The following is a 113811-nucleotide window of genomic DNA, read 5'->3' on the forward strand; positions in this document are numbered from 1 at the left end:
GCGATCCGGTGCGGGCGAACGGTCATGGCCTGATTATTGCGCATGATGGCTTTCCGGCCACTCGTCGTGGTGAACGGGCGGCCACAGACTAGTCCCGTGACCAGGAACCGCCGTCTGCATCCCGCCTGGCTGGTCGCCGCCGTCGCCCTCGTGGCGCTGGTCGGCGCGGCCGGCTTCCGCGCCACCCCGTCGGTGCTGCTGCACCCGCTGCACGAGGAGTTCGGCTGGCCGCTCGCCACGATCTCCGCGGCCGTCTCGGTCAACCTGCTGCTCTACGGGCTCACTGCGCCGTTCGCGGCGGCCCTGATGGACCGGTTCGGCATCCGTCGGGTGGTGTCGGTGGCGCTGCTGCTGGTCGCCGCGGGCAGCGGGTTGACGGTCTTCATGAACGCGAGCTGGCAGCTCCTGCTCTGCTGGGGTGTGCTGGTCGGGCTGGGCACCGGGTCGATGGCCCTGGCGTTCGTGGCCACCGTCACCGGGCGTTGGTTCGTCCGGCGCAGGGGACTGGTCACCGGTGTGCTCACCGCCGGCGGGGCGGCGGGACAACTGGTGTTCCTGCCGCTGATCGCCGTCCTGGCCCGCGACCACGGCTGGCGCTCCGCCGCGCTCGTCGTGGCCGCAGCGGCGCTCGTGGTCGTACCCCTGGTGGTGTGGTTGTTGCGCGAGCATCCGGCGGATCTCGGCCTGCCCGCCTACGGCGCGACAGAGGTCGTAGCCGCGCCGCCGCCGAGCGGCGGCGCGGCGACCCGGGCGCTGGGCGCGCTGACGACGGCGGCCCGGACCCGGCCGTTCTGGCTGCTGGCCGGCGGGTTCGCGATCTGCGGCGCGACCACCAACGGCCTCGTCGGTACGCACTTCGTGCCGGCCGCGCACGACCACGGCATGCCGCAGACCACGGCGGCCGGGCTGCTCGCCCTGGTGGGGCTCTTCGACATCGTCGGCACGATCGCCTCCGGCTGGCTGACCGACCGGGTGGACAGCCGGGTGCTTCTCGGCATGTACTACGCGCTGCGCGGAGCCTCGCTGCTGGTGCTGCCGAGCCTGTTCTCCGGCAGCGCCGAGCCGAGCATGCTGGTGTTCATCGTCTTCTACGGCCTGGACTGGGTGGCCACCGTGCCGCCGACGGTGGCGCTGTGCCGGGAGTACTTCGGGGGCGCCGGGGCTGTGGTGTTCGGTTGGGTGTTCGCCGCCCACCAACTCGGCGCGGCGGTCGCGGCGACCGCCGCGGGGCTGGTGCGGGACCGGCTCGGTGACTACGCGCTGGCCTGGTACGTGGCGGGCGCGCTGTCGATCGGCGCGGCCGGGTTGTCGCTGCTGCTGCGCAGGCGACCGGGCGCGCCGGTGCCGGAGGCCGTGCTGGTGGCCGCGACCGCGCCGAAGGCGTGGAGCTTCCGGGGCTGAGGCGCGACGGGCCGGCCGGTCAGCCCAGCGTCCACTGCTGGGCGGGCCGGCCGTCGCACGGACGCTGCCGGACGTCGTCGTCGGCCTCGTCACCGTCGTCGTCGGCCTGCCCGCACTTGCCACTGTGCGCCGCGACCAGCAGCACCGGGCCGGTGCCGGTGGCGGCCAGCCGCCACTGCTGGTTGGCGCCGCCGTGGCAGGGGAACTGGAGCAACCGGGTGCCGTCGTCGGCGCTGCCGCCCTCCACGTCGAGGCACTGCCCGTAGGCGGCGTTGGTCAACGTCACCACGTCCGCGCCGGCCGGGTTGACCACCCACTGCTGCTCCGGCCCGCCGGTGCAGACGGCCAGCTCGGCCTCGGCCCGTTCGCCGTCGCCGTCGAGGCCCAGGCAGAGCCCCGAGGCGGCGCGCAGCACCCGGGGTCCGGTGGGCGGACCGGCAGAGGTGCTGGGGGACGGCTCGGCCGACGGGGTCGGGCTCGGCTCCTCCGACGGGGGCGGCGGTTCCGGCGTGCTGGTCGGCGTGCCGGCGGTCGCCGGCACTGTCGGAGTGTCGTCGGCGTCGAACAGGCCGGTGGCGAACGCCACCCCGAGGAGCGCGCCGACGACCCCGACCGCCACCGCGACCCGGAGCAGCGGATCGGCCAGCGGTCCGGAGCGGTGCGCCCGGTGCCCGCCGTAGACGGTGCCGGCGGGTGCGGGACGTTCCTCGGGCGCGGGCATAGCCGCCATCCTCACCCATGACGTCGCGCCGGAGCCAGTCCGCCGGTGTGGGCCCGCAGCGGTCAGCGCACGGGTGGGAGGTCGGTGACGTCGGCCACCGTGGCGTCGAGGGCGGCGATCGCGGCGTCGGCGTCGACGGCGATGGCGAGGCCGCGCTCGCCGGCGCCCAACGTGATCTCCCGGCCGCGCAGCCGCTCGTCGGCGATCACCGGCCAGGCGGTGCTCGCGCCGAACGGGGTGATGGTGCCGCGCTCGTAGCCGGTGGCGGCCAGCGCGCCCGCCGCGTCGGGCATGGACAGCCGGTGTACGCCGAGCAGTGCGCGCAGCTTGGGCCAGGAGATCACCCGGTCGCCCGGGGTGAGCACGAATAGGTGATCATCCGCACTCCGGCGGACCACGATCGTCTTGACCACGTCGGCGACTGTCACTCCCCGGGCCGCGGCGGCCTCCGCGAGGCTGCCGACCGCGCCGTGGCTGACCAGGCGGTACGGCAGTCCGGCGGCGTCCAGGGCGGTGATCGCTGGCGATGGCATGCAGGCCACGGTAGCCGGTAGGCCCGGCGGGGGACGGGAAACTGCCCCGGCCGACATCCCACGGTTTGCGAACGGCGAGCGTAAGGTCAGCTCATGCGCGCTGAGCGTGTGGATCACCCGATTGACCATGATCAAGCGGTGGACACGCTGCGGCGGTCGTACGCCGCGGTGCCCACGGGCGAGCCTGTCCGGCTCGCCAAACGGACCTCCAACCTGTTCCGTCCCCGGTCCGCTCCGCGGGTTCCGGGGCTCGACGTGAGTGCCCTGAACGGCGTGCTGTCGGTCGACCCGGTCGGCCGCACCGCCGACGTGCAGGGCATGTGCACCTACGAGGACCTTGTCGACGCGACGCTGCCGCACCGGCTGATGCCGCTGGTGGTGCCGCAACTACGCACGATCACGCTGGGTGGCGCGGTGACCGGCCTCGGGATCGAGTCGACCTCGTTCCGCAACGGGCTGCCGCACGAGTCGGTACGGGAGCTGGACGTGCTCACCGGCACCGGTGAGATCGTCACCGCCCGGCCCGACAACGAGCACGCCGACCTGTTCACCGCGTTCCCCAACTCGTTGGGCAGCCTCGGCTACGCCACCCGGCTGCGCATCGAGCTGCAACCGGTCGGCCGCTACGTGGCCCTGCGCAACGTCCGGTTCACCCGGTTGGAGGCGCTCGCCGACGCGATCGCGGAGGTCACCGCCACCCGGAGCTGGGCCGGCGAGCCGGTGGACGCGATGGACGGGGTGATGTTCAGCCCCGGCGAGGCGTACCTGGTCCTCGCCACGTTCACCGACGCGGCCGACCCGCCCAGCGACTACACCGGCCAGGAGATCTACTACCGGTCGCTGCGTCGGCGTACCCGCGACACGCTCACCGCGTACGACTACCTGTGGCGGTGGGACACCGACTGGTTCTGGTGCTCGGCGGCCTTCGGCGCGCAGCACCCGGTGGTGCGCAGGCTCTGGCCGGCGCGCTACCGGCGCAGCGACTTCTACCACCGACTGGTCCGCCTGGAGCACCGACACCAGGTGGCGGCCCGGATCGACAGGCTGCGGGGGCAGCCGGCCCGGGAGCGGGTGGTGCAGGACGTGGAGATCCCGCTGGACCGTACCGCGGACTTCCTGCGCTGGTTCGCCGGCGCGGTGGGGATGACCCCGGTGTGGTTGTGCCCGTTGCGACTGCGGGAGCCGGCGGGTCCCGGCTCGGCGCGGTCGTGGCCGCTGTATCCCCTCCGGCCGGGGCAGGACTACGTCAACATTGGGTTCTGGGGGAGCGTGCCGATCGCGCCGGACGCCGCCGACGGCGACGTCAACCGCACGATCGAACGCAGGGTGTCCGAGCTGGGCGGCCACAAGTCGCTCTACTCCGACGCGTACTACGACCGGGACGCCTTCGATCGCCTGTACGGCGGCGACACGTGGCGGGCGGTGAAAGACCGCTACGACCCGGACCACCGGCTGACGGGACTGTACGAAAAGGCGGTAGCACGAGCATGAGCCTGACCGACAGAGATCAGGGGGCGGCGAGCGTCCCCGCCACCCCGCCGGCGGGGGGCCGGCGCACGGGTCCGACGGTCGCGGACGTCGTCCGGGCGGTCACCGCCGGGCCGCTTCCGGTGCGGATCACCGGGTACGACGGCAGCGCCGTCGGCCCGTCCGACGCGGGCATCACCCTGGCGGTCCGTTCCGAGCGTGGGCTGTCGTACCTGCTCACCGCGCCCGGCGACCTGGGCATGGCTCGGGCGTACGTCAGCGGCGACCTGGCGTTGCAGGGGGTGCACCCGGGCGACCCGTACGAGGCGTTGCGGGTGCTCAAGGACGAGCTGCGGTTGCGCCCGCCGTCGCTGGCCGACGGGCTGGCGCTGGTCCGGGGGCTGGGCTGGGAGCGGCTGTTGCCGCCACCGGCGCCACCGCAGGAGGCGCAGCCCCGGTGGAAGCGGGTGATGAACGGGCTGCGGCACTCGCGGGTCCGGGACAGCACGGCGATCTCGCACCACTACGACGTCTCCAACGCCTTCTACGAGAAGGTGCTCGGTCCGTCGATGACGTACACCTGCGCGGTCTTCCGGTCTCCGGACGACACGCTGGAGCAGGCCCAGGCGGCGAAGTACGACCTGGTCGCCGGCAAGTTGGCGCTGAAGCAGGGGATGCGCCTGCTCGACGTGGGCTGCGGCTGGGGCGGCATGGTGCGGCACGCGGCGCGCGAGTACGGCGTCAAGGCGCTCGGCGTCACCCTGTCCAAGGCGCAGGCGCAGTGGGCCCAGGCCGCGATCGAGCGGGAGGGGCTGGGCGAGCTGGCCGAGGTGCGCCACATGGACTACCGGGACGCGCCGGCGGAGCGGTTCGACGCCATCTCCTCGATCGGCCTGACCGAGCACATCGGGGTCCGTAACTACCCGACCTACTTCGGGGCGTTGCGCGGTCGGTTGCGCCAGGGCGGGCGGCTGCTCAACCACTGCATCACGCGCGCGGACAACCGGGCGCCGCACCGCTCCGGCGCGTTCATCGACAGGTACGTCTTTCCCGACGGTGAGCTGGCCGGTCCGGGTCGGTTGATCAGCGAGATCCACGACGCCGGGCTGGAGGTGCACCATGAGGAGAACCTGCGTCAGCACTACGCGCTGACGCTGGCCGCCTGGTGCCGCAACCTGGTCGAGAACTGGGACTTCTGCGTCTCGGAGGTGGGCGCGGGGACCGCCCGGGTGTGGGGGTTGTACATGGCCGGGTCGCGGATGGCGTTCGAGCGCAACGGCATCCAGCTGCACCAGGTGCTCGCGACCCACAACGGGCCGGACGGTGTGAACGGCTACCCGTTGCGGCCGGACTGGTTGCCCTGACCATCCGCTGACCGCCACCTGAAGCCGCGCCGGACACGTCGGCGCGGCTTTTGGCGAAGCCATTGACAAAGAAGTTTTGTACGTACAAACTGATTTTGCCATGAGAGAGATCCTGTACCTGGAGCAGATCGAGCAGGCCGAGGTCCTGCTCAAGCCGCAGCGCGTGGAGGTGCTGCGGCAACTATCCGAACCGCGCACCTGCACCGAGGTCGCGAACCGACTCGACCAGACGCCCCAGCGCGTCTACTACCACGTCAAGCAGCTCGTCGCCGCCGGCCTGGTCGAGCTGGTCAACGAGCGCAAGGTCCGGGGCATCACCGAGGGCATCTACCAGGCCGTCGCCCGGTCCTACTGGCTGTCCCCACGCCTGGTCGGCCGGATCGGGCTGCGCAAGGCCCGCGACGAGCTGAGCCTGGGCTACCTGCTCGACCTGATGGAGGAGGTGCAGGCCGACATCGCCGCCCTGGACCGGGCGGCGCCCGAGCTGCCCTCGATCGGGGTGTCCGGCCAGATCCGGGTGCCCGCCGAGCAGCGCCAACAGTTCATGCACGACCTGCGAACCGCACTGCAGGACCTGTTCACCCGCTACGGCGGCAGCGAAGGCGACGCCTTCAAGCTGGCCGTCGCCTGCTATCCGAAAGGCAACGACAATGAGTGAGCCGATGATCATCCGGGCCCGTCTCTCCGCGCCCGTCGGGCGTGTCCGCCAGGCCCTGACCGACCCGGCCGAGCTGCGTCTCTGGCTGGCCGAGCACGCCGAGGTCGAGCTGCCCGAGCGGTACGGGTTCTGGGGCCGCTACACGCCGGAGGGCGACGCCCCGCACCAGCGGCTGCTGCACGCCGACGACGACACCCTGCGCTTCGGCTGGCTGCTCGACGGGGTGGAGACCACCACCGAGTTCCAGTTGACCGCCGAGGGCCCCGACAGCACCATCCTGACCCTGACCCAGAGCCACTTCGACTTCAACGAGGCGATGACCGGTTCCAGCATCCGGGGTGTGCTCCAGACGTACTGGTCGCTGGCCATCGCCAACCTCGCCGCCCACCTGGAGGGCAAGCCGCTGCTGCCGCGCACCGACTTCACCTCCGCCGACCTGCGGGGCGAGCTGGTCATCGCCGCGCCCGCCGACAAGGTGTGGGAGTCGCTGACCGACTCCGAGCAGGCCAGCGCCTGGTTCGGCTACCCGATCGGCATCGAGCCCTGGGTCGGCGGCCGCTACGCCATGGGCGGCTTCGAGACCGGTTACGCCGCCAAGATCGTCGACCTGGAGCCCGGCCGGCGGATGTCCGTCGACTGGGGACCGACCGGTGTCACCAACTGGGAGCTGGCCGAGTCCGACGGGCGGACCACGCTGACCTTCGTGCAGAGCGGCTTCGACGAGGCCAACCCCCCGTACGGCGCCTGGAGCGGGTCGGTGGCCGGGCTGTTCGAGCTGCGCCGCTTCCACGAGGTGCCGAACTGGCAGCCGATCTGGATCTCCGAGGAGATCCCCGGCCTGGAGCCCGCGCCGGCGAGCTGACGGCTCCCGCCCCGTCCGGACCGCTTGATCGTGCTCGATCAAGGATGCAGTGGCCTCGTTCGCTCCCCGAGGGCACTACATCCCGGATCGAGCACGATCTCGTCGGGAGGGGCGACGGCGATTCACGCGATGGCCGCGATGTCGCCGTCGTCGAAGTAGATCGCCTGGTGCAGCCGGCCGCCGAGGGCGGCAGCGTACCGCGCGACCACTTCCTGGCCGGAGATCCGGCCCTGCTCGATCTGGGACACCCGACCCTTGGTCACGCCCATCCGGTCAGCGATCTGTTGTTGGGTGAAGCCGCGGGAGCGTCGGACCTCCGCGAGGCGGTGCCCGACCACCTGCGCGAGCAGTTCCTGCTTGCCCTCATCGACGGCTGCCTCTCCGCCAGCGCGCTGCACGTACTCGGCCCGGATATCCGTCCACCGCACGTGACCACTCACCGCCGTCCTCCGTCCTGCTGTGCGCGTTCCTTCAAGTAAATCTCGTAGCGTTGCTCCGCGAGCGGAATGGCCTGTCGGTACCAGCTCGTCCACTGACCCGACTTGTCGCCCGCCACGAGCAGAACGCTCGCGCGCCACGGGTCGAAGACGAAGAGAATGCGGACCGTGCCGGGGCGCAACTCTTTGAGATTGGCGATCGACGACCCGCTGATCGTGTCGACGAGGGGGCGCCCCAGCCCGGGCCCGGCTTCGGCGAGCGCGTCGATCGCCTGCACGACCCGGGCGAGTGTCGCCTGATCCAGGCTGTCGAGCCAGGCGCGGACCTCGTCGACGACGAAGACGTCCCACTCCTCCTGCACCACCGCAGTATACCCAACGCTATACCTTTAGGGCGACGCCTGACGTGCTCGGTCTCGTCCGCTCTCGCGACGTGGTGACTTTTCGCTGTCGAGTGGGTACTGGCGGGCGATGTTCCTCATCTTCGGTCTGCGTACCAAGGTCAACCGGTCCGGTGTCGTGCAGCAGGTGTGCCGGCACTGCGGCAACCACGCCGCGCAGGTCGTCACCCGCCGCTCGACCAGATTCACCCTCTTCTTCATTCCCCTCATTCCGATCCGTACCCGGTACGCGCAGCAGTGCACGTTCTGCGGGGCGGAGTACGAGATCGCCAGGTCCGACGCCCAGCGCCTCCCGGTCGGCTGACCGCCGGATGGCACGCTTCCTCTGCTGGCTGATCGGCCGGCCGGTGCCTCCGGTGGTGCACACAGTGTCCCGCCCGCCCTGCACCCCCGGCCGGCGCCGACGCCGCCGCGCCCGCCGACCACTGGCCGGCACCACCCTGCCCCGCTCACCCTGGAACCGTTCCGCCGGTCGTTGATCCCGACCCGATCCCTCGATCTCTCCGGCCGTCCAGGTTGGAGGGAGGCGCCCGATCGCCCGTCCTGTCGCTGCTTTGGGTGGAAATTGTCGCTCTGGGCGATGGGTCGGCTCCCCGTCGTGTTCGTCGATACCATCTACATCGATCGAACCGCCGCTTGCCGGGCGGGCGACCGATTCAGACGGGGGATCACGTGTCAGCACATCGCGCACGCCGGTGGGGCGCCGCCCTGCTCGGCGCTACGATCGCGGCCAACCTGTTGGGCGGAGCCTCCGCCCAAGCCGTCACCGGAACGCAACCGGTTCCCGACGGCAGCCACCTGTTCAGCGCGAAGGTCACCTTCGGTGAGGTGCGCGCCTGCTCCGGCGCGCTCGTCGACCCGAGCTGGGTGCTGACGGCGAGGAGTTGTTTCGCCGAGGGCGCCGGGCCCGTCGCCGCAGGCCCGCCCAGTCGGCCGAGCACCGTGCTGGTCGGCCGCACCGACCTCACCAGCACCGCCGGCCAGCGGCGGGAGATAGCCTCGGTGGTGCCGCATCCGGACCGCGACCTCGCGCTGGTCCGCCTCTTCGCGCCGGTGACGGACGTGCCGCCGGTCCCGCTGGCCACCACCGCACCGGCCGCCACCGAGACGCTCACGGTGACCGGCTACGGCCGGACCGCCACCGAGTGGGTTCCCGACCGACTGCACCAGGGCGCCTTCACCGTCCGGGACGTCACTGCCGGCTCGGTCGGCCTGCTCGGGGCCTCCGCCGGCACCACCCTCTGCAAGGGCGACGCCGGTGGGCCGGCGTTCCGCGACAACGCGGGCACCGTCGAGCTGGTCGCCGTCGCGAGCACGTCGTGGCAGAAGGGCTGCCTGAGCGAGACCGAGACCCGCGACGGGGCCACCGCGACCCGCGTCGACGACCTTGGCGGCTGGTTCCGTGAGCAGCTCAGCGACGTGCAGGTCTTCAGCGTCGTGTTGGAACCGCAGACGTTCGTCAGGCGGCTGACCTATCACGCCATCGACTCGGCCACCGGCGCTGTACGGGCCAGCCGTGCCGCCGCTGAACCGCTTCCCTTCGGTCCCAGAGCCATGGCGACGTTGAACGCCGACACCATCCTCATGAACGACGGCGCCGGGAAGCTGTACCGGGTGGACGTGACCGGCATGTCGCCGTTCACCTACACCATGACGCCGATCGACACCGACTGGACGCACGACCAGCTGGTCTACGACGGATATGGCTCGTTGTACGGCATCCGCTCCGGCTCGACCCTGACCCGGCACACGGTGACCAGCCCGAAGCCGGTCAAGGAAGACCTCACGGCTCCCACCACGATCGGCAGCGGGTTCGGCTTGACGAAGCTCACCTCGCCGGGGCCCGGCCGGATCCTCGGCACCGACTCGACCGGCTACCTGATCTCCTACAAGATCAACGGTGTCAACTCGTGGAGTCGATCGGACCTCTACACCAGCGGCTGGGGCTCGTCGGGCCACCTCGTGTCGCCCGGTGGCGGCCTCTATCTCACCTTCGACCCCTTCAACGGCCTGACCCGCTACCGGGACGCCAACCCGTTCGACGGCAAGAGCACCGACATCACCATCCTCGGGACCGAGTCGATCCAGGGGCGCTGGCGCTTCCACCAAGAGGTCTCCGCGCGCCCCTGGCGGGGGGTCGTGTCGGTCTACGGCACCCGCCCGGACGGACGCCTCTCCTACACGACCGTCGACCCGGTCACCGGCAAGCGACGCACCATCGTGTCGGCCGGCACCCTCGGCTTCACCCCGAAGGCGATGGCGGTCCTCAACTCGGACACGCTCCTCGTCACCAGTACCGAGGGGCAGCTCTACCGGGTGGACATCACCGGCAGCGACCCGCTCACCTTCGACCGGACCGCTTCGCTCTCCGGCGGGTGGACGCACGACCGGCTCGCGTACGACGGCAACGGTTCGCTCTACGGCATCGCCAACGGCGCGACGCTGCGCCGCTACACGGTGACCACGCCGAAGCCCGTCTACGCCGATATCACCAACGCGAAGACGATCACCGGCACCTTCGCCCTGACCTCCCTCGCCGCACCCGGACCCGGGCGGATCCTCGGCACGACAAGCGCGGGCAAGCTGATGATGTACCTCATCGACGCGTCCGGCACCTCGACCGCCGCGGAGATCGGCGCGAGCGGCTGGGCCGACACGACAGCGCTCTTCTCGCCGGGTGGGGGTCTCTACCACAAGCGACTGGCCTCCGGTCAGGTCGTCACCTACCTGGATGCCAGCCCGTTCGACGGCAAGGGCAGTGACATCAAGCCCCATCTCGCTACCGTCGACAGCACCGGTTGGGATCCGATCCTGTCGGCCCGTCCGTACGACTCGTGGCCGGACAGCACACGCCAGTGGTGATGCGCCGACCCACGCGCCACGGCTGACGGTGCGGGCCACCCGGCGACGGGTGGCCCGCACCTTTTTGTCGCCTGCGGTCTGCCGTTCGGCCCTGGCGGGCCATCCGGCCGCTGGCTAGGCTTTCCAAGGTTTGCCGGGACCGGTCCTCAGCGTCGAGGGTGCACCACGAGAGAGAGCCGAAGCGTTCGCCGTGTCACCGCAGGACGTGAGCCAGGCTGTCGTGGTGTCGACCGCGCCGGCACCGCCGACGCGTCCCGACTCCGCTGGGCGGCACGCGTACGCGACGTCGCGAACGGGCCGGGGAGGCCTGCTCGTCGCCGGCTCGGTCCTGGCCGTGGAGGCGGCCTGGTTGTTCGCCGCGCTTCCCGGCGCCGCGCTGGTCAGTGACCTTGGCGCGCTCCTGGTTGCCGGCTGGGCGACGTTCGCCTGCGCCGGGGTGGCCCGCCGGCACCCGGCCCCGCTGTGGCGCTTCTGGACGCTGCTCGCTCTCACCATGGGCCTCGCCGCGCTCGGCCGGGCCGTCTGGACGGCGCAGCGGCTCGCCGGTGACGGCCTGCCGCACACGCCGATCGTCGGGGTGATCTTCACCCTTGGCATCCTCACCGGTACGGCGGCGCTGCTCAGCGCGCCGTCCGCGCCGCGTACGGCGGTCGGGCGGGCCCGGACGTTGCTGGACGGCGTGATCGTCGCCCTGGCCCTGGTGCCGATGGGCTGGGTGCTGGTCTTCCGCGGGGTGGCCGCCGCCGAGTTGACCGATCCGGCGCGCACGCTGGGGCTGCTCTTCCCGATGTTCGACCTGATGCAGCTCACCATCCTGGTGGCGGTGTCCGGTCCGGCCCGGCCGATGTGGCGGCCGATGAGCATCCTCGCGGTGAGCCTCACCCTGCGGGTCGTCGCCGACGTCGTCTACGTGTCGCTCGTCGCCCGCGCCGACTACGCCGCGGGGCACCCGATCGACCTGTGCTGGCCGCTGAGTTACCTGCTGATCGGCCTGGCCACCCGCAAGCCACCACCGCCGGACTGCGACGGCGCCGACGACACCGCCGACTCGCCGCTGCCGCCGTGGTGGCGGGTGGCGCTGCCGTACCTGCCGGTGGGCGGGGCGATCATCGCGGTGGTGCTGGCCCGTCGTCCCACCGGGCAGACCCCGCAGCTGGTCTTCGTGACCATGATGGCGTTGCTGGCGGCGCTCGCCGTGCGGCAGGGGCTGGCCGCGAACGAGAACCTGCGCCTGGTGGTGCGGCTGCGCCGGCTCGCGTACGGCGACCAGCTCACCGGGCTGCCCAACCGGCTGCTGTTCAACCGGCGGCTGCGCCTGGCCCTGCGGGAGGGTCGGCCGGTGGCCGTGCTGCTGCTCGACCTGGATGGGTTCAAGCAGGTCAACGACAGGTTCGGGCACGCCACCGGGGACACCTTGCTGACCGGGCTGGCGGCCCGGATGCGGGCCGCCGTGGACGACGACGGCACCATCGCCCGGCTCGGCGGCGACGAGTTCGCGGTGCTCGTCGAGGGCGACCGGCAGGTGTCGCCCGAGCGGCTCGCCGAGCGGCTGCTGGACGCCCTGCGCCCGTCCGAGGGTGAGGAGGACGTCGGGGTGCACCCGTCGGCGAGCATCGGCATCGCCGAGTACGGTCCGCAGCACGCCTCCCACTCGGATCTGCTGCGGGACGCGGACATCGCCATGTACGCGGCGAAGGCGGCCGGCAAGTCCGCGTACCGGACGTGCACCCCGGCACTTCGTGAGTCGGCGGTCACCCGCGCCGAGTTGATCGCCGACCTGCGTCGCGCCGTCGACGAGGAGCAACTGCGCCTGGAGTTCCAACCCATCGTCGACCTGCACACGGGCGCGGTACGCAGCGCCGAGGCGTTGGTGCGCTGGCGGCACCCCCGGCTGGGGATGCTGACGCCGGCGAGCTTCCTGCCGCTGGCCGAGGAGACCGGGCTGATCCTGCCGATCGACCGCTGGGTGATCCACGAGGCGTGCCGGGCCGCCGCGACCTGGCGGGGCCGGGTGCCGGACGCGACCGTCGCGGTGAACATCGCCGCCGCGCACCTGCGCCGGCCGGACCTGATCGCCACCGTCACCGCGGCCACCAGCGCCGCCGGGCTGGCCCCGCGTGCCCTGACCCTGGAGCTGACCGAGTCGGCCCTGATCGAGGGCACCGACGCGGTGCTGGAACGGCTGCACCAGCTCCGCGAACTGGGCATCAGGATCGCCATCGACGACTTCGGCACCGGCTACTCCTCGCTGAGCTACCTGCACCGCATCCCGGCCACCGAACTGAAGATCGACAGGTCGTTCGTGTCCCGGCTGGGCGCCGACGACCGGGCGTACGCCACGGTGGAGATGGTCACCCGTCTGGCCGACGCGTTCGACCTCGCCGTGGTCGCCGAGGGGGTGGAGACCGAGCGGCAGCACGAGGCGGTCACCAAGATCGGCTGCCCGCGTGGTCAGGGCTATCTGTACGGGCGTCCGGACGGGGCGGCGATGGTGGGGCAGGATCGGGCTTGACCCTCACGTAGCGGCAGGCGGGAGCCTGGTTCCCGGAAGGGAGGGGAACCATGGCGTACACGGTGGGCCAGGTGGCCAGGATGGCCGGCGTGACGGTCCGGACGCTGCACCACTACGACGAGATCGGGCTGCTCTCGCCGAGCGGGCGGACCCCGGCGGGGTACCGCCGCTACGACGACGCGGACCTGGAGCGGTTGCAGCTCGTCCTGTACTACCGGGAGCTGGGTTTCCCACTTGAGGAGATCGCCGCGATCATCGACGATCCGGCGGCCGATCGGGCCGCCCACCTGCGCCGGCAGCACGAGCTGCTGACGGTACGGATCAAGCGGTTGCAGGAGATGGTCACGGCGATCGAGTTCGCGATGGAGGCAGGCAAGTTGAACATCCAACTCACTCCCGAGGAGCGGTTCGAGGTATTCGGCGACTTCCGCCCGGAGGATTACGAGGCCGAGACGGAGCAGCGGTGGGGTGACACCGACGCGTACCGGGAGTCGAACCGGCGGGTGGCCGGCTACACCAAGGACGACTGGCTGCGGAACAAGGCGGAGAACGAGGACTGGGGTCGGCGGATCGTCGCGCTGATGGCCTCGGGCGCTCCGGCGGACGGCGCGGAGGCGATGGAGCTGGCCGAGGAGCACCGGCAGCTCATCAGCCGCTGGTTCTACGAGTGCTCGTACGAGATGCACACCTGTCTGGCCGACATGTACGTGGCCGACGAGCGGTTCACCGCACACTACGAGGCCATCGCCCCCGGGCTGGCCGCGTACCTGAACGACGCGATCCACGCCAACGCGATCAGCCGGGCCTGACGGCGACTCACTCCTCGACCGCGCCGTCGGTCGGGGTGACCAGGAAGTCGTAGACGGTCCGGGCCATCCTCCGGACCGTCTCGTCGCCGGTGGCCATCGGCCCGGCGGTGAGGACGCGACGGCGCGTACGGTCGCGCCGGCCGGGTTGACGCTGGCGTCGGCGACGACCGCGCGAGGCGGGTGGGGCCGCCGAGGCGGCCACCCGTCCGGGCGGGCGGCGATCCGAGAGTGACATACCGCAGAGGTATGAATATGACGCTGAGGTATCAGAGGTAACAGCAGCACCCCGACCCGAGGGAGTGGTCATGTTGATCATCGCTGGCAGTCTGCGTGTCGACCCCGCCGCACGGGAGGGCTATCTCGCCGACTGCGCGACGGTGATCACCCAGGCGCGCGCGACCCCCGGTTGCCTCGATTTCCTGCTCGCGGCCGACCCGCTGGAGCCGGACCGGATCCACGTCTACGAACGCTGGGAGTCACCGGAGCGGTTGGCGGCGTTCCGCGGGTCCGGCCCGGATGACGTGCAGACGGCGGCGATCCTCGACGCCGACGTCCGCCGTTACCTCATCGCCGGTGTCGAGGCGCCCTGACTCCGACGCGGTTCACGTGGGCGTGCCGTTGGCGGGCTCGGGTTCCGCCGGCAGGCCGGGCGCCATCCGGCGGATCGAGGTGAAGGTGGGCGTCAGCGCCTCGTACAGCTCGGCGAAGAGCGGCAGCAGCGCGGCGTAGGTGGCGGCGGCGGCCGGGTCGGGGCGGATCGTCTCCTCGATCCGCACCAGGTCGGCGGCGACGTCGATGCTGGAGATCAGCCCGAGCGCCTGCATGCCGAGCATCGCCGCGCCGAAGCTCGACCCCTCGTGCGCGGTCGGGAAGCTCACCGGCATGCCGAGCGCGTCGGCGAGCATCTGCCGCCACAGGCCACTGCGCGCGAAGCCGCCGCCGGCCCGGACCTCCCGGACCTCGTTACCGGCCGCCCGCACCGAGCTGAGCACCAGCGCGAGCTGCTGACAGACCCCCTCCAGGGCGGCCCGGACCAGGTGCTCGCGACGGTGGCCGTGGGTCAGCCCGACATACGCGCCGCGCGGCAGCGCGCTCCAGTGCGGCGCCCGTTCGCTGTGCAGATAGGGCAGCATGATGAGCCCGCCCGAACCGGCCGGCGCGCGGGCGGCGAGGGCGACCAGGTCCTCCTCGGAGTGCTCGCCCAGATCGGGGGCGAGCGCCGCGCCGGCCCACTTGAGCACGATGCCGCCGTTGTTGATCGCGCCGCCGACCGCCCACCGGTGCTCGGTCAGCGCGTAGCAGAACACTCCGCCGAGCGGGTCCACGCTGGGCCGCTCCACCATCACCCGCATCGCGCCGCTGGTGCCGATCGAGCAGGCCACCATGCCGGGGTGCACCGCGCCCAGGCCCAGGTTGGCCAGCGGCCCGTCGCCCGCGCCGACCACCACCGGGGTGCGCTCCGGCAGGCCGGTCTCGGCCGCGGCCTGCGGCGTGAGGCCGGGCAGCACGGCGGTGGTGGCGACCAGTCGGGGCAGCTTGTCAGCGGTGATGCCGGCGATGCCCAACGCCTCGCTGTCCCACTCCAGCCGGTGGATGTCGAGCAGGCCGGTGGCCGAGGCGATCGAGTGGTCGACGACCAGCTCGCCGCAGAGCCGCAGCAGCACCCAGTCCTTGATCCCCACCCAGTGCGCGACGCGCTGGAAGAACCGCGGCTCCTGCTCGGCGAACCAGAGCAGCTTGGGCAGCGGCGACATCGGGTGGATCGGGGTGCCGGTGCGCCGGTGCAGGGCCAGCCCGGACGGCACCGCCCGCAGCCGCTCGGCCTGCCGGGTCGACCGGGAGTCCGCCCAGGTCACCGACGGGGTGAGCGGGTTGCCGTCGGCGTCCAGGCCGATCAGGCTGTGCATGGCGGAGCTGAACGACAACCCGGCCACCGGCTGCACCAGCTCGGCCACGACCAGGCTCACCGACCGCAGCACCGCTTCGAGAATGAGCTGCGGGTCCTGCTCCGCGTAGCCGGGCTGCGGGTCGTTCAGCGGGTAGCCCACCGAGTGGGCGCCGAGCTGCCGCCCGTCGGTGTCGTACGCGACGGCCTTGGTGCTCGTGGTGCCGATGTCGACACCGACGACCACGCCCGCCCGGGCGACCTGCGGCACGACGCTCACCCCCTTCGCGACGGGGGACGCGGCGGCGGCTCCACCCGGCTGGGGCTGACGTTACCGAGGCGGTGGGTAGCGCCGCACGGCACGCGCGAAGGTGGATCGGCCACGTCGCAGTATCGGCCTATCGTGTCAGTTGCTCCACCGATCGGATATTTTGCCCGTTCCGGCGTGTCCGAGCGCCACGCCGAGCCGGTTAGACAGTGCGACACCCCAGATTGGTGGCCTGCGCGGCGAAGGAGTCGGCGTGGCAAAGACTGATTCGACGGGTTCCACATGGCGGTACCGGTGGGCGCACCGGCAGAACGTGCGGCGGGTCCGCACGTACCACGGCGCCGAGGCGGCATGGCGTCGGCGCGACGACGAGTTACGGCGGCTACGCGCGCTGGCCGCCGAGTTCCAGGGGTCCAGGGCGGCCGGTGCCGGCCTGCCGCTGGAGCTGGCCGCCGACGAGGTGGTGCTCTGGGCGCTCCCCGCCGCGCAGCTGGTCGAGATTCGGCACACAGCGGTCCTGCCCGCGCCGGATCTCACCGTCGCTGCACCGGCCGGGCCGCTGCGCCCACGCCGCCCGGACGGCGTACGCGTCACCGACGCCGGCATGGCCGTGATCACCAGCCGTCGGCTGGTGCTCCTCGGCGGACGGGGTCGGCGCGAGTGGGCGTACGGCCGGATCACCGGCCTGTCCCACGACCCGGCGGCCCCGGTCACCCTGATCCAGGTGCTGGACCGGCGGCGTACCTCGGGGTTGTTGCTGCCCAGCGACGCCGCGCCGGATTTCCGGTTCAAGCTGACCCTGGCCTTCGCCGACGCGATCGAGCAGCGCGCCGCGGTGCTCGCCCAACTCGACGAGCTGATCGCGGAGCACGCCCAGCTCAAGCCGTTCCGGACGGCGGCGGTCACCCCCGCGCAGGCCCGGCTGTCGTCCCTCGTGCCCGGCGGCCGGCGGACCATAGCGGTGGCGGCGGCCATCGCGCTGCTGGTGCCGGCGGCGCTGATCGAGTCGAACCCGTCCGACCCGACCGGCGCGGAGGTGGCCGCCGCGGCGACCCCGGCGCCCACCGTCAGCGGTCTGCCCGCGGTGATCCGCCCGGCCGCCCCGGCGCCCACCCGTAGCGCCCCGCCGCGCAAACCGACGACGTCGCCCAGCGCCACCGGGGCGCCGCGCTGCGGGGCGCCGGAGAACCCGCTGGGGTACGACTTCTGCGGCGGGACGCGGATCCGCAAGCCGGCCGCCGAGGTGTGCGACTTCTTCGACTGCGTGCCCGACTTCTGGGCCGGGCGCGGCTATCTGGTGCAGTGCCGCGACGGCTCGATCAGCCTCAACGGCGGTCGGTCCAGCGCCTGTGCCGAGCACCGAGGTGTGCGGCGGACCGTCACCAAGTGACCGATTTAGGAGTTGAAGTCCGCTTCGGTCGGTCAAAATGATCTGATGGAGATCCGGTCTGACGACGGCGCGCGGGTGCGGATGCGCCCGGTCGGCTACCAGCCCGGCGTCGACCCGCCGGACGACCCCGACCAGGTCGCCCCCGGCTGGCACGACTGGCTGCTCGTCGAGGTCGACGCCCGCACCGCCGACGGTCAGACCTGGTCGCACCACTACCCGAGCCTGATGGTCGAGGAGGCCCGCGCGCTCGGCGGCTGGCTGCACGGGCAGGCCACCGCCGCCCTGGGGTTGAGCGCGCCGCCGGCGCTGGTCCGCTTCACCGAGCCCAACCTGGCCCTGCGTACCCGGGTGCTGCGCCGCCGCCGGCTGGAGTTGACAGTGGAGTTCTCCGCCGAGTCGCTGCCGCCCTGGCTGCGCCGCCCGTCCACGGCGATCTACCCGCTGGTGCTCACCGTCTCCGCGGACGCCCTCGCCGCCGCCGCCGAGCACTGGGTCGAGCACTGCGAGGCGTACCCACCGAGGACCCGGTCGCGCTTCCCGGCCCGGGGTCCGCTGCCGCACCGCCGCCGCGCCGGCTGAGCGCCAATTCTCTCCTTCCGGGCGTACCGGGAGACATCGATCAGTCTCGCGTTGCCTGTCACGTACGCGAGCGGTTGTAACGCGTGTGACCGTGACCTCCGTGCCCCACGCACCCTGGCGGACCGCCTGGGCCGAGCGCGAGAACGAGCGCCGACGCCGCGCGTACCGCGACGCCGCCGACGCCTGGCAACGCCGCGACGACCATTTGGCCCGGCTGCGCATCGAGGCCGCCAGCTTCCTCGGGTGTACGCAGCCGCGCGCCGGCCTGCCGGTCGACCTCGCCGACGACGAACTCGTCTTCCGCGTCCTCCCCGCCGCCACGCTGGTCGAGGCCGAGGCTCGGCACGTGCCCGGGCTGCCCGCCCCGGACGGCTCCGGTGCCTTCGCCGCGGCCTTTTCGGATGCCCTGCCGCCGGGCCTGCGGGCCGTGGACACCGGCCTGGCCGTCGTGACCAGTCACCGGGTCGCCTTCGCCGGCCGTGCGCGCCGCCGCGAGTGGCGGTACGCGGACCTGGTCGGCCCCGCCCACCATCCCGACGTGCCGGTGACCCTGCTGCCCGACCACAGTCGACTCGGTGGGCTGCTGGTGCCGACCAGCGCCGTGGTGAACTTCCGGTTCTACCTGACCCTCGCCGTCGCCGCCGACCGGGCCGCCGTCCTGGCGCAGGTCGACGCCGTCGTGGCCGCGCACCGGAACGCCCGGCCGGTGGCGTGTTCGTTCGTGCGCCCCGACGACGCGCCGCTGACAGCCGTACGCCCCGACCGCCGGGCGCTCGGCGCTGCCGCCGTCGCGGCGGTGGTGTTCGCGACCGTCGGCCCGGGTGCGCTCGGCCCACGCCCGGCTGGTCCGGATCTGCCGGAGCCGGTGCACCGGGCCGAGATCGTCGCCCTGGACGTGCCCATGGCTGCCCCTGTGGCGTTGCCTCCCGTCGGGCCGGTTGCCCCCAGACCGCGGACGGGGCTGATCGAGCGTGCCCCGTCGGCTGCTCGGCCGGCAGTGCCGGTATCCGGTCCGGTGGTGTCGGCTGCCGTCGAGCCGACTGTCCTGCTGGACCCGTCGCCGGCCGCCACACCGCCGCGCGCGCCACATCCGTCCGCTGGTCCGACGCCTGATCCGGTCCCCAGCAGCCTCCCGACGCCATCCGTCGCACCGCCGCCGACCCCTCCGGCGCCGACCTCTTCGGCGCCGACCTCTTCGGCGCCGACCTCTTCGGCTCCGACGGCGACGCCCTCGCCGGATGCGGGCCTGCTGGCGGTCTGTCTGGACCCGTTGCAGCTCCCGGTGCTGTGCCCGTCTCCCACGCACTGATCGGGCTCGCTGTTCTGGTGTTCCGCAGCGCTCGGGTTCCGGCTGGCTCGGGCGTCGACGTCTCCGCCCGGCGCGGTCAGGCGTTCGCGCCGAAGTCCGGAAGGGTGAGGGCGCCGTCCGGGCCGAGCGCGAAGCCCGGATTCCAGGCGATCTCCCAGATGTGACCGTCCGGGTCGGCGAAGCAGCCGGCGTAGCCGCCGTAGAACGTCTCTCGTGCCGGCTGGGTCACCTCGGCGCCCGCCTGGAGCGCGGTGGCGATCAGCTGGTCGACCTCGGCCCGGGAGCGGACGTTCTGGGCCAGGGCCACCCCGCCGAAGCCGTCACCGCCCCGATCGTCGATGCCGGCGTCGGCGGCGAGCTTGTCCCGACTCCACAGGACGAGCGCCAGGCCGCCGGCCTGGAAGAAGACCGTCTCCTCGACCTCCTGGCCGCGCCAGCCAAGGTGCTCGTAGAACGCCCTGGCGCGCGCCAGGTCGCCGACGCCGAGGGTGATCAGGCTGATCCGCTGCTCCATGGCCCCAACCTAGTGCGTGATCAGTCCGGGGCGTGGTTCCCCGCACGGGCGCCCGGTCATCGGCGGTGAGCTTCAAAAGCACGCGACCGACACCGCCCCGCGTCCGAAAAGGATTAGGGCGCGACGGTACGCTGCACATCGGTAGCGCAGCGTGGTGATCGGGGCGTCCGTGGGCACCTCGGCCACCCGACGTCGGTTGTGCCGGACACATGGGGGGAACCATGTTCGAGCGGCTGGGCAGATTCGTCGTGGGCAGGGCGTGGTGGGTGATCGCCGGGTGGGTGGTCGCGGCAGCCGCCATCATCGCCACCACGCCGTCCCTGAGCGACATCACCTCCGCCGACCAGGAGAGCTTCCTCCCTCGCTCGTACGAGTCGGTGCAGGCCACCGAGCTGGGGCAGAAGGCGTTCCCGCAGCAGGCCACCGCGACGGCGACCATCGTGGTCAAGCGCGCCGACGGGCAGAAACTCACGCCGGCGGACGAGGCGAAGGTGGGCCAGCTCGCACAGTCGCTCAAGGCCAGGAACATCCCGCGCACGTCCGGCTACCTCACCGGCCCGCCCGCTGTCGCGCCGGACAGGTCGGTGCAGATCATCAACGTCGGGCTGGACGCCCCCACCCCGGACGACCCGGCACTGCTGGACGCCGTACGCGACCTGCGCGCGGACATCGGCCCGGAGCTGGCGAACAGCGGGCTGACCGCGGGCGTGGCCGGTGACGTCGCGAGCTTCGTCGACAACGAGGACACCTTCAACGACGCCTTCGCCGTGGTCGGCATCGCGACGATCATCCTGATCATCGGGCTGATCCTCGTCATCTTCCGCAGCCCCATCGCGGCGCTGCTGCCCGTGGTGGTGGTCGGCGTCGTCCTGAGCATCACGACGGGTCTCGTCGCCGCCGCCGGCAAGGCATTCGACCTCAGTGTCAGTCAGGATCTGCAGACGATCCTGCTGATCGTGCTGTTCGGCATCGGCACCGACTACATCCTGTTCCTGCTCTTCCGCTACCGGGAGCGGCTGCGCGCCGGCGACGACAAGCGCACCGCGATGATCGTCACCGTCCAGCGGGTCGGCGAGGTCATCACCTCGGCCGCCGGAGCGGTCATCGTCGCGTTCCTCGTGCTGCTCCTCGCCTCCCTGGGCTTCTTCGGCTCCCTCGGTCCGGCGCTCGCGATCGCGGTCGGCGTCATGCTGATCACCTCGCTCACCCTCATCCCGGCACTCGTCTCCCTCCTCGGCCGGTACGTCTTCTGGCCCTCGAAGGCGTGGCAGCGCGCGCCCGAGGCCACCATCTGGCACCGGCTCGGCAACACCGTCGGGCGCCGGCCGGCGCTTGTCGCGGCGGCCTCCGGCGTCCTCCTGGTCGCGCTCGCCGCAGGCGTGCTCGGCTACAAGGCCGACTACGACTTCAGCGCCGGCTTCCCGCAGGACACCGAGTCGGCGAAGGCCGCACAGGACCTGCAGCGCGGGTTCGCCGCCGGCGCGCTCGCCCCCACCGAGGTCTACCTGACCACCAGCAACGGGTCGCCGCTGACCGAGCAGCAGGTCAACGACTTCGCGACGGCTGTGGCGAAAGCCCCGGGTGTGGGCCAGGCGCAGCCCCCGGAGCGCAGCACCGACCCGAGCGTGGTCCGGGTGAGCCTGCTGCTCAACGAGAACCCGGTCTCCAACGAGGCGATCACCCTCGTCCGCGACGATCTGCGCGGTGCCGTGCACGCGGCGGCCCCGCCCGGCACCCGGGCGCTGGTCGGCGGGACCACCGCGATCTTCGCGGACATCAACTCGGCGAACAACCGCGACCTGTCGGTGATCCTGCCGGTCGCGGCCGGCCTGATCGCGCTCATCCTCGCGCTGCTGCTGCGCAGCCTGGTCGCGCCGATCTACCTCGTGATCGCGGTGCTGCTCAACTTCGCCGCCACGCTGGGCGCCACTGTCTACCTCTTCCAAGGGCTGCAGGGCGAACCCGGTGTCACCTTCCAACTGCCGATCATCCTGTACCTCTTCGTGGTGGCGATCGGGACTGACTACAACATCCTGATGATCGCCCGACTACGCGAGGAGGCACGGGAGGGCAACGAGCCGCACCAGGCCGCCGCCATCGGGGTCGAACACGCCGGCCCGACGGTCGCGGCGGCAGGCCTGATCCTGGCCGGGACCTTCGCGGTGCTGCTGCTCGCGCCGATCTCGTTCCTCCAGCAGATGGGCTTCGCGGTGGCGATCGGCATCGTGCTGTCGGCGTTCGTCATGTCGATGTTCTTCGTCCCAGCGCTGACCGCGCTGATCGGGCACAAGGCGTGGTGGCCGGGCCACGGCGACGAGCGACCGGCCGGCGGGCCGCACGTCCCGCCGGAGCCGGACGCCGTGGCGCAGGGATAGCCGGGCAAACCGCCAGGCGGGCCGATATCAGGCGGCGATCGTGCGGGCGGCGGCGTAGACGTCAGCGGGTAGGGCGTGGCGCAACCTCCAGAGGATGCGCATCGGGCGGTCGCCGGTGTGCTCCTGGTAGGTCATCGGCCCGGCGTAGAGGTACGGCGGCGCGCCCAGGTCGCGGTCGGGGATGCGGGTCTCCCGGACGAAGAGGTGCACCGTCGAGCCACCGGACGTGTAGCGCTGCCCGGTCGCCGACGCCGCCGAGGTGGTGCTCTGCGACTCCCACTGGAACAGGGTGTCGGTGATGGCCCGGTCGGCGTACATGGTGGTGGGGGAGTAGTGCGCCTCCGACTTGACCAGGGTGACGAAGAACAGGTCGGCCCGGGCGTCGGGCAGCCACTTCACCCCCTCGCGTAGCGAGCCCGGGTTGGGCATCCCGAACGCGGCACACGCCTCGTTGCGGCTGTACCGGGCGTGCACCCGCAACGGCACCGCGCCGGGCGCGACGGCAGGCGTCACCCGGTGGATGCGGTCCCGCAGCACCTCGGCGACCTGTCCCAACTCGGCGCACCGCGCCGGGTCCTTCCACAGCCGCGTCAGTCGTTCGTCGCGCGAGGTGAGGGCGGCGTTCGGCCCCCAGAGACCGAAGTGCAGCATGTCGAGGAGGCGGCCGTTTCCCTCGTACACCTGCTGACCTGGCGCGGGCGGTCCGGCCGCGACCCGGGTCAGCAGCTCCAGCCGGTCGACGTCGTCGGTGTGCAGCATCCGGCCGATGGCCCGGCCCAGCTCCCGGTCGTCCGGGCCGGGGTCGGACGTCTCGATGCCGGCGAGGCGACGCAGGCCGGTCCAGCCGCCGATGCTCGCCGACCGGTAGACGTCCTCGATCTCCAGGCCCGTCTCGCGGAGGAACGTGGGCAGGCTGACGTCGCCGAGGTGGCGTAGCTCGGTCACCAGGCCGGCCTTCGAGGTGGGCAGTGCCGACCTCAGGTTGGCGAGCACCACCTCCTTCGCCACGCGGTCCAGCTCGACGTGGCAGCCGCTGGGCAGGCTCGGGAAGTCGTCGCGGACCGCCTCGGTGATCGCCCGCCGGGTCACCCCGGTCAGGGCACGCCAGCGCAGGTCGAAGCGGAAGTTGGCGTTCTGCCCGCCGATGAAGTCGAGCACCGTGAGGCAGGGCTTGTCGTCGTCGAGGCGCAGGCCACGGCCAAGCTGTTGCAGAAAGATCGTGGCGCTCTCGGTGGGCCGCAGCATCAGGATCGTGTCGACCATCGGCAGGTCGACGCCCTCGTTGAACAGGTCCACGGTGAAGAGCACCCGGAGCTTGCCGGCCTTGAAGTCCCGCAGCAGCCCGGCCCGGTCGGTGCCGGCCCGCGAGGTCACGGCCGCCGCCTCGACACCGTGCTTCCGGAACCAGTCGGCCATGAACTCGGCGTGCCCGATGCTCACGCAGAACCCCAGCGCCCGCATCCGTCCGACGTCGACCTTGTCGCGGACCGCCCGCAGCACCAACAACGCCCGAGCGTCGTTGCCGGTGTAGACGGTGTCGAGCTGCGTCGGGTCGTAGCCCTGACCGCGTTTCCAGGTGACGTGCGACAGGTCCACGTCGTCGTGCAGCCCGAAATACTGGAACGGCGACAGCAACTGCCGCTCCAACGCGTCCCACAGGTGCAGCTCAACCGCCGCGCGGCCGTCGAACCACCGGCGTACGTCGCCGCCGTCGGCCCGGTCGGGGGTCGCTGTCAGTCCGAGGAGTACGCGGGGACGCAGGCGTTCCAACAGTCGCGTGTACGTCGGTGCCTCGGCGTGGTGGAACTCGTCGACGATCACCATGTCGTACGCCTCGGGGTCCACCTCCCGCCGGTGCAGCGACTGGATGGAGGCGAACACGTGCTTCCAGCCGTTCGGTCGGTCACCCGCGACAAGCGTCTCCCCGAAGCTGCCGTCGCCCATCACCTGCCGGAACGTCGACAGGCTCTGTCGCAGGATCTGCTCCTGATGCGCGACGAAGAGCAGCGAATCTGTTTGTCCCGCCCTGTGTAGCCGGCGGTAGTCCAGGGCGGCGACCACCGTCTTGCCGGTGCCGGTCGCCATCACCACCAGGTTGCGCCACCGCCCGTGCACCAACCGCTCGGCGTCCAGGTCGGCAAGGATCTCCGCCTGATACGGGTACGGGCGGACGTCCAGGTTCGAGATATCGGTCGGCGTCTGGTCGCGGCGCTCCCCTGTGAGTGCCTGCCGTAGCCGCTCGGCGTCCCTGGCCGCGTCGTACGCCTCGAACGCCGGATCGTTCCAGTAGTCCTCGAACGTCGCCGTGAACGTGTCGATGACGTGCGGCTGCTCGATGTTCGAGATGCGGACGTTCCACTCCACGCCGTCCACCAGTGCGGTCTTCGACAGGTTCGACGAGCCGACGTACGCGGTGGTGGTGCCGTTGGACCGGCGGAACAGCCACGCCTTGGCGTGCAACCGGGTCGTCCGCGTCTCGTAGGAGACCTTGACCTCGGCACCCAGCTCACTGAGCCGGTCCAGCGCCCGCTGATCGGTGGCACCGAGGTAGGTGGTGGTGATGACCCGGACCCGGCCACCCCGGGCGATCAGCTCGCGGATGGGCTGCTCGACGATCCGCAGGCCATACCACTTGATGAACGCGCAGAGCAGGTCGACGCTCTCCGCCGACGCCATCTCGTGGTTGACCTCGTGACCGATGCGCGGCTGGTGCCGGCCGTTGACCAGCAGCGCGCCGGTGGAGAGGGGAGTGGTCGGGCGTTGCGGAAAGGCCGGTAGCGCGGGTGGAGTCGGCGGGGCGGCGATGGCGTGGAGAAGGTGCCTGGCGTCGGTGACCTGGTCCTGATCCGTTGCGGCGGTTGGGCTGAGGGCGGCGATGGCGTCGGCGATGTGGTTCGCCATCTGGACCTGGCGGTGCAGCTTGTCGTCGCCGTTGGGGACGGAGTGGAGGGCGCGGGCGGCGAGGGTGGCGATGTGCCGGGCGAGGGTGGTGTGCGCGTCGGCAGGGTCGAGCTTGTGGTGCTGGACCAGGGCGGGATCGACGTGCTGGAGGCGGGTGGCCAGATCACGGGTGATCAGATGCTCGTAAACACCCCGCTCAAGGTCAACCATCAGAGCAACTTATCCGATCGCAGCAAGAGAGGCAGCCTTTCGAGCAACGGTTTCAGGGGCAGGCCCAAGCGTGCTGTTAGCGCAGCGCCGGAACCCGAGCGGCCGACTTGAGTGGGACGAGTACTGATTGTGTCGGGAGGCCGACACTCCTTGATGATGTGGATCAACAGAGTAATAAGATGCATCCCTTGCTGCTTGCTCGGATGCCGAATTTTACTATTGATCACGCGCGCGAGAGGTTCCATCCTGCATGAATGCGTACCTCTCACTGTTGTCTGCCACGGCGCTATGTCTAGTTGTTTTGATTTGCCTTGTGGTCCTGCTTCGAATGCTCTCTCCTGCGCTGCGTGGTCGGACGTGGGTGGGCAGGGGTGATTCAATCAGATACGATCACGTCAACATGTTGCCGATTCCTCGGCAAGTGGATGCAATTCTAGAGAACCTTGCGAAAACGTACCATTTCAGGGTATCGCAAAGCGATGCAGCTGGAATGGAAATGGCGGAGCCTGTCAGGTGTAGACCGCAGTTTTACGGTGAGGCCGTTATCGCTATTTCGACACCTTACCGTCAAGGCATGACGGTCTCACTGGACTGTGGCGGGCTGTCGCAAAGCGACATTATCAGGGTCGCTGATTTTTGTAGCGGCTTGTCGGCATCCTCGGGCGGTTGGATACTTCGTGCGGCCGACTTTGTCCTGCTCCTAACGCCCGGGAATGATGATTGTCGATCCTAAAGGGGTCGCGGAAGCGGAGAGTGCAGCGATGGCGAGGCAAGGTGGCACTGACCGGCCGATGGAGGAGTTGTCGGGTGATAGCGCCGGGCATTTTAGGGGCAACGATCAGCTGCTGCTGTTGACTCACCAGGTACGCGAGACTGAGCACCGCCTTGCTGTCGCGAGGGGCCGGAGATCGTGGTCGAACGTGTCCATGTTGTTAGGCCCGCTCCTCGGGGTTATTCTATATGCGCTCTACTGGATTCCTGTGATACCCAGACTTGCTCTACAGGCGGTCTACATTCCGGCCATTCCGGTTGCTATCGCCTTCTGTTTCGCATCGTATTATCTGAAGACGCACGCGGGTTACCCGGAAAGATTGCCCAATGGGGAAGTTGAATACCTCAAGGAAGGTGATCTAGAGCTTAGGCTAGCTAGGCAGAGAGATAATCGCAAACACTTTTTGGCGCGCACCGACACTGATACCAAGGTCCGCCGTATTGCATACAAGGAAGATGCTTTCTTCGATATCGATCGACTGCGGCTTGAGAGTAAGGGTTATCGACGTTTTAACAATTTTTTGCAGGGTGTTCTGATTATCGGTTCCATAGCTGCCACTGGGGCGGCTGGTTTGGTTGCGGAGTTCGAATTTTTGCGATGGGTTACCCTTGGCCTTACTCTGGCGGTGGGTATTTCCAGCGGATTTATGGGCTACTATAAATATAAGGAACGCAGTTTCTACCTTCAGCAAACGGCGGATGCAATCGAGAATGAATGGGAAGCCGTCGAAGTGGGTGTCGGGCGTTATAAGCGGTTCGGGGAGGATGAAGAAGGAGAGGCGCTGGCCGAGTTCGTCGAGGAGGTGCACCGCTTGAAGGCAGAGCAGAAGAAGCGTCAGCAGAACCTAGAGCAACCTCCCGAGGCGCGGAATGCTGGCGAGTGATGCTGACGAAGGTTAGGAGGCGACATGCCTCTAAGATCACCTTGCCGGTGTTGAATGGAACGGCTCTTCGCCGGTGGGGTTGGGCGCTCGTGCTATTTCGTCGGCCGCGATCCGGCAAATCCGAGGCAGTCATTCACCAGAACATCGAAAAGAGGCGCATCCTCCCAGCTCGGCCGCAGTCTACTGACCTTGCTCCATCCCCAGGAGGCATACGCCCTCCGGGCGGCAGCATTGTCTGGGTGAACCAACAGCGTGGCTCGTTTCTCGCCCCGACCAAGTATCAGCTCCCCATGCAGCGCCCTCGCGATGCCCTGACGTCTCCACTCCGGGTGCACCAGCAGCTCGCTGAGCGCGAACGTGCGATGCCCGTCCTCCTCGGTGAACCCGAGTGGCACGGGTTCGTGAATCCCTTCCCACCACCGTGTCTGCTGAGGTAGCGGAAACCCGTAGACGTAACCAACCAGGGCCCCGTCAACCGACGCGGTGACCAACTCCCAGCCGACGCGCTGCATGTGGAGGTCGAGCTGACGCCGGTAGCGGTCTTCGCTGTAGAACTCGCCGGCGCCCGCGTAGACCTCCAGATAGAGGTCCACGAGCTGATCGAGGATGCCCCTGGCCTCGTCGGCACTATAGTGCCGAAGCCGCAATCCCTCAATCACGCGAGCGCCGCCTGGTCGTACGCGTCAACGAACTGACGGCTCGCCCTGGTCGCCCGCTGCGGCGCCGCCAGACTCCCGCGCACCTGCGCGAGATGTTGGCTTACCCGCTTCGAGTTGATCTCGCGTACGGCGGGCAGGACGTCTAGGGCGACCCGTGCCGCCTCGTTGATGTCGCCCTGCTGGTACGCCGCCTCCGACAGTCGGACGGTGTAGTAGACCTGGTTCCGGCGGTGACCAGGCGAGGGGTTGGCAGTGATCGCGCGCAACGACTGAACAGCGCGCTCGGGCCTGCCGAGGGCGAGGTAGGACAGCCCTTCGATCCCCTCCAGCTCTTGAGCGTTCACGAAGTGGACGAAACTCTGGTCGTCCTCGTGCGTGCCGCGCTCCAACTCCCGGCGGGCCTTGGTCATCTCACGGCTGAAGCCACTGGCATCCCTGAGGACGGCATAGGCGTGTGCCCTGCGTAGGTGCAGCAACGTGGTGAGTCGAGGTGTCGCCCACCCGGCGGAGACACGAAGAGCCGCTTCGGCGCAGTGCAGCGACTCACCCGGTTGGCTCTCACGGATCAGCAGAGACAGGTGCGTATGGGCGCGGACTTCCACCTGTGGGTCGTCCGCAATTCGGGCACGGGTGATCGCCTCGTGCAGGTACGGCCTCGCCTCGGACCGGCGATCCGCGTCGATGGCGAGCCAGGCGGCCTCGATGGCTAGATCAGCCAGAGCGCTTTGGAGCGCGTCGCCCACCTCTCTGCCGTAGCTCGACCGCGCGGCCCAGGCCGACAGCCTGGAATGCGCGTGCATGGCGACATCGCAGAGCAGGTCAGCGCCGGCTGCCGCGTCGGCCCGCCGGAGATCATCAACCAGCGAACTGGCAAGTCGCACCTGTTCCATGCCGATGTTTCCCGGCACCTCGGCTGATGACCCGGGCAGCAGGTAGGTGTGACCGCTCGCGGCGAGTCCCGCAAGTGCGGCCAGTACGGTGAAGCGTCGGCGGTCCGTGGTGCCACCCCCTTGGCTCGATGCCTGCTCCACGTTAGCGGCCACGACTGCCTGTTCGCCTCGCTCGACCACCCGATCGCCGCCATGTGCGCCCTCCGCCCGCCTGTTCACGTGGCTGGCGACCGGCCAGCTCTGCTGATCGGGGAGGCGGAACCACAGGCAGGGAGCGGGAATCCGGAGAAGCGTCGCCCAGTGCGCCAGCCGGTCCAGGTGCACCAGCGGCGGACCGTTCTCCACCCGACTGAGCTGCGCCTGCGTGATCCCCAGCCATCCCGCCACCACGGTCTGTGGCAGCGCCACCCGCCCGTGGTACGGATGGCACCGGTACGCCCGCACTACCCGCCCCAGATGCCGTTCCGCCAGCGCCCGCCGGATCGGCGCGTGCTCCCAGAAGCTCGCCGGTACCGCGGGCGGCGAACTCAGCCGGTCTCGTTCGGCGGCCTGGCACGGCGTACACCGTCCGCTGTCGTTGTCCCGGGCCAGTCGTCCGCCGCAGCGAGGGCAGTTCGAGTGGGTCACCGACGGCTCCGTCCATCTCGCTTCGTCGAGCCTATCCATTGAACACGGTGCGTAGGGCGTTGGTATACGCGCGACGCATAACGTCAATGGACATCGGCCGCTCAGGACGGGCGTACCCTCCGCAGTGCTTCGACGACCACGTTCCAACGCTCCGGCCCACGCGCCGGATCCAGCGGTTTGCCGTCCGCGACGACGACGCCGGCCGCGCGCAGCACCGCGAGGTGACCCGCGTACGCCGGATGCGCCGCCAGCTCGGCCTTGGTGTGCGGGAACGCGATGATCGGCAGTCCCGCACCCAGCGACTCGTTCAGGACGCCGAGCGCCAACGTGTCGTTGATGCCCAACGCCCACTTCGTCACCGTGTTGAACGTGACCGGAGCGGCCAGCACCACGTCAGCCGGCGGGTGCGGCTCGGGGTCGCCGGGCATCCGCCACTCCACGCGTACCAGATAACCGGTTTTGTTCTGCAACGCCGTACGGTCGAGCCAGCGCGCGGCGGTGGGACTGGCGATCATGCACACCCGCCACCCGTCGGTGATCAGCAGATCGACCAGCTCGTCGATGTGCTCCGCCGGACCCGCGGCGCAGACGACCAGATACAGCACCGGACGTTCCGTCATGCCCGCAGTCTGCCCGACCGAGCCGGGGCGAGATCGCACGCATACCGGTCGCGCATGCCTCCGACGAGCGCGGTGACATGCCGTGTCCACTGGTCAAGAGCCAGATTCGGGGCATGCCCACGCCGACCGATGACGACCACTCCGATCGCGCCAGCCTCGCCGCCGCCTGGGCGTCGGTTGACGTGCGGGCCGCCGGCGACTTCTGGTGCACGCTCGAAGACCGCCGACCCGGCCTGCTCCCGCAGCGCGACGCGCCGCTGTTCTTCTCCGCGCTCGGTCGCCTCGTGGTCGGGGGTGATGCCCCGGCGGGCCGGGCGGCGCTGCTCCGGGTGCTCGGCCACGCGTACCGGCGCTTCGACCTGCTCCCGCACGCCGGCACCATCGCTGACGCGCTGCTCGCCACCGTCGCCCGCCACGCCCATCCGCCGTGGACGCCGCAGCTCGCCGACATCGCCGAGCCCGCCGTCTGCCGTGCCACGCGCGCGGTCCGTCGCGCCGCCGCCCAGGCCGGCGACGGCCCGGCCTGGTGGCACGTCCAGGTCATCGACCACGACCGGCCGTCGCCCGACACCGCCATCCTCACCGTACGGCCCTGGCGGCGACTGCCCTTCCGACCAGGCCAGGCGGTTCCGGTCTGCACGCCGCGCCTGCCCGGCCACTGGCGCTGGCTCTCACCCGCCAACGCCCCACGCGCGGACGGCACCGTCGAGCTGCACGTCCGCGCCGTACCCGCCGGGTCCGTCTCCCGCCACCTGGTTCATCGGGTACGCCCCGGCGAGCTGCTCTGGCTCGGCCCACCCGACGATGTCGGCCTGAGCCTGAACCCGGCGCGTACCGTTGATCTGCTGCTCGTCGCCGGCGGCACCGGCCTGGCGCCGCTGCGCGCCCTCGTCGAACAGGTCGCCGCCGCGCCGGACGGCCGCCGGGTGACGCTCGTCGTCGGCGCGCGCAGGTTCATAGACCTGTACGACGCGGTCACCCTCGACAAGCTGCAATGCGCCCACGATTGGCTGACCGTCGTGCCGGCCCTCTCCGACGACCCCGGTGCCGAGCCGGTCGAGCGCGGCGATGCCCTGACCATCGCGTTCCGCCATTATCGCCCGGACCAGGAAGTCTATCTCTGTGGCCCACCGGCGATGCTGGCCGCCGCACGGCCACTGTTACTGGCCCATGGCGTCCCCGCCGCACGCGTTCACCGGCCTACGGTGTGAGCCGCCCTATCAGCGTGCAGATCGACTTACTCCTATCCGAAAACAGTTAAGTCTCGTCCTGGTAGACGCCGTGATCTTGTTAGCCTGACTACGAGTCGACGACTGTGGGAGACGCGCATGGCCGGACACTGGGAAGCGGACCGAAACGCCAGCTTCTCACGGAGACTCGGTAGGTCCGCCGCGGAGCTGGGTGAGAGTGGCGGGACCACGACCTGCCCCGACGTCTGGGAGCTGTCCAATGGTGATGTGGCGGTCATCGGCCGTGACCTGACCGATGTCCTGAGCGGCCGTCTACCGGACGGCGTCAGTGTGGGCGCGGACGAACGGGTGGTCGTCATCCCGCGAAGCATGCTCGTGGCTGCCAAGCCGGACATCCCGGATGCGTGAACTCCTCCGTTCCGTCGCTCGTCGACGCCTCAGCCTCGCCGATTACGACGCTGACTTCTACGAGACCGTCGAGTCCACCGACGGGCCCATCCTCAAGACCGAGCGGATTCAGACCTTCCGTGAGCCGGGCAGCCCCAGTTGGGAGGCGTACGCCGACGGTCGGTGGGATGACGCCCTCCGGATCGCCGCCGAGCCGAACCCGGAGCTGGAGGCCTTTTTCCAACGCCTTGACCAGCTCGATTCCGGCCTCAGGCGTCTGCGGATCGTCGAACTACCGCTTACTCCCTACCTGGTCTGGGAGCTGCATCTCCTTCGCCACAGAGCCGAGGCGGGAGAGCAGATCAAGGTGCTGAATGCCGAAGCGATCAGCGAGTGGGAAGCGGCAGCCGGCACGGTTCCCGAGCTGATGGTGGTAGGCAGTCAGGCCCTCTACGAAGTCCTCTACGACGACGCCGGCACCCCGATCGGTGCCGAGAAGTCGGTCGAACCGGTGGTCGTGCAGAGCCTTCAAAGTCAGATCCTGGCGCTGCTCGATCGGGCCGAGCCCTTCGACTCCTTCTTCCGTCGAGAGGTCGACGGGACAAGGCCGACAGTGCCGCAGCTGTAGTAGCCTGCCTCCACCCAGCGAGCGTGGAGGCAGTGTGCCCCGACTCCGGATGGTCTCTGATCTGGCCCGTCGATCCGGCACGCCGACGATCCTCCTCATTGCTGTTCTGGCCATGCTTGCGGCCGTCCTGTTCTCGCCTGCGGTGTTGCTCTGGGTTGGCCGTCGGCCCGGGTACGACTGGGCGTTGTTGGGCAACGTCGGTGAGACGTACGGGGCGGCATCGGCGATCCTCGCGGCTCTGGCCCTGGTCGGTGTGGTCTCGTCGTTGGTGCTGCAAGCTCGGGAGACCAAGGCTGCCCGGGAACAGGCGCTCCGCGCTCTGCACACCGACCTGCTCAAGATGGGGATCGATGATCCCGCACTCCTCGAGTGTTGGGGGCCGATCGAGGATGCCGCCGACACGGACTGGTTCCGCAAGCATGTCTACGCGAACCTCATCGTGACGCACTGGCAACTCATGTGGGAGGTGGACGTCCTCAGCGCGCCGCACCTGGAGGTCCTCGCCGATCAGTTCTTCAGGGGGCAGGTCGGGCGGCGGTTCTGGACCGAGGCCCGCGGACCACGATCAGCGGCCGAGACGTCCCGGCGCGCGCGACGATTCACGGCGATTGTCGACAGCCGGTACCTGTTGGCGGTGGCGGCAGGTCCAGCAGAGAACGAGCCGCGCACGGTGGCGCGGCCGACAGCCGCCGACCAGGCTTCCGAGCGGAAGGCCGGGGAGAGCCGCGCGACTGTGCTCGCAATCGGAGCTGCCCTGGTTGCCGCTGCCGTTATCGCCGGCCGTTATCGCCGCCGAGGTGGTGGGTTCCGCCGGTAGGCGGCCGGTCAGGTGTTCGTGTCGCCGAATTCGCGGACCTCGTCGACGTCCAGCGTGATCCGACCGTTCTCGGTCCACTGCCCGGTGGCGGCGAGCCAGCTCGGGTCGTCGCGCTCGTCGATGGTGCTCCAACTGTGCCGGTGATGCCGTAGCTGGATCGGCCCGGTCGACTGGCCCGGCGCGAGCGTGCCGTCGGTGAAGGTCAGCTCCACCCAACCAGGAACGGCGGTGCCTGGCGGCGGGTTCGGCGGCGCGGGCGTGGTCAGCACCGACGGCCCGCCCGGCCCGCCCGGCGGAGGGAAGAACTGCACCGTCTGCTGGATGCGGGAGCAGCCCACCGCGGCCCAGTCGCAGTTCGGCACCAGCGAGGTGTTGCCGCCCTCGAAGCGCAGGTAATAGCGCACCCGCACGGTGCTCAGGTCGAGCGGCGCGGCGCCGGTGTTGGTGATCCGGAGCAGATAGTGGATCTGGTTGTTCGTCGGCGACCAGTCGAGGTTGAGGTAGCTGACCGTCGCGCGGCCGTTCACGGTGCGCACCGTGGTGGCCGCCGAGGCGTCCGAGTAGCCGCCGAGCGCGCGGGCGGCGATGGCTATCCGGTACGTCGTGCCGGGCACGAGGTCGGTCAGCGTGATGGTGGTGTCGGTGGTGGAGCCCAGGAAGCGGTACGTGTTGGGGCCCAGTGGCACCTGCACCTCGTAGTTGATCGGCTGCTCGTTCGTGGGATCGTCGATCCAGGCGGAGGGTGCCCACCTGAGGGTGAGCTGACGTGGTTCGTTGGCGACCACGGTCGGGCTGCCGGGGGTGCTGATCGCCGGGCCGTCGGCCTGGGCCGCGGTGACGGCGCCGACGGCGAGTGCGCTCGCCAGCGCAGCGAGGGCGATGGTGGCGGTGACACGGCGAGTACGCATAGGCGAATCGTAACCGTGATTCTCGTGCGTCAATGCGATGTCTCACTTTGTGGCGGAACTGCGCGTGCCGCAGCCCGTTCGGCGCATTCTCGGAATTCCGCACTCGAGCGATCTGGCAACCAATCGTCAACCCTCAATACGTTGATCGCGCCCCCGACATCGCGAGATGTCGAATGGTCACTCCACGTCCTGTTCGTGCCGTGCTGGCGGCCGTACTCGGTTGGTCTTTGATCGTTTTTCGGCACCGGTGCCGGCCGGCGCTTCCGCCGCGGCCGAACCCACGCCGCCGACCGGACGGCTTCCGGGCCGCGATGGCCGACCTGGCGAACCTGCCGCACGCCGGGCATCCACCGCCGGCACCGACTGACCGCCGTCCGCAGGCGTCCACCAGACCGTAGCGTCCGTTACGCGACGTAGTCGGTTTGGAGATAATGCCTGGTCAGGCGGCTACTTACCGTCAACCCGTCAAAACGAGCGGCCCGGACGTGGTGCCTCATCCGCCGCGAGCCCGGCCTCAGACGGGAGAAACACATGCGTGCTCAGTCAGAAGCGCGACGGTTCGGCGCCCGAGTGTCCGTACTCGTGCTCGGTCTTGTCGCGGCCGGGGCGGTCCTCACCCCGGCGAGCCCGGCCTCCGCCGCGGTCCCCGGTCTGGTGCGGATCGCCGCGACCAGCGCCAGCGACTCCGCCGACTTCCACAGCGCCACCGCGACCTGCCCGGTCGGCAAGGTGCTCACCGGCACCGGGTACGAGCTGAACGGGGTGACCGGCGAGGGCATCGTCGACGACCTGCGCCCGAACGGCGGCCCGGCCACCGCCCCGACGGCGGTCACCGTCGGCGCCTACGAAACCGAGGCGTTCGCCGGGAACTGGTCGGTGACGGCGTACGCGATCTGCGCCAACCCGGTGGCCGGCCTGGTCCGGGTCACCGCCACCGGGGCCAGCAACTCGCTCGACTACCACAGCGTCACGGCCACCTGCCCGGTCGGGAAGGTGTTGACCGGCACCGGGTACGAGTTGAACGGCGTCACCGGCGAGGGGGTCGTGGACGACTTCCGCCCCAACGGCGGCCCGGCCGCCGCGCCCACGTCGGTCCTCGTCGGCGCGTACGAGTCGGACGCGACCGCCCTGAACTGGTCGGTGACGGCGTACGCCATCTGCGCCACGGCATAACCCGGTCCGTCTGGTGGCCGCCCCGTCGTCGCGCCGGGGCGGCCACGACGGTTCCGGGTCAGTTCGGGGGCGTCCGCGCGGTGGGCAGTGTGACGTCCGCCCTCGGCAACCGCTCGCGGTGCCTCAGCGGGAGCCAGTCTCCCTCGGGGTCGAGCAGTTCGATGAGCCCGACGAGTTCGTTCTGCAGGAGCACCAGCCGTTCGTTTCCGTGCGGGCCCGCCGCGGCCACGTCGTCGACCTCCGCGAGCAGACGGGTGAACCAGGAGGCGAAGCCCGGGTCGGTTTCCAGGCGATCGCAGAAGGCGGCGTACCCGAGCACGTCCGTCACCGTCCCCTCGGACGTCTCCACCCGGTGCAGCATGACCTCACCGATGGCGCGCTGGTGGCCCCGGAACACCCGGAACGGGCCGGACAACCCGTCGGTCGCCAGGGGGTGATGGATCCGCTGGATCGCGGCGAAGAGCTCCTTGGTGGTCTTGACCGAGTCGAGATCGAGAAAGCGCTGTTCCCGGCGCAGAACCTCCAGCCAGGCCAGGTGTTCGGCGAGGACGTACACGGTGTTGTGCCGGACGTAGTGCTGGTCCTCGCTGTTGGCGGAGTGCAGGTGCCCGCGCAGGAAACCGCGGCCGAGCACGTTGTGCAGCCGGGACTGGAGCGACTCGGCCGACGACAACAGCGGCACCCGGTAGCGCCGGAACAGGTCCTCCGCGGCCTCCACCTTCTCCCGGCTACGTGCCTCGTCCTGTAGGCGGTGGGTGACGAGAGTGGTCCGGTAGGTCACCACCATGCTGATCAGCGCCACGGCCCCGGACACCATCGCGATGACGATTTCTGGCCCCATGACCACAGCTTGCCCGTCTCCTCACGGCGCGTGGTGGACGACCCGCCGTGGGGCCGGCGCGTGGTGGACGACCCGCCGGGCGAGCGGTCCGGCGCCGCGTGCCGGTGCGGTGCGCCGTCGATACCCCGATATGGCGTCAGCGGACGGCGGGCGGCGGAGCCCGACCGTAGCGTCCGGACGACGGCCCCAAGGCGCTCGATTCGAGGGAGGCGACCATGCGACTGGCCGATGGTGTGGCGGTGCCGGGAGAGCCCGCCCCGGTCACCGTGCGGATGGACCGGTGGAGGGCTGAGCTACCGCCGGATGCCTGGCCCGACACGCTTCCGGCCAGCGGCGAGATCCGCCGGGGCGACGTCTTCGCGGTGGCCGAGGCCTACCGGGCCGGTTCCGCGAGCGCGCGGCAACTCCTGGCCGCCGTGCTCGTCTGGGGTTACGGCCCCATCGGGTACGGCCCGTGGCGTGCCGCCCGCTCGCTCGGTGCCGACCCGGAGGGCGAACGCCTGGCGTACGCGCTCGCGGAGATGTGCGCGTCCGCGCCCGACGAGGGCGCGCTGCGCACCGCCTACTGCCGCTTCCTCGACGCCGGCCAGGCTCGTCTGCCCTGGCTGGGGCCGGGCCTGTTCACGAAGGTCCTCTACTTCGCCGGCTACCGGCGCGGGGCGGGCGGTGTGCAACCGCTGATCCTCGACCGGGTCGTGGCGAGCCAGCTCCCCGCCGAGGCGGGCGTCGGCCGACGATCGCACCGGTGGTCCGCCGAGGAGTGGCTCGGCTACCTGCGGTGGGCGGCAGAGCAGGCCCGACTCCGGGGTGTCGAACCGGACGCGGTGGAGATGACGGTCGCCGGTGCGGGGCGTTCGGTCGGTTAATCCGTCCCGGGTTGTCGGAGGGTTCCAGTACCGTCTGGAAACCATGGACGCGCGGCGCGGCGACGCCATCATCGGGCGGGATCATCCTGTGGCCCTGCTGCGCGCCGAGTTGGACCGCGCGACCACCAGCCACGGCGGCCTCGTCCTGGTCACCGGCGAGCCGGGCATCGGCAAGACGACCCTCGTCACGTCGGCGGCCCGCGAGGCGCGGCAACGTGGCGCACTGGTGTTGGGTGCCGCCTGCTGGGATTCCGACAGCGCTCCCGGCTACTGGCCATGGGTGCAGGTGCTGCGCGGCCTGCGGCGGTCCGCCGACGACTGGGCGGTGGCGCGGCAGTCCGCCGAACCGTCCCTCGCCGCCCTGCTCGGCGAGACCAGCAACGACGACCTGCGCCGGCTCAGCGACGTCTGGGCCTCACCCGACGAGGGCGGGGACGCCGCTGACCAGGAGGCGTTCGCGCTCTACGACGCGGTGACCGCCGCGCTGGTCGCGGTCTCCCAGCGCCGGCCGGTGGTGGTCGTCCTCGACGATCTGCACTGGGCCGATCCGGCCTCGCTGCGGCTGCTGGGCTTCGCCGCCCAGCACACCTGGTTCGAGCGGCTGCTGCTGGTCGGCACCTACCGCGACGCCGAGGTCGAGTCGGGTGAGCACCCGCTGCGTCCCCTACTGATGCCGCTGGTCGCCAAGGCCACCACGATCACCCTCACCGGTCTCGCCCGCGAGGAGGTTGCCGCGCTGATGGCCCGGACCGCCGGGCGACAGCCCGACGCGGACCTCGTCGACGAGGTGCACCGGCGTACCGGGGGCAACCCGTTCTTCATCGAGCAGACCGCGCGGCTCTGGCACGCCGACGAGGCGATCGACGCGATCGCACCCGGCGTCCGGGAAGCGGTCCGACGCCGCCTGGCGCAGTTGCCCGCCGCCGTTGTCGAGGCGCTCACCGTCGCCGCCGTGCTGGGCCGCGAGTTCCATCGCCAGGTCCTCGCCGCCTGTGTAGCCGCCCCGGCGGCGCAGGTCGACCGGCTGCTTGACCGGGCGGTGACCGCCCGACTGGTGATCGCCCGGGGCGGCGGCCGGTTCTCCTTCGCCCACGACCTGGTCCGCGAGACCCTCTACGACGGGCTGGTCGACGACGACCGGCAGGCAGTGCACGCCGCGGTCGTCCGGGCGGTCGACGACCTACGGGAGCTCGCCGACCGGCTGATCCCGGCAGACCTCGCGCGGCACGCCTACCTCGCCGGTCCCGCGCTCGACCCGGCCCGGGTGACGACGCTGCTGGTCGCCGCCGGGCGGGACGCGTTCGCCCGGCTGGCCGGCGACGAGGCGACGGTGCACTTCCGCCGGGCGCTCGAGGTCGTCGAGGACCCGGCGCAACGGGTGCGCATCCTGGTCGAGTTCGCCGAGGGGCACTATCGCCACGCCGACCGGGAGGAGGTCGTACGCCTGCTCGGCGAGGCGGCACGGCTGGCCCGCTCACTCGACGACCCGGTGCTGCTGGCTCGGGTCGCGCTCACCGTCAACCGGGCCCGCCAGGTGCAGACCGCCCACTCCACCGAGACGGCGGAGCTGGTGCGCGAGGCGTACCGGCGGTTGATCGGTGAGCCGGACGCCGCCGCGACGGTCGGCACGCTGATCGCCGACCTGATTACCGCCACCGAGACGATCGCCCGCCGGGGGCAGGACGACGAGGCGCTCACCTTCAGCCTCTGGGCTCGTCACGACACCACCTGGGGCCTGGGCACCGCCCCGATCCGGGCCGCGCTCACGGCCGAGATCCGGGATGTGGCCCGCCGGACCGGCGACCGCGAAACCGAGCTGTGGGCGACCTCGCTGCGCTGGGTGGCGCTGCTCGAACTTGGCGACCCGCGCTTCGTCGAGGAGTTCACCAGCTTCGTCACAGCGGAGCGCCAGGGCGACTTCGCCCGGCATCGGATCGCCGCGACCGTCGACAGAGGGATCATCGCGGCCTTCCGGGGTAACTTCACCGAGGCGGACGAGCGGTACGCCGTCCTCAACGACCACATGGAGCCGGGCACCGCCGAGTTCGGCTTCATGGGCCACCATCTGCGCTGGTCCCGACTGCTGCTGCAGGGTCAGCACGCCGAGGCCGACGCGCTGCTGGACGGGTTGGCGCCGACCGACTACCCCTACCGGGAGCTGCTGCGGGCGATCACCGCGGCGGAACGGGGCGACGACGAGGCGGCCGTTCGGCTGACCGACGGCATCGAGGCGGCCACCATCACGTACCCCCGTCCCGTGGCACCGCTCTGGCTCCTGCTACGCGCGCAGGCCGCCGCCGCGTCCGGCGACCCGGCGCGCTGCGACGCCGCGCGGGCGGCGCTCGCTCCACACGCGGGGGAGTGGGCGGTGGGCCTGTTCGGCTGCGACATCAGCGGCCCGGTTGACCACTGGCTGGCGGTGATCGACGTCGCCCAGCGACGCTGGGACGACGCCGTCGCCGGCTTCACCGCCGCCCATGACTCCGCCGACCGGCTCGGCTCCCGACCCTGGTCGCTCCTCGCCCGCACCGGCCTCGCGCAGGCCCTCGCCGGCCGAGGTAACCCGTGCGACACCGCGACGCTGACCGCGCTGCGCGCTGACCTCGCCCGGGAGGCGACCGCCCTCGGCATGACGCAGGTGCTCGATCGGCTCACCGCCGCGACGCCCGTCGGGGCGACGGTGTCCGCAGGGGCTGCCGGATTCGCCGCGCCCGTCCAGGTCCCACCGGCGGCGCCTCCCCCCAGGGAGTACGAGTTCCGGCGCGACGGGCCGGTGTGGCAGCTCGCGTACGACGGGGTCGTGGTGCACCTGCCCGACGCCAAGGGTCTGCACGACCTGCATCTGCTGCTCAGCCGACCGGGAAGCGACGTGCCAGCGGTGGAGCTGCTCGATCCGGCGGCGGGGCCCGAGCTGGTCGCCGCCCGCCGGATGGGCGCCGATCCGGTCCTCGACGACGAGGCGAAGGCCCGCTACCGGCGACACCTGGCACGCCTCGACGAGGCGATCGACAGCGCCGCCGCACGCGATGATGCTCGGAGGGTGTCCGCGTTGGACGCCGAGCGGAGCGCGTTGCTCGATGAGCTGCGGGCGGCGGCGGGGCTGGCCGGCCGGAGCCGCCGCCTTGGCGACGAGGCGGAACGGGCCCGCAAGACGGTGACCGCCCGCATCCGGGACACGCTGCGCAAGCTCGACGAGCGGCACCCCGCCCTGGCGGCGCACCTGCGCGACTCCGTCTCCACCGGAACCACCTGCCGCTACCTGCCGCCCACCCCACCCCCCTGGCGCCTCTAACCCCCACCACCCCTCCCCAGTCCCCTCCACCGCCCCCTCCCTACTTGGTTGATCATGAAGTTATTGCCGACGGTAAGCGCTTTCCAGGGCAATAACATCATGATCAACGGGTCTTGCGGGGCGGGTCTTGTGGGGCGGGTCTTGCGGGGCGGGTCTTGCGGGGGTGGGTCTCGTGGGGGTGGGGTTGGGGGGTCTGGGTCGGGGGTCGGGTTGATCCACTCGGGGTCATCGAAGCCGGGGTATCCGGGGTGGGGGGAAGGCCCGACTTCATGGAAGGCGTGTTGATCCCGGCCCGGCTCGGCCTGGCCCGGCCCGGCTCGGCCTGGCCCGGCCCGGCTCGGCCTGGCCCGGCTCGGCTCGGCCTGGCCCGGCTCGGCTCGGCCTGGCCCGGCTCGGCTCGGCCTGGCCCGGCTCGGCTCGGCCTGGCCCGGCCTGGCCCGGCTCGGCTCGGCCTGGCCCGGCCTGGCCCGGCCTGGCCCGGCCTGGCCCGGCCTGGCCTGGCCCCGCCCCGCCCCGCCTTGGGATGCGGGGGCGGGGCGGGGTGGGGCGCGGGATTGTCGGGGCGGGGGCGTGGGCGTGTGCGGGGTTCAGCGGCGGTTGTACTTGTACATGGTCAGGGTGCCGAAGACGAGTATGAATCCGGCGCTCCAGGTCAGTAGCCACATCGTGGCCGACGGGTCGGAGTCACCGCTCATCACGCCGCGGATCGCGGACACCAACTGCGTCACCGGGTTGGCCTTCACGAACGCCTGGAGCCAGCCCGGCATGGTGCTCGGCTCGACGAAGACGTTGCTCAGGAAGGTCAGCGGAAACAGCACCATCATGCTGACGCCCATCACCGACTTCTCGCTGCGCAGGATGAGCCCGAAGAACGTCCACACCCAGGAGAACGCGAACGAGAAGACGACGAGCAGCCCGATCCCGGCGACGACGCCGACCGCTCCACCCTCCGGTCGGAACCCGAGTGCCAGCCCCAGGCCCAGGATCACCACCGCCGCGAGCACGTAGCGGAGCACGTCGCCGAAGATCATGCCGACCAGGGCGGACGGACGCCAGACGGGCAGCGTCCGGAACCTGTCGAAGATGCCCTTCTCGATGTCGGTGTTGAGGCCGATGCCGGTGTACATGGTGATCATGACGACGCTCGTCACCATGATGCCGGGCAGGAAGAACTGAAGGTATTCGCGCGGGCTTCCGGCGAGGGCGCCACCGAAGAGGTACGTGAACATCAGCACCATGATGATCGGGAACGCGGTCACGTCGAAGAGCTGCTCCGGCACGTGCTTGATCTTCAGCATGGCGCGCCAGCCGAAGGTGAGCGACGCGCTGAGCGGGCTGGGTCGGGGCGGCCGGGCGCCGGGCGCGAGCACTGTCGACAGCGCCTCGGCGGACGGGACGTAGACGGACGGCGCCCGTTCGGCGGTAGTGGTCGTGGTGTCGGTCATCGGGCTGCCTCCAGGTGCTCGTCGTGCTCGTCGGCGGGCACGGCGGGGTGATCGGTCAGGGCCAGGAAGACCTCGTCCAGGCTGGGCTGGCCGAGGGAGAAGTTGTCCACGACGATCCCGGCCCGGGAGAGGTCACTGAGGAGTCGGGCGGCCTGGGCGCTGGCGTCGAGGTCGGTGCCGGCCTCACCGACCCGGGCGGTCAACGCCACCGGGTCGGCGGCGAGCTGCACCGGCACCTCGAGCGCCTCGCGCAGCACCCGCTCCGCCTCGGGCCGCTGCCCCGGATCGCGCAGCCGCAGGTGCACGGTGCCGGAGCCGACCGACGACTTCAACTCACCCGGGGTGCCCTCCGCGATCACCCGGCCATGGTCGACGACTGCGATCCGTCCGGCGAGCTGGTCGGCTTCGTCGAGGTACTGCGTGGTCAGCAGGACTGTCGTGCCGTGCGACACCACCGCCCGCACGATCTCCCACACCTGGTTACGGCTGCGCGGGTCGAGACCCGTCGTCGGCTCGTCGAGGAAGAGCAGATCGGGGGTGTTGAGGATGCTGGCGGCGATGTCGATGCGCCGGCGCATGCCACCCGAGTACTTCTTCACCTGGCGGTCGCTGGCGTCGGTCAGACCGAACGCGGCGAGCAGGGCCGCCGCGCGCTCGCGGGCGGCCGGCTTGCGTAGGCCGAGCAGGCGGCCCAGGAGCACCAGGTTCTCCGTACCGGTCAGGTCCTCGTCCACTGAGGCGTACTGGCCGGTGAGGCTGACCCGGGAGCGGACCTTGTCGGCCTCGGCGACAACGTCGTGTCCGAAGACCCGGGCCGAGCCGCCGTCGGGCCGCAGCAGCGTCGCGAGCACCCGGACGGCGGTGGTCTTGCCCGCGCCGTTCGGGCCGAGCAGCCCGTAGACGGTGCCGGCGGGCACCCGCAGGTCGATGCCGGCCAACGCGCGGGTGTCCCCGAACGAGCGGGTGAGCCCCTCGGCCTCGATGGCCAGGCCGGTGCTGCGTCTACTCATGTCGTACCTTTCGTTCTGGGCGTGGGTCAGGAGACGTAGGGACGGGCCGCCCGCGCGTCGCGGAGGGCCAGACCCCACCAGCGGAGCTGGTCGAGCAGAGCGTCGGCGTCGCGGCGCAGCTCGTCGACGCACCGCGCTGTCGGCTCGCCGGCCAGCAGGTCGATCCCGACGACGTCGCGCACCATCATCGCGTGCAGTGCGGTGAAGACGGTGCGGAGCTGGTCGACGGCGTGCAGACCGGTGGACCGACAGCCGTACGACACGAAGCCGACCGCCTTGGCCTGCCACTCGTCATACGCGTAGTCGATCGCCTGTTTCAAGGGTGCCGGGAAACTGTGGTTGTACTCGGGGGTGACCACGACGAACGCGTCCGCCCGACCGACAGCGCCGACGAACGCCCGGATGGATGCTGTCGGCTCCGCGGGAAAGCTTGCCGGAAAGTCGTAGTCGCTGAGGTCAACGACGGTGACCGTCAGGTCGTCGTGCCGCTCGGCCTGCTCCACGAACCAGCGGGCGACCCGGTCGCCGGCCCGCCCCTCCCGGGTGCTGCCGACGATCACGGCGATCCGTAACGGTGTCACCGCCACCCCCTCTCACTGTCAGGGCGCGAGGCGGCGATCGGCCGCCCGCTAGATCCGATCTAGCGGGCGGCGTTTCGGCGGGAAATGTCGGTGGGGTCGGCTTGACTGGGACCGACGAACAGGGGACGGAATGACACAGGTGCGCATCGAGCCGTGGCGCGACGACGACCTCGACCTGCTGCGGCAGCTCAACTCACCGGAGACGCGCCAGCACACCGGCGGTCCGGAGAGCGACGAGCAGGTGCTCGCCCGGCACGACCGGTACGTGCACTTCGCCGACACCGGGCAGGGGTGCATGTTCACACTCGTGCTGCCGGACGGCGCGCGGGTCGGCAGCGTCGGCTACTGGGCCCGCGAGTGGCGCGAGCAGCAGGTGTACGAGCTGGGCTGGGCGATGCTGCCCGCGTACCGGGGGCGAGGGCTGGCCACCGCCGCGGTGCGCGCGGCCCTCGACGTGGTCCGCGGCCGGCGGGATCGCCGCTACGCGCACGCCTACCCGTCGGTGGACAACCCCGCCTCGAACGCGGTGTGTCACAAGGCGGGGTTCACGCTGCTCGGCGAGATCGATTTCGAATACCCACCGGGGCACCTGATGCGCGCCAACGACTGGCAGCTCGACCTGACCGTCCCGCCGACCGAAGGTTGAGGTCGGCGGGACGGAGACGGCGCTGCCACGGCCACGGGACGGGCCACGGCGACGGAACGGCCTGCCGGCAGGTCACCAGGTGGTGTCGAGGCGGTGCCGCTGCTCGGCGGTCAGCTCCAGGTCCACCGCCGCCAGGCTCTCCTCCAGTTGCGCCACCGAGGAGGCGCCCACCAGCGGAATGGACGGCAGCTCGCCGCCCAGCAACCAGGCGAGCACCACCTGGTTGACCGTCGCGCCGCACTGCTCGGCCACGTCCCGCAGCGCCGCCAGTCGCCGGGGTGCGCTCGGCAGGTCGTACGCCGCGCTGAGCGGTTTGTCGGTCCGGGTGTAGGCCCCCTTGAGCAGCGGCGAGTACGCCACCAGCGTCAGCTCGGGTTCCGCGCGCAGGTAACTGAGCAGGTCACCGCCGACGCCGCCCGGCTCGCCGTCCGGGTCCAGGTCGCTGGCCAGGTCGGTGCGGTTCGGCAGGTAACTGCGGTGGTACTGGAGCACCTCGTACCCGGGCAGCCCGGCGGCGGCGGCCAGCGCGCGGGCCCGCTCCACCCGCCAGGCCCGGTGGTTGCTCGCGCCCAGCAGACCGACGGTGCCCTCGGCGACCAGCTCGGCGAAGCCCTCCACGGTCTCCTGGAGTGGCACCGTGCGGTCCTCGATGTGCGCGTAGAGCAGGTCCAGTCGTTCCACGCCGAGCCGGTCCCGGCTGCGCTCCGCCGACTCGCGGATCACCTTCGCGGACAGGCCCTCGGCGTTGTCCAGGTAGCTGGTGCCCGGCGCCAGCGGCCGGGCGCCCAGCTTCGTGGCGATGACGATCTCGGCTCCGATGCCCCGGCTGCGTCGCCACCGGCCGAGCAGCTCCTCGCTCTGCCCGCCCTGCCCGCCGTCCACCCAGAAGGCGTAGTTGTCGGACGTGTCGATGAACGTGCCGCCGGCCTCGACGTACCGGTCGAGGATCGCGTACGAGGTGGCCTCGTCGGTGGCGCTGCCGAAGAGCATCGCGCCGAGGCTGAGCACGCTCACCTCGCGCCGGGTGGCCGGGTCGGCGCCGATCGTGCGGTACCGCATGGGGATCTCCTTCCGTGCGCCCTACCGGTGGGCGCACCGATCACCCTGCAGGCTGGAGCGCGCTCCAGGTCAAGCGTCGACGGTCACCAGGGCAGCGGGCCGTACCCGCCGCCGGCGTCCATCTGGTAGCCCCAGAGCTGGCCGCTCGGCCCGTCCGCGGGCAGCGTCGCCAGTCGCACGCTCACCTCGGCGCCCTGCTCGGCGCTGCGGAAGCCGCTGTTGCCGTTGAAATCGGTGGCGCAGTAGCCCGGGTTGGCCGCGTTCACCTTGATCGGGGTGTCCCGCAGCTCCTTGGCGTACATGGCGGTGAGCATGTTCAGCGCCGCCTTCGACGACGGGTAGGGCACCGAGGTCAGCCCGAACAGCGCCCCGTTCGGGTCGGTCATCACGGTGATCGAGCCGACCTCGCTGGAGACGTTGACGATCCGCGCGGCCGGGGCCCGACGCAGCGCCGGCAGCAGGGCGTTGGTCACCGCCGCCACGCCGAAGACGTTCGTCTCGTACAGCCGGCGCAGGGTCGCCACCGTCGTCTCGCTGGGCAGCCCGCTCGTACCGTCGGCGAGGACGATGCCGGCGTTGTTGACCAGGACGTCCAGCCGGCCGTAGTCAGCCTCGACCAGCGTCGCGACGGCCGCCACCGACTCGGCGTCGGTGACGTCCAGTGGCACGAAGCGGGCGTCGACGCCGCCGTCGCGCAGCCTGCGCTCGGCGGCCCGGCCGCGCTCGGCGTCCCGCGCCCCGACCAGGACTGTCATGCCGAGGCTGCCGAGCTGCCCGGCGGTGGCGAAGCCGATTCCCTTGTTGGCCCCGGTGACCAGGGCGATCATGTTCGTCGTCATGCCGTCGACGATGTCCGGACGGCGGCGACGGTGGGAGAGACCGGTGCAGGCTGGGTCCAGCGGTACCACCCTCGCCGCCGCCGGTTGCGGCAAGCTGGGGAGATGGACCGCACCTGCCTGCGACGCGACGAACTGGCGGCGTTCCTGCGCAGCCGCCGCGCCCGGTTGCGCCCCGCCGAGGTCGGCCTCCCCGACGGGGTACGGCGTCGCACCCCCGGCCTGCGCCGGCAGGAGGTGGCCCAGCTCGCTGGCATGTCTGTCGACTACTACATCCGCATCGAGCAGGCCCGCGGCCCGCAGCCGTCCCGGCAGGTGCTCTCCGCGTTGGCCCGGGCGCTGCTGCTGACCCGGGACGAGCGCGAGTACCTGTTCCGGGTGGCGGGGGAGAGCCCGCCGGCGAAGGCCGGACCGAGCCGGGAGGTGACGCCCGGACTGCGGCACCTCATCGACGCGATGACCGAGACTCCGGCGTACCTCGTCGACGCGGCGTACCACGTGCTGGCCTGGAACCGGCTCGCCACGTACTTCGTCGGGGATCTTGCGACGGTGCCCACCGCGGACCGCAACATGATTCGCATGATCTTCCGTCAACCCGCGGCGGCCCACTCCTGGTCCGACCCGGAGATGGTCCGGTTCGTCCGTACCTCGGTCGCCGACCTGCGCGCCGCCTACGGTCGCTATCCCGGCGACCGGGCGGTGCAGGACCTGGTGACCGAGCTGCTCGGTGCCTCGCCCCGGTTCGCCCAGCTCTGGGCCGAACACGAGGTGGCCGAACGGCGACCCGTCGTGAAGCGGGTGCCGCACCCGGAACTGGGGCCGTTGGAGTTCGAGTGTCGGGTGCTGCACGTGCCGGAGACCGACCAGCGGATGATCGTCTACGTCCCGGAGCCGGGCTCGCCGACCCAGAGGGCGTTCCGCCGGCTCGCCGAGCGCGTCGCCATGGCCGGGCCGTGAGTGGTGCCGCGCCGGCATGGCCATGCCGGCGCGGCACACCGCTCGTGGAAAGAGTCAGTTGGGCAGGTAGGCGAAGGTGTCCGGGTTCGGGCCCTGCCGCCCGGCCTCGCCCTTGTCCAGATTGGTGATCCGCTCCATCGCCGCGTCGTCCAACTCGAAGTCGAAGATGCGGATGTTCTCCTCGATCCGCTTCGGGGTGGTCGACTTCGGGAAGACGATGTCGCCGCGCTGCACGTGCCAGCGGAGCACCACCTGCGCCGGGGTCCGGCCGAGCTGCTCGGCGAGGTCGACCACCGTCGGGTCGTCGAGGACCTTGCCCTGCGCGATCGGCGACCACGCCTCGGTGAGGATGCCGTGCGCGCGGCCGTAGGCGCGGACCTCCTCGTTACCGAAGTACGGGTGCGCCTCGATCTGGTTGACCGCCGGCACCACGCTCGCCTCGTCGGCCAGCCGCTCCAGGTGCGGCACCTGGAAGTTCGACACGCCGACCGAGCGGGCCCGGCCGTCGCGCTGGAACTCCTCCAGCACCTTCCAGGTGGCGACGTAGTCGCCGTCGTACAGCGTCGGCAGCGGCCAGTGGATGAGGAACAGGTCGATGTAGTCCATCTTCAACGCCGACAGCGTCGAGTCGAACGCCCGGCGGGCGTCGTCGGGGCGGTGGAAGGCGTTGCTCAACTTGCTGGTCACGTAGACCGAGCCCCGGTCGAGGCCGGACTGGCGCACCGCCTCGCCGACCTCGGCCTCGTTGCCGTACATCTCGGCGGTGTCGATGTGCCGGTAGCCCACCTCGAGCGCGGTGGTCACCGCGGCCACGGTGTCCTTCGGCTCGATCTGGAACACCCCGAAGCCGAGCTGTGGAATGGTGCTGCCGTCGTTCAGGCTGATGTCGGGAATGGTGTTGGCCACTGCGGCTCCTTCGCGTCGTCTTCGTTGCCTGTCATCCATACCCGGCAGGCCTGCCGAATCACCGCACAACGCGGCGTGACGCGGGCAACGCCGGGACGGTTCACCCGGTCGGGTGCCCCGCCGGCGGTCAGCCGTCGGCCATGGCGGCCAGGGCCCGCACCGACTTCCAGTTCCGGCTGGTCGCCACCACGCCGAGCTTCTTCTCCAGGTACGCGTTGGTGAACTTCGACCGCCCGTACCCGCCGTCGACGTAGTGCAGGAAGACCTCCCGGCCGGTCACCGTGAACGACACGTTCTCGGCGCCGGGCACGGCGAGAGCGGCCACCGCGGCCGGGGCCGGCGCTGTCGCGAGGAAGGCCACCATGAGCCGCGTGGGGTCGTCCTCCCGGTCGGCGTACGGGTTGCCGCCGGCCACCGCCGCCAGCTCCCGGCCGCTGCGCACCAGCACCGGCACCGTCAGGGACAGCTCGTCGGCGAGCGCCCGCTCGATCCCGGCGGCCAGCTTCTCCGCGTCCCGCACCGTGCTGCCGAAGGCCACGTTGCCGCTCTGGAGGTACGTCTTCACGTCCTCGTGCCCGAGGTCGCCGACGATCCGGCGCAGGTCGGCCATCGCCAGGCGGGTGCTGCCGACGTTGACCCCGCGCAGCAGGGCGACGTACCGGGTCATGGTTCCTCCAGCGGGTGCGGGCGACGCGGTCAGCCTAGGCCGGTCGGTCCCGTCCCGCCGGGACCCACCAGGCCCGTCTCGTACGCGACGATGACCAGTTGCGCGCGGTCGCGCACCGCCAGCTTCGTCAACAACCGCCCGACGTGGGTCTTGACGGTGGCGGGGCTGAGGTGCAGGTGCGTGGCCAGCTCCGCGTTGGACAGGCCCCGGGCGATGAGCGTGAGCACCTCCCGTTCCCGTTCGGTCACCCCGTCGAGCTGTCGGGGCAGCGGCCGGCTCGGCTCCGGTCGCCGGGCGAACTCGTCGATCAGCCGGCGGGTCACCGTCGGCGCGAGCAGCCCCTCACCGGAGGCGACCACCCGGATGCCGGTCAACAGGTCGGCCGGCGGGGTGTCCTTGAGCAGGAAGCCGCTCGCCCCGGCGCGCAGCGCCCCGTAGACGTACTCGTCCAGGTCGAACGTCGTCAGGATGATGACCCGGGTGCCGGCCGTCGCCGGGTCGGCGCAGATCCTCCGGGTCGCCTCGATGCCGTCCATCTCCGGCATCCGGACGTCCATCAGCACCACGTCCGGCCGGTGCTGCCCGGTCAACGCCACAGCCTGCAACCCGTTGCCCGCCTCGGCCACCGTCGTGCAGTCCGCGCTGAGGTCCACCAGCAACCGGAAGCTGCCGCGCAGCAGCGCCTGGTCGTCGGCGATCAGCACGCGGATCACGCGGCCACCCGGTAGGGCAGGCGGGCCGTCACCGCGAAGCCGCCGTCGTTCCGGGGGCCGGCGCGGAACTCCCCGCCGTGCAACGCCACCCGTTCCCGCATGCCGGTCAACCCGTGCCCCTCCCCGACGGTCGACACCGGTCGCCGGCCGTCGTCGGTCACCTCCACCCGGACCTCGGTCGGCAGAACCGTCACCGTCGCCCGGCAGGCGGCCGGCGCGGCGTGCTTCACCACGTTCGTCACCGCCTCCTGCACGATCCGGTAGACAGCGAGGCCCACCGACTCCGGCACCGTACCGGCCGGTTCCTCCCGCCGTACGTCCAGCCGTACCTCGACCCCGCCGATCGCCGCCTGCTCGGCGAGCGATGACAGCTCGTCCAAACCGGGCGTCGGGGCGTACGGGGCGCCGTCCCGCAGGACGCCGAGCACCCGACGCACGTCGGTGAGCGCGCCGCGGCCGGTCTCCTCGATCACCCGCAGGGCGGCGCCCGCCTCCCGGGGGTCCGCCTCGGCGACGTGGTTGGCGACGGCTGCCTTGACCACGATGAGACTCAGCGTGTGGGCCACCACGTCGTGCAGCTCACGTGCCACCCGCAGGCGCTCCTCGGTGGCGGCCTGCCGGACCAGGTGGTCGCTCTGCCGGGCGGCCAGGGCACGGCGCTCCCGGATCGACCAGCCGATCAACCAGGCTGGCGCGATCATGACGAGGGCGTACGCGACCGCCCCGGTGCGTGACCAGAGGTCACCGGCGGTCAGCACCAGCGCGACACTGACCAGGGCGAGGCACCCGGCGGCGCTGAGCATCGACCGGCGCGTGGTCGTCGACACGGCCACCGTGTAGAAGGACAGGCCGATGGCGAGGGCCGGCGCGGCGGCGGCGAAGTTGGGGATCACACCGGCGGCCAGCGCGGCGGCGGCGATCACGCTGATCAGCACGGCGACGGGGACCGGCCAGCGCCGCCGGGCGGCCAACGGCAACCCGAGCGCCATCCCGACGAGCACCGACAGCCAGAGCGGTTCGCGTACGCCGCCGTGCAGCGGCGACTCCAGCGCCGCGTACGGGCAGAGGAATCCGCCGACCGCCACGGCCAGGACGGCGTCCAGGACGTACAGATCCTTCGGCCGCAGTCGACGGGACAGCAGATGAGCGATCACCCGACGAACGCTATCGACCGACGGCGGCGGGCGCGTCCACCCGTGGGCCGTCATCCCCGGGTACGGCGTCCGACCGCCGCGCGCGTCCGGGATCCGCCCACGGGCGGGTCGGGGAGTGTCCGCGCTGGCACGACGCGCGGGGCCGGCCCGAGGCGGCACCGTGACGGTCATGACCACAGACACGGTGACCCTGACCGGGCTGCGCGCGGTGTACGGCAGCAGGAGCCGACCGGTGACGGCACTCGACGGCGTGACGACGAGCTTCGCGAGCGGCACGTTCACGGCGGTGATGGGCCCCTCCGGTTCGGGGAAGTCCACACTGCTGCACTGCGCCGCGGGATTGGACAGCCCGACGGAGGGGGTCGTCACGATCGACGGCGTCCGCCTGAACGACCTCGGCGAGGACGAGCTGACCCGGCTACGGCGGGACCGGATCGGCTTCGTCTTCCAGGCGTTCAACCTGGTGTCCACGCTGACCGCCGCGCAGAACGTCGAGCTGCCGTCACGCCTGGCCGGTCGCCGTCCACCGGCCCGCGACGTCGCCGCCGCGTTGGACGCCGTCGGGCTGGCCGACCGGGCCGGACACCGGCCGAGCGAGTTGTCCGGCGGCGAGCAGCAGCGCGTCGCCGTGGCCCGAGCGTTGATCACCCGCCCGGCGGTGCTCTTCGCCGACGAGCCGACCGGCGCGTTGGACAGCGCGGCGTCCCGGCAGGTGCTGCGGCTGCTGCGCGGGTTGGTTGACGAGCACGGGCAGACGGTGGTGATGGTGACCCACGATCCCACCGCCGCCGCGTACGCCGACCGGGTGGTCCTGCTCGCCGACGGGCGGATCGTCGACGAGCTGACCGACGGGATCACCGCTGCCGCTGTCGCCGCCCGGATCGCCGAGCGGGAGACCGTCGGGGAGCGGTCGTGCTGAGCGTCCGGCGTTCGGCGAGCGCGTTCGTTGCCGTCGCCATCGGGGTCGCGCTGGTCGCGGCGGCAACGGTGCTGCTCGCCTCCGGGCGTCCGCAGGCGCCGGAACGGCTGGCCCGCGCGGCGGTGGTGGTGCAGAGCCCGGAGGCGGGCGCCTCGGCCGACTCGTTCGTGCCGTCCCGCCCGTGGTCCTCCGCCGTCGCGGCCGACCTCGCCGGCAGGCTGGCCGACCTGCCGGGTGTCGCGGCGGCGGTACCGGACCGGACCTTCCACGCCCAGGTGCTCGTCGACGGCCGTCCCGCGGTCGCCGACACCCGGCGGGAGGACGCCCACCAGGGGCACGGCTGGTCCAGCGCCCAGTTGGGCGGACTGCGTCCCACCGCCGGGGAGCCGCCCCGGCGGGCCGGCGAGGTGGTCGTCGACAGGGCGCTCGGGTTGCGCGTCGGCGCTTCGGTCACACTCGTCACCGGAACCGGCCCGGAGCCGTACACGGTGAGCGGCCTGGTCGACGCGCCCGGCGTGCACGTCGTGGACGAGGTCGCCGCGACCCTCGCCCCCGGCGTACGCGCGATCGGTCTGCTGCTCGCGCCCGGCGCCGACCGGGAGCGGGTCGCCCTGGCGGCCCGGGCTGTCGTCGGCGGCGACGGGCGGGTGTTGACCGGCGACGCGCGCGGCGCGCTGGAGCCTCGCGGCGACGCCTATACCCGCTGGGTCGGCATGCAGGTGCTCACCGCCACGGCGGCCCTCGCCGGCTTCGTCACGGTGTTCGTGGTCGCCTCCACCTTCGCGCTCACCACCGCGCAGCGCCGGCGCGAGCTGGGACTGCTGCGCGCCGTGGGCGCCACCGGACGCCAGGTCCGCCGCCTGGTGTGCGCCGAGGCGCTGGTCGTCGGCGCCGGTGGCGGACTCGTCGGCCTGCTGACCGGCGCGGGGCTCGCCCCGGCGGTGGGTCGGCTGCTCGTGGACGCGGGTCTGGAGCCGGCGACGTTCGCGGTCCGCTACCACCTCTGGCCGGTGGCGGTCTCGCTCGTCGCCGGGCCGGTGATCGCGCTGCTGGCCGTCTGGTCGACGTCGCGACGGGCGGCGCGGGTCCGCCCGCTGGAGGCGCTGCGCGAGGCCGCGGTGGAGCAGCGACCGATCGGGCGGGTACGCGTCGCCACCGGGGCGCTGCTCGTCGCGGCGGGGATCGCCCTCAGCGTCGGCACGGCGACCTCGGACGAGGCCCGGATCGCCGCGCAGTACGCCCTCTACGCGGTGATGGCTCTGGTGGCCGGTGCCACGGTGCTCGCCCCGGCGGTGATCGGGCCGGTCGTCCGGCTGCTGCGGTCCCCGGTGCGTCGCCCCGGTGGCGCGATCGGGATGCTGGTCCGTGCCGCCGCGTTGACCGCCACCCGGCGGACCGCCGCCATCGCCGCGCCGGTGCTGCTCACCGTCGCGTTCGCGGTGCTGGTGTCCGGGATGGTGCGTACCACCAGCGCCGCGTACGCGGCAGGCCGGGCGGACACCGTGAACGCCGGTTGGATCGTCGTGCCCGACCGGGCCCCCGGTCTGTCCGACGCTGCCGTCGCCGCCACCGGCGGCACCGCCCTGCTGCCGACCACCGTCTACCGCACCGACCCCGGGGCCCCGCCGCCGAACCGGCCGCTGACCGCGCTCGGTGTGGACCCGGTGGGCTTCGCCGCCGCCAACCGGGTGCTCACCGTCGTCGCCGGTTCGGTGGACGACCTGCGCGGCGACGACACGGTGGTGGTCACCGCGGCGGCGAACCTACGGCCGTCCGCGTCGTACGAGGTGGTCTTCGCCGACGGGACGACGGTGTCGCTGCGCGTCGTGGCGGTGGTCACCGACGACTCGATCCCCGGCGACCTGCTGGTGCCCCGGGCGGCGGTACGGACGCACGACCCGTCGGCCCTGACGTCCACCGTGTACGTCCGGGACCGGATCGACCCGCCCGCCGGGGCGCGGATCGTCGACGTCGCCACCTGGGCGGCCGAGGCGGACGCCGCCGAGGACCGCCTGGTCTGGCTGTTCACGTTGCTGCTGATCGGGGTGTCCGCCGGTTACGGGGCCATCGCGGTGGCCAACACGTTGGTGCTGGCCGCCGCCGGTCGGGCCACCGACCTGCGACTGGTCCGGCTGGCCGGAGCGACCCGGCGGCAGGTGATCTGGCTGGTCACCGCGGAGTCCGCGCTGGTGGTGCTGATCGGCGCGCTGCTCGGTGGCGCTGTCGCGTTCGCCGGCCTGCTCAGCATCCGCGCCGGGCTCGCCGAGCAGGTCGGCGCTCCGGTCGACCTGGTGGTGCCCTGGTCGGTCGTCGGTGGGGCGGTGGGACTGTGCCTGTTGCTGGCGGTGCTGGCCAGCGTGCTGCCGACGTGGCGGTCGTTGCGGCACTGGCCCGCCCGGTCGCGGGTCGGCGTCGCCGGTTGACCGGGCCGGCGGACCGGCGCGGACACAGCTACCGTCGGTGGATGCGATTCGCGCGCCCGCTCGGGCTGCTCCTCGCCGCCGTGGCCGTCGTGGTGTGGGCGTTCGGGATGACGGTGTGGCAGCCGCTGACCGAGCCGATCGGCCCGTGGTCGGAGCGCCTGCCGGGCAACAACACCTACTGGGCGCGGGACCTGCGGTTCCTGGCGATCATGGCGGTGGCGGTCGGGCTGGTGCTCGCCGGTCGGGGCCGGCTGCTCTGGAGCGGCCCGGCCGCGGTGCTCGGCGGTTGCTGGATCGCCGCCGACGTCGCGATCGACCGGGCCGATCCGGTGGGCGTCGGGGCGACGGTGCTGCTCGTCGTCGGCGGTCTCGCGGTGCTCGGCGTGTTCGCGGCGGTGCCGTGGTGGCGGGAACGCGGCACGCCGCCGGCCGTCGAGCGGGCGGTGCTGACCGGCGCGGCGTGCGTGGTCGGGGTGCTGACGCTGGTGGCGGCCGGGATCGAGTCGCCGACCGACCGGGAGCCGGAGTTGGCCCACGGCGCGCTGAGCACCGGGGCGCTGCTGGTGGTCCTGGCCGTGGGCGCCGCCCTGGCGGCGGCTCCGGCGCGCACCCGGCACCGCGTCGGGGTGGCCGCCGGCCTCGCCACCGTGTGCCTGCTCGGCGTCGGGTTGGTGCGCGCCACCCCGCCCGGCGAACGCCTCCTGCCGGAGGTCGCTCTCGGTACGGTGCTGCTCACCGGGGTCACGCTGCTGGCCTGGGACTGGCCCGGTGGCCGGCCGGTCTGGCGGCACCACGCGCTGGCCGCCCTCGCCGCGGCGCTGGGCCCGTTCGTGTTCCTGCTGGTCACGGCCATGACCATGATGGTCGTGCTGCCGATCGGCAGGCAGTTCACCGCGCTGGCCGGGAACAGCCCGATCAACGCCGCCGACTCCGACCTGCTGGTCTCGCTGGCCGGCCTGCTCGCCGGGCTCGGGATGGCGTTCGTGCTGGCATGGCCGGCCGCGATCGGTCACCGCCCGTCGAGGTAGCGGCGCTCAGTCGACGACCGGCAACACGACCTCGTTGCGGCGCAGGAACCACGGCTTCCACGGCGGGTCGAAGCGCGCGTACCGGATGGCGCCGGTGGGTTGCAGGCCGGCGGCGGTCACCGACCGGCCGAGCATGGTGGCCCGCTGGCTGAACGCCCGCTCCGTCCAGCGCCCGGAGAACCGCATCGCCGCCGCCAGTTGCGCCGCTACCTCGCGGACGCGGACCCGGGAGTCCACCGGCTCGGGCACCGTGGTGGTGGTGAGGGTGGCGGGCAGGACGAACTGGATCAGGTACGCGCCCGGCCACTCACCCTCGACCTGCACCACCGGCGCGGTCATGGCGATCTTCTCCGGACCGCCGGCCGCCGACCTCGCCGACGCCGCCGGGCCGACCGCGTGTCGGGCCCGGTTGGCGCCGGCGAGGTACCCGGCCAGCGGGCGGAACGCCTCGATCGGCGCCCTGGTGAACGACGCCTGGACCTGCATCTCGGCCACCAGGTGGGCCGGATACCGGCGCAGCTCGAAGCCGGGGTGTCGAGACACCACCCGGTACGGCTGCTGTTCGGTCATCGCGCGGCCCCCACTGGTTGCTGGGACCGACGCTACCGCCCGTCCGGCTCCCGCTCGGCCGAAGTGGGCCGCTCCGGACCGGGTGCCACGGCCCGCTCGGTCAACCGCCAGTACTGCCGCTTGCCGTCGTCGCGCAGCACCACCCCGAGCAGGCCCACCTCCCGGCGCAGTTCCCGGGCGTCGTCGCGGCGTTCCCGTTCGAGCGCACGTTCCCGGGCCCGCAGCAGCGCGTCCGCGCCGGCGGGCAGCCCGGGCAGGTCGGGCACCCACAGCCGGTACGCCGACCGGTGCGGGTCGTCGTCCGCCCACCTCCAGCCGTGCTCGCGGAACGCCGCCGCCAGTCGGGCCGCCGGCAGGTCCGTCGACTCCCGGACCAGTTCCGCGCCGTCGCTGTCGAGCAGCACCAGGTGCTTGTCGGCGAGGAAGGCCACCCGGGTGTCGGCCCGCGCGACGGTTCGGCTCTGGTCGGCGCGACGGAGCTGGACCTGCGCCCCGTCGACGGTGACGATCAGCCGTTCGGCGGTGCCGATCCCGCCGATGACCAGGCCGCCCAGGACGCCCACGCCGATCGCGCCGACGGTCGCCTGCGGCTCGGGCAACCGGTCCAGCCACTCGATCAGGTCGCTGAACGGCACCCAGGGCAACCGGGCCAGCCATCCCGTCGTCATCGCGAGGAGCCATCCGGCGCCGGCGCCGAGCAGCGGGAAGCCACCCCACAGGACCGCCAGCTCCAGCGGGCCGCCGCTGACCACTGTGCGCGGACGGTAGCCGGCCGCGTCCATGGTCAGGACACCTCGCGGCGCAGCGTCCGGACCAGGCCGGCGGCCAACGGGAGGACCATCCAGACCAGCAGGGAGACCCCCAGCCGCGCCCACTGCTCGCCGGTGACGTCGCTGGTGAACAGGGGTTCCATGGTCCGGCTGGTGTCCAGCCAACCGGCCGGACCGCGCAGCGGCCGGACCAGTTCACCGAGCACCGACCACAGGGTCGGCAGCAGCAGGTAGCCGACGATGGCCAGCGGCGGGTTGAGCAGCAGCAGACCGAACGCGGCACCCATCAGCACGCCGACCACCTGCACGATCGCCCCGTTGACGATCAACATCGCGTCGACCTTCCAGGTGCCCGCGCCGCCGGTGGCCGACGCCACCAGCGTCCCGACCGTGGCCACGGCCAGCGTGACCAGCACGGAGGCGAGCGCGGCCAGCACCACCGCGATCAGCTTCGCGGCCACCACCCGCTCCCGCCGGGGCACCAGCGCGTACGTGGTGAGGGCGGTGCGTTGGGACCACTCGCTGGTGATCGACAGGATGCCCAGCACCGGCAGCAGCACGTTGACCGGCAACAGCGAGGTGACGAAGAACGTGAAGAACGTCTGTTCGCTCTCCTCGGCGTAGATCAGCAGCAGGGTGACGATCGCGACGACGACCAGGCCGATGGTGATCAGCAGCCAGCGGCCGGCCCGGGTGTCGACGAGCTTGCGCAGCTCCACGTGGGTGAGTCGGAGCAGGGACGGTCGGCGTACCGGGGCGGGGTGCCGGGGCGCGACGGTGCCGGCGGCGGGTGCGGTGGTGGTGGTCATCGGACGGCCTCCTTCGTCGATTCGCCGGCGGTCAGGGTGAGGAAGAGCTGTTCGAGGCCGCCGCCACCGGCGGGGCGCAGCTCGGACAGCGCGACGCCGGCATCCGCCGCCGCCTGGCCGACCGCCTCGGCCTCGGCCTGCACCAGCAGGCCGTCGGCGCTGTCGGCAACGGTCAGGCGCGCCGCCTCCAGCGCCCGGCGCAGGGCCGCGTCGTCGCGGGCCCGGACCACGGTGCCCCCACCGGCCAGCAGCTCCTTCTTGTCGCCCTGGGCCACGATCCGGCCGCCCCCGATCACCACCAGCCGGTCCGCTACCGCCTCCACCTCGCGCAGCAGGTGGGAGGAGAGCAGCACGGTGCCGCCCCGGTCGGCGAAGTCGCGCAGCAGGCTCCGCATCCAGAAGATGCCCTCCGGGTCCAGGCCGTTCGCCGGCTCGTCGAGGATCAACACCCGGGGGTCACCGAGCAGCGCCTGCGCCAGCCCGAGCCGCTGCCGCATGCCCAGCGAATACGCCCGTACCCGGCGCTTGGCCGCCACCGCGTTCAACCCCACCAGGTCGAGCTTCGCGGCGACCTCGCGGCGGTCCACACCCATGGTGTACGCGGACAGCGTCAACGCCTCGCGGCCGGTGCGTCCCGCGTGCTGGGCGGAGGCGTCCAGCAGGACGCCCACCTCCCGCCCCGGGTTGGGCAGTTCCCGGTAGGGGCGGCCGGAGACGGTGGCGCGGCCGGCGGTCGGCGCGGTGAGCCCGCAGATCATGCGCATGGTGGTCGACTTGCCGGCCCCGTTCGGGCCGAGGAAGCCGGTGACGGTGCCCGGTTCGCACGTGAACGACACGTCGTCCACGGCCGGGTGCGGTCCGTACCGCTTGGTGAGGTTCTCCACGGTGATCATGTCGTCGACCCTGCCCGGGCCACCCGGTCGTCCGCTGCGGCCACCGGTCGGTGCCGCGTCGACCTTTGTCGGTCGACAGGTCTCGACTTTGGTAGCTGGCCGCGCCCTCCGCCGGCTGCCTAGCATGGGCGCGTGACCAGCCTCGCCGTCCCGGAGCACCCCTGGCTGTTGCCGGGGGAGCTGGTCGTGCCCGCCGAGCGGGGCCGGACGCGTCCGCGCCGCACCACCCGCGACTGGGTGGTGGACAGCGTCGCGTTCGTGATCTCTCTGCTCTGGGTGCTGTTCGCCACCGTCGACGGCCTCTCACCCAACCCCGAGGCGGCGACCCCGCTGCCGTACGACTGGATGGTCGGCGCCGACACCGCGCTCGGGCTGGCCTGCTGCGGGCTGCTCTGGCTGCGTCGCCGGTGGCCACTCGGGTTGGCGCTGGCGACCCTGCCGCTCTCGATGTTCTCGATGGCCTCCGCCATCCCGCTGCTGATCCTCTACTTCACCGTGGTGGTGCACCGACGCACCGCCGTCGCGGTAGCGGTCACCGGTGTCGGGCTGCTCACCAACCTGGTCTTCAGCTGGGTCCGTCCGGACCCGGTCATGCCGTACTGGCTCACCGTCACCTGGGGTGTGGTGATCAGTCTCGCGGTGCTGGCCTGGGGGATGTTCGTCCGTGCCCGGCGGCAGTTGATCGTGTCGCTGCGAGAGCGGGCCGAGCGGGCCGAGGCGGAGCAGCAACTGCGCGTCGCCCAGGCCCGCCACCTCGAACGCACCCGGATCGCCCGGGAGATGCACGACGTGCTGGCCCACCGGATCTCCCTGCTCAGCCTGCACGCGGGCGCGCTGGAGTTCCGCCCGGACGCGCCGTCCGAGGAGGTGGCGCGGGCCGCCGGGGTGATCCGGGGCAGCGCGCACGCCGCCCTGCAGGACCTGCGCGAGGTGATCGGGGTGCTCCGGGCCGAGGACCCCGGCGGTGACGACGCCCCGGAGCCGCCCCAGCCCACCCTCGCCGACCTGCCGGCCCTGATCGACGAGTCGCGCAGCGCCGGAGTGCGGGTGAACGTCAGCGACAGCGTCACCCGGCCGGAGGAGGTGCCGGCAGCGCTGGGCCGGGCCGCGTACCGGATCGTGCAGGAGGGGTTGACCAACGCCCGCAAGCACGCGGCCGGCGCGGCGGTGACGGTGGACGTGGCCGGCGGGCCGGGGGTCGGGCTCACCGTGGCGGTCGGCAACCGGTGGCCGGTCGGGGCCCCGGCCGGCGGCGCCCTGCCGGGTGCGGGCACCGGCCTGGTCGGCATCAGCGAACGGGTCGCCCTGGCCGGCGGTCGCCTCGCCTACGGTCGGGACGACAGCGGCGACTTCCGGCTGGCGGCCTGGCTGCCGTGGCCGGCGTGACCGGTCCGTCCGGCGGCGGTGGCGCTGCTGGCCCGCCGGGCGCGGCCGATCCGGCCCGCCCGTCCGACGTGGCCGGCAGCGGCGGGTCGGCGACCACGACGCCGGTGCGCGTCCTCATCGTCGACGACGACGCGCTGGTCCGGGCCGGGCTCTCGATGATCCTCGGCGGCCTGCCGGACCTGCTGGTGGTCGGCGAGGCCGCCGATGGTGGCGAGGTGCCCGCTGCCGTCGCCGCGTACGCCCCGGACGTGGTGCTGATGGACATCCGGATGCCCCGGGTCGACGGGCTGACCGCCACCGAGGCGCTGCGGGCCCAGCCGCATCCGCCGGAGGTGCTGGTGCTGACCACCTTCGACGCCGACGAGCAGGTGCTGCGGGCGCTCCGCGCCGGGGCGGCCGGCTTCCTGTTGAAGGACACCCCGCCGGCGGAGATCGTGCACGCGGTCCGTCGGGTGGCGGCCGGTGAGGCGACGCTCTCCCCGACGGTGACGCGCAGGCTGATCGCGCACGTGACCGGCGCCGCTCCCGGTCCGGCTGGCCCCGACCCGCGCCAGGAGCGGGCCCTGCGGCTGCTCACCGGGCTCAGCGAGCGGGAGCGGCAGGTGGCTGTCGCGCTGGGGCGGGGGCAGACCAACGCGGAGATCGCGCGGGAGTTGTTCATGAGCGTGGCGACGGTGAAGGCGTACGTCTCGCGGCTGCTGACCCGGTTGGAGCTGAACAACCGGGTTCAGGTGGCGCTGCTCGTGCACGACGCCGGCCTGGTCTGACGTAGGCGTGGCCGGGTCGTGGTTGATCGACTCGGCCTCATGAAAGTCGGGCCTTCCCCGCCAGGTGGTTGCCCCGACATCACGGAACGCGAGTCGATCGTGCCGAGGGTCGGGAGGATCTGCACAACCCGTTGAACTTTCGTCGGATGCCCCCCGTACCAATGGCCGAGGATGTCGGTGCGGTTAGTCCGCCGTACCGCTGCCGATCTGCGGGAGGCCTGCCGTGCGAGTTGGTGAGCAGTCGACGGATCCCATCGACCAGGTGCTGGGTGAGGTGCCCCTGCCGGCACCACTGACCCCGGAGGATGTCCGACTCGCGGTCCGGGCGGTGGTGGTGCACACCGCCGAGGAGTGGCCCTCCGGGCCGCTGTGCCGCAACGACGGCGCTACCTACCCGTGCCGGCTGCACCGGTGGGGGCGACGGGTTCTGGAGACACACGGGCTCAACGAGCGCCAGATCGAGGCGCTGATCCGGCACGGCAACCCGTTCGTGCACGTGCCGTTCCCCTTCACGGCCACCGGACCGTCGCGGCCGCAGGCCGCCCGTGCCGTCCCCCCGCAGGCCGGCCGGGCCGTTCCCCCGGGGGCACGACCCGTCGCTGCTGGCCGGCCGGTGACCCGCCCCGTCACCGCGCCGCGCTGGCCCCGGGCGAGCTGAGCGCGGCACCCCTCCGCCAGCCCGATCCGGGGCCGACACGACGTCGGCCCGGCGCGAAGTTCCCCCTCCGCGTCGGGCCGACGTCGCTCCGGCCGGCCGGCTCAGTCGTTGCCGGCGCCGATTCCGCAGTCCGGCGCGGACCAGCTCGTCGTGTTCGAGCTGTCGTCGCTGTTGTTCTCCCGGCGGGAGTCGACGTGCACGTGGTCGTCGTGGTCGGGGTAGCCGGGGCCGTAGATCCCGCTGAAGCCGTTGTCGCGGGCGTCCCGGGCGACCTGGCACAGCGAGGACGTCCGCGAGGTGACGTCGGCGGCGTTGCCGTACAGGTGTTGGCTGTCCGACGCGCCCCCGACCTGGTCGTTGCAGGAGCGGCTGCGGAAGCCGCTGGACACGTAGAGCGGCTTGTCGCCGAGGCTCTTCCGCAGCGCCTCCAACTTCCACATGGTGCGCAGCGCGTTCTGCTTGGTCTGGGCCGCCGACAGCGGGCCGCCGCTGTACCCGCTGCCCCCGCAGCCGTTGTCCATCTCGGTGTGGCTGAAGTGCGCGGGCGTGCAGTCGTTGTCCTGGAGCTGGTACAGCTTCGCGTAGGTCTGCGGGCCGGCGATGCCGTCGGCGCGCAGCCCGTACGCCTGCTGGAACCGCTTGACCGCAGCGGCGGTCTTCGGCCCGTAGCGCCCGTCGTTCTCCACGATGTCCCGGTAGCCGGCCCAGCCGGCGACCCGGATCTGCAATTGGCGGACGTCCTCGCCGGAGCGTCCCTGGGTGAGGGTGCGGTTCCAGGTGTAACAGCCGTCCGCGTGCGCCGCCGGTGCGGCGACCACCGCCGCGATCGCCGCCCCGGGCAGTGCCAGGGCGAATGCGACGGCGGCACGCTTCAAGGTGTGTACGCGCACAGAGGTCCTCCCGATACGAGAGCGAATGGGGTGCCTTCGGGACATCGACCGGGAAGTCCCGTGATTTCCACCCTGGCACTGATCAGCGCTATCGGAGGGGATTAACGAGAATCGTCCTCATAATTCACGTTTTCTGGGTATCGACTGTGAATTCAACTGATTCGGTAAACAGTCATTCACCACCGACAGCGCCTGAGGTGCGCAAGCACACCGAACGTCGCAATCAGCCACACCGAGGGTGATGTTCCCTGGCCGTCGGCAGCCGGTAACGTCAGCCTCGGGTGGGCCGGACTGGCGGAGGTGCGCGTGGCACGGGGTGGCGTCTTCTGCGTGGAGGGTCAGTGGCACCGCGACCTCAACGAGCGGGGCTCGGTGCTGCCCACTCTGGAGTTGCTGGAACGGTTGGGCAAGATCCGCTTTATCCACAAGGACGCGGCGACCCGGGACGAGCTGTTCTACTTCCTGGACCGCTGGTTGCTCAAGCAGTACGCCGATCACCGGGTCGGTTTCTTCGCCATGCACGGTGAGCCGAGCCGGCTCTGCCTGACCGACTGGCAGTCGGTGGAGTTGAACGAGGTGGCCGAGCTGATGGCCGGCCGCGCCGAGGGCCGGCGGCTCTACTTCGGCAGCTGCTCGGTGCTACGGGCCTCGGACGCCGTGCTCCGCGAGTTCCTGGAGGTCACCGGGGCCGCGCTGATCTGCGGGTTCACCCGGGACGTCGACTGGGTCGAGTCGGCCGCCTTCGAAACCGTCCTGCTCGACGTGCTGACCAACGGCCAGCGGCACAACGCCGCCGAACTGCGGATGGGCTCCGCCCACTGGGCGCCGCTCGCGTCGTACCTCGGCTTTCGGGTGATCTACGCCAACGGTCGGGCGTGGCGGCCGTCCAGCCGTCCCCGGGTGCCCTCCCAGGCGGTACGCCGCGCCGCGACCCGGCCCCACTGACCCGCCGCCGTCGCCGCCCGCGCGCCCTGGTAGGAACGGAGGATGGCGCGCACCATCGCACGGAACACCCGGGTCGACCGGGACGGCCTGCTCGACTTCCTCCGGCCGCGACACCGGGTGGTGTTGCTGACCACCCGCGCCGACGGGCGCCCGCAGTCCTCCCCGGTGTCGGCCGGCGTCGACGGGCAGGGGCGGATCGTCGTCTCCACCTACCCCGAGCGGGCCAAGGTGACGAACATCCGCCGCGATCCCCGGGTGTCCGCGTGCGTGCTCAGCGACGACTGGAACGGCCCCTGGGTGCAGGTCGACGGCACCGCGGAGGTGCTGGATCTGCCTGACGCGCTGGAGCCGCTGGTCGAGTACTTCCGCAGCATCTCCGGCGAGCACCCGGACTGGGACGAGTACCGGGCGGCGATGGTGCGTCAGGGCAAGTCCCTGATCCGGGTCACCATCGACACCTGGGGCCCGATCGCCACCGGCGGCTTCCCACCCCGCCTCGCCGACTAACCCCGCCCTCCCCGCCCTCCCCGACCTCCCCGCCCCACCCTCACCCCGCCGATCTTGCACTTGCTGTCCCGACAAACCGCCCATCATGGGCTGTTTCGGCAACACAACGTGCAAGATCGGCGCAGGCGGGCGGCGCGGCGCGGCGCGACGTGGCGCGGTGCCGCAGCCCGGCCCTGTCAGCCCTCAGTCCGTCAGCGCCGCGTAGACGAGCTGACGTAGCTGGGAGCGCAGGGGGTAGGTGCTCGACGGCATCAGCTGGGTGAACAGCAACGCGGTGATCTCCTCGACCGGGTCGACCCAGAACGCGGTGCTTGCCACTCCGCCCCAGTAGTACTCACCGACGCTGCTCGGCACCCGACTCGGGATCGGGTCGTCGATCACCGCGAAGCCCAGGCCGAAGCCGACCCCGTCCAGGGTGCTCTCGGCGAAACCGCCGGTGGAGAGGGTGCCCAGGTCGTGGCCCCCGGGCAGGTGGTTGCGCGTCATGAACCGCACCGTGCGCGGCCCGAGCAGCCGCACCCCGTCCACGGCGCCGCCGCGCAGCAGCAGCTGGGTGAAGCGGTGGTAGTCGGCGGCGCTGGAGATCAGACCACCGCCGCCGGAGAGCAGGCGGGGCTTGCGGTACGCGAGCGCGCCGAGGCTGTCGTGGCGGACGGCCCGGCCGCTGCGGGGGTCCGGCACGTAGAGCGCGGCCAGCCGCTCGGCCTCGTCGCCGTCGACCCACCAGCCGGTGTCGGTCATGCCCAACGGGTCGAAGATCCGGTCGGCGAAGAACGTGTCGAGGCTCTGCCCGGAGATCACCTCGACGAGCCGACCGAGCACGTCGGTGGCGACCGAGTAACCCCAGGCGGAGCCGGGCTGGAACAGCAGCGGCAGCTCCCCGAAGGCCGCGCAGGCGCCGGCCAGGTCGACGTCCGCCGGCGGGTACAGGTCGTAGCCGGCGGCCCGGTACAGGCCGTCGACCACCGAGGTCTGCATGAAGCCGTACGTCAAACCGGCCGTGTGGGTGAGCAGGTGCCAGACCCGGATCGGCTCGGTCGCCGGCACCGTGTACGGCTTGAGGGCCGACCCCTTGGAGTAGACCCGCAGGTCAGCGAACTCCGGCAGCCAGCGGCTGATCTCGTCGGTCAGCTCGAACCGACCCTCTTCCCACAGCATCATCGCCGCGACGGAGGTGATCGGCTTGGTCATCGAGTAGATCCGCCAGAGCGTGTCGGTCGCTACCGGCGCGCCCGACTCGCGGTCCCGCAGCCCGTACGTGGCGGAGTGCGCCACCTCGCCCCGTCGGGTGACCACCACCTGCCAGCCGGCCAACCGACCGTCGTCGACGTAGCGGCCGAAGTGCTCGTCGATCCGGGCCAGCCGGGAGGGGTCGAAACCGATCTGGTCCGGGTCCACGCTGCGCGCCACACTCACGTCGCCGAAACTACTCGCCGGTACGGCGACGCCGGAAGGGGGGCCGGGCCGGGCCGGGCGTGCCCGGTGGCCGCCGCCAACACGGATAGCCTGGCCGGATGCCTGAGCTGATCGAGGACGCGACCTTCCGCGACGAGGACTGGTACGGCGAGGAGCTGACCGACAGGCACTTCGTGGGTTGCGAGTTCTTCGGGGTCGACCTGACCGAGGCGGTGAGCCGGGGCGCGGTCTTCACCGGGTGCACGTTCGGCACCGTCGCGTTCAACGCCTCCCGGCACGTCGACTCCGCCTTCACCCGCTGCGTCTTCCGCCGGTGCAACTTCTTCGAGGCCGAGTTCACCGGCTGCAAGCTGGTCGGCAGCACCTTCACGGAGTGCGAGCTGCGTCCGCTGACGGTGGACGGCGGTGACTGGTCGTTCGTCGCGCTGGCCGGGGCGGACCTGCGGGGCGCCCGGCTGGCCGGGGTACGCATGCGCGAGGTGGATCTGACCGGCGCCAACCTGACCGGCGCTACCGTCACCGGCGTCGACCTCTCCGGCGCGCAGTTGACGAATGTCCGCCTCGGCGGCTCGGACCTGCGGGGCAGTGACCTCAGCGCGCTCGATCCGACGGTGGTCGAGCGGGCCGGCGCTCTCATCGACGTCGGACAGGCCGTGGTCATCGCGCAACTGCTCGGTTTCCGTATCGGCTGAGCCGGGCGGCGCGTGACCTGCCGAGTCGTGCCCGGCGCCGCGCCCCGTCCGGTCTCGGGCTGGACACGTCCGGCAGTCCGGATCTAGCGTGTCGTCCACGCCCGTGCACGCGTGAAACGGCCCACAGTGGACGTTGCGGTCCGCGGCGGTCATGACGACCGGGCGGTGGACTTGGAGGGTTCGGTGGCGGACGACGACCGCACGCGGGCTGGTGTGCAGGCTGGCGAGGTGCCGCCGAAGCACCGTCCGCGCGCCATCGCCGCTGGGCAGACCCGCAGCGTGCTGCGCCGTCTCGCCCGTGCCCGGCAGCGTCGGCGCTGGGTGATCGAGGGGATCGCCGTACTCGCCTGCCTGGTGGCGCTGGTCTCGTACCTGGGCACACGGTCGGGCCCGGAGCCGAGCGACGACCAGGCGGGTCGGCTCGGCGCGCCCGTCGGCGCGCCCCGGCCCACCGGTCTGCCGGCGGCCGACGGCCGGACCGGCGAGGCGGGTCCGGGGACGCCCGGCCTGCGGCCGCGCCAACGCCCGCCCTCGCCGGACCCGACGCCGTCGGCGAGCGCGCCCGCGCCGCCACCGGCCACGCCCGTCGCGCCGGCGTTGTCCGTGCGTCGCGCGGAGATGCCTGCCGGGGTGGACCTCACCGCGGTGGGCGTCCGGGACTGGATGCACTGGGGGGAGCGGGGGGGCAGGTCGACGGTCCGCAAGCGGTCCGGCTCCGGGGAGATCATCGACCTGGGCGGCTCCGGCGACAGGGTCGGGTGGGACGGCAACCAGGAGCACGTCCGCTGGTCCGACGGTTCGCCGGAGCGGTCGACGAACGGCAGCTCCAACGGCGTCTACACCTGCGGCCCCGGCAACGGGTTCTCGCTCGCCATCGCGGGCAGCGGTGGGCCGCGTACGGTCCAGCTCTACGGCGGCATCTGGATGGCGCGGGGCCGCCTGGAGGCGCGGTTGTCCACCGGCGGGCCCGCCAGCACGGTGCGCCTGGAAGACCCCTACACCAGCCAGAGCGCCCAGTTCACCATCCGGTTCACGCTGCCGAAGGGCGCCCGGCTGCTGCTCAACTGGACCGTCGAGAAGGTCTTCACGCCGCGCTGCGGCAACGTCGGCCTCCAGGCCGTGGCGGTGCGCTGACTGATCAACCGGTCGCTGTCGGTGGACGCGACGGGACAGTTTGTCCGTCGCGGACCGTCGATGAGGCCGTAACTTTCTGCTGTCCCCATCTCACCATCCAGTGTGGAGGCAGCGGAGATGAGTAGCAGTGCCACCCACCGCGTCCGTCGCGTCGCCCTGTCCGGCGGTGCCGAAGCGTCCGGGGAGGTTCTTCGCGACATCCCCCTGCCGCCGTACGTGACGGGCGAGGACGCCCAGTTCGCGGTGCGCGCGGTGGTGGTGCACGCCCCCCGACGGTGGTCCGGCGGCGTGATCTGCCGCAACGACGCCAGCCCGCATCCCTGTCGCCTGCACCGCTGGGGCACCCGGGTGCTGGCGCTCCGCGGGCTGCGGGACGCCGAGATCGCCGCGCTCATCGAGCGCGGCGACCCGACGGCTGTGGTCCCCCCGCCGGACCGTCCGGCCTGAGCGCCCGCCGGGTCGGGAGACGCGCTCGGGCGCGCCTCCCGACCGTCGCTCAGCAGGTGATCGGCTTGACCCAGGCGCACTCGACACCCTCGGGGGTCCGGGGGATCTCCGGTACGACCGGCGAGGCCTTCCGCGCCGTCGCCGTGTCGTCGTCACGGTGCCCGGCGAGCGCCACGGCGATCTGGTCCTCGAGCGGCTTGACCGACGCGGTCAGGTAGTTGTTCAACAGGATCGAGAACGCCAGCAGCCGGCCGTCGGCGGTGGTGACGTAGCCGGAGAGCCCGGAGACGCCGGTCAGGCTGCCGGTCTTGGCGTGCACGTTGCCCGCCGCCGGTGTGCCGGCCATCCGGCTGCGCAGGGTGCCGCCGACGAACCGTTCCGGCTGCCCGGCGATCGGCAACGCCGCGTACCAGGTGCCGAACCACGGTTCGGCGCGTACGGCGCGCAGCAGGTCGACGAACTCCGCCGCCGGGATCAGGTTGCGCCGGGAGAGCCCGGACCCGTCGCGCTGACGCAGAAGGCTGGTGTCCATCCCGGTGTCGGCGACGTACTCGCTGATCGCGGTGAGCCCGGCCGACCAGGTCCCCGATCCGGAGAGGACCCGGCCGATCTCCTTGGTCAACACCTCGGCGTGCCCGTTGTTGGAGAGCTTGAGAAACGGCGTCATCAGCTCGCCGAGGGTCATCGAGTCGTGCCGCGCCACCGGCTGGGCCGTCTCCGGTGTGGGCTGGCCGAGCACGGTCCGGCCGAGGACGCGGACGCCGTGCCGGCGCAGCGCCGCCCGGAACACGTCGGCCGCGTAGCCGGTGGGCTCCCAGACGGTCACCCAGTCGCTGGTCGGCTCGTCGCCGACGGCGATCTGGCCGGTCACCACGACGGTGTTGTCGCCGTGGCCGCGTTCGATCGAGATCGAGGTCTCGCCCGTGCTGACCGTCTCGGCGCGGTTGTCGATCCGGAGGTACCCGGTGGGCGGCGTGGTGGTGACCAGCGGCCGTACGCCGGCCCGGTCGGCCGGTGCGGCGTGCACGATCACCGTGCCGGCGTCGAAGTCCGTGTCCGGGGCGACGGTCAGCGCCGAGACCTGGGCGGCGTAGTAGTAGGGCTCGTCGTCCCAGGTCCAGTCGGGGCCCAGCCGGGTGCGGTCGTAGCGGGTGTCGTCGGCGACGAGGTTGCCGGTCACCACCCGTACGCCGTCTGCGGCGACCTGCGCGGCGAGCGCGTCGTAGTCGGTGGCGAGCATTGTCGGGTCACCGCCCCCGCGCAGGTAGAGGTTGCCGGAGAGCAGGCCGGCACGCCGCTTGCCGCTGGCCTGGACGTCGGTGGTGAACCGGTGGCCCGGTCCGAGCAGTTCGAGGGCCGCCGTCGAGGTCAGCAGCTTGGTGTTGGAGGCCGGGACCAGTCGCCGGTCGCCGTTGCGGTCGTAGAGCGTCTGCCCGGTGCTGGTGTCGACCACGACCACCGATGCCTGCGCGCCGGCCAGCCGGCTGTCGGCGAGGATCGTGTCGATGGTGGCGTGCAGTCGGGTCGTCGCGGGACTGGGCGACTCGGCCGTGGCGCCGGGCGCGGCGGCGGTGGTCGCGGTGGCGACCAGGGCGAGCAGCGCGAGGGCCCGGGGGAAGTGACGGCGATGCATGCGCTGATGCTGCCATGGAGATATTCGCCGGAAAAGGACCTTGCACGAAAGAAATTTCCGCCCGCCGTCAGGTCGGCCTGCCCACCGACTTCTCGTGCCCGCCCCAGTAGTGCCGTTGCGCCCCCATCACCAGTGGCGCGACGAGCGCGGCGAGCGCTCCGCCGAGCAGCGGGAAGACGATGAACACCCAGAGCTGCCGCAGGGCCACGCCACCCTCGAAGACCGCCGGGCCGAAGGCGCGGGCCGGATTGACGGCGGCGCCGGTGAGCGTCACGCCCACGAGTTGCGTGGCGGCGAGCGCCAACCCGATGGCCACGCCGGCCGTGCCCGGATTCTCGCTCCGACTCGTCACCACCAGCACGACGAGCACGAACAGGAAGGTCAGCACGAGTTCCAGCACGGCGGCCCCGCCCCGGTTGATGTGCGCGCCGTACCCGTTCGTGCCCAGCGCCCCGGTCTGGTCCACGACGTCACCCCACCGGGTCAGCGCCCAGAGTCCGAAGGCGGCCACCGTCGCGCCGACGAACTGCGCGATCCAGTACGCCACGGCGCCGAGCACAGTGATCTTCCCGGAGAGCAGCACACCCAGCGTCACGGCCGGGTTGACATGGCTGCCGGAGAGCGGGCCGATCGTGTAGACGAGGGCGAGCAGCACGAACCCGAAGGCCAACGCCACCACCACGACCCCGCCCTGCACCCGCGCGGTGACGGCGCTGCCCACGCCGAAGAACACCAGCAGCAGGGTGCCGAGGAACTCCGACGCGTACCGGCGAAAGTCGCTCATGTGCTCAGCGTAAGCGCAGGTCAGGAGGTAGTTGGCCAAAGTCTGTGATCGGCGCGACGGCGGTGGTCGGGCACACGTCGTACCCGATGAGCGTTGCACCCGACGTGCACACCCACTCCGCGGACGTCGTGGTCATCGGCGCCGATCAGGCCGGTCTGAGCGCCGGCTACCACCTGCGCCGCACCGGCTTCGCCCCCGGCAGCGGCTTCGTCATCCTCGACGGCGACGCCGGGCCGGGCGGCGCCTGGCAGCACCGCTGGCCGACGCTCGTCTTCGACCGGGTGCACGGCTTCCACGATCTGCCCGGACTGCCCTTCCCACCCGTCGAGCCGCAGCGCCCCGCCGCCGAGCAGGTGAGCGCCTACTTCGCCGCGTACGAGCGGGCCTTCGACCTGCCGGTGCGCCGGCCGGTCCGGGTCAGCGCGGTGCGCTCCCGCGCGGACCGGCGGCTGGACGTGGAAACCGACCAGGGCCGGTGGACGGCGCGTGCCCTGATCAACGCCACCGGCACCTGGACCCGGCCGTTCTGGCCGCACTACCCGGGCCGGTCGTCGTTCCGGGGCCGACAGCTGCACACCGCCGACTACCGGGGGCCTGCCGAGTTCGCCGGTCTCCGCGTGGTGGTCGTCGGAGGCGGGACCTCGGCGGTCCAGTTGCTCGGCGAGATCTCCACCGTCGCGGCGGCGACCACCTGGGTGACCCGCCGACCGCCGCGATTCCGGGACGAGGAGTTCGGCCCCGAGTTGGGCCGGGAGGCGGTGGCCCGGGTGGACGAGGCGGTCCGGGCCGGCCGCCCGCCGGGCAGCGTCGTGGGTGTGACCGGACTGCCGGTCACCCCCGAGGTACGCCGACTGCGCGCCCAGGGCGTCCTCGACCGGCTACCCATGTTCGACCGGATCACACCCGACGGGGTGACCTGGTCGGACGGGCGCTCGGTGCCGGCGGACGTGATCCTCTGGTGCACCGGGTTCCGGGCGGCCATCGACCATCTCGCCCCCCTGGGACTGCGCGGGCCCGGTGGCGGGATCACCATGGACGGCACCCGAGTCGTCGCCGACGAGCGGGTACACCTGGTGGGTTACGGCCCGTCGGCGAGCACCATCGGCGCCAACCGGGCCGGCCGCGCCGCCGTGAACGATATTCGCGCCTGGCTGACCCCGGCCGCAGCTCTCCACTGACCTGGCTCTATTTGACGGATGGCCGGCCAGCGGGCACGGTGGGAGTGACGGGGCCGTCAGCTGCCCCGATATCGATGCGACGGCGACGATGGCCGTACGCCCCTCCCGCCGCCTCGCACGTGTGCTCGTACGCGGCCAACTGTCCGGTCCGCGCGGTGTCCGACCGCGAGCCGAGAATCCACGAGGAGTTCCGCCCATGCTCACCATGACCGACAACGCCGTGCTCGTCATCCGTGACCTCGCCAACCAGCAGGACGTCGCGCAGGACGGTGGGGTGCGGATCGCCGCCGACACCGAGGCGGGCTCGCTGACAGTGGAGTTGGTGTCCGAGCCGGTACAGGGTGACCGGGTGGTGGACAACCAGGGCGCCCGCATCTTCCTGGACGAGGACGCCGCCCAGTTGCTCGGCGACGCGTCGGTGGACGCCACAGTCGACGACGAGGGCATCATCCAGTTCGGCTTCACCGAGAAGCAGTAGAAGCCCTCAGCGCAACGATCGTCCCCGCTGCGGCCCCTGCCCGGGGTGCCGTCTCGGGGCGCCCTCCGCGGCTGGGTGCAGGAGCGTGGCCAGCACGTACGCCAGGTGGTGCGACGTGCTCCACGCCGTCCAGTTCGCGGCCGAGCCGGCACCGGCGCCCCGACGGGCCCGGCGCAGCAACTCGTGGTCGCCCCAGGAGAAGCTGGCGCCCGTACTCGGCCAGTGCGGCGCTGACACCAGCGTGCGGCACAGGTCGGCGAACCGTTCGTCGCCCCGGCCGCCGCGCCGCGCCCAGCGGTAGACCCACCAACTGTCGTCGTCGGTGTAGCGCACCGTCGGCAACCGGTCGCCCGGATCACCGGCGCCGGACACGGCCGGGTGCACCCCGTAGTCGCCGTAGTCGACCCCGGCGTCGGCCAGTCGCCGCCAGAGCTGCCAGTCCCAGCGGTCCAGCCGGACCGGCTCGTCGGTGGGCAACCGGGACAGCGTCGGCGGCATCCCGCCGGCCGCCACCGTCACCGATCGCCAGGCGTGCCGGCGGGCCCAGTCGAGCAGGCGGCGGACCCGGGGCTCGACGGACCGCACGTCCGCCGGGCAACACACGTCCGCCGCGTCCACCAGCAGGTCACACTCCTCCGGAGCGAGCGAGGTGAACCGCCAGATCCGTTCCACGGCCGTGGTACTGGCGTCCGGGCCGGCCCGGTCCCGGGCGGCCCGCAGCCGGATGAGCGCCCGCCTGCCGTACGCCCGCGCCGCCGCGCCGTGCGCCACCAGCCGATGGTCGCCCTCCGCGAGCCCGATGACCGGCTGCACGGGTACGCCCCAACGGGTCAGCTCCGCCTCGGGGCTGTCGGGGAGCGCGCTGACGTCGACGGCCGGCATCAGCCCGGGCGGCAGCCGGCGCAGAGCGTCCACAAGGGACCGTTCCTTCGCGCCGACCTCGAGGACCGGGGCGACGAGTGGCGCGGACGTGGGATCGAGATGGCTCAGGGCCTCCAGCTCGCCTCGTCGGCTCGCGAGGATGGGGCGGTAGACCGGTTGCGCCGCCCGGCCCCCGTGGGCGGGCACCATACTTCAATCTAGCCAGGTATAACGGCGGGTCCCACTGATGTGGGTCGGAATTCGGCTGCCCGACTGTCGGTTGGGCGACTACGATCCTCCGATGCTCGCGCCAGCCCACCGTTACCGATCCGACGACGAGGACAGCGCACGCTGGATCGGCTTCCCGTTCCGCCCCGGTGACATCGTGATCAGCACCCGGTCCAAGAGCGGCACCACCTGGATGCAGATGATCTGCGCGGTCCTGGTGCTGGGCACCGCCGACCTTCCGGCGCCGTTGACCGAGCTGTCGCCCTGGCTGGACTGGCTGGTCGAGCCACGGGACACCGTGTACGAGCGGCTCGCCGCGCAGCCGCACCGACGGTTCATCAAGACGCACACCCCGCTGGACGGGGTGCCGATGGATCCGCAGGTCAACTACGTGGTGGTGGCCCGGCACCCGCTGGACATGGCCGTCTCCCTCTATCACCAGGCGGGCAACCTGGACCGGGCCCGCCTCGCCGAGCTGACCGGCCAACCCGCGCCGACCGAACCGCCCCGACCGCGCCCGCCGCTGGAAGAGTGGCTGCCAGGCTGGATCCACCGGGAGACCGACCCCCGCGCCGAGCTGGATTCGCTGCCCGGGGTGCTGCTGCACCTGAATGACGCCTGGGCTCGTCGCCATGAGCCGAACGTCGCGCTGGTGCACTACGACGACCTGCTGACCGATCTGGGAGGCGAGATGCGCCGGCTCGCCGACCGGTGGGGGTTGCCGGCGCCGGGGCCGGAGCTGGTCGAGGCAGCCACCTTCGGCCGCATGCGGGAACGCGCCGACCGGCTCGCACCGGACCGGCTCGGCGTGTTCCGGGACCGACAGGCGTTCTTCCGCCAGGGCGGCTCAGGCCAGGGCCGAAGCCTGCTGAACGAGACGGCTCTCGCCCACTACGAGACACGAGCGCGAACGCTGGCCCCACCAGACCTGCTCACCTGGCTACATCGCTAAACCCCGAACCCTCCCCGCGCCCGGCACGCCACCCTCTCTCTCCGCGCCGATCTTGCACGTTCGGTCGGCGTTTCGCGTGGGACATCCCTTATGCGGGGACAGGAAGTGCAAGATCGCGGGGGTGGGGGTGGGTCGGGCATGAGCGCGCGGCGCCGTTTCGACTGGTGTCGTCACGTCGCCGCGCTCTGGCCGTCTCCCACCATCGCAGCCGTTCGGCGGTACGCCAGCGGGGACCTGGCTCGACCGGCCATACCGGTCGGTCGGAAGTGACGATCCCCGGTGGGCGCGGATCCAAACCCGCCGACCGCGGCAAGTTCCACCATCTGCGTGTCACGGCGTATGCCCCGGCTGTGGACGGGCCATCCGGGCCGCACCGGTCGGTGATCCACTCGAGTTCCTTGAAATCGCGGTGTCCAGGCGTGATTGATGCCGCGACTTCAGGAAAGTCGAGTCGATCAAGAAGCCTGCGACAGCCGGGATGGGCTGCGCCGCAGGGAGCGTCCCGGCGTGGCGCGGGGTGTGACGGGGTATGAGCGGGGGCATGGAGCATTTCACTATCGCTACGGTCGCCGAGCAGAGCCCGGATTTCCGGCGGGTGCTCTGGACCGGTGAGCACACCCAGTTGGTGATCATGACCATCCCCGCCGGCGGTGAGATCGGCGAGGAGGTGCACGAGGGCATCGACCAGATCCTGACCTTCGTCAGCGGTGTCGGCGAGGCCCGGGTGGCCGGGGAGAAGCAGGAGGTCGTCGCGGGCGACCTGGTTGTGGTTCCGGCCGGCACCAAGCACAACTTCGTCAACACCGGGCCCAACCCGCTGGTGCTGTACACCGTCTACGGGCCGCCGGAGCACGCCGACCAGGCCGTACACCGGACCAAGGAGGAGGCGGACGCGGCCGAGGAGGCGGGCGAGGACGAGCCACCGACGCAGTGATCCGTCCGGCGGCTGTCTGATCCGGGCCGTTGCGGGTACCCGCGGCGGGTGGAGCAGCAGCCGCCGATCTCCGACTACGGGTTCCTCTCGGACTCCCGTTCCGGTGCGCTGGTCGGCAAGGACGGTTCGGTCGACTGGTGGTGTCCGGCCCGGTTCGACGGCGCGTCCGTGTTCGGGCGTCTGCTCGACCCGTCCGGCGGGCACTTTCGGTTGGCCCCGGTCGGGGTCGGCGGTCCACGGTTTCGGGTGGAGCGCTCCTACCGACCGGATTCGTTGGTGCTGCGGACCGTGCACCACACGCCGGACGGCAGCGTGGCGGTCACCGACGCCCTCGCCGCCGAGATGGGCGCCCGCGCGCACGAGTTGGGCAAGAACTCGCCCGCCGTACTGGTTCGGGTGGTGGAGGGATTGTCCGGGCGGGTGCGGATGGCCCTCGACTTCGCGCCCCGCCCGGAGTACGGCCTGCTCACGCCGTATCTGCACAAGCAGCCGGATGGCGGGGTGCTGGCCGGCGCCGGCCCGGTGGTGCTGGTGCTCCGGGCCAACGGTCTGGATCTGCGGCCGGACGCCGACCGGGTGACCCACGAGTTCGAGGTCTCCTCCGGTCAGGTGATCGGGATCGACGTGGCCTTCGGTGAGGCGTACGGCACTCCACCGGCCCGGCTGGACCCGCTGGTCGCCCTCGACGAGACGACGCGGGCGTGGCAGGCGTTCCGGCAGATGCACAGGTACACGGGCCGCTACCCGGAGCTGGTCCGACACAGCACGACGGTCCTGACCGGTCTCACGTACGCCCGCAGCGGCGCGGTGGCCGCCGCGCTGACCTCCTCGTTGCCGGAGCAGATCGGCGGCGACCGGAACTACGACTACCGCTACTCGTGGTTGCGCGACTTCTCGTTGACGATGCGCGCGCTCTGGGTGGCGGCCTGCCCGGACGAGACGTCCCGGCTGTTCGCCTGGGTGAGCCGTTCGATCGGCCGGTTCGGGGACGAACCGGTGCCGGTGCTGTTCGGGCTGGAGGGCGAGCGTGACCTGTCCGAGCACCACTGCACCCACCTGCGGGGATACCGCGACAGTGGGCCGGTGCGGGCGGGCAACGACGCCTGGCGGCAGCGGCAGCTCGACGTGCCGGGTGAGGTGATGTCGGCGGTGTGGCGGCTGCGCGACCACCTCGGTACGGAGTTCGAGGGCGAGTTGCGGGAGATGGTGCTGGGGCTGACCGAGCAGGTGGCGGCGACCTGGCACCTTCCCGACCGGGGCATCTGGGAGACCCGCGAGGAGGAGCGGCACTACGTCTCGTCGAAGGTGTCCTGCTGGCTGGCGATGGACCGGGCGGTGGGGCTGGCCGACCGGCTCGGTGAGCGGGGCGACCCGCAGCGCTGGGGCCGGGTACGCGACGAGATCCGCGAGACCGTCCTGCGGGAGGGGTGGAACGACCGGATCGGGGCGTTCACCGGCGCCTTCGGGTCGGCGGAGCTGGACGCCTCGGTGCTCGCGTTGCCGGTGGCGCGCTTCCTGCCGGCCACCGACCCGCGGATGCGGTCCACCATCGCGATGGTCGAGCGGGACCTGGGCACCGAGAGCGGGCTGCTGCGCCGCTGGACGACGGACCCGGCCGGCTTCCTGCTCTGCTCGTTCTGGCTGGTGGAGTGCCTGGTCATGGCGGGCGAGCGGGAGCGGGCCGCGGCGCTGTTCGAGCGTGTCGCCGGGTACGGCAACGACGTGGGTCTGTTCAGCGAGCAGATCGACCTGGTCACCGGTGCGCAGCTCGGCAACACCCCGCAGGCGCTCTCGCACATCGGACTGATCAACGCGGCCTGGCGGTTGACCGAGCCGGACAGCTTCTGAGCGGCGTCGAATCCTGCAACAGACCTGCAAACGCAAGGCATTGACGGTGATGGTTGGCCGGTCCTAGCCTCGAAGAGTCGGGAAAGCCCTTTCCCCCACGGCTTTGTTCCCGCTTCGCCCCGCTTCGAACCCGGGCTTCCGGCGGGGACGCACACCGATCCCGCGCTGCACAGCACGCCGTCCCGGCGTGTCCCCGTGCGGTGGCGGTGGATCACCACCACACGCGTCAAGGAGGACACCTGTGCAGAAAAGAAGACTCCCCGGTCGCCGACCGCTCCTACTGGCGGTCGGCGCCGTCCTGACCACCGCGGCCCTCGCCGCCGGCATGACCTCGGCCTTCGCGGCCACCGTCTTCAGCGACACCTTCGACGACGGCAACACCTCCGGCTGGTCCAAGTCCGGCGGCACCTGGGCGGTCGACGGCTCGGGCGTGCTCAACCAGTCCAACGCCGGCAGTGAGCTGGCGCGGCAGTTCGCCGGCGACACCGGCTGGACCAACTACTCGGTGCAGGCCCGGGTCCGGCCGGTGCGCTTCGGCTCGTCCAGCGCGTTGGTCGGGATCGCCGCCCGGTCGACCAGCAGCACCAAGATGTACCGGCTCGCCCTGCTCGGCTCCGGGCGCGCCGAGTTGCAGGCGGTCAACGGCAGCTCCGTCACCGCGATCGGCTCGGCGTCGCTGGGTATCGGCACCGGCACCTGGCACACGGTGCGCATCGAGACCAGCGGCAGCACCGTCCGCGGCTTCGTCAACGGCACGCAGATCGCCTCCGGCAGCAACAGCCTGGCCGGCGCGGGTCGGATCGGCCTGGTCACCGCGTACGCCAGTGGTGGTTTCGACGACGTGCTCGTCGACTCGGCCGGTGGTGGCGACCCGACCACCCCGCCGCCGACCACCCCACCGCCGACCACCCCACCGCCGACCACCCCACCACCGACCAGCCCGCCGCCGTCGGGCTGGCCGACGCCCACGAGCAACCAGAAGGTGGACGCGACGATTCCGGTGTCCGGCACCTTCGACGGTGGACTCAAGCGCTACTACGGCATCGGTGACGGCGGGCAGAGCGAGAGCCAGGACCCGATGTTCGAACTGGCGGCCGGCGCGACCCTGCGCAACGTGATCATCGGCGCTCCGGCCGGCGACGGCGTGCACTGCGAGGGCAACTGCACCCTGATCAACGTCTGGTGGGAGGACGTCGGCGAGGACGCCGCCACCCTCCGGGGCGGCACCACGTACACCGTCGATGGTGGCGGCGCCCGCGCGGCCAGCGACAAGGTCTTCCAGCACAACGGCTCGGGCACCGTCCACATCAGGAACTTCCGGGTGGAGAACGCCGGGAAGCTCTACCGGGCCTGCGGCAACTGCTCCACGTCGTACCAGCGGCACGTGGTGATCGACAACGTGACCGCCCGGGACGTCGACGCGATCGCCGGCATCAACACCAACTGGGGCGACACCGCCCGGTTCAGCCGGATCACCATCGTCGACGATCCGGGTCGGGAGACCTCGATCTGCGTCAAGTACAAGGGCGTGCCGAAGGGCAGCGAGCCGACCGTCGTCGGCGAGGGCGCCGACGGCGTCAACTGTCTCTACTCGCCCTCCGACATCACGTACCGGTAGACCGGCGCCAGGACACCCCGCGGGCCGCGCGGCCCGCGGGGTGCTCGCCGTCTCAGGCCGACACGGGTACGCCGGACACGTCGACGGTGTCCGGATACTTCAGCCCGGCGCCGGTGTTGAGCACCACCACCCGCTCGCCGGCCCGGATCCATCCGCCGGCGCGCAGGTGTCGTGCCGCGGTCAGACAGGCGGCCCCCTCCGGGCAGAGCAGCAGCCCCTCCCGGGCGGCGAAGTCCCGCAGGTCGGCCAGGATCTCCGCGTCGTCGACGGCGATCGCGGTGCCGGAGGACTCCCGTAACGCCGTCAGGATCAGCTCGTCGCCCAGCGGCGCCGGCACGGTGATGCCGAACGCCACTGTGTGCGCGTCCGCCCACGGCTCGGCCCGGTCCTCGCCCGCGGCGAACGCCCGCACGATCGGCGCGCACCCGGTGGACTGCACCGCCACCAGCCGGGGCAGCTTGTCGCCGATCCAGCCCAGCTCGCGCAGCTCGTGCATCGCCTTGTGGATGCCGATCAGGCCGACACCGCCACCGGTCGGATAGATGATCACGTCGGGCGCCTGCCAGCCGAGCTGCTCGGCGATCTCGTACCCCATGGTCTTCTTGCCCTCCAGCCGGTAGGGCTCGCGCAGCGTGCCGGCGTCGAAGATCGCACCGTTCGACTCCGCGATCAGCTCCGCGACCCGCCGGCCGGCGTCGCTGATCAGCCCGTCGATCAGGCGCAGATCGGCGCCGGCGGCCACGCACTCGCGCCGGCAGATGCTGGGCGCGGCCAGCGGCATCACGATCGTCGCGCCCATGCCGGCTCGGGCGGCGTAGGTGGCCCAGGCCGACCCGGCGTTGCCGTTGGTGGGCATCGCGATCCGCTCGACCCCCAGCTCACGGGCCCGGCTCACGCCCACCGCCGCCCCGCGCGCCTTGAACGAGCCGGTCGGGACCAACCCCTCGTCCTTGACCATCAGGTCCGCCACACCGATCTCCGCGCCGTACGCCGGGGCGCGCAACAGCGGGGTCCAGCCCTCGCCGAGGGTCGTGACGTGCCGCGGGTCGGCGACCGGCAGCAGCTCCCGGTAGCGCCACAGGTCGGCCGGGCGTAGCGGGAAGCGTTCCGGGGTGACCGTCTGCGCCACGGCCGCCAGGTCGTAGCGGGCGAAAAGGGGCGAGCCGCACTCGCAGAGGTTGTGCGGTTCGTCGGCCGGGTACGTCCGGCCACAGCGTGGGCAGTCCAGGTGGGTCAGGTACAACGTCGCTCCTCGCCGTCAGGCCGCGTCGATGCTGAGCCAGTGCCGGCTGCGCCGCCCCGGCTCGTAGACCGAGTCCAGTCGCTTGGCGAGCACGCCCGGTAGGCCCTGCTCCTGCCCGGCGCGCAGGGCCTCGTCGCCCGCGCCCGGGAACCACGGCGGAGTCTGCCAGTGCGTACCCGCCAAGGCCAGCCCATCGAGCAGCTCCCGGCGTTGCGCGTACGGCACGTCGACGCTGCTCACCCCCTCCAGCCAGAGCAGGTCGACGACCAGGTACTGCGCGCCGCCGGGGACCCTGCCGCCGGTGGCCGGTCGGATCGGGCGGACCCGACCGGCGTCGTCGATGCGCACCAGCACACCGTCGAGCACGGCCTCGGTGGGCGCGAGCGCCTCGGCCATCGCGCGCAGCCACGGGTACCCGCCGGTGATCTCCTGGTCGTCCTCGGAGAGCAGTCGTAGTCGCCCGCCGGAGACGTACGCCATCGCGCGGACCCCGTCCCAGCGCAGCTCGTACCCCCACCTCGCGACGTCGCGCGGCAGTCCGGCGGCGGGCGTGGCACGCATCGGGCGGACCAACTCGGGCATCGGCGTCCAGCCCGGGGGCGCGGGATCGGTGCGGCGGATCATCCAGTCCCGCCCGCCGGTGGCGAACAGCGCGTACCGGCCCTCGGTGCGCTCGCCGGTGAGCGTCACGATGACCTCGTCGTCGCGCCACTTCTCGCACCGGTAGGTGCCCCGGTCGTGGATGACCATCCGGCCGCCGCCGTACTCGCCGGCCGGGATCTCGCCGGCGAAGTCGAGGTACTCCATCGGGTGGTCCTCGGTGTGCACCGCGAGGTGGTTGCGACCCGGATCGCGGGGCAGGCCGCGCGGCACCGCCCAGGACGCGAGCACCCCCTCGTGCTCCAGGCGCAGGTCCCAGTGCAGGCTGCGGGCGTGGTGCTGCTGGATGACGAAGCGGGCGGTGTCGCCGTCGGCGTCGGCTGCCGGAGGGCTCCCGGTCGGCACGGGCTCGGGCGTACGGGCCGCGTCGCGCCGTCGCCGGTACTCCTCAAGCCGGTCGCTCACACCCGCATTCTCCGGCAAACCGGACCTGCGCGCTGGCGGCCGGAGTGTCCGGTTCGCTCGGCGGTCGGCGGCCCGGCGGGGTAGAACGGACCTCATGGACCTCACCGACCAGCCCACCGTCCAGCTCCCCGGCGACGTGCGGATGCCACTGCTCGGCTTCGGCACCTGGCAGGCGACCGGCCGGGCGGGCTACGACGCCGTGCTCGCCGCGCTCGACACCGGCTACCGGCACCTCGACACCGCCACCGTGTACGGCAACGAGCGGGAGGTCGGCCGCGCGTTGCGGGAGAGCGGGCTGCGCCGGGAGGACGTCTTCATCACCACCAAGCTCCCGCCGAACCGGGTGGGCCAGGAGCGCGCGACGCTGGAGGCCAGCCTGGAGGCGCTCGGCGTCGAGCACATCGACCTCTGGCTGATCCACTGGCCGCCGTCGTCGCCGACGGACAGCATTCCGCTCTGGCGGGAGCTGCTGGCCGCGCGCAACGACAACCTGACCCGGGCGGTGGGCGTCAGCAACTACAGCACCGCCCAGATCGACGAGTTGATCCAGTCGACCGAGGAGAACCCGGCGGTCAACCAGATCGAGTGGAGCCCGGCGCTGTACGACCGACAGCGGCACCTCGAACACCGGGACCGGGGTGTGGTGCTGGAGGGGTACAGCCCGTTCAAGACCAGCGACCTCAGCGATCCGGTGTTGGCCCGGGTCGCTGCCGCGCACGGCGTCTCGCCAGCGCAGGTGGTGCTGCGCTGGCACATCGACCACGAGATCGTGGCGATTCCGAAGTCGGTGACGCCGGAGCGGATCACCGCCAACTTCGACGTCTTCCACTTCTCGCTGACCGCCGAGGAGATGCGCGACATCGACGCGCTGGGCACGGCCTGAATCGGCGAATTCCTTCAGTGCATGACTCTGTGGTGAAGGGTATCGACATCGACGCATGTGACGGTATAGCGTCCGACAGCACGAACGTCGATCCGTTCGAACCCGTCGTCGCTGGAGGACCGCCATGGCCCGACCACCGTCCATCCGTCTGCGCCGCCGTGGGGTGCTCGGCATCCCCGCCCTGGTGGCCGCCGCCCTGACCGTCGTGGCCCGGCCAGCTCCGGCGAGTGCCGCAGCGGCCCGGCCCGCCCCGGCGGACGCCGCGCCGAAAGCCCCGGAGTGCCTCGCCGACCTGCTGAAGGACGCCTGATGGCGACCATTCCCTGGCTGGTGGACGTGCTGCGCGGCGCCGGGGTCCAGGTCGTCGTCGAGGGTGACTGGCTCAACCGGATGCGACCCGGCTCCTTCGACCCGATCGGGGTGCTCTGGCACCACACCGCGTCGACCTCCAGCGCCAGCAACCCGCACCCGGCGCTGGGCATCTGCATCAACGGCCGCTCCGACCTTCCCGGGCCGCTGTGCCAGGCGCTCGTCGACTACCACGGTGTCTTCCACGTCATCTCCGCCGGCCGCTGCAACCACGCCGGCGTCAGCGGAGGCAGCGGTCCGATCCCGTCCGGCGACGGCAACACCCTGATGATCGGCTGGGAGATCGACTACAACGGCGTCAGCCAGGAGATGACCGCCGCGCAGTACGACGCGTCGCTGGCCGCCACCGCCGCCGTGCTCACCCGCCTGGGCCGGGACAGCAGCTACGCCCGGGGGCACCGGGAGACCAGCACCACCGGCAAGATCGACCCGTCCTTCATCGACCTGAACGTGATGCGCGCCGACGTGGCGGCACGGATGGCCGGCGGCGGTACGGCATGGACCTCCATCGTGGACAACACCACCGCCGGTCGGTTCACCGCCAGCGCCAACTGGGGTGTGTCGTCCTTCTCCAGCCAGCGCTACGGCGCCGACTACCGGTACGCCGACCCGGTCGCCGCCAGCGACCCCGCCTGGTACCGGTTCAACGTGCCGGCGACCGGCAGCTACCGGGTCGAGGCGTGGTGGCCGACGAACACCGGCTACAACAGCGCCACCCCGTACATCATCGCGACCAGCACCGGCAACCGGACGGTGTACGTGGACCAGCGGGTGACCGGCGGGCAGTGGCGGGTCCTCGGCACGTTCACCCTGCCGGCCGGGGACGCCAACCGGGTGGCGGTCAGCAGGTGGAGCAACGCCACCGGCCTGGTCATCGCCGACGCCGTACGCCTCACCCGGGTCTGACCGCCCCAAAGCGGCGCGCCCGCCCCGACTTGATCAACCCGACTTCCCGGAGGTCGGGGTGTCCCACGCGCGAGGACGCCCCGACCTCACGGAATCGGAGTGGAGCGTGGCGGCGGCAACTCGTGCCGGACCGGCCCGTGCGCCTCGGGGGACCGAGCACTCCGGGTCACGCACGCCGAGGTGCGCTTGCCGGTGCCGAGCCCGTCGGTGCCGGCGCGGTGCAGCCACGAGCCGTGCACCTCGTTGACGTGGACGGTGCCACCGGCTCGCGTGTAGGACGTCTGCCAGTCGCGCATGGTCTCGTACGCGCCGTGGTCGAGATAGTCCAGGTGCAGTTCGAGTTCGACGTGCTGTCCCGGGGGCAGGGCGGCGAGTCGGCGGGTGAGCCGTCCGGAGGCGACGAAGGCGAGTGTTCCGGTGATCGTCACGAGCCAGTTGCCGGAGTTCGGCTCGATGACGTGGATCTCGCACCGGGCCAACCGCCACAGCATGAACAGCACCGCCGTCGCCATGCCCAGCCCGACCCCGATGAGCAGGTCCGTCGCGGCCACGCCGACCGCGGTGACCACGTAGATGGGCAGCTCCCGGTGCCGGGCGTAGGTGCGGATCTGGGCCAGGCTCACCAGCCGTACGCCGACGACCACGAGGACGGCGGCGAGCGCGGCCATCGGGATCATCTCCAGCAGTACGGCGCCCGCCATCACGAAGCCGGCGATCCAGAATCCGTGCAGGATGGTCGAGGCGCGGGTGCGCGCGCCGGCCGCGACGTTGGCCGAACTGCGCACGATGACGCCGGTGACCGGGAGGCCGCCGAGGGTTCCGGACACGGCGTTCGCGGCGCCCTGGGCGATGAGTTCCCGGTCGAGGTTCGCCCGTGGGCCGTGGTGCATCCGGTCGACGGCCACCGCGGAGAGGAGGGACTCCACGCTGGCGACCAGGGCGATGGTGAGGACGGCCGGGAGGACCTCCCACGGCGGTGCGTCGGGCCAGCGGGCGAAGGAGATCGCGCTCAGCGGGTCGGCGGGCAGATCCACCCGCTCCACGTCGGCGTCGATGGCCGTCGCCACCACTGTGGCCACCACCACCGCCACCAGGGTCGCCGGCAGCATCGTGGTCTTGACCAGGCGTGACCAGACCAGCAACAGCGCCATGGTCAGCGCGCCGAGCAGCACCGACACGCTGTGGTAGTCGGCGATCTGGCCGGGCAGGTCACGGAGATTCGCCAACGCGGAGCTCTGGGGCGCGCCGCCGAGCGCGACGTGGACCTGGCTCAGCGCGATCACCAGGCCGATGCCGGCCAGCATGCCGTGTACGACTGTTGGCGACAGCGCGAGCGCGGCCCGCCCGAGTCGGGTGATGCCCAGCAGGATCTGCAGCAGCCCGGCAACTGTCACGATCGCGGCGGTGCCGGCGAAGCCGAACTCGGCGATGGTGCCCGCGACGATCACCGTGAGCCCGGCTGCCGGCCCGCTGACCTGGAGCGGCGCGCCACTGAGCGCGCCCGCGACTATTCCGCCCACGACAGCGGCGATCAGCCCGGCCAGCAGCGGCGCTCCGGAGGCGGCGGCGATGCCCAGGGACAACGGGATCGCGATCAGGAAGACAACGATCGACGAGGGGACATCGTGCCGAAATGACGCGAAAGTCGACATCCTCCGAAAGGTACTGAGATAATATTAATGCATAGTTAAGCGTGATTCTTTCACCGTCCGCCCGGACGGGTGAACAGCGACATGCGGGGGCGCGGCCTGGCCGGTCGCGCCCCCGCACGTCGTGGTGGTGGCGGTTCAGTTACGGGAGCAGGTGGCCCCGTTGAGCGAGAAGCTGGTCGGGGACGAGTACGACCCGCTCAGGGTGCCCTGGTAGCCGAAGGTGGCGCTGCCACCGGGCGCGATCGACCCGTTGTGGCCGACGTTGCGGGCGGTCACCGCGGACCCGCTCTGGCTCACCGTGGCGTTCCACGCGTTGGTGACCGTCTGCCCGCCGGGCAGGTTGTAGGTCAGCGTCCAGCCGTTGATCGCGCTGGACCCGGTGTTGGTCACCTGCACGTCGGCGGTGAAGCCGTTGCCCCACGAGTTCGCCGTGTACTTCACCGCGCAGCTCGCGCCACCGCTCGGTGGCGGGGTGGTGGGGTTGCCGCCACCGTTGACGGTCGCCGAGAACGAGTTCACCGCGAGCCCGACACCGCCCTGCCACGGCTCGAAGCCGGCCTGGATGCTGGTCAGGTACCACGAGTTGGTGATCGCGCCCCGGTTGCGGGTGTCGTTGATGAAGTCCAGCACGCTGAAGTTGAGACTGGAGATCGCGGACGGGGCGACGTAGGAGATCACGTTGTTCGAGCCGTTGCTGCCCCGCCAGACCTCCCAGGTCCGCCCGGCCAGGTTGACGCTGCCGACCACCGAGCCGATGGGCTGGATCGGGCCCTGCCGGTTGAGCCAGATCATGATCTCCATCTGGTTCACGCCGTCCCGCTTGGGCGACGGGTCCAGCCAGATGTCGTACGACGCGTTGTAGATGGCGCCGCTGACGTACTGGTAGGAGATGCTGCTGGTGGCGCTGCTGATCTGGCTCACCTGGATCGGCAGGTTCGTGCCGGGGGAGCAGTTGGTGTAGTGACAACCGAAGAACACCGAGGGGTACGCCGTGGGCGCGCCGTTGGTGGGGCTGCTGCCGTTCAGCGTTCTGATCTGGAAGCCGTTGTTGGTGACGTTGATGCACTGCTGGGCGGTGGTGCCCCAGCGGTTGTTCTGCACCACGTAGCGGCCCTGGATGGTGGTCGAGCCGTACTGGTCGCAGATCAGGGTGTCGGCCGAGGCGTTGCCGCCGAGGGCGACGGCGACCAGGGTGCTGGAGAGGAGGAGCCCGGCCGCGGCCAGGGCACGAAGGTGACGTTTCATGACGCTCCTTGACTCGGCGCACGGCGGGCGCCGATCGTGGTGGGGGCAGTGCGGGAGCGCTCCCACGCTCAACGACACATTTACATGTCTGAAACTCATGCGCAACTGGGCGCGACGAAGTGGTGGCCGAGGGCGCGCCGATTGGGCCTGGTGTGCGGTCATCGCTCCGAGTAGCGTGTTGCCTCCAACGCGTTCCGCTCCCCCTCCGGAGGCGTACACCACCATGGGTGGCTCCCCCCTGCGCATCCTCGTCGTCGGCGCGGGCATCGCCGGCCTCGCCGTGGCCCGAGCGCTGCGCCTGGCGGGCTTCCGGCCCGACGTCACCGACAAACTGCCACCGGGGGAGTCCACCGAGACCGGGCTCTACCTGCCCGGCAACGCCGCCCGCGCGCTGCACCGGCTCGACCTGCACGACCCGGTCCGACCGGTCGGGCAGGTGATCCACCGGCAACGGTTCTTCGACGCCGACGGCGTACACCTCTGCGAGGTCGACCTCGAGGCCCTCTGGGCCGGCGTCGGCGAGTGCCGGGGCCTGCCCCGCGCCGACCTGCACCGGGTGCTGCTCAGCGGCGCCGGCGGCGCGGTCCGGCACGGCGCCGAGGTCCGCGCCCTGGACCTGCTCCCGGGCGCCGTCGGCGTCACCTTCACCGACGGCACCACCACCGAGTACGACCTGGTCATCGGCGCCGACGGGCCGCGCTCCTCGGTCCGTGCCCTGGCCGCGCTCGGCGGTCCGCCCCGGCCGGTCGGTCAGGTGGTCTACCGGGCCGTGCTCCGCGACGGCCCGCCGGTCACCGAGTGGACCGCCCTCCTCGGGCGGCGCTCCGGTTTCCTGATGGTGCCGATCGGCGCCGGGCGACTGCACCTGTACGCCGACGAGGCCGGCACCGAGGAGCCCGCCGACCCGCTGGCCCGGCTGCGGGACCTCTTCGCCGACTACCGGGGCCCGGTGCCCGAGGTGCTGGCCGCGCTCGACGAGGTGCACGTCGGGCTCACCGACGAGGTGGAGTTGGGCCGCTGGCACCGGGGGCGCGTCCTGCTGGTCGGTGACGCGGCACACGCCACCGCGCCGACGCTCTCCCAGGGCGCGGCGATGGCGCTGGAGGACGCCGTCGTGTTGGCCGAGTCACTGCGCGCCGCCAACAGCGTGGAGGCGGCCCTCGTGGCGTACGAGAGTCGTCGTCGTCCGCGTACCCGCTGGGTGCGGGACCGGACCCGGGACCGCAACCGGACCCGGGACGTGCCGCCGGCGCTGCGTGACCCGCTGTTGCGCGGGCGCGGCGGCCGGATCTTCGGGGAGCACTACCGGCTCCTGCTCGGCCCGCTGTAGACCCGTGGTAGATCGTGTCACGCCACCCCACGCGGCGCTGCGACCTGCCGGGGACTATCCTCCTTGCGGATGACGGCCCGCCGATAACCAGCGTGTGCCGAGCGGGACAACCGAGAACCGGAGGCCACTCGTGACCACCGTCGCACCCAAGCCGGTCGTGACCCGGCCCTGGCCGGTCCGGGAGCCGGTCAAGGGGTCGGCCATCGCGCGGCTGCTGCGAACCACGGACGCGAAGCAGATCGGGATCATGTACATGATCACCGCGTTCGTGTTCTTCATGATCGGTGGCCTGATGGCCCTGGTCATGCGGGCTGAGCTGGCCCGACCCGGGCTGCAGTTCCTCTCGCCCGAGCAGTACAACCAACTCTTCACGATGCACGGCACGATCATGTTGCTGTTCTTCGCGACGCCGATCGTGTTCGCCTTCGCGAACTACATCGTGCCGATCCAGATCGGCGCCCCCGACGTCTCCTTCCCCCGGCTGAACAGCTTCGCCTACTGGCTGTACCTGTTCGGCGGCACGATGGCGACCGCCGGCTTCATCACCCCTGGTGGCGCCGCCGACTTCGGCTGGTTCGCGTACGCCCCGCTGAGCAGCGTCGAGCACTCGCCGGGTGTGGGCGCCAACATGTGGATCATGGGTCTGGCCATCTCCGGTCTGGGCACGATCCTCGGCGCGGTGAACATGATCACTACGATCCTCACCCTGCGCGCGCCCGGCATGACCATGTTCCGGATGCCGATCTTCACGTGGAACATCCTGGTCACCAGCCTCCTGGTGATCCTGGTCTTCCCGCTGCTGGCCGCCGCGCTGTTCGCGCTCGCCGCGGACCGCATCCTCGGCGCGCACGTGTACGACCCGGCGACCGGTGGGCCGATGCTCTGGCAACACCTGTTCTGGTTCTTCGGGCACCCCGAGGTCTACATCGTCGCGCTGCCGTTCTTCGGCATCATCAGCGAGGTCATTCCGGTCTTCTCCCGCAAGCCGATCTTCGGCTACAAGGGTCTTGTCGCCGCGACCGTCGCGATCGCCGCGCTCTCCATGAGCGTCTGGGCGCACCACATGTTCGCCACCGGCCAGGTGCTGCTGCCGTTCTTCAGCTTCCTGAGCTACCTGATCGCCGTTCCGACCGGTATGAAGTTCTTCAACTGGATCGGCACCATGTGGCGTGGCCAGATCAGCTTCGAGACGCCGATGCTCTGGTCGATCGGCTTCCTGGTGACCTTCCTCTTCGGTGGTCTGACCGGTGTGCTGCTGGCCAGCCCGCCGATCGACTTCCACGTGTCGGACACGTACTTCGTGGTGGCGCACTTCCACTACGTGCTCTTCGGCACCATTGTGTTCGCCGTCTTCGCCGGCATCTACTTCTGGTTCCCGAAGATGTTCGGCCGGATGCTCGACGAGCGCCTGGGCAAGGTGCACTTCTGGCTCACCATGATCGGCTTCCACACCACGTTCCTGGTGCAGCACTGGCTCGGCAACGAGGGCATGCCCCGTCGGTACGCCGACTACCTGCCCGGTGACGGCTTCACCACGCTGAACACGATCTCGACGATCGGCGCGTTCATCACCGGTATCTCCACGCTGCCGTTCATCTACAACTGCTGGAAGTCGTACAAGACCGGCCCGGTGGTCGAGGTCAACGACCCCTGGGGTCACGGCAACTCGCTGGAGTGGGCGACCAGCAGCCCGCCCCCGCTGCGCAACTTCGACCGGATGCCGCGGATCCGCTCCGAGCGGCCGGCGTTCGACGAGAAGTTCCCGGAGCTGGCCGCCGGCCAGAGCGTGGCCGGTCCGCCGGAGGGTGGCGCCAAGCCGCTCACCAGCGAGTCGGACGGCGGGGCCAGCTACCGCGAGGACACCGCCAGCAACATCGATCGAAACTGACGCTCCACCCCGGCTCTACGACGGGCGCCGCCTCCTGGACCACAGGAAGCGGCGCCCGTCGCCGTTCCCGACCCCGCCCCACGCGCCCACGCGCCCACGCTCCCGCTCCCGCCCCGCCCCCCGCCCCCCGCCCCCGCCCCGCCCCGCTGCGCGATCTTGCACATTCTGTCGTCACCAATGGTGCGAAGGCTGACAAAACGTCAACAGCTTGTGCAAGATCGGCGCTAGAAGTCGGCGCTAGGCGTTGACGTTAGGGGTGCGCTCGTGGCGTCGTGCCTTCTGCTCGGGGCGCGCTTGCCATCGGTGGTCGACGCAACATCAGGGATGTTGCTGCCTCCCGCCGGCCGGAAGCAGCAACATCAGGGAACCTGCTCGGATCTGGGTGCGGGGTGCGGGGACTGGGGACGGGGGCCCGGGACGCGGGCCGGGGCGCGAGCCCTGACGGGTGCTGGGGTGGAGGACGGTCAGCGGATGGCGGCGGAGAGGTCGGCCTCGGCCTGCGGCGCAGGAACGTCGGCGGCACGGCGGCGGCGTAGCTCGATCGGAAGCACCACGAGGGTGACGACCGCGCCGAGCGCGCCGGTCACCACGAAGCCCCAGAGCGGGGCGCTGGCATCGATCACCGCGCCGGCCAGCGGCGCGCCGACAGCGATGCCGACGGTGACGGCGGAGCCGTGCAGACCCATCGCCTCACCGCGTACCTCGGCGGGAACCAGGCGGCTGACCGCGTCCGAGCCGGCCGCGATGGTGGGTGCGCAGAGCGCTCCGGCCGGGATCAGCGCCAGGGACAGCAGCCACCAGTGTGCGCCGCCCAGCCCCACCGGGATGGTGCACACGGCGAGCGCGGCGGTCAGCGCCAACGGCGAGAACGAGCGGTGCACGGACCCGTAGGCGAAGCCGCCCAGCAGCGAGGCGACCGCCCAGATGGCGAGGACCGCGCCGGTCCAGCCGACCTCGCCGCTGGCCCGCAGGACGGCGACCACCGCCACGTCGGTACCGCCGAGCACCAGGGTCGCGGCGGCGCTGAGCGCCAGCACGGCGAGCAGTCGGGGTGTCAGCCACTCCGCACGCGGCACCCGACGCGGCGGCCCGCCGGGGCCGGCGGTGGCCTCGCGGATCGGCGGGTTGACCACCCACAGGGCGATCCCGGCGGCGACGATGCCGGCACCGACCAGATACATGGTGGTCTGCGCGGAGATCGCGGTGACCAGGGCCACCGCCAGCGCCGGGCCGATCATGAAGGACAGCTCCACCGACATCGAGTCCAGCGCGTACGCCGCTCGGCGTTGGTCCTCGGGGACCAACGCCGCGATCGACTGCCGGACCACCGAGAAGATGGGCAGCGCCAGGGAGCCGGCCACGAAGGCGGCCGGCAGGAGCACGGGGTACGCCAGCGTGGGCCCGACGGACCAGAAGATCGCCTCGGCGATGCCGGTGAGCACCAGGACCGGGCGCAGGCCCCGCCGGTCCACCAGTCGACCGAGCAGTGGGCCGCCGATCGCCGCGCCCACGGTGACGGCCGCGCCCACCAGGCCGGCGGCCCCGTAGCCGTGATCAAGGTCGAGCACCACGTGGAAGGTCAGTGTCACCCCGGTCGCGGTGAGCGGGATGCGGGCGAGGACGGCGACCAGCAGCAGCGACCGCACGCCGGGCAGGGCGAGCGCGCGCCGGTAAGGCTTCATGTTCATCTGGGTCCGTACCTCCGGCGACATCTTCGACCGGCGACGGCCCGTTGGCCAATTATTTAGGGCGTCATGGGGCCGTGATCACAGGTTGGCCGCGCAGGGTCACCCCGGCGCCCTCCATCGCCCGCAGGGCCACGTCGGTGGTCGCCGGTGCGACGGCGGCGGTCAGGTCGAGCAGCACCGTGGTGGCGAAGCCCTCCCGGGCGGCGTCCAGCGCTGTCGCCCGGACGCAGTGGTCGGTCGCGATGCCGACGACGTCGACCCGGTCGACGTCGTGCCGGCGCAGCCAGTCGGCCAGGCACTCGCCGTCGTCGGCGTGCCCCTCGAAACCGGAGTACGCGGCCGCGTGCTCGCCCTTGTGGAAGATCGCCTCGACCCGGCTGGTGTCCAGCTCGGGGTGGAACTCCGAACCGCCGGTGCCGACCACGCAGTGCCGGGGCCAGGACTCCACGAAGTCCGGCGGATCGCCGAAGTGCGCCCCCGGGTCGATGTGGTAGTCCTTGGTGGCGACCACGTGCGCCCAGCGGTCCGGTTCGCTGGCGAGCAGCCCGGAGATGCCGGCAGCCACCCCCGCGCCACCCCCGACGGCCAGTGAGCCGCCCTCGCAGAAGTCGTTCTGCACGTCCACGATGATCAGCGCGTTGGCCATCGGGGTTCCCTTCGGTTCGGTGCGGCGGAGGGTTCAGTCAGCGGGTACGACGGTGACCGGCACGGCCGGATCGCCGGCCGACAGCTTCAGCCCCTCCCACGGGATCGAGATCAGGCACTCCCGCAGGTGCTCCCGGGACTCGTCGAGGGTGGGCAGCGGCGCCGGCTCGCCGGCGACCACGTACGACTGCTGGAGCAGGCGGTCGTTGGGCTGCCGGTCCGGAACGCCCTGCGGAACGATCACCTCTTCGGTGGCGGTGCCGGTCGGCTTGTGACGGCGGACCGCGACCTTCCGGCCACCGATCGTCGCCTTGTGCTCGGAGCGCTTCACCACCGGTCGTCCCTCGACCTCGACGAGCTTGTAGACCAGCCCGGCGGTCGGCGCCCCGGAGCCGGTGACCACAGCGGTGCCCGCGCCGTACATGTCCACCGGCTCGGCGGCCAGCGCGGCGATGGCGTACTCGTCGAGGTCACCGGAGACGATGATCTTGGTCTCGGTGGCGCCCAGCGAGTCGAGCAGCTCCCTCGACTGTTGGGCGATCACCGCCAGGTCGCCCGAGTCGATCCGGACCGCCCGCAGCTCCGGCCCGGCCACCGCAATAGCGTTCCGGATGCCCTGGCTGATGTCGTACGTGTCGACCAGCAGCGTGGTGTCCTTGCCCAGCGTGGCGACCTGCGAGGCGAACGCGGCGCGCTCGTCGTCGTGCAGCAGCGTGAACGCGTGCGCGGCGGTGCCCGCCGTCGGAATGCCGTACCGCGCGCCGGCGGCCAGGTTGGACGTGAACCGGAAGCCGGCGAGGTACGCGGCCCGCGCCGCGGCCACCGCCGCCTCCTCGTGCGCCCGCCGCGACCCCATCTCGATCAGGGCCCGCCCCCGCGCCGCGGTCACCATCCGGGCCGCCGCCGCGGCGACCGCGCTGTCGTGGTTGAGCACGGACAGCACCAGCGTCTCCAGCACCACGCACTCGGCGAAACCGCCCGAGACGGTGAGGATCGGTGAGCCGGGGAAGAACAGCTCGCCCTCGGCGTACCCGTCGACGTCGCCGGTGAAGCGGTAGTTGGTGAGCCAGGCCGCCGCCGCCTCGTCCACCACGCCGGTACGCAGCAGGAAGTCGACCTCCCCGGGATCGAACCGGAAGTCGCGGATCAGCTCGATCAGGCGGGCCGTCCCGGCGACCACGCCGTACCGGCGGCCACTGGGCAACCGGCGGCTGAACACCTCGAAGACGCACCGGCGGTCGGCGGTGCCGTCCCGCAGGGCCGCGCTGACCATCGTCAGCTCGTAGTGGTCGGTCAGCAGCGCGGGACGGTTGATGCTCACCGCCCCAGCCTAAGGTTCAGCCCGGCTCGCCGCCCTCGTGGCCCGGGATCGAGCGTAACGCCGCCCACAACTCGGCCCGACCGGTCACGCCGAGCTTGGTGTAGATCCGCTGGAGGTGGTTCTCCACGGTACGGGCCGACAGGTAGAGCCGTTCGGCGATGGCCCGACTGGACGCGCCGTGGGCGGCGAGGCGGGCCACCTGCCACTCCCGCTCGGTGAGCTGCGGCGCACCCGCCTGCAACGCCGGCGTCCGGATCAGGTCGCAGCGCCCGAGCAGCCCGGCGAGACGTTCCCGGGCCCCGTTCGCCTCCGGGGAGTGCCGCTGACGCAGCCGTTGGACGGCCTGGGCGGTGGCCTCGGCCGCGTACACGGTCAACTCCAGGGCGGCGTAGTCGTCGGCGACGGCCAGCAGATCGGTGGGGGAACCGGTCACCGCGGCGCGGCCATGCCGGGCCAGCAGTGGCGGGAGCACCCCGTCGACCTGCTCGGACAGCTCGGCGAGGCGCTGCGCGACGGTGCGCCGGCTCCCGTCGGAGCAGGTGGGCCCGACCGGCATCCCGGCCTGGTCGAGCCGGACCAGGTCGTGCAGGACGTGCACCTCGTGCCCGGCGAAGCCGTCCGCCCGCAGCCGGTCCACCAGGTCGCCGAGCTGCTTGACCGCTCCCGGCAGGTCGCCCGAGGCGGCCAGGGACGCGCCCCGGGCCTGCTCCAGCCAGGGGTAGAGCACCGCCATGCCCGGCGCGTGGGTGCGGTCCGCCTCGGCCATCGCCGCGGCGGCCTGTGCGGCGTCACCGCGCAGCGCCGCCGACTGGGCGCGCTCGGCCTGGGCCAGACCGGCGTAGACCCGACTCGTCGCCAGCACCGCGCAGGCGCCCAGCGAGGTGCGCATGGCCGTGTCGCTCTGCCCGCGCATCCGCGCCGCGTACGCCTGCAGGATGGCCAGGTAACCGGTGCCGAGACGGAAGTCACCCTCGCCGGCCAGATCGGCGAACTCGTCCGCGACGATCGCGTCGACACCGGCCAGGTCGCCGGTGAGCATGAGCCGGGTGCCCCGGGCGAGTTCCAGCGCGAGCTGGAGATAAGGCATGTCGGTGCGCCAACTGGTGGCGGCGGAGTGCACCTGGGCGATCGCCGTACCGCTGCGGGTGAGCTCGCCCCGCGCCGCTTGGACGTACGCGATGGTGGAGCGGGCCAGCTCGCGGGCGGCGACGCCGGCGGCGGGGCGGTCGAGCACCTGTTGACTGAGCCGCACCGCTGTGGTGATGTCCAGCCGGTGCAGGCGCATGATCGCCTCGAAGGCGTGCACCCGGGCCTGGTCCGCGGAGTCGCCGAGCTGCTCGACGCGGCCCGCGATCTCCTCCACGGTGGACTCGCGGCTCAGGCCCCAGTAGCTGACCATCCCGCGTACGGTGAGCCAGCGGCAGAGCCGGCGTTCGTCGTCGGCGGCGGGCGGCACCGCGTCGAGGACGTCGATCGCCTCCTCCGGCCGGTCGGCGAACATGAGGATGGTGGCCAGCAGCTCCGCCGCGTCCGAGCCACCGTCGGCGTCTAGCGCGGCGCGGGCCAGGCGGGTGGCCAGCGGCACGTCGTAGCGGGTGAACGCCTGGACCGCGGCGTCGAGCAGCAGGGCCGCGTTCTGCGCGGTGCCCGAGTCGAGCCGCCAGACCGCCACCCGCAGCAGGTCGTCACGGCGTCGTTTGCCGACCCGTTCCAGCAACTCGGCGAGATGTGCCTGGAGCCGACGGGTGCGGCTGACCGGACAGCGGCGGCGCATCACCTCGCCGTAGAGCGGGTGGGCCAGCCGGACGTTGGTGCGCCGGTCGTGCTGGACGACGGTGATCAGCCCGCGTTCCTCGGCGGTCTCCACGTCCGACTGGTCGGCGGCCTGCCTGAGCAGGTGCAGCCCGAGTGGTTCGCCGAACGCGACAAGCTCGACGACCGCGCGGACGCCGTCGGTGAGCTTCCCGACCCGGGTGTCGATGAGATCGGTCAGGCTGGGCGCCAACTCCAGCCGCCCGGTCCACTTCCAGAGCCCGTAGGTCTGCTTCAACTCCGCGCTGCCGCTGGCGGCGTGCACCAGCTCGCGCAGCAGCAGGGGGTTGCCGGACGAGAGCCGGCCGAGCCGGTCGGCGGAGCCGGCGTCGACCGGCCCGCCCAGGATCGCCGCCAGCAGATCGGTCGTCTCCTCCTGTGGCATCGGGGTCAGCTCGACCTGCTCGACCAGGTCGTCGGTCCACAGTGCGCGGATCGGCAACGGGATCTGCTCGCCGTCGCGCAGGGTGCCGACCACCGTGGCGTTCTCCGCGCGCGCGACCAGGTGCACGAGCGCCGCCGAGGGCGGGTCGAGCAGGTGCGCGTCGTCGATCGCGAGCACGATCCGGCGGCCGGCCGCCTGCTGTTGCAGCACGTTGAGCGCCCAGCGCAGGACGCCGGCGGGGGAGAGGCCCTGGGGCTGCTCGGCCGGGAGGACCTGCACCAGCCCGCCGAAGGGCAACGCGGCGGTGGTGGCGCTGGCCGCGATGGACCAGATGGCGAACCGGTCGGTGGGCAACGCGGCCACGCCCTCGCGCAACAGCCGGCTCTTGCCGATGCCGGCGCTGCCGCTGAAGAAGAGCCCTCGGCCGGCTTCGCCGGTCACCGCTGCCAGCAGGCGATTCAGCTCATCCGTCCGGCCGACGAACCCCCACCGACTCATTGGCGCAGCATATCGACCAGAATCCGTCCGCGCCCGTACCGTCACCGTACGAAGTTGAGTAATCGCACAATTAGCGCTGAGTATTCGTGGTGTTCCGCAGGGACGGCCGGTCGCCCGTAGTCTTCCGACATCCGGTCGTGCACCGCGGACCCGCGACCGGGCGACCGCTCACCCTGCACCGGGAGGCCACCTGATGAAGCAGGGCCCTCTCCCGTCGGTCGACTCGCCCGACGACATGACCGGCCCGCCCGACGTGCCCCGGTGTGGCACGCTGCCCACCACTGTCGGCGTGGCGGGCGCCGCGCCGGAGGAACCGCTCGGTGTGGTCGCGGTCGGCCCCGCCGGCGCCGAGCGCCGCGCCGTGCTCGCCACGCTTCTCGGTCTCGACCCGGTCATGCTCACCGTGCCGGCGGGCAGTTGGTTGGTGGTGCGCAACGCCAAGGTGCCCACCCGGGCGGCGTTCGTGCCAGGCTACCGCCAGCCGCACTCGTACGGCGCGGACCGGGACGCCGCCGGTCCGGCGCTGGCCCGTCCTCCCCGGCGGGTCGAGCTGAGCGTGCCCGAGCCGCTGCTGCGGCACTTCACGCTGATCGACGTGCCGGACACGGCCACCCTCGGCGTGGCCGGCACCCGGGTGCTCCTGGAGGCGGCGGGCCGAGCCGGCGCGCTGCTCTTCGTCATCGCCGCCGACCAGGCGTTCACCGCCGCCGAGCTCAATCTGCTCGCCGAGGTCGCCCCGACCCCGGTGGAGGTGGTCTTCGCGGTCACCCCGGGCACGGCGGGTTGGGCGCCGCTGCCCGACGGCACGACGACGACGGAGGACGCGGGGGCGTCCGTCCCGCCGGCCGAGGGCGCGACGGCGCACGTGGACGCTGCCGCGGTGACGGTCGCGGCGCACCGGGCGGCGTTGCTGGCCGCCGTGCCGGCGCTGGCCGATGCCCGGTGGTTTCCGGTCGATGACGCCGACGCCGCCGCCGATCTGCGGCGCGCCCTGGTGGGGTGGTCGTCGCGGGAGGGGTTGCAGCGGTCGAGCGTCGGCCCGCCGGTGCTGCCCGGCCAGCACGGTCGGGTCGCCGTGGCCGAGGATCCGGGCGACTGGTCCGAGCGGCTCGACCGGCACACCCGCACGTGCGCGCAGCGCATCCGCCAGCACCTCGCTCTGGAACTGGCCAACATTCACCTGCGGGCCGTTCAGGAGATCGTGTTCGGGGTGGGCTGCGCCGGCCTGCCGGATCTCCTCGATCGGGAGATGGCGGCGCTGTCGTTGTTGGCCACCGCGCAGTGCGACCAGGCGGTGCGCGGCATCGTCGTCGACGTCGCGTCCCGGGTGCTCGGCACGCCGCCCACCGAGGGCGTGCTCCGCCGGATCGCCACCGCCGTGCAGTACGGCTTCGCCGACCACCCGCCCGGTCAGGAGTTGGACAAGGTGCTGTTGATCACCAGCACGGCCGGGGTGGCCGAGTTGACCGGCACGGACGCGATCGACGCCGCCGCCAGCTATCCGACGGCGTCCCGCGACGAGGTGCTGCCGCCGGTCGCGGTGGCGCTCTCCGGCGGGTGCTGGCAGCAGTGGCGGATGCCCGGCGCCGCCGACGCGAACGCGGCGCGGGCCTGGTCCCAGCGCGCGGTACGCGAGGTCGAGTTGGGCCTGTCCAGGGAGATCTCCCGACGGTTCGAGGTGATGCGCCTCTCGCTGGGCGCGGTCTTCTCCGATGCGGTCGATCACGGCATCCTGCTCGCCTGACGGCAGCGCCGTGGGCGATCCGCGCCGGTCCGGCGTTCCGGTTCCTCGGTTCCGGGAAACCGGTGGCACGATGGGGGGCATGGCGGCTCCGCAGGTTGCACCGGTCGAGACGCCGGACACTGACGAGGTGCCGGCGTCGGACCGGCAATGGGTGACGATCGTGTGGGACGACCCGGTCAACTTGATGACCTACGTGACCTGGGTCTTCCAGAAGCTTTTCGGCTACAGCCGGGAGAGGGCCGAGCAGCTGATGCTGGACGTGCACCACAAGGGTCGGGCGGTGGTCTCCACCGGCGCCCGCGAGCGGATGGAGCACGACGCGTCGCAGCTGCACGCGTACGGGCTGTGGGCGACGGTGGACAGGTCATGAGCATGTTCCGTCGCCAGGCCGGCCGTTACGTCGCCACCTTCGCCGTCGACGAGGTGCGGGTGTTGCGCAAGGTCGCCTCCGAGGTGGTGGGTCTGCTCACCGACGGGTTCGACCACACCGACCCGGTCGTCGGTCGGCTCTTTCCGGCCGTCTATCCGCAGGACGCCCCCGGGACGGCCGAGTTCCGCCGCTACACCGAGGGCGACCTGAAGACCGCGAAGATCGATCAGGCCGGCGCGATCCTGGCCGCGTTGCCGGACGACGCCGGCGGTGAGGTGCGGCTGGACGCCGAGGCGGCCGAGGCGTGGCTGCGGGCCCTCAACGACGCCCGCCTCGCGATGGGGGTCCGGCTGGAGATCAAGGACGGCACGGACCTGGGCGCGGAGCTCGACGACGCGGTCGCGGACGACCCGGGGTCGAGTCGGGTGTTCCAGCTTTCGGTCTACGCCTATCTCGGATATCTCCAGGAGTCGCTGCTCAACGCCTTGATCGACTAGGCGTGACCCGCACCACTTCGACCCGTGCTCCGCAGGCGTTAGGCTGGTGCACGTGCTGAGCATCGACCGGTCGATCATCGACGCGATCGTCGCCCACGCGCGCCGGGACCACCCCGACGAGGCGTGCGGCGTCGTCGCCGGTCCCGTCGGCAGCGACACCCCGACCCGGCACATCCCGATGGACAATGCTGCCCGGTCGATGACGTTCTACGAGTTCGACTCGATGGAGCAGCTGCGCGTGTGGCGGGAGATGGACGACCGGGACGAGGAGCCCGTCGTGATCTACCACTCGCACACCGCCACCGAGGCCTACCCGTCTCGGACGGATGTCTCCTTCGCCGGTGAGCCGGGGGCGCACTACCTGCTCGTCTCGACCCGGGAGCCCGACTCGGAGGAGATCCGGTCGTTCCGGATCGTCGACGGCGTGGTGACCGAGGAGCCGGTGCGTGTCGTGGAGGCCGGCGTCGACCCGCACGCCGTCCAGTCCTACATGTTCGGGCAGAGCCCGGCGGCTGTCGACTACGAGTGTTCCGGCCGCTGACCCGTCAGCGCCGCACCCGTTTTCCGTCCGTCAGCCCCGGCACACCCGAACGAGGAGTTCCCCATCATGGCCATCGAGGTTCGCATCCCCACCATCCTGCGTAGCTACACCGGCGGCGCCAAGGTCGTCGAGGGCACCGGCGACACGCTCGCCGACCTGCTCGCCGACCTGGATTCCCGGCACGGCGGCCTGCGCGGTCGACTGATCACCGAGACCGGCACCCTGCACCGCTTCGTCAACGTCTACGTCAACGACGAGGACGTCCGCTTCCTCGGCGCCCTGGACGCCAAGCTCTCCGACGGCGACAGCGTCACGATCCTGCCGGCCGTGGCCGGCGGCGCGTTCGGCTTCGCCGCGGCGGCGGCGATCAGCTCGCACGGCGCGGCTGTCCGCCCGCAGACCGCCGCGGCCGCGGCGCGCTGAGGTCGGCCGCCGTGGCGCGGTACGACAGCCTGCTGGACGCCTGCGGGGGCACTCCGCTGGTCGGACTGCCCCGGCTCTCTCCGACGGTGCCGGCCGGGGCCCCTCCGGTGCGGCTCTGGGCCAAGCTGGAGGACCGCAACCCCACCGGCAGCATCAAGGACCGTGCGGCGCTGTTCATGGTGCGGGCGGCGGAGGAGGCCGGCCGGCTCCGCGCGGGTGACACCATCCTCGAGCCGACCAGTGGCAACACCGGCATCTCGCTGGCGATGGTGGCCAAGCTGCGCGGCTACCGGTTGGTGTGCGTCATGCCGGAGAACGTCTCCACCGAGCGGGTCCAACTACTCCGGATGTACGGTGCCGAGATCATCTTCTCGCCGGCGGCGGGTGGCTCCAACCAGGCGGTCGCCACGGCCAAGCAGATCTCCGTCGAGCACCCCGACTGGGTGATGCTCTACCAGTACGGCAACGAGGCCAACGCGCGGGCGCACTACGAGACGACCGGGCCGGAGTTGCTGCGTGACCTTCCGGGGATCACCCACTTCGTGGCCGGCCTCGGCACCACCGGCACCCTGATGGGCACCGGTCGCTACCTGCGGGAGAAGGTCGAGGGCATCCAGGTGGTGGCCGCCGAGCCGCGCTACGGCGAGCTGGTCTACGGCCTGCGCAACATCGACGAGGGGTACGTGCCGGAGCTGTACGACGCCACGGTGCTCTCCCGGCGCTTCTCGGTCGGCACCCGGGACGCGGTGCTGCGTACCCGTCAACTCGTCGAGGTGGAGGGCATCTTCGCCGGCTTCTCGACGGGGGCCATCCTGCACGCCGCGCTCGCTGTCGCGCACGAGGCGGTTCGCGACGGCCGGCGGGCCGATGTGGCCTTCGTGGTGTGCGACGGCGGCTGGAAATACCTCTCCACCGGCGCGTACGGTGGCACGCTCGCCGACGCGGAGGACGCCCTGGAGGGGCAGCTCTGGGCCTGACCGGACCGGTCTTCCGACCCGGGCCGTCGACGTACGTCGACGGCCCGGGGTCTGTCCGCGTACCGCGAGTGTGTGTCACGTTCGTGACAACTTCCGCTGGATGATTCTTGCCGCCCGGTACCCAGCGTAGGCTGCGCCGTGTGGCGCACGCGTCGGTGGAGATCATGGCTCGGGTAACGGCCAACACGGATGCTACTGACAGTAACAGCGAGACAACCCGATGCGACTGACCGTCCTCGGCTGCGCCGGCAGCTTCCCCGGCCCCGAGTCACCGTGCTCGGCCTACCTCGTCGAGGCCGAGGGCTTCCGACTCCTCGTCGACTTCGGCTCGGGGTCGTTGTCGAGCCTCCAGCGGTACGCGGGGCTGCACGCCCCGGACGCGATCGTGCTGACCCACCTGCACTGCGACCACATCCTCGACGCCGTGACCTACGTGGTGGTCCGCCGGTACGCGCCGGAGGGTCCCTACCCGGCGCTGCCCGTGTACGCGCCCTCCGGCGCTCCGGACCGGCTCAGCGCCGCCTACGGCGACGACAGCACGGTGGAGGACGTCTACCAGTTCTACGCCCTCCAGCCGGGCACCTTCCCGATCGGGCCGTTCACCGTCACCGTGGACCGGGTCAACCACCCGGTCGAGACGTACGGGGTGCGGCTGGAGCACGGCGGCCGGTCGCTGTGCTACTCGTCCGACACGGCGACGTGCGACGCGTTGTCGCGGCTGGCCCAGGACGCCGACGTGTTCCTCTGCGAGGCGAGCTACCTGGACGGGGTGGACAACCCACCGGATCTGCACCTGACCGGTCGGGAGGCCGGCGAGACGGCGACCAAGGCCGGGGTGGGTCGCCTGCTGCTCACCCATCTGGTGGCGGCCTGGGGGAGCGAGGCGCACACGCTGGAGTCGGCCGCCGCCGCGTACACCGGCCCGATCGACGTCGTCCGGCCCGGTGCCAGCTACGACATCTGAGCCGGCTCGTGCCGGGGTCCGATGGGTGGCAGGCACGCCGGTCGGGACACCCCGGCGGAGGTGGATCGCCGCACCGCATAGGGTGCAGGCATGGCGCGACCTGACGGGCGAGGGCCCTCTCAACTCCGACCGGTGACCCTGACCCGGGGCTGGAGCACCCACCCGGAGGGGTCGGTGCTCGTCGAGTTCGGCGGCACGCGGGTGCTCTGCACGGCGAGCGTCACCGAGGGGGTGCCCCGCTGGCGCAAGGGGTCCGGGCTCGGTTGGGTGACCGCCGAGTACGCGATGCTGCCCCGGGCCACCAACACCCGCTCCGACCGGGAGAGCGTCAAGGGTCGGGTCGGTGGCCGCACCCACGAGATCTCCCGGCTGATCGGCCGCAGCCTGCGGGCCAGCATCGACCTCAAGGCGCTCGGCGAGAACTCGATTGTGCTCGACTGTGACGTGCTCCAGGCCGACGGCGGCACCCGCACGGCGGCGATCACCGGCGCGTACGTCGCGTTGCACGACGCGGTGGGGTGGCTGGCCGCCCGCAAGGCGTTGGCCGGCAAGCCGGAGAAGGTGATGCACCGTTCGGTGGCCGCGGTCAGCGTGGGCGTGATCGCCGGTGAGGCCCGCCTCGACCTCTGCTACGAGGAGGACGTCGCCGCCGAGGTCGACATGAACGTGGTGTGCACCGGCGCGGGCGACTTCGTCGAGGTGCAGGGCACCGGCGAGGCGGGCGTGTTCGCCCGGGACCAGCTCGACAGCCTGCTCGACCTGGCCGTCGCGGGTTGCACCGAATTGGCCGAAGCCCAGCGGAAGGCACTGGCATGAACAAGGTCCTGCTCGCCACCCGTAACCGCAAGAAGCTCGTGGAACTCCAGCGGATCCTGGACGGCGCGCTCGGCGCGCAGCGGATCGCCCTGCTCGGCCTCGACGACGTCGAGCAGTACGCGGAGCTGCCGGAGACCGGCCTGACCTTCGGCGAGAACGCGCTGATCAAGGCGCGGGAGGGTTGCCGGCAGAGCGGGCTGCCGGCCATCGCCGACGACTCCGGGCTCGCCGTGGACGCGCTCAACGGGATGCCGGGCGTGTTCAGCGCCCGCTGGGCCGGCCGGCACGGCGACGACAAGGCCAACCTCCAGTTGGTGCTGGACCAGATCTCCGACGTGCCGGACGGGCAGCGGGCGGCCTCGTTCGTCTGCACCGTGGCGCTGGTGCTGCCGGGCGGCAAGGAGCATCTCGTCGACGGCCGGCAGTCCGGGCGGGTGCTGCGCGCTCCGCGCGGCGACGGCGGGTTCGGCTACGACCCGATCTTCCTCGGCGACGGGCAGGACCGGACCAACGCCGAGCTCACCCCGGCGGAGAAGGACGCGATCAGCCACCGTGGCAAGGCGCTGCGGGAGCTGGCGAAGCTGGTCGCCAAGGTGCTGCCGCCGGCACCCTGAGCGACAGCGACCCGACCCGGGTCAGCCCAGCGGGCCGACCTCCCGTTCGATGGCGGCGCGCAACTGCGGCCCGGCGACGACGGCACGGGCCGCCTCCATGACCGGGGCGAGGAACACGTCCGGGCCCGGCTCACCGGCCGCCGCGCCGAGCGCGGCGACGGCGGCCCGGCCGGCGGGCGACGGCACCAGCGGGGCGCGTAGCTGGAGGCCGCGTACGCCGGCCAGCAGCTCCACGGCGAGCAGGCTGGTCAGGTTGTCCAGCACGGTGCGCAGCTTCTTGGCCGCCGCCCAGCCCATCGAGACGTGGTCCTCCTGCATGCCGCTGGTGGGCAGCGAATCCACCGAGGCGGGCGCGGCCAGTCGCCGGTTCTCGGCGACGATCCCGGCCGCCGTGTACTGGGCGATCATCAGCCCGGAGTTGACCCCGGCGTCGGGGGAGAGGAACGCCGGCAGGTCCCGCGACCTTGTGACGTCGAGCAGTCGGTCCACCCGCCGCTCGGCGATCGCGCCGACCTCGGCGGCGGCGATGGCGAGGAAGTCCGCGGCGAAGCCGAGCGGCGCGCCGTGGAAGTTGCCGGTCGACTCGACCCGGCCGTCCGGCAGCACCACCGGGTTGTCCACCACCGACACCAGCTCCCGGCCGGCGACGGTGCGGACGAAGTCCAGGGTGTCCCGGGCCGCGCCGGCCACCTGCGGCGCGCAGCGCATCGAGTACGCGTCCTGCACGGCGTGCGCCAGGTCGTCGCGGTGCGAGTCCATCACCGCCGAGTCCTGGAGCAGTCGGTGGATGTTCGCCGCCGACGCCGCCTGACCGGGGTGTGGCCGGATCGCGTGCAGCTCGGGTAGGAACGGCCGCTCCGAGCCGAGCATCGCCTCGATGGCCAGCGCCGCCGTCACGTCGGCCATGGCGAACAGGTGCGCCGCGTCGTGGATGGCCAGCAGCAGCATGCCCAGCATGCCGTCGGTGCCGTTGATCAGCGCCAGCCCCTCCTTGGCGGCCAGCTCGATCGGCTTGAGCCCGGCGGCGGTCAGCGCCTCGGACGCGTCCTGCCGCTCGCCGGCCGGACCGAGGACCCAGCCCTCCCCGAGCAGCGTCAGCGCGCAGTGCGCCAGCGGGGCCAGGTCGCCGGAGGCGCCCAGCGAGCCGTGCTCCGGCACCCACGGGGTGATGTCGTTGTTGAGCAGGTCGACGAGGGCCTCGGCGACCAGCGGGCGGACCCCGGAGCGGCCCAGGGCCAGGGAGCGGACCCGCAGCAGCATCATGGCCCGGACCACCTCGCGCGGCATCGGCGCGCCCACCCCGGCGGCGTGCGAGCGGATCAGCGCGTGTTGCAGCTCGGCCCGCCGCTGCGGCGCGACGAACGTGTTCGCCAACGCGCCGAACCCGGTGGAGACCCCGTAGACCGGACGGCCGGACGACTCGATGCCGTCCACGATGGCCCGGCTGGTCGCCATCGCCTCGATGGTCTCCGGGGCGAGGACGACAGTGGCGGTGCCGCGGGCCACCGCGAGCACGTCGTCGGCGGAGATCCCGGTGGGCTGGATGGTCACTGTCGTCATGGTGTTACTCCGTTGCGAATTACCTGGCGGATCAGGGGGACACCGGGCCGGTAGGCCAGGTGCAGATGGGACGGCGCGTCCAGCACGACCAGGTCGGCCCGCGCGCCCGGGGTGAGGACACCGATGTCGTCGCGACGCAGCGCCCGCGCGCCACCGGCGGTGGCGGCCCAGACCGCCTCCGCCGGGGTCATCCGCATCTCGCGGACCGCGAGGGCCACACAGAACGGCATCGACGAGGTGTACGACGAGCCGGGGTTGCAGTCCGTCGCCAGCGCCACCGTGACACCGGCGTCGAGCAGCCGCCGGGCGTCCGGGTACGGCGAGCGGGTGGAGAACTCCGCGCCGGGCAGCAGGGTCGCCACGGTGCGGGTCCCCGACCCGTCGCCGTGCGCCGTGTCGGCCAACGCGGTCACGTCCGCGTCGCTCAGGTGGGTGCAGTGGTCCACGCTCGCCGCGTCCAACTCCACCCCGAGTCGGACGCCGGGGCCGGGGCCGAGTTGGTTGGCGTGCAGCCGTACGCCCAGCCCGGCGGCCTGCCCGCAGGCCAGGATGGCGCGGGCGTGGTCCACGTCGAAGGCGCCCCGCTCACAGAACACGTCGATCCATTTCGCGTGCGGCGCGGCGGCGGCCAGCATCGGCCCGCAGACCAGACCGACGTAGTCGTCGGGGCGGTCGGCGTACTCGGCGGGCACCACGTGGGCACCCAGGAAGGTGGTCTCCGCGCTGGTCTCGGCGGCGATCCGGAGTGAGCGGGCCTCGTCGGCGACGGTCAGCCCGTACCCACTCTTGATCTCGATGGTCGTGGTGCCCTGGCGCAGCGCCTCCGCGTGCAGCCGGCGCACGGTGGCCCGTAGCTCGGCGTCGGTGGCTGCCCGGGTCGCGCCGACGGTGGTCCGGATGCCGCCACCGGTGTACGGCTCGCCGGCCATCCGGGCGGCGAACTCGGCGGCCCGGTCCCCGGCGAAGACCAGGTGGGCGTGGCTGTCCACGAAGCCGGGCAGCACGGCCGCCCCACCCGCGTCGACCCGCCGGTCGGCGGCCGGCGCGTACGCGGACGGCCCGACCCAGGCCACCCGGCCCTCCTCGACCAGCACCGCGGCGTCGCGGCGGATGCCCAGCGGGCCCTCCCCGGCGGCGTTGGTGACCAGCTCTCCGATGTTGTCGACAACCAGGCTGCTCACGCGGGCACCACCGCCGCGATGGCCGCCGACAACTCGGCCGGCACGTCGACGCTCAGGTGCCGGCCCTCGGACACCACCACCCGGCCGTCCACCACCACCTGCTCGACGTCCGCCGCGCCGGCCGCGAAGAACGCGCCGACCGGCGGCACGCCGGCGGTACGGGCGCTGTCCAGGCGTACCGTCACCAGGTCGGCGCGGGCGCCCACGGCGAGCCTCCCGGCGTCGGCCCAGCCCAGCGCGGCGTGCCCGGTGGCGCTCGCCGCCGTCAACAGGTCCGGTGGGGTGAAGTGGCCGCGCCGGCGGGTGCGCAGCCGCTCGTCCAGCTCCACCGCCCGGGCCTCCTCGAACAGGTCGATCACGGCGTGACTGTCGCTGCCGAGGCTCAGCGGGATGCCGGCCTCGGCCATCAGCCGTGCCGGGCCGATGCCGTCGGCGAGGTCCCGCTCGGTCGTCGGGCAGAGGCACACACCGGTCCGGCTGTCGCCCAGCAGGGACAGGTCCGCGCTGGTCGGATGGGTGGCGTGCACGGCCGTGGTGTCCGGCCCGAGGACGCCGTGCTCGGCGAGCAGCCCGGTGGGCGTGCGCCCGTGTACGGCCCGGCACTCGTCGTTCTCGGCGGGTTGCTCGGAGAGGTGCACGTGCAGCGGGGCCCGCCGCTGCCGGGCCCACCCGACGACCGTGTCCAACTGGTCGGCCGGCACCGCCCGCACCGAGTGCACCGCCGCGCCGACCCGGACGTGCGAGTCCGTCGGCTCGAAGGCGCCCATCCGCTGCGCCCAGCGGAGCGCGTCCCCGTCGCCGAACCGGCGCTGCGGGCCGGCGAGGGCCTGACCGTCGACTGTGGAGGTGAGATAACAGGTGTCCAGCACCGTGAGCCGGATCCCGGCGTGTGCGGCGGCCTCCACCAGCGCCGCGCCCATCGCGTTCGGGTCGTCGTACGCGCCGCCGTCGGGCCGGTGGTGCAGGTAGTGGAACTCACCCACGCAGGTGATCCCGGCGAGCGCCATCTCGGCGTAGACGGCGCGGGCCAGGGCGAGGTAGGTGTCCGGGTCGAGTCGGTCCGCGACGGCGTACATCTGGTCGCGCCAGGTCCAGAAGTCGCCCCGCCCGCCGTGGGTACGCCCGCGCAGCGCCCGGTGGAAGGCGTGCGAGTGCGCGTTGGCCAGTCCGGGCACCGTCAGTCCGGGCAGCCGGGTGGCGTCTCGCAGCACCTCGACCCCGGCGGCCGGAGCACCGGCCCCGACCAGCGGTGTGAGCGCGCTGATCCGGCCGCCGTCGACCTCGATCAGCACGTCGGGAGTGGGTTCGGCGTGTTCGGGCAGCCAGGCGTACTCCGCCAGCCAGCGCGTGGTGGTCACCGGCATGTCAGCTCCTCCAACACCCGGGCCAGCGCCCGTACCCCGGCGGCGCAGTCCTCGTCGGTGGCCGACTCGGCGGGGGAGTGCGACACCCCGGTCGGGTTGCGCACGAAGAGCATCGCGGTGGGCAGGTGCGCGGCGAGCACACCGGCGTCGTGCCCCGCGCCGGTGGGCAGCACCGGCGCGTCGAGCAGCGCGGCCAGCCTTCGGGCCAGGTCACCGTCGAAGGCGACCACTGGCGTGGTGGACTCCTCGGTGACTGTCACCGCCGTACCGTCGCGGCGGGCCCGCTCGGCGACCTTGCCGCGTACCGCCTCCACCAGCCCACTCAGCGTCTCCGGGTCGGCGGCCCGCGCGTCCAGCCAGCCGGTCACCTTCGACGGGATGGCGTTGGTCGCGTTCGGCTCCACGGCGACCCGGCCCACTGTGGCGTGCGCGTCGCGCAGCCGGGCCTCCTTGTTGGCCGCCAGCACCGTGAACGCGTACGTCAGCATGGGGTCGCGGCGGTCGCCCATCCGGGTGGTGCCGGCGTGGTTGCCCTCGCCGACCACGTCGAAGCGCCACCGGCCGTGCGGCCAGATCGCGCTGGCCACCGCGACCGGCGCGGCCGTGTCGACGAGGGCGCGGCCCTGCTCGACGTGCAACTCCACGAAGACGCCGAACCGGCCCAGCAGGTCCGGCCGGGCGCCCGCCGGCCGGTCACCGAGCGCCTCGGCGAAGCTCACCCCGGCCGCGTCGCGCAGGCCGGCCGCGCGGTCGACCGGCAGCGCCCCGGTGAGCAGCCGCGACCCCAGACACGGTACGCCGAAGCGCGCGCCCTCCTCCTCGACGAACGCGGCCACCACCAGCGGCCGGACCGGGGTGACCCCGGCCGCCCGCAGCTCGTCCACGGCGAGGAACGCGCTGACGATGCCGAGCGGCCCGTCGTACGCCCCGCCGTGCGGCACCGAGTCGAAGTGGCTGCCGGTGAGCACCGCGTCCGCGCCCTCCGGGTCACCCCAGTGGGCGAAGAGGTTGCCGTTGCCGTCCTCGCTCACCGGCAGGCCACGACGCTCGGCCTGCGCGCGGAACCAGGTGCGCAGCTGGAGTTCCGGCTCGGTCAACGCGTAGCGCAGGTAGCCGCCGCTGCCGGCGTCCCGCCCGATCAACGCGATCTCGTCCCACAGCGCCCGGAAGCGGCCGGGCAGGTCGTCGCTCACGCGGTCCCTCCGTCGTTCGCGACTGCCGGGCTCCGCTGCGCTGCGCTCCTCGCGCTCACGGGTCCCTCGGTCATGGGCACGCGGACCCCGGTGCGCGCGGCGACGTCCCGGGCGATGTCGTAACCGGCGTCGACGTGCCGGATGACGCCCATCGCCGGGTCGTTGGTGAGCACCCGCTCGATCTTCTGCCCGGCCAGGGCGGTCCCGTCGGCCACGCAGACCTGCCCGGCGTGGAGCGACCGGCCGATGCCCACCCCGCCGCCGTGGTGGATGGACACCCAGGACGCGCCGCTGGCGGTGTTGACCAAGGCGTTCAGCAGCGGCCAGTCGGCGATCGCGTCGGAGCCGTCGGCCATGCCCTCGGTCTCCCGGTACGGGCTGGCGACGCTGCCGGTGTCCAGGTGGTCCCGGCCGATCACCACCGGGGCGGAGAGTTCACCGGAGGCGACCATGTCGTTGAACCGCACGCCCGCCCGGTCCCGCTCGCCCTGGCCGAGCCAGCAGATCCGGGCCGGCAGGCCCTGGAAGGCGACCCGCTCACCGGCCAGCCTGATCCACCGGGCCAGCGACTCGTTCTCCGGGAACAGCTCCAGGATGGCCCGGTCGGTGGCGGCGATGTCGGCCGGGTCGCCGGAGAGCGCCGCCCACCGGAACGGGCCCCTGCCCTCGCAGAACAACGGCCTGATGTACGCCGGCACGAAACCCGGGAAGTCGAACGCCCGCTGGTAGCCGCCGAGCTGCGCCTCGCCCCGGATCGAGTTGCCGTAGTCGAACACCTCGGCACCGGCGTCGAGGAAGCCGACCATCGCCTCGACGTGCGTCGCCATCGACGCCCGGGCCCGGTCGGTGAACTCGGCCGGCTTCGCGGCGGCGTAGTCCCGGGCCTCGGCCAGCTCCACCCCCACCGGCAGGTACGCCAGCGGGTCGTGCGCGCTGGTCTGGTCGGTGACGATGTCGATGGCGACGCCCCGGCGCAGCAACTCCGGGAACACCTCGGCGGCGTTGCCGACCACGCCGACGCTCAGCGCCCGACGCTCCCGCTTCGCCGCGAGCACCCGCCCGACCGCGTCGTCCAGGGAGTCGGCGACCTCGTCCAGGTAGCGGTCGTGCACCCGCCGGTCGAGCCGGGTGCGGTCCACGTCCACGATCAGGCAGACGCCGTCGTTCATGGTGACGGCGAGCGGCTGTGCGCCACCCATCCCGCCGCAGCCGGCGGTCAACGTCAGGGTGCCGGCGAGGGTGCCGCCGAACCTCTTGGCGGCCACCGCGGCGAACGTCTCGTAGGTGCCCTGGAGGATGCCCTGGGTGCCGATGTAGATCCACGAGCCGGCCGTCATCTGCCCGTACATGGTCAGGCCGAGCTGTTCCAGGCGGCGGAACTCCGGCCAGGTCGCCCAGTCGCCCACCAGGTTCGAGTTGGCCAGCAGCACCCGGGGCGCCCACTCGTGGGTGCGCATCACGCCCACCGGCCGGCCCGACTGCACCAGCATCGTCTCGTCCTCGCGCAGGTCGGTGAGCGTGCGGACCAGCGCGTGGTACGACGGCCAGTCCCGCGCCGCCTTTCCGGTGCCGCCGTAGACCACCAGGTCGTCGGGGCGCTCGGCGACCTCCGGATCGAGGTTGTTCATCAACATCCGCAGCGCGGCCTCCTGCTGCCACCCGCGGGCGGTGAGCTGGCTGCCGCGCGCGGCGCGGACGGGCTGGGTCATCTCGTACTCCTCTCAGCCGAGGAACAACTGGCGACGGGCGGCCGACGACTCGAACGCCTCCAGACGGGTCTGCGTCTCCGCGGGGGAGGCGTCGCAGATCGCCTGGAGAACCACCATGGCCAGGGTCATCGGGGCGGTGTGCAGGTCGAAGACCAGATCGGTGCCGACAGCGGCGGGGAGCACCAGATCGGCGTGGTCGGTGGCGGGGCTGACCGGAGAGTCGGTGATCGCGACGACGGTCAGACCGGCGGCGCGCGCCTCGCGGAGCGCGTCCAGGGTCTCCCGCGGGTAGCGGGGCAGGACGAGGGCGAGCAGGGCGCTCGCGCCGGCGGCGGCGGCCTGCTCCAGGCGGTCGGTGAGCAGGCTGCCCCCGTCGTCGAGCACCCGCACGTCCGGGTGCACCTTGGCGGCGAAGTAGGCGAAGTAGGCGGCCAGCGGCGCGGCGGCACGCAGCCCGAGCACCGGCAGCGGACGACTGGCGGCCAGCAGCTTCCCGGCCTCGGCGATCCGGGTCCGGTCGGCGAGTTGCCCGGCCAGCCGGTCGAGGTTGTCCATCTCGGCCCGGACGGCCCGTTGAAGCTCGTTGCCGGAGTCGTCCGGCTCGGTCGCGGTGGCGGTCAGCTCCCGCAGGCGGCGGCGCAGCGCCGGGTAGCCGTCGTGCCCGAGGGCGATGGCGAACCGGGTCACCGAGGGCTGGCTGACCCCGGCCAGCTCGGCGACCTCGGCCGCCGACAGGTACGCCGCCGCTCCGGCGTGCTGCGCCAGGCAGTGCGCGATGCGGCGCTGGGTCGGTGTGAGGCGGACCCCCTGGACCAGGTTGAGCACCTCTTCATTCACGGCGTGAGCCTATGCATGAAACTATTCAGCACGCAAGGGTGGTCGTCGGCCCTGCTCCGGCCGCCTCGGTCAGCTCCTCGAACGGAACGGGGCCAGGGTGGCCCGGATCTGTTCGGCGGCGCCCCAGTCGTCGTCGAACTGGGCCAGCACCGCGAGATGCTGACGCAACTGGACGATCGGCATCCGGGCCGGCCAGTCGGCGTCGAGCGAGGTCAGCTCCGCGTACACCGAGAAGAAGCGTTCCGCCTCGGGCGGCGGCGCGGTGGTCCACACGTGGGCCAGATCGACGTCGGGCCACAGGTAGGACACCGCCGGGTCGATCAGCGCGGGCCGCCCGTCCGCTGTCGCCAACAGGTTCTGCGTCCACAGGTCGCCGTGCGTCAGGCAGGCCGGTCGGTCCGGTAGCAACTCCGGCAGCCGCCGGCACAGCCGCTCCAACGCCGCCCGGTCGCCCGCGTCCAACGCGGCCTCGACACGGGGCTCCCCGAGCCACCGGAGCAGCCGGTGCTCGGCGAAGAAGGCGAAGCCGTCGTCCGCCCAGGTGTTGATCTGCCGGCGACGACCCAGCCAGTTGTCGCGGTGCCAGCCGAAGCGCGGGTGGGTGGTGCCCAGGTGCAGGCGGGCGAGCGCGTGTGCGAACTCCTCCCAGAAGGTCTCGCCGGTCGGCCTCGGCCGCAGCACCGACAGGACCAGCACCTCCCGGTTCGCCAGCAGCACGTCGGGTGTCGCGACACCGCCGCGCTCCCGCAGGGCGGCCAGCCCGTCGGCCTCGGCGGCGAACACGTCGTCGTCCGGCATGTCGGCGAGGGCCTTGACGAACACCGGCGGGGCGTTCCGGCGGGTCGCGATGCCGGCGAGCGCCGCGAGACCACCCGTCGCCGGCCGCACCGCGACCACGTCGCGCATTCCGGAACGGCGCAGACAGTCGAGAAGAAAGGCCGACGACCCCGTCAATCAACTACTCCTGTCGTATCGCTGAGGCATTGTGCGGAACAGTTCGGGGAATCGTCAGGATCGGGGCGTGTTGCGGTAGAGGAAATCGGTGACGGCCGGCGGGAAGATCGCATTCAGCGTGGGCACGTGGCTGCCCTCTCTGATGTCCCACAGCTCGACCCGGCTGGCGTCGCGGCAGCCGGCGGAGTACGACGTCACCCCGGTCTCCGCGTCCGGCAGCCGGGGCTCGAGATCGAGGTGCGGCGCCGAGGTGTCCGCCTTCGCCGAGCAGCCGTTGATCCGTCGCCAGATGGCGAGCGTGGCGTCGACCGACGTGTACCGGTGGCCGTTTCTGGTGCCACCGCGGAACTTGATGGTCGCGTCGGCGGTGCCGTGGATCTCCAGCACGGTGACCGGCCGCTGCGGCGTGCAGAGCGCGCCGTCGTCGACGGCGCCGGCGAGTGAGACGACAGCGGTGATCCGCATCGAACGCTCACAGGCCATCCGGTAGGCCATGAAACCTCCGTTGGAGTGGCCGACCAGGTAGACCCGCCCGGTGTCGACCGAGTAGGTCGACTCGACAGTGTCCAAAAGACGTTCCAGGTACGCCACGTCGTCCACACCGCTGTCGTCGACGTCGCAGCAGGCTTCGGCCGCGTTCCAGAACCTCGACCCGTCGCGGTTCGTGGTGCCGTTCGGCATCGCGTAGAGGAAGCCACGACGATCGGACTCGGGGGTCAGGTTGAAGTACCGCTCCTGCTGCGCACCGCTGGAGCCGTAGCCGTGCAACAGCACGACGAGGGGGGACGGCTTCGCCCGGTCGTAGCCCACCGGCACGTGCAGGTCGAACGGGCGGTTGCCCACGGCGATGGACCCGGTGGTGCCCGGCGCCACCGGCGGGTGCCACGCCGCCGTCGGACCTGACTGGCCGGCGCCGCCGGAGGGTCCACACGCGACAACGAGCGGAAGCATGACTGCGGCGACCAGCCAGCGTCTCATCCTCACGGCAGCAATCTTGGCACCTGGCACGGCACCAGCGGGTGGCCCCCGGTCACCGTGCGCACGCTCGCTAGTATCCACACCGTCGCTCCGGGGAGGGTGGAATGCAGCCAGGCAGTCCGTTCCAGTTGCTCAAGACCCTGGGGTCGTGTCGGGAAGGCAAGGTGTGGTCGGCCGTCGATGCCCAGGGTCGGCCGCTGACGGTTGCCATTCTCGACCTCGATGTCGCCGCCGACCAGCAGTGGAGGACGTCTTTCGCGTCCATGGCGAACGCCCTGAGAGCGCGGGACGGCAGGCCGAGTTTCCTCCAGGCCGACTTCATGGCCCCGGCGCCGTGGGTCGCCTACGCCGCCGGCAGCGGCACCGAGGCCGAACAGATCTTCCTCGCCCTCGGTCTGAACTACCGCCCGGCCTCGGAGACCGAGCAGGGGCAGGCCGCTGACGCGGGCGCGACCGAGCCGCCCTGGGCGAAGCTGGCCGGCAGCGACAATGCCCAGGGGATGCCCGGCGCGACGTCGGCCGATGTCGTCGACGGGCCCGCGCAGGACCACCGCCCCACCTCGGGCGCGGGCGCTCCGGGGTTGACGCAGCAGCGGCCCGTCTCGGTTCCGCCAGCCTCCCCGGTGTCCGTTCCGCCGGCTGAGCCGAGTTCGTCGCCGTTCGGGGGTTCGTACTCGACCAGCTACCCGGCGCTGCGGTCGACAGTGCGGAAACCGCCCCGGCGTACCGGGCTGTGGGTCGGCATCGCGGTCGCTGTCGTCGTCGCGCTCGGCGTGGTCGTCGGCTTATTCGTGTGGCAGCCGGGCGACAAGCCATCGACGCCGACCGGGCTTAGTCCCTCTCCCTCCGCGTCCGTGTCCAGCAGTCCCGAGCCGGTCGCCTTCCCCACCGGCGCACCCCGCAAGCCGGGCGTCGAACCGCCGAAGCCCGGCTCCTGGCCCACCGAACCGCAGTTCGCCGACACCGACCGGACCAGGGCGGAGAGCCCTCCCGGCCTCGGCTTCACGCTGAAGGTGCCGGAATCCTGGGCCTGTGACGCGCGTCAGCGCGGCCCCGGATTCGCCCGTTACCTGTGTGGCATCTCGCGTCCGGGCGTGCCGGAGGTGGGCGGGGAGATCATCGTCCGCAACTGCCCGAAGCCCTGCGGCGACGAGGTGCAGGCGGCGTACCGGAGGGCTGAGGAGGCGTGGGGCCTGCAGTGGGTCCAGGCCGGCAACGCGACCTTCGCCGAGGCGCCGCAGGCCGGTGGGGCGGACCGGTACGGGCTGGTGGTGGTCGGTTGGTGGCGGAGCACCCCGGACGGCGTGATCGACCGTCAGGTCGTCATCCGGATGACCGCGACCGGGGCGCAGGTGAGCGAGGTGCGCAAAGTGGCCAACGGCATTAGGGCAACGCTGTCCTTCTGATGCCCATTGGCGGTGATTCCGCCGGCATAAATGGTGCGGTCGAGGGGGCGTCGCCCCCGCCTGGCCCTCGGTAATATATGGTCCCCGCGTTCACTCGGCTGCGAGTCGAGCGCGATGCGATTCTCCACGCGAAATTGGTATGAAAGGGTCGGGTGCATCCCACAGTGCCGACGCGATCCGCGACGTGGCGTCCCACAGTCAGCGTCGTTATCCCCTCAGTCGGCAAGCCAGGGCTCCGCCGAGCGGTCGAATCCGTGCTCGCCCAGACGCACCCCGTCACCGAGGTGCACGTGGTGCTCAACTCGGAGACCGAGGTCGACCTCCCGACCGATCCACGCGTCCGGCTGGTGCGCTACCTCGAGCGCCGCAACGGAAACGCCGCCCGCATGGCCGGTGTCCGCAGGTGCACCGGTGACCTGGTCGCCTTCCTCGACGACGATGACCTCTGGCATCCGACGAAGATCGAGCGTCAGGTGCGGGACATCGCCGAGGCGGGCCTCGCCGACTCGTCGACGTGGATCTCGTCGACGAAGGTCGTGGTGGACTTCGCGCACGGCTCCGAGACCTGGCCCCGCGCCCCGTACGACCCCGACCGCAGCCTGGAGAACAACCTGTTGCAGCGGCACCGGGTGCAGCGCGGGCAGGCCTTCCTTCCGTCCTCCACGCTCCTGTTTCCCCGGTCGCTGCCGCTGACCGTGCCGCTGGACGAGGAGCTGAGCCTGCACCAGGACCTGACCTGGCTCCTCCAGCTCTCCCGTACCGTGCCCGGCCTGGCCGTGCGCCAGGTTGACGAGGCGCTCACCAGGTACGACGCGATCGGCGACGGCATCTCGCGCTCCATCTCGTTGGACCGCGAGCTGGACTGGGCCCGCGAGTACCTCGGCTCGGCCACCCCGAGGGACCGGGGTGACTACTACCTGGGGTCGGTCATGACGTACGCCCGCCGCCAGGGCAGCGTCGGCGGGATGGTCGGCGTCTTCTCGGAGGGTCTGCGGGTCGGGCGACCGGGCGCGGCAGCCGTTGGCTACGCCTGCGGAGCGATGGCTGCCGGAGTCGTGAAGGCCGTGGCAGCGGGCGTGCGGCAGCCCCGCCGCCGCGGCGACGAGACCGGTCCGGGCGCGGACGTACGGTAGTGGATCGGACGGTATCCGAGGGTGCTGGCTCGTCGGCCACAGCCGACGCTCGTACCGACTGGCCGGTGGCCCTGAGCGCCGCCGTCCTGGTGACCTGTCTCGCCCTGCTGCCCAAGTCCTTCGGGCAGGGTGAGGCGCCGTGGCACGTCGGCATCGCGCTACCCGTGTTCGCGCCCTCGACGTGGTTGGCCGCGCTCGTCGCGGCCACCGTCGTGCTGCTGGTTCGGCACCGGCGGCGGCTGCGCTGGGTGGCCGCCCTGATGTCCGGGGCCGGCGCCCTGGCGCTGTACATCGGCATCGGTAGCGCCATGCGCGGCAGCATCTCCACCCGCGAGTTGGTCGGCGCGGTGCAATACCTCTCCGCCCCGGTCGCGTACGTGGTGGGATGTCTGTTCGTCGGGCACCGGTCCGCCCTCGCGGCGCTGCGAGTGACCTCGGTCGTCGTCATCGTCGCCCAGTTCGGGTGCGCGGCTCTCCAACGGCTCGGCGTGCCACTCAACCCGATGGGCACCGTCGAGGCGGCCCGTCTTCTCGGTGACCGGACCAACGGAACACTGAACCACCCGGTCAACCTCGCGAAGGCCATCGTCCTGGTTCTCGCCCTCTACTACATCACCAACGGTCCGGCTGCCCGCCTCGGCCGGTTCCGCCTTCCGCCGGTGGTCGGGCGCTACGGAATCCCCGGCGCCGCGCTCGCGACGACCGCTCTGACCGGCAGCCGGACCGGCCTGCTGGCGGTTCTCATGCTGATCGTGGTCGGCGAGTTGATGCTGCGGCGGTTGGGCACGACCGAGGCCCGCGCGGGGCGCGGGAGTCGACAGACCCTCATCGGGATCATCCTGCTGGGCGTCGCCGTGCTCGCGGTGG

The 113811-nt window shown here is 71.9% G+C and carries 106 protein-coding genes (2 of these 106 cut by a window edge); 58 read left to right on the top strand and 48 right to left on the bottom strand.

Annotated features, from left to right (window positions below):
- Positions 1 to 44 carry the 5' portion of a helix-turn-helix domain-containing protein gene (locus tag O7634_RS14985; protein WP_278150734.1) on the bottom strand. The gene continues 967 nt to the left of window position 1, outside the view, so the window shows 44 of its 1011 coding nt (coding positions 1-44); the start codon lies at positions 42 to 44; its stop codon lies off the left edge, out of view.
- 52 nt (positions 45 to 96) lie between these two features.
- Between O7634_RS14985 and O7634_RS14990 the strand changes: the two genes are divergently transcribed.
- The gene (locus tag O7634_RS14990) at positions 97 to 1401 is read left to right on the top strand and encodes an MFS transporter (protein ID WP_278150735.1); all 1305 of its coding nucleotides are present in this window, start codon (positions 97 to 99) and stop codon (positions 1399 to 1401) included.
- Positions 1402 to 1420: 19 nt separating this feature from the next.
- Here O7634_RS14990 and O7634_RS14995 read toward each other — a convergent pair whose 3' ends face one another.
- Both O7634_RS14995 and O7634_RS15000 read right to left on the bottom strand, forming a co-directional pair.
- The gene (locus O7634_RS14995; RefSeq protein ID WP_278150736.1) at positions 1421 to 2122 is read right to left on the bottom strand and encodes an RICIN domain-containing protein; all 702 of its coding nucleotides are present in this window, start codon (positions 2120 to 2122) and stop codon (positions 1421 to 1423) included.
- A 62-nt stretch (positions 2123 to 2184) separates the two neighbouring features.
- Positions 2185 to 2655: a YbaK/EbsC family protein gene (locus O7634_RS15000; RefSeq protein ID WP_278150737.1), complete on the bottom strand. Its 471-nt coding sequence runs from the start codon at positions 2653 to 2655 to the stop codon at positions 2185 to 2187.
- A 93-nt stretch (positions 2656 to 2748) separates the two neighbouring features.
- Here O7634_RS15000 and O7634_RS15005 point away from each other — a divergent pair, with 93 nt between their 5' ends.
- The 4 genes from O7634_RS15005 (at position 2749) to O7634_RS15020 (ending at position 7006) form a co-directional block, all read left to right on the top strand.
- The gene (locus O7634_RS15005) at positions 2749 to 4146 is read left to right on the top strand and encodes an FAD-binding oxidoreductase (protein ID WP_278150738.1); all 1398 of its coding nucleotides are present in this window, start codon (positions 2749 to 2751) and stop codon (positions 4144 to 4146) included.
- Complete coding sequence (locus O7634_RS15010) at positions 4143 to 5486, top strand: class I SAM-dependent methyltransferase (RefSeq protein WP_278150739.1); 1344 nt, start codon at positions 4143 to 4145, stop codon at positions 5484 to 5486. Before O7634_RS15005 ends, O7634_RS15010 begins: the two co-directional genes overlap by 4 nt.
- Positions 5487 to 5586: 100 nt before the next feature.
- Positions 5587 to 6144 carry a helix-turn-helix domain-containing protein gene (locus O7634_RS15015; RefSeq protein ID WP_278150740.1) on the top strand — a complete coding sequence of 186 codons (558 nt, stop codon included), beginning with the start codon at positions 5587 to 5589 and terminating at the stop codon, positions 6142 to 6144.
- The gene (locus tag O7634_RS15020) at positions 6137 to 7006 is read left to right on the top strand and encodes an SRPBCC domain-containing protein (RefSeq protein ID WP_278150741.1); all 870 of its coding nucleotides are present in this window, start codon (positions 6137 to 6139) and stop codon (positions 7004 to 7006) included. The genes O7634_RS15015 and O7634_RS15020 overlap by 8 nt, the downstream gene beginning before the upstream one ends.
- Before the next feature lie 122 nt (positions 7007 to 7128).
- On the opposite strand, the gene O7634_RS15025 is transcribed toward O7634_RS15020, so the two are convergent.
- Both O7634_RS15025 and O7634_RS15030 read right to left on the bottom strand, forming a co-directional pair.
- The gene (locus O7634_RS15025) at positions 7129 to 7446 is read right to left on the bottom strand and encodes a helix-turn-helix transcriptional regulator (RefSeq protein ID WP_278150742.1); all 318 of its coding nucleotides are present in this window, start codon (positions 7444 to 7446) and stop codon (positions 7129 to 7131) included.
- Positions 7443 to 7808 (bottom strand): type II toxin-antitoxin system RelE/ParE family toxin, encoded by a 366-nt coding sequence (locus O7634_RS15030; RefSeq protein WP_278150743.1) that lies wholly within the window; start codon positions 7806 to 7808, stop codon positions 7443 to 7445. Before O7634_RS15030 ends, O7634_RS15025 begins: the two co-directional genes overlap by 4 nt.
- Before the next feature lie 106 nt (positions 7809 to 7914).
- Between O7634_RS15030 and O7634_RS15035 the strand changes: the two genes are divergently transcribed.
- The 4 genes from O7634_RS15035 (at position 7915) to O7634_RS15050 (ending at position 14027) form a co-directional block, all read left to right on the top strand.
- Entirely contained in the window at positions 7915 to 8148 is a 234-nt protein-coding gene (locus tag O7634_RS15035) for a zinc-ribbon domain-containing protein (protein WP_278150744.1), read from the top strand.
- Positions 8149 to 8516: 368 nt separating this feature from the next.
- Positions 8517 to 10706, top strand: a complete 2190-nt coding sequence (locus O7634_RS15040) for a trypsin-like serine protease (protein WP_278150745.1) — start codon at positions 8517 to 8519, stop codon at positions 10704 to 10706.
- 223 nt (positions 10707 to 10929) lie between these two features.
- A complete protein-coding gene (locus O7634_RS15045; RefSeq protein WP_278150746.1) occupies positions 10930 to 13218 on the top strand; it encodes an EAL domain-containing protein in 2289 nt (762 codons plus the stop codon).
- Positions 13219 to 13268: 50 nt separating this feature from the next.
- Positions 13269 to 14027: a MerR family transcriptional regulator gene (locus O7634_RS15050; RefSeq protein ID WP_278150747.1), complete on the top strand. Its 759-nt coding sequence runs from the start codon at positions 13269 to 13271 to the stop codon at positions 14025 to 14027.
- 7 nt (positions 14028 to 14034) lie between these two features.
- Here the strand turns inward: O7634_RS15050 and O7634_RS15055 are convergent, their stop codons facing one another.
- Positions 14035 to 14262, bottom strand: coding sequence for a hypothetical protein (locus tag O7634_RS15055; protein WP_278150748.1), 228 nt, complete (start codon positions 14260 to 14262; stop codon positions 14035 to 14037).
- 70 nt (positions 14263 to 14332) lie between these two features.
- On the opposite strand from O7634_RS15055, the gene O7634_RS15060 reads away from it, so the two are divergent.
- Positions 14333 to 14617 carry an antibiotic biosynthesis monooxygenase family protein gene (locus O7634_RS15060; protein ID WP_278150749.1) on the top strand — a complete coding sequence of 95 codons (285 nt, stop codon included), beginning with the start codon at positions 14333 to 14335 and terminating at the stop codon, positions 14615 to 14617.
- 12 nt (positions 14618 to 14629) lie between these two features.
- Here the strand turns inward: O7634_RS15060 and O7634_RS15065 are convergent, their stop codons facing one another.
- Positions 14630 to 16183, bottom strand: coding sequence for a gluconokinase (locus O7634_RS15065; protein WP_278150750.1), 1554 nt, complete (start codon positions 16181 to 16183; stop codon positions 14630 to 14632).
- A gap of 250 nt (positions 16184 to 16433) precedes the next feature.
- Here O7634_RS15065 and O7634_RS15070 point away from each other — a divergent pair, with 250 nt between their 5' ends.
- From O7634_RS15070 to O7634_RS15080, 3 genes are all read left to right on the top strand, one after another.
- Complete coding sequence (locus O7634_RS15070) at positions 16434 to 17570, top strand: hypothetical protein (protein ID WP_278150751.1); 1137 nt, start codon at positions 16434 to 16436, stop codon at positions 17568 to 17570.
- Between the two features lie 45 nt (positions 17571 to 17615).
- A complete protein-coding gene (locus O7634_RS15075; protein WP_278150752.1) occupies positions 17616 to 18149 on the top strand; it encodes a hypothetical protein in 534 nt (177 codons plus the stop codon).
- 100 nt (positions 18150 to 18249) lie between these two features.
- Complete coding sequence (locus O7634_RS15080; protein ID WP_278150753.1) at positions 18250 to 19458, top strand: hypothetical protein; 1209 nt, start codon at positions 18250 to 18252, stop codon at positions 19456 to 19458.
- Positions 19459 to 19534: 76 nt separating this feature from the next.
- On the opposite strand, the gene O7634_RS15085 is transcribed toward O7634_RS15080, so the two are convergent.
- Positions 19535 to 19972, bottom strand: a complete 438-nt coding sequence (locus O7634_RS15085) for a VOC family protein (protein WP_278150754.1) — start codon at positions 19970 to 19972, stop codon at positions 19535 to 19537.
- Between the two features lie 221 nt (positions 19973 to 20193).
- Here O7634_RS15085 and O7634_RS15090 point away from each other — a divergent pair, with 221 nt between their 5' ends.
- The gene (locus tag O7634_RS15090) at positions 20194 to 22347 is read left to right on the top strand and encodes an MMPL family transporter (protein WP_278150755.1); all 2154 of its coding nucleotides are present in this window, start codon (positions 20194 to 20196) and stop codon (positions 22345 to 22347) included.
- A 27-nt stretch (positions 22348 to 22374) separates the two neighbouring features.
- Here O7634_RS15090 and O7634_RS15095 read toward each other — a convergent pair whose 3' ends face one another.
- On the bottom strand, positions 22375 to 25458 hold the full coding sequence (locus O7634_RS15095; protein WP_278150756.1) for a DUF3427 domain-containing protein: 3084 nt from the start codon (positions 25456 to 25458) through the stop codon (positions 22375 to 22377).
- Positions 25459 to 26171: 713 nt separating this feature from the next.
- Here O7634_RS15095 and O7634_RS15100 point away from each other — a divergent pair.
- Positions 26172 to 27113 carry an SLATT domain-containing protein gene (locus tag O7634_RS15100; protein ID WP_278150757.1) on the top strand — a complete coding sequence of 314 codons (942 nt, stop codon included), beginning with the start codon at positions 26172 to 26174 and terminating at the stop codon, positions 27111 to 27113.
- Positions 27114 to 27205: 92 nt separating this feature from the next.
- On the opposite strand, the gene O7634_RS15105 is transcribed toward O7634_RS15100, so the two are convergent.
- The 3 genes from O7634_RS15105 to O7634_RS15115 all read right to left on the bottom strand — a co-directional run bounded on the left by O7634_RS15105 (position 27206) and on the right by O7634_RS15115 (position 29909).
- A complete protein-coding gene (locus O7634_RS15105; protein WP_278150758.1) occupies positions 27206 to 27706 on the bottom strand; it encodes a GNAT family N-acetyltransferase in 501 nt (166 codons plus the stop codon).
- 62 nt (positions 27707 to 27768) lie between these two features.
- Positions 27769 to 29070, bottom strand: a complete 1302-nt coding sequence (locus O7634_RS15110; protein ID WP_278150759.1) for a hypothetical protein — start codon at positions 29068 to 29070, stop codon at positions 27769 to 27771.
- A gap of 320 nt (positions 29071 to 29390) precedes the next feature.
- A complete protein-coding gene (locus O7634_RS15115; RefSeq protein ID WP_278150760.1) occupies positions 29391 to 29909 on the bottom strand; it encodes a flavoprotein in 519 nt (172 codons plus the stop codon).
- A gap of 113 nt (positions 29910 to 30022) precedes the next feature.
- Here O7634_RS15115 and O7634_RS15120 point away from each other — a divergent pair, with 113 nt between their 5' ends.
- The 4 genes from O7634_RS15120 (at position 30023) to O7634_RS15135 (ending at position 32931) form a co-directional block, all read left to right on the top strand.
- A complete protein-coding gene (locus O7634_RS15120) occupies positions 30023 to 31120 on the top strand; it encodes an FAD-binding oxidoreductase (RefSeq protein ID WP_278150761.1) in 1098 nt (365 codons plus the stop codon).
- Between the two features lie 117 nt (positions 31121 to 31237).
- A complete protein-coding gene (locus O7634_RS15125; RefSeq protein ID WP_278150762.1) occupies positions 31238 to 31507 on the top strand; it encodes a hypothetical protein in 270 nt (89 codons plus the stop codon).
- A complete protein-coding gene (locus tag O7634_RS15130; protein ID WP_278150763.1) occupies positions 31500 to 32114 on the top strand; it encodes a DUF6879 family protein in 615 nt (204 codons plus the stop codon). The genes O7634_RS15125 and O7634_RS15130 overlap by 8 nt, the downstream gene beginning before the upstream one ends.
- A 49-nt stretch (positions 32115 to 32163) precedes the next feature.
- Positions 32164 to 32931 (top strand): DUF6082 family protein, encoded by a 768-nt coding sequence (locus tag O7634_RS15135; RefSeq protein ID WP_278150764.1) that lies wholly within the window; start codon positions 32164 to 32166, stop codon positions 32929 to 32931.
- An 8-nt stretch (positions 32932 to 32939) separates the two neighbouring features.
- Here the strand turns inward: O7634_RS15135 and O7634_RS15140 are convergent, their stop codons facing one another.
- A complete protein-coding gene (locus O7634_RS15140; protein WP_278150765.1) occupies positions 32940 to 33839 on the bottom strand; it encodes a cellulose binding domain-containing protein in 900 nt (299 codons plus the stop codon).
- A 531-nt stretch (positions 33840 to 34370) separates the two neighbouring features.
- Between O7634_RS15140 and O7634_RS15145 the strand changes: the two genes are divergently transcribed.
- Positions 34371 to 35012, top strand: coding sequence for a hypothetical protein (locus O7634_RS15145; protein ID WP_278150766.1), 642 nt, complete (start codon positions 34371 to 34373; stop codon positions 35010 to 35012).
- 58 nt (positions 35013 to 35070) lie between these two features.
- On the opposite strand, the gene O7634_RS15150 is transcribed toward O7634_RS15145, so the two are convergent.
- Positions 35071 to 35853: a hypothetical protein gene (locus tag O7634_RS15150; RefSeq protein WP_278150767.1), complete on the bottom strand. Its 783-nt coding sequence runs from the start codon at positions 35851 to 35853 to the stop codon at positions 35071 to 35073.
- Positions 35854 to 36068: 215 nt separating this feature from the next.
- Between O7634_RS15150 and O7634_RS15155 the strand changes: the two genes are divergently transcribed.
- Both O7634_RS15155 and O7634_RS15160 read left to right on the top strand, forming a co-directional pair.
- Positions 36069 to 36719 carry a hypothetical protein gene (locus tag O7634_RS15155; protein WP_278150768.1) on the top strand — a complete coding sequence of 217 codons (651 nt, stop codon included), beginning with the start codon at positions 36069 to 36071 and terminating at the stop codon, positions 36717 to 36719.
- 43 nt (positions 36720 to 36762) lie between these two features.
- Complete coding sequence (locus O7634_RS15160; RefSeq protein ID WP_278150769.1) at positions 36763 to 40011, top strand: AAA family ATPase; 3249 nt, start codon at positions 36763 to 36765, stop codon at positions 40009 to 40011.
- Between the two features lie 587 nt (positions 40012 to 40598).
- Here the strand turns inward: O7634_RS15160 and O7634_RS15165 are convergent.
- Genes O7634_RS15165 through O7634_RS15175 form a run of 3 tightly spaced genes read right to left on the bottom strand, consistent with a single transcriptional unit; the run spans position 40599 to position 43047 of the window.
- A complete protein-coding gene (locus O7634_RS15165) occupies positions 40599 to 41456 on the bottom strand; it encodes an ABC transporter permease (RefSeq protein ID WP_278150770.1) in 858 nt (285 codons plus the stop codon).
- Positions 41453 to 42466 (bottom strand): ATP-binding cassette domain-containing protein, encoded by a 1014-nt coding sequence (locus tag O7634_RS15170; protein WP_278150771.1) that lies wholly within the window; start codon positions 42464 to 42466, stop codon positions 41453 to 41455. The genes O7634_RS15165 and O7634_RS15170 overlap by 4 nt, the downstream gene beginning before the upstream one ends.
- A gap of 26 nt (positions 42467 to 42492) precedes the next feature.
- Positions 42493 to 43047, bottom strand: a complete 555-nt coding sequence (locus O7634_RS15175) for an NAD(P)H-dependent oxidoreductase (RefSeq protein ID WP_278150772.1) — start codon at positions 43045 to 43047, stop codon at positions 42493 to 42495.
- A 130-nt stretch (positions 43048 to 43177) separates the two neighbouring features.
- On the opposite strand from O7634_RS15175, the gene O7634_RS15180 reads away from it, so the two are divergent.
- Positions 43178 to 43693, top strand: a complete 516-nt coding sequence (locus tag O7634_RS15180) for a GNAT family N-acetyltransferase (RefSeq protein ID WP_278150773.1) — start codon at positions 43178 to 43180, stop codon at positions 43691 to 43693.
- A 72-nt stretch (positions 43694 to 43765) separates the two neighbouring features.
- On the opposite strand, the gene O7634_RS15185 is transcribed toward O7634_RS15180, so the two are convergent.
- Together O7634_RS15185 and O7634_RS15190 are read right to left on the bottom strand one after the other, a co-directional pair.
- Positions 43766 to 44752, bottom strand: coding sequence for an aldo/keto reductase (locus O7634_RS15185; RefSeq protein WP_278150774.1), 987 nt, complete (start codon positions 44750 to 44752; stop codon positions 43766 to 43768).
- 83 nt (positions 44753 to 44835) lie between these two features.
- Positions 44836 to 45591, bottom strand: a complete 756-nt coding sequence (locus O7634_RS15190) for an SDR family oxidoreductase (RefSeq protein ID WP_278150775.1) — start codon at positions 45589 to 45591, stop codon at positions 44836 to 44838.
- Positions 45592 to 45693: 102 nt separating this feature from the next.
- Between O7634_RS15190 and O7634_RS15195 the strand changes: the two genes are divergently transcribed.
- Positions 45694 to 46545, top strand: a complete 852-nt coding sequence (locus O7634_RS15195; protein WP_278150776.1) for a helix-turn-helix transcriptional regulator — start codon at positions 45694 to 45696, stop codon at positions 46543 to 46545.
- A gap of 54 nt (positions 46546 to 46599) precedes the next feature.
- Here O7634_RS15195 and O7634_RS15200 read toward each other — a convergent pair whose 3' ends face one another.
- The 4 genes from O7634_RS15200 to O7634_RS15215 form a co-directional block, all read right to left on the bottom strand.
- Complete coding sequence (locus O7634_RS15200) at positions 46600 to 47451, bottom strand: aldo/keto reductase (RefSeq protein ID WP_278150777.1); 852 nt, start codon at positions 47449 to 47451, stop codon at positions 46600 to 46602.
- A gap of 127 nt (positions 47452 to 47578) precedes the next feature.
- Entirely contained in the window at positions 47579 to 48118 is a 540-nt protein-coding gene (locus tag O7634_RS15205) for a DUF1697 domain-containing protein (RefSeq protein ID WP_278150778.1), read from the bottom strand.
- A gap of 29 nt (positions 48119 to 48147) precedes the next feature.
- Complete coding sequence (locus tag O7634_RS15210; protein ID WP_278150779.1) at positions 48148 to 48831, bottom strand: response regulator transcription factor; 684 nt, start codon at positions 48829 to 48831, stop codon at positions 48148 to 48150.
- Positions 48828 to 49985, bottom strand: a complete 1158-nt coding sequence (locus O7634_RS15215) for a sensor histidine kinase (protein WP_278150780.1) — start codon at positions 49983 to 49985, stop codon at positions 48828 to 48830. Before O7634_RS15215 ends, O7634_RS15210 begins: the two co-directional genes overlap by 4 nt.
- A gap of 169 nt (positions 49986 to 50154) precedes the next feature.
- Between O7634_RS15215 and O7634_RS15220 the strand changes: the two genes are divergently transcribed.
- Genes O7634_RS15220 through O7634_RS15230 form a run of 3 tightly spaced genes read left to right on the top strand, consistent with a single transcriptional unit; the run spans position 50155 to position 54355 of the window.
- Entirely contained in the window at positions 50155 to 50904 is a 750-nt protein-coding gene (locus O7634_RS15220; protein WP_278150781.1) for an ABC transporter ATP-binding protein, read from the top strand.
- Positions 50898 to 53327: an FtsX-like permease family protein gene (locus tag O7634_RS15225; protein ID WP_278150782.1), complete on the top strand. Its 2430-nt coding sequence runs from the start codon at positions 50898 to 50900 to the stop codon at positions 53325 to 53327. The genes O7634_RS15220 and O7634_RS15225 overlap by 7 nt, the downstream gene beginning before the upstream one ends.
- A 41-nt stretch (positions 53328 to 53368) precedes the next feature.
- The gene (locus O7634_RS15230; protein ID WP_278150783.1) at positions 53369 to 54355 is read left to right on the top strand and encodes a hypothetical protein; all 987 of its coding nucleotides are present in this window, start codon (positions 53369 to 53371) and stop codon (positions 54353 to 54355) included.
- A 6-nt stretch (positions 54356 to 54361) separates the two neighbouring features.
- Here the strand turns inward: O7634_RS15230 and O7634_RS15235 are convergent, their stop codons facing one another.
- Genes O7634_RS15235 through O7634_RS15250 form a run of 4 tightly spaced genes read right to left on the bottom strand, consistent with a single transcriptional unit; the run spans position 54362 to position 57397 of the window.
- Complete coding sequence (locus tag O7634_RS15235; RefSeq protein WP_278150784.1) at positions 54362 to 54925, bottom strand: heme-binding protein; 564 nt, start codon at positions 54923 to 54925, stop codon at positions 54362 to 54364.
- A 32-nt stretch (positions 54926 to 54957) separates the two neighbouring features.
- Positions 54958 to 55707, bottom strand: coding sequence for a hypothetical protein (locus O7634_RS15240; protein WP_278150785.1), 750 nt, complete (start codon positions 55705 to 55707; stop codon positions 54958 to 54960).
- A 2-nt stretch (positions 55708 to 55709) separates the two neighbouring features.
- Complete coding sequence (locus O7634_RS15245) at positions 55710 to 56504, bottom strand: ABC transporter permease (RefSeq protein WP_278150786.1); 795 nt, start codon at positions 56502 to 56504, stop codon at positions 55710 to 55712.
- Positions 56501 to 57397 (bottom strand): ATP-binding cassette domain-containing protein, encoded by an 897-nt coding sequence (locus O7634_RS15250; RefSeq protein ID WP_278150787.1) that lies wholly within the window; start codon positions 57395 to 57397, stop codon positions 56501 to 56503. Before O7634_RS15250 ends, O7634_RS15245 begins: the two co-directional genes overlap by 4 nt.
- 132 nt (positions 57398 to 57529) lie before the next feature.
- Here O7634_RS15250 and O7634_RS15255 point away from each other — a divergent pair, with 132 nt between their 5' ends.
- The 3 genes from O7634_RS15255 to O7634_RS15265 all read left to right on the top strand — a co-directional run bounded on the left by O7634_RS15255 (position 57530) and on the right by O7634_RS15265 (position 60208).
- Positions 57530 to 58783, top strand: a complete 1254-nt coding sequence (locus O7634_RS15255; protein ID WP_278150788.1) for a histidine kinase — start codon at positions 57530 to 57532, stop codon at positions 58781 to 58783.
- 68 nt (positions 58784 to 58851) lie between these two features.
- Complete coding sequence (locus tag O7634_RS15260; RefSeq protein ID WP_278153979.1) at positions 58852 to 59550, top strand: response regulator transcription factor; 699 nt, start codon at positions 58852 to 58854, stop codon at positions 59548 to 59550.
- Between the two features lie 223 nt (positions 59551 to 59773).
- Positions 59774 to 60208 (top strand): hypothetical protein, encoded by a 435-nt coding sequence (locus O7634_RS15265; RefSeq protein WP_278150789.1) that lies wholly within the window; start codon positions 59774 to 59776, stop codon positions 60206 to 60208.
- A 101-nt stretch (positions 60209 to 60309) separates the two neighbouring features.
- Here O7634_RS15265 and O7634_RS15270 read toward each other — a convergent pair whose 3' ends face one another.
- On the bottom strand, positions 60310 to 61098 hold the full coding sequence (locus O7634_RS15270) for a D-Ala-D-Ala carboxypeptidase family metallohydrolase (RefSeq protein ID WP_278150790.1): 789 nt from the start codon (positions 61096 to 61098) through the stop codon (positions 60310 to 60312).
- Positions 61099 to 61404: 306 nt separating this feature from the next.
- Here O7634_RS15270 and O7634_RS15275 point away from each other — a divergent pair, with 306 nt between their 5' ends.
- The gene (locus O7634_RS15275; protein ID WP_278150791.1) at positions 61405 to 62043 is read left to right on the top strand and encodes a DUF6642 family protein; all 639 of its coding nucleotides are present in this window, start codon (positions 61405 to 61407) and stop codon (positions 62041 to 62043) included.
- A 42-nt stretch (positions 62044 to 62085) separates the two neighbouring features.
- Positions 62086 to 62550, top strand: coding sequence for a PPOX class F420-dependent oxidoreductase (locus O7634_RS15280; RefSeq protein WP_278150792.1), 465 nt, complete (start codon positions 62086 to 62088; stop codon positions 62548 to 62550).
- Positions 62551 to 62733: 183 nt separating this feature from the next.
- Here O7634_RS15280 and O7634_RS15285 read toward each other — a convergent pair whose 3' ends face one another.
- A complete protein-coding gene (locus tag O7634_RS15285; protein ID WP_278150793.1) occupies positions 62734 to 63966 on the bottom strand; it encodes a serine hydrolase domain-containing protein in 1233 nt (410 codons plus the stop codon).
- Between the two features lie 98 nt (positions 63967 to 64064).
- Between O7634_RS15285 and O7634_RS15290 the strand changes: the two genes are divergently transcribed.
- From O7634_RS15290 to O7634_RS15300, 3 genes are all read left to right on the top strand, one after another.
- A complete protein-coding gene (locus tag O7634_RS15290) occupies positions 64065 to 64658 on the top strand; it encodes a pentapeptide repeat-containing protein (RefSeq protein ID WP_278150794.1) in 594 nt (197 codons plus the stop codon).
- Positions 64659 to 64841: 183 nt separating this feature from the next.
- A complete protein-coding gene (locus tag O7634_RS15295; protein WP_278150795.1) occupies positions 64842 to 65792 on the top strand; it encodes a hypothetical protein in 951 nt (316 codons plus the stop codon).
- A 117-nt stretch (positions 65793 to 65909) separates the two neighbouring features.
- Entirely contained in the window at positions 65910 to 66239 is a 330-nt protein-coding gene (locus O7634_RS15300; RefSeq protein ID WP_278150796.1) for a hypothetical protein, read from the top strand.
- Positions 66240 to 66288: 49 nt separating this feature from the next.
- Here O7634_RS15300 and dacB read toward each other — a convergent pair whose 3' ends face one another.
- A complete protein-coding gene (dacB, locus tag O7634_RS15305) occupies positions 66289 to 67872 on the bottom strand; it encodes a D-alanyl-D-alanine carboxypeptidase/D-alanyl-D-alanine-endopeptidase (protein ID WP_278150797.1) in 1584 nt (527 codons plus the stop codon).
- Between the two features lie 67 nt (positions 67873 to 67939).
- Positions 67940 to 68656 carry an aquaporin gene (locus O7634_RS15310; protein WP_278150798.1) on the bottom strand — a complete coding sequence of 239 codons (717 nt, stop codon included), beginning with the start codon at positions 68654 to 68656 and terminating at the stop codon, positions 67940 to 67942.
- An 86-nt stretch (positions 68657 to 68742) separates the two neighbouring features.
- Here O7634_RS15310 and O7634_RS15315 point away from each other — a divergent pair, with 86 nt between their 5' ends.
- Complete coding sequence (locus O7634_RS15315; protein ID WP_278150799.1) at positions 68743 to 69834, top strand: NAD(P)-binding domain-containing protein; 1092 nt, start codon at positions 68743 to 68745, stop codon at positions 69832 to 69834.
- A 196-nt stretch (positions 69835 to 70030) separates the two neighbouring features.
- Positions 70031 to 70312, top strand: coding sequence for an adhesin (locus tag O7634_RS15320; protein WP_278150800.1), 282 nt, complete (start codon positions 70031 to 70033; stop codon positions 70310 to 70312).
- A gap of 6 nt (positions 70313 to 70318) precedes the next feature.
- Here the strand turns inward: O7634_RS15320 and O7634_RS15325 are convergent, their stop codons facing one another.
- Positions 70319 to 71383, bottom strand: coding sequence for a hypothetical protein (locus O7634_RS15325; RefSeq protein ID WP_278150801.1), 1065 nt, complete (start codon positions 71381 to 71383; stop codon positions 70319 to 70321).
- Positions 71384 to 71474: 91 nt separating this feature from the next.
- Between O7634_RS15325 and O7634_RS15330 the strand changes: the two genes are divergently transcribed.
- The 4 genes from O7634_RS15330 (at position 71475) to O7634_RS15345 (ending at position 76753) form a co-directional block, all read left to right on the top strand.
- Positions 71475 to 72353, top strand: coding sequence for a sulfotransferase domain-containing protein (locus tag O7634_RS15330; protein ID WP_278150802.1), 879 nt, complete (start codon positions 71475 to 71477; stop codon positions 72351 to 72353).
- 541 nt (positions 72354 to 72894) lie between these two features.
- Entirely contained in the window at positions 72895 to 73287 is a 393-nt protein-coding gene (locus tag O7634_RS15335; protein WP_278150803.1) for a cupin domain-containing protein, read from the top strand.
- Between the two features lie 48 nt (positions 73288 to 73335).
- Positions 73336 to 75135 carry a glycoside hydrolase family 15 protein gene (locus tag O7634_RS15340; protein WP_278150804.1) on the top strand — a complete coding sequence of 600 codons (1800 nt, stop codon included), beginning with the start codon at positions 73336 to 73338 and terminating at the stop codon, positions 75133 to 75135.
- Between the two features lie 241 nt (positions 75136 to 75376).
- Positions 75377 to 76753, top strand: coding sequence for a pectate lyase (locus O7634_RS15345; RefSeq protein ID WP_278150805.1), 1377 nt, complete (start codon positions 75377 to 75379; stop codon positions 76751 to 76753).
- Positions 76754 to 76805: 52 nt separating this feature from the next.
- Here O7634_RS15345 and O7634_RS15350 read toward each other — a convergent pair whose 3' ends face one another.
- Positions 76806 to 77996, bottom strand: coding sequence for a threonine synthase (locus O7634_RS15350; protein ID WP_278150806.1), 1191 nt, complete (start codon positions 77994 to 77996; stop codon positions 76806 to 76808).
- 15 nt (positions 77997 to 78011) lie between these two features.
- Complete coding sequence (locus O7634_RS15355; protein ID WP_278150807.1) at positions 78012 to 79061, bottom strand: DNA polymerase ligase N-terminal domain-containing protein; 1050 nt, start codon at positions 79059 to 79061, stop codon at positions 78012 to 78014.
- Between the two features lie 94 nt (positions 79062 to 79155).
- Here O7634_RS15355 and O7634_RS15360 point away from each other — a divergent pair, with 94 nt between their 5' ends.
- The 3 genes from O7634_RS15360 to O7634_RS15370 all read left to right on the top strand — a co-directional run bounded on the left by O7634_RS15360 (position 79156) and on the right by O7634_RS15370 (position 81219).
- Positions 79156 to 79944, top strand: coding sequence for an aldo/keto reductase (locus tag O7634_RS15360; protein ID WP_278150808.1), 789 nt, complete (start codon positions 79156 to 79158; stop codon positions 79942 to 79944).
- A gap of 124 nt (positions 79945 to 80068) precedes the next feature.
- Positions 80069 to 80254 carry a hypothetical protein gene (locus tag O7634_RS15365; RefSeq protein ID WP_278150809.1) on the top strand — a complete coding sequence of 62 codons (186 nt, stop codon included), beginning with the start codon at positions 80069 to 80071 and terminating at the stop codon, positions 80252 to 80254.
- A complete protein-coding gene (locus O7634_RS15370; RefSeq protein WP_278150810.1) occupies positions 80254 to 81219 on the top strand; it encodes an N-acetylmuramoyl-L-alanine amidase in 966 nt (321 codons plus the stop codon). The genes O7634_RS15365 and O7634_RS15370 overlap by 1 nt, the downstream gene beginning before the upstream one ends.
- A gap of 86 nt (positions 81220 to 81305) precedes the next feature.
- On the opposite strand, the gene O7634_RS15375 is transcribed toward O7634_RS15370, so the two are convergent.
- Positions 81306 to 82871, bottom strand: a complete 1566-nt coding sequence (locus O7634_RS15375; protein WP_278150811.1) for a SulP family inorganic anion transporter — start codon at positions 82869 to 82871, stop codon at positions 81306 to 81308.
- Positions 82872 to 83006: 135 nt separating this feature from the next.
- Positions 83007 to 84116, bottom strand: a complete 1110-nt coding sequence (locus O7634_RS15380) for a cellulose binding domain-containing protein (RefSeq protein ID WP_278150812.1) — start codon at positions 84114 to 84116, stop codon at positions 83007 to 83009.
- 223 nt (positions 84117 to 84339) lie between these two features.
- Between O7634_RS15380 and O7634_RS15385 the strand changes: the two genes are divergently transcribed.
- Together O7634_RS15385 and ctaD are read left to right on the top strand one after the other, a co-directional pair.
- Positions 84340 to 85446 (top strand): FAD-dependent monooxygenase, encoded by a 1107-nt coding sequence (locus O7634_RS15385; protein ID WP_278150813.1) that lies wholly within the window; start codon positions 84340 to 84342, stop codon positions 85444 to 85446.
- Positions 85447 to 85576: 130 nt separating this feature from the next.
- Positions 85577 to 87334, top strand: a complete 1758-nt coding sequence (gene ctaD, locus O7634_RS15390; RefSeq protein ID WP_278150814.1) for a cytochrome c oxidase subunit I — start codon at positions 85577 to 85579, stop codon at positions 87332 to 87334.
- A gap of 464 nt (positions 87335 to 87798) precedes the next feature.
- Here ctaD and O7634_RS15395 read toward each other — a convergent pair whose 3' ends face one another.
- From O7634_RS15395 to O7634_RS15410, 4 genes are read right to left on the bottom strand one after another with little or no spacing between them, the layout of a single operon-like run.
- On the bottom strand, positions 87799 to 89046 hold the full coding sequence (locus tag O7634_RS15395) for an MFS transporter (RefSeq protein WP_278150815.1): 1248 nt from the start codon (positions 89044 to 89046) through the stop codon (positions 87799 to 87801).
- Between the two features lie 40 nt (positions 89047 to 89086).
- Positions 89087 to 89668 (bottom strand): isochorismatase family protein, encoded by a 582-nt coding sequence (locus O7634_RS15400; RefSeq protein WP_278150816.1) that lies wholly within the window; start codon positions 89666 to 89668, stop codon positions 89087 to 89089.
- Positions 89669 to 89701: 33 nt separating this feature from the next.
- Positions 89702 to 90988 carry a nicotinate phosphoribosyltransferase gene (locus tag O7634_RS15405; protein WP_278150817.1) on the bottom strand — a complete coding sequence of 429 codons (1287 nt, stop codon included), beginning with the start codon at positions 90986 to 90988 and terminating at the stop codon, positions 89702 to 89704.
- Between the two features lie 16 nt (positions 90989 to 91004).
- On the bottom strand, positions 91005 to 93683 hold the full coding sequence (locus O7634_RS15410) for a LuxR family transcriptional regulator (RefSeq protein ID WP_278150818.1): 2679 nt from the start codon (positions 93681 to 93683) through the stop codon (positions 91005 to 91007).
- Positions 93684 to 93876: 193 nt separating this feature from the next.
- Here O7634_RS15410 and O7634_RS15415 point away from each other — a divergent pair, with 193 nt between their 5' ends.
- The 9 genes from O7634_RS15415 (at position 93877) to rdgB (ending at position 100629) form a co-directional block, all read left to right on the top strand.
- Positions 93877 to 95427: a hypothetical protein gene (locus tag O7634_RS15415; protein WP_278150819.1), complete on the top strand. Its 1551-nt coding sequence runs from the start codon at positions 93877 to 93879 to the stop codon at positions 95425 to 95427.
- Positions 95428 to 95506: 79 nt separating this feature from the next.
- Positions 95507 to 95797 carry an ATP-dependent Clp protease adapter ClpS gene (gene clpS, locus O7634_RS15420; protein WP_088946433.1) on the top strand — a complete coding sequence of 97 codons (291 nt, stop codon included), beginning with the start codon at positions 95507 to 95509 and terminating at the stop codon, positions 95795 to 95797.
- Positions 95794 to 96294: a DUF2017 domain-containing protein gene (locus O7634_RS15425; protein WP_278150820.1), complete on the top strand. Its 501-nt coding sequence runs from the start codon at positions 95794 to 95796 to the stop codon at positions 96292 to 96294. Before clpS ends, O7634_RS15425 begins: the two co-directional genes overlap by 4 nt.
- Before the next feature lie 52 nt (positions 96295 to 96346).
- Complete coding sequence (locus O7634_RS15430) at positions 96347 to 96835, top strand: M67 family metallopeptidase (protein WP_278150821.1); 489 nt, start codon at positions 96347 to 96349, stop codon at positions 96833 to 96835.
- A gap of 66 nt (positions 96836 to 96901) precedes the next feature.
- On the top strand, positions 96902 to 97258 hold the full coding sequence (locus O7634_RS15435; protein ID WP_278150822.1) for a MoaD family protein: 357 nt from the start codon (positions 96902 to 96904) through the stop codon (positions 97256 to 97258).
- An 11-nt stretch (positions 97259 to 97269) separates the two neighbouring features.
- Positions 97270 to 98235: a pyridoxal-phosphate dependent enzyme gene (locus O7634_RS15440; protein ID WP_278150823.1), complete on the top strand. Its 966-nt coding sequence runs from the start codon at positions 97270 to 97272 to the stop codon at positions 98233 to 98235.
- Between the two features lie 220 nt (positions 98236 to 98455).
- Positions 98456 to 99199, top strand: coding sequence for an MBL fold metallo-hydrolase (locus O7634_RS15445; RefSeq protein ID WP_278150824.1), 744 nt, complete (start codon positions 98456 to 98458; stop codon positions 99197 to 99199).
- 90 nt (positions 99200 to 99289) lie between these two features.
- Positions 99290 to 100015 carry a ribonuclease PH gene (gene rph, locus O7634_RS15450; RefSeq protein WP_278150825.1) on the top strand — a complete coding sequence of 242 codons (726 nt, stop codon included), beginning with the start codon at positions 99290 to 99292 and terminating at the stop codon, positions 100013 to 100015.
- Entirely contained in the window at positions 100012 to 100629 is a 618-nt protein-coding gene (gene rdgB / locus O7634_RS15455; protein WP_278150826.1) for an RdgB/HAM1 family non-canonical purine NTP pyrophosphatase, read from the top strand. Before rph ends, rdgB begins: the two co-directional genes overlap by 4 nt.
- Positions 100630 to 100650: 21 nt before the next feature.
- On the opposite strand, the gene hutH is transcribed toward rdgB, so the two are convergent.
- From hutH to O7634_RS15495, 8 genes are all read right to left on the bottom strand, one after another.
- Entirely contained in the window at positions 100651 to 102189 is a 1539-nt protein-coding gene (gene hutH / locus O7634_RS15460; protein WP_278150827.1) for a histidine ammonia-lyase, read from the bottom strand.
- Positions 102186 to 103370, bottom strand: a complete 1185-nt coding sequence (gene hutI, locus O7634_RS15465) for an imidazolonepropionase (RefSeq protein WP_278150828.1) — start codon at positions 103368 to 103370, stop codon at positions 102186 to 102188. Before hutI ends, hutH begins: the two co-directional genes overlap by 4 nt.
- On the bottom strand, positions 103367 to 104734 hold the full coding sequence (locus tag O7634_RS15470; protein ID WP_278150829.1) for a formimidoylglutamate deiminase: 1368 nt from the start codon (positions 104732 to 104734) through the stop codon (positions 103367 to 103369). Before O7634_RS15470 ends, hutI begins: the two co-directional genes overlap by 4 nt.
- Positions 104725 to 105927, bottom strand: coding sequence for an allantoate amidohydrolase (locus O7634_RS15475; RefSeq protein WP_278150830.1), 1203 nt, complete (start codon positions 105925 to 105927; stop codon positions 104725 to 104727). Before O7634_RS15475 ends, O7634_RS15470 begins: the two co-directional genes overlap by 10 nt.
- Positions 105924 to 107636: a urocanate hydratase gene (hutU, locus tag O7634_RS15480; protein WP_278150831.1), complete on the bottom strand. Its 1713-nt coding sequence runs from the start codon at positions 107634 to 107636 to the stop codon at positions 105924 to 105926. Before hutU ends, O7634_RS15475 begins: the two co-directional genes overlap by 4 nt.
- Before the next feature lie 12 nt (positions 107637 to 107648).
- Complete coding sequence (locus O7634_RS15485; RefSeq protein ID WP_278150832.1) at positions 107649 to 108473, bottom strand: MurR/RpiR family transcriptional regulator; 825 nt, start codon at positions 108471 to 108473, stop codon at positions 107649 to 107651.
- A gap of 69 nt (positions 108474 to 108542) precedes the next feature.
- Positions 108543 to 109427 (bottom strand): fructosamine kinase family protein, encoded by an 885-nt coding sequence (locus O7634_RS15490; RefSeq protein ID WP_278150833.1) that lies wholly within the window; start codon positions 109425 to 109427, stop codon positions 108543 to 108545.
- Positions 109428 to 109481: 54 nt separating this feature from the next.
- On the bottom strand, positions 109482 to 110405 hold the full coding sequence (locus O7634_RS15495; RefSeq protein WP_278153980.1) for an alpha/beta fold hydrolase: 924 nt from the start codon (positions 110403 to 110405) through the stop codon (positions 109482 to 109484).
- Positions 110406 to 110509: 104 nt separating this feature from the next.
- Here O7634_RS15495 and O7634_RS15500 point away from each other — a divergent pair, with 104 nt between their 5' ends.
- The 3 genes from O7634_RS15500 to O7634_RS15510 all read left to right on the top strand — a co-directional run.
- Positions 110510 to 111811, top strand: a complete 1302-nt coding sequence (locus O7634_RS15500) for a hypothetical protein (protein ID WP_278150834.1) — start codon at positions 110510 to 110512, stop codon at positions 111809 to 111811.
- A gap of 164 nt (positions 111812 to 111975) precedes the next feature.
- Positions 111976 to 112944: a glycosyltransferase family 2 protein gene (locus O7634_RS15505; protein WP_278150835.1), complete on the top strand. Its 969-nt coding sequence runs from the start codon at positions 111976 to 111978 to the stop codon at positions 112942 to 112944.
- Positions 112945 to 113009: 65 nt separating this feature from the next.
- On the top strand, positions 113010 to 113811 hold the 5' end (the start) of the coding sequence (locus O7634_RS15510) for an O-antigen ligase family protein (protein WP_278150836.1). The gene runs 1829 nt beyond the window's last position; the window shows 802 of its 2631 coding nt (coding positions 1-802); its start codon is at positions 113010 to 113012; the stop codon falls past the right edge of the window.

This window comes from Micromonospora sp. WMMD1120, from assembly GCF_029626235.1.
Lineage (GTDB): Bacteria > Actinomycetota > Actinomycetes > Mycobacteriales > Micromonosporaceae > Micromonospora.

Bases quoted from the DNA above. Each gene is read 5' to 3' on its own strand.
- O7634_RS14995 (WP_278150736.1), bottom strand. From the start codon at position 2,122: ATGCCCGCGCCCGAGGAACGTCCCGCACCCGCCGGCACCGTCTACGGC.
- O7634_RS15000 (WP_278150737.1), bottom strand. From the start codon at position 2,655: ATGCCATCGCCAGCGATCACCGCCCTGGACGCCGCCGGACTGCCGTAC.
- O7634_RS15005 (WP_278150738.1), top strand. From the start codon at position 2,749: ATGCGCGCTGAGCGTGTGGATCACCCGATTGACCATGATCAAGCGGTG.
- O7634_RS15010 (WP_278150739.1), top strand. From the start codon at position 4,143: ATGAGCCTGACCGACAGAGATCAGGGGGCGGCGAGCGTCCCCGCCACC.
- O7634_RS15015 (WP_278150740.1), top strand. From the start codon at position 5,587: ATGAGAGAGATCCTGTACCTGGAGCAGATCGAGCAGGCCGAGGTCCTG.
- O7634_RS15020 (WP_278150741.1), top strand. From the start codon at position 6,137: ATGAGTGAGCCGATGATCATCCGGGCCCGTCTCTCCGCGCCCGTCGGG.
- O7634_RS15035 (WP_278150744.1), top strand. From the start codon at position 7,915: ATGTTCCTCATCTTCGGTCTGCGTACCAAGGTCAACCGGTCCGGTGTC.
- O7634_RS15050 (WP_278150747.1), top strand. From the start codon at position 13,269: ATGGCGTACACGGTGGGCCAGGTGGCCAGGATGGCCGGCGTGACGGTC.
- O7634_RS15055 (WP_278150748.1), bottom strand. From the start codon at position 14,262: ATGTCACTCTCGGATCGCCGCCCGCCCGGACGGGTGGCCGCCTCGGCG.
- O7634_RS15060 (WP_278150749.1), top strand. From the start codon at position 14,333: ATGTTGATCATCGCTGGCAGTCTGCGTGTCGACCCCGCCGCACGGGAG.
- O7634_RS15075 (WP_278150752.1), top strand. From the start codon at position 17,616: ATGGAGATCCGGTCTGACGACGGCGCGCGGGTGCGGATGCGCCCGGTC.
- O7634_RS15085 (WP_278150754.1), bottom strand. From the start codon at position 19,972: ATGGAGCAGCGGATCAGCCTGATCACCCTCGGCGTCGGCGACCTGGCG.
- O7634_RS15090 (WP_278150755.1), top strand. From the start codon at position 20,194: ATGTTCGAGCGGCTGGGCAGATTCGTCGTGGGCAGGGCGTGGTGGGTG.
- O7634_RS15095 (WP_278150756.1), bottom strand. From the start codon at position 25,458: ATGGTTGACCTTGAGCGGGGTGTTTACGAGCATCTGATCACCCGTGAT.
- O7634_RS15100 (WP_278150757.1), top strand. From the start codon at position 26,172: ATGATGATTGTCGATCCTAAAGGGGTCGCGGAAGCGGAGAGTGCAGCG.
- O7634_RS15115 (WP_278150760.1), bottom strand. From the start codon at position 29,909: ATGACGGAACGTCCGGTGCTGTATCTGGTCGTCTGCGCCGCGGGTCCG.
- O7634_RS15120 (WP_278150761.1), top strand. From the start codon at position 30,023: ATGCCCACGCCGACCGATGACGACCACTCCGATCGCGCCAGCCTCGCC.
- O7634_RS15125 (WP_278150762.1), top strand. From the start codon at position 31,238: ATGGCCGGACACTGGGAAGCGGACCGAAACGCCAGCTTCTCACGGAGA.
- O7634_RS15130 (WP_278150763.1), top strand. From the start codon at position 31,500: ATGCGTGAACTCCTCCGTTCCGTCGCTCGTCGACGCCTCAGCCTCGCC.
- O7634_RS15135 (WP_278150764.1), top strand. From the start codon at position 32,164: ATGGTCTCTGATCTGGCCCGTCGATCCGGCACGCCGACGATCCTCCTC.
- O7634_RS15140 (WP_278150765.1), bottom strand. From the start codon at position 33,839: ATGCGTACTCGCCGTGTCACCGCCACCATCGCCCTCGCTGCGCTGGCG.
- O7634_RS15145 (WP_278150766.1), top strand. From the start codon at position 34,371: ATGCGTGCTCAGTCAGAAGCGCGACGGTTCGGCGCCCGAGTGTCCGTA.
- O7634_RS15150 (WP_278150767.1), bottom strand. From the start codon at position 35,853: ATGGGGCCAGAAATCGTCATCGCGATGGTGTCCGGGGCCGTGGCGCTG.
- O7634_RS15155 (WP_278150768.1), top strand. From the start codon at position 36,069: ATGCGACTGGCCGATGGTGTGGCGGTGCCGGGAGAGCCCGCCCCGGTC.
- O7634_RS15160 (WP_278150769.1), top strand. From the start codon at position 36,763: ATGGACGCGCGGCGCGGCGACGCCATCATCGGGCGGGATCATCCTGTG.
- O7634_RS15165 (WP_278150770.1), bottom strand. From the start codon at position 41,456: ATGACCGACACCACGACCACTACCGCCGAACGGGCGCCGTCCGTCTAC.
- O7634_RS15170 (WP_278150771.1), bottom strand. From the start codon at position 42,466: ATGAGTAGACGCAGCACCGGCCTGGCCATCGAGGCCGAGGGGCTCACC.
- O7634_RS15180 (WP_278150773.1), top strand. From the start codon at position 43,178: ATGACACAGGTGCGCATCGAGCCGTGGCGCGACGACGACCTCGACCTG.
- O7634_RS15185 (WP_278150774.1), bottom strand. From the start codon at position 44,752: ATGCGGTACCGCACGATCGGCGCCGACCCGGCCACCCGGCGCGAGGTG.
- O7634_RS15190 (WP_278150775.1), bottom strand. From the start codon at position 45,591: ATGACGACGAACATGATCGCCCTGGTCACCGGGGCCAACAAGGGAATC.
- O7634_RS15195 (WP_278150776.1), top strand. From the start codon at position 45,694: ATGGACCGCACCTGCCTGCGACGCGACGAACTGGCGGCGTTCCTGCGC.
- O7634_RS15205 (WP_278150778.1), bottom strand. From the start codon at position 48,118: ATGACCCGGTACGTCGCCCTGCTGCGCGGGGTCAACGTCGGCAGCACC.
- O7634_RS15220 (WP_278150781.1), top strand. From the start codon at position 50,155: ATGACCACAGACACGGTGACCCTGACCGGGCTGCGCGCGGTGTACGGC.
- O7634_RS15230 (WP_278150783.1), top strand. From the start codon at position 53,369: ATGCGATTCGCGCGCCCGCTCGGGCTGCTCCTCGCCGCCGTGGCCGTC.
- O7634_RS15235 (WP_278150784.1), bottom strand. From the start codon at position 54,925: ATGACCGAACAGCAGCCGTACCGGGTGGTGTCTCGACACCCCGGCTTC.
- O7634_RS15240 (WP_278150785.1), bottom strand. From the start codon at position 55,707: ATGGACGCGGCCGGCTACCGTCCGCGCACAGTGGTCAGCGGCGGCCCG.
- O7634_RS15245 (WP_278150786.1), bottom strand. From the start codon at position 56,504: ATGACCACCACCACCGCACCCGCCGCCGGCACCGTCGCGCCCCGGCAC.
- O7634_RS15250 (WP_278150787.1), bottom strand. From the start codon at position 57,397: ATGATCACCGTGGAGAACCTCACCAAGCGGTACGGACCGCACCCGGCC.
- O7634_RS15280 (WP_278150792.1), top strand. From the start codon at position 62,086: ATGGCGCGCACCATCGCACGGAACACCCGGGTCGACCGGGACGGCCTG.
- O7634_RS15290 (WP_278150794.1), top strand. From the start codon at position 64,065: ATGCCTGAGCTGATCGAGGACGCGACCTTCCGCGACGAGGACTGGTAC.
- O7634_RS15300 (WP_278150796.1), top strand. From the start codon at position 65,910: ATGAGTAGCAGTGCCACCCACCGCGTCCGTCGCGTCGCCCTGTCCGGC.
- dacB (WP_278150797.1), bottom strand. From the start codon at position 67,872: ATGCATCGCCGTCACTTCCCCCGGGCCCTCGCGCTGCTCGCCCTGGTC.
- O7634_RS15310 (WP_278150798.1), bottom strand. From the start codon at position 68,656: ATGAGCGACTTTCGCCGGTACGCGTCGGAGTTCCTCGGCACCCTGCTG.
- O7634_RS15315 (WP_278150799.1), top strand. From the start codon at position 68,743: ATGAGCGTTGCACCCGACGTGCACACCCACTCCGCGGACGTCGTGGTC.
- O7634_RS15320 (WP_278150800.1), top strand. From the start codon at position 70,031: ATGCTCACCATGACCGACAACGCCGTGCTCGTCATCCGTGACCTCGCC.
- O7634_RS15325 (WP_278150801.1), bottom strand. From the start codon at position 71,383: ATGGTGCCCGCCCACGGGGGCCGGGCGGCGCAACCGGTCTACCGCCCC.
- O7634_RS15330 (WP_278150802.1), top strand. From the start codon at position 71,475: ATGCTCGCGCCAGCCCACCGTTACCGATCCGACGACGAGGACAGCGCA.
- O7634_RS15335 (WP_278150803.1), top strand. From the start codon at position 72,895: ATGGAGCATTTCACTATCGCTACGGTCGCCGAGCAGAGCCCGGATTTC.
- O7634_RS15360 (WP_278150808.1), top strand. From the start codon at position 79,156: ATGGACCTCACCGACCAGCCCACCGTCCAGCTCCCCGGCGACGTGCGG.
- O7634_RS15365 (WP_278150809.1), top strand. From the start codon at position 80,069: ATGGCCCGACCACCGTCCATCCGTCTGCGCCGCCGTGGGGTGCTCGGC.
- O7634_RS15370 (WP_278150810.1), top strand. From the start codon at position 80,254: ATGGCGACCATTCCCTGGCTGGTGGACGTGCTGCGCGGCGCCGGGGTC.
- O7634_RS15375 (WP_278150811.1), bottom strand. From the start codon at position 82,871: ATGTCGACTTTCGCGTCATTTCGGCACGATGTCCCCTCGTCGATCGTT.
- O7634_RS15380 (WP_278150812.1), bottom strand. From the start codon at position 84,116: ATGAAACGTCACCTTCGTGCCCTGGCCGCGGCCGGGCTCCTCCTCTCC.
- O7634_RS15385 (WP_278150813.1), top strand. From the start codon at position 84,340: ATGGGTGGCTCCCCCCTGCGCATCCTCGTCGTCGGCGCGGGCATCGCC.
- O7634_RS15395 (WP_278150815.1), bottom strand. From the start codon at position 89,046: ATGTCGCCGGAGGTACGGACCCAGATGAACATGAAGCCTTACCGGCGC.
- O7634_RS15400 (WP_278150816.1), bottom strand. From the start codon at position 89,668: ATGGCCAACGCGCTGATCATCGTGGACGTGCAGAACGACTTCTGCGAG.
- O7634_RS15410 (WP_278150818.1), bottom strand. From the start codon at position 93,683: ATGAGTCGGTGGGGGTTCGTCGGCCGGACGGATGAGCTGAATCGCCTG.
- O7634_RS15415 (WP_278150819.1), top strand. From the start codon at position 93,877: ATGAAGCAGGGCCCTCTCCCGTCGGTCGACTCGCCCGACGACATGACC.
- clpS (WP_088946433.1), top strand. From the start codon at position 95,507: ATGGCGGCTCCGCAGGTTGCACCGGTCGAGACGCCGGACACTGACGAG.
- O7634_RS15425 (WP_278150820.1), top strand. From the start codon at position 95,794: ATGAGCATGTTCCGTCGCCAGGCCGGCCGTTACGTCGCCACCTTCGCC.
- O7634_RS15435 (WP_278150822.1), top strand. From the start codon at position 96,902: ATGGCCATCGAGGTTCGCATCCCCACCATCCTGCGTAGCTACACCGGC.
- O7634_RS15445 (WP_278150824.1), top strand. From the start codon at position 98,456: ATGCGACTGACCGTCCTCGGCTGCGCCGGCAGCTTCCCCGGCCCCGAG.
- rph (WP_278150825.1), top strand. From the start codon at position 99,290: ATGGCGCGACCTGACGGGCGAGGGCCCTCTCAACTCCGACCGGTGACC.
- rdgB (WP_278150826.1), top strand. From the start codon at position 100,012: ATGAACAAGGTCCTGCTCGCCACCCGTAACCGCAAGAAGCTCGTGGAA.
- hutH (WP_278150827.1), bottom strand. From the start codon at position 102,189: ATGACGACAGTGACCATCCAGCCCACCGGGATCTCCGCCGACGACGTG.
- O7634_RS15470 (WP_278150829.1), bottom strand. From the start codon at position 104,734: ATGCCGGTGACCACCACGCGCTGGCTGGCGGAGTACGCCTGGCTGCCC.
- hutU (WP_278150831.1), bottom strand. From the start codon at position 107,636: ATGACCCAGCCCGTCCGCGCCGCGCGCGGCAGCCAGCTCACCGCCCGC.
- O7634_RS15495 (WP_278153980.1), bottom strand. From the start codon at position 110,405: ATGAGACGCTGGCTGGTCGCCGCAGTCATGCTTCCGCTCGTTGTCGCG.
- O7634_RS15500 (WP_278150834.1), top strand. From the start codon at position 110,510: ATGCAGCCAGGCAGTCCGTTCCAGTTGCTCAAGACCCTGGGGTCGTGT.